Genomic DNA, 114,426 nt, shown 5'->3' with positions numbered 1-114,426 from the left:
GTGGGATGCTGCTGCGCCTCGCCTCCGGCCAGGGCGTGCAGTGGAGCTTCGTGATCGTGACCGCCGTGGTGCTGGCGGTGTTCCTCCTGGGCCGTCGCGCGCTCACCCGGCGCTCTGCACGCGGATTGATCCGTCACTAGCGGCCCGTAGTTCGCTGTCGCACGGGCCGCCCGTGACGGATCGATTGCGGCTGCGGTGGCGCGGAACCGCCTCCGCCGCAGCGACCTTATTGCGCCGTTTCGCGGCGTCCGCGTCTCCGGCGCCGATTTCGGGCTGCTCGAGCGAGCGGAGGCGCTCCTCGCGGTCCTCGGCCCGGGCGCCGCCATCTCGGGGAGCTGCTGGAACTCGACGACCTCGTCGCGGGGGGCGATGCGCTCGTGCGGATGCCCGCCGTCCTGGACCCGACCGATCCCCGGCCCTGGGTGCCGCTCGCCCGGCTGCACGAGCGCGTCGAGAGCTTCCATGGCCGCGGAGCGACGCGCCTGCGCGAGGCGGTCGCACTCGTCCGCGACGGGGCCGACTCGCGTCCGGTCGCCTGGGAGTACGAGGGCGACGGGCACCGCACCAGCAACCGGCGGTTCGCGCACGACATCGGCCGCTACGACGACCTCGCCGCGATCGGCGTCCGGATCGTCGGCGCCGAATTCATCCGGTGCGCCCGGGTGCGGGCTGGGAGGATGGGGGGATGACCTCGACGCTGCTCGACCGGATGCCGACGCCCGACGCGGACGGGCGCGTCGACGACGACGCGGTGTACCTGGCCTTCTCGGAGTGGGCCGAGTCGCGGAGGCTGCCGCTCTATCCGGCGCAGGACGAGTCGATGCTCGAGATCGCGTCCGGCTCGAACCTCATCCTGTCCACGCCCACCGGAACCGGGAAGTCGCTGGTCGCGATCGGAGCGCACGCGGCGGCCCTCGCCTCCGGACGCCGCAGCTTCTACACGGCGCCGATCAAGGCGCTGGTGTCCGAGAAGTTTTTCGCGCTGGTTGACGTCTTCGGCGCCGCCAACGTCGGGATGGTCACCGGTGACTCCTCCGTCAACGCCGATGCGCCGATCATCTGCTGCACGGCCGAGATCCTCGCCAACCTGGCCCTCCGGCATGGCGAGGAGACGCCGGTCGACCAGGTCGTGATGGACGAGTTCCACTTCTACGCGGATCCGGCGCGCGGCTGGGCCTGGCAGGTGCCGCTGCTGACACTCCCGCACGTGCAGTTCGTGCTGATGTCCGCGACGCTCGGGGACGTGACGGCTCTCGCTGCCGACCTCAGCCGCCGCACCGGACGCGAGACGGCCCGTGTCACCGGCGTCGCGCGCCCGGTCCCGCTGCACTACTTCTACGAGATCGCGCCGATCCACGACTCCATCGAGGAACTGCTCGCGACGAACCAGTCGCCGGTCTACGTCGTGCACTTCTCTCAGGCCGCCGCACTCGAGCGCGCGCAGGCGCTGACCAGCGCGAACATCGCCACCCGCGAGCACCGTGACCGTATCGCGGAGGTGATTGGCGGCTTCCGCTTCACCACCGCCTTCGGCAAGACCCTCTCGCGCCTGCTCCGGCTCGGCATCGGCGTGCACCACGCGGGCATGCTCCCCAAGTACCGTCGCCTTGTCGAGCAGCTCGCTCAGCAGGGGATGCTGCGCGTCATCTGCGGAACCGACACCCTCGGCGTCGGCATCAACGTCCCCATCCGCACGGTGTTGCTCACCGCGCTGACCAAGTACGACGGCACGCGGATGCGGCAGCTTTCGGCCCGCGAGTTCCACCAGATCGCCGGGCGCGCCGGACGCGCGGGTTACGACACCGCGGGCACGGTGGTGGTGCAGGCGCCCGAGCACGAGTCCGAGAACCGTAAGGCGCTCGACAAGATGGGCGACGATCCGAAGAAGCGGAGGAAGTGGGTCGCCAAGCGCGCTCCGCAGGGCTTTGTCAGCTGGGGTGAGCCGAGCTTCCGCAAGCTGGTCGATGCCGAGCCCGAGACCCTGACCTCGCACCTGACCATCACCTCGGCGATGCTGTTGAACGTGATCGCCCGCGGCGGCGACGCCTACGCGAACGTGCACTCGCTGATCTTCGACAATCACGAGCCGTGGAAGCGCCAGCTCCAGCTCGCCCGCCGCGCGCTCGGCATCTACCGCACGCTGCGGGAGGCGGGCGTGATCGAGCAGAGCGTTGATGCCGAGGGCGTGACGCGCATCCGCCTGACCGTTGACCTCCAGCCGAACTTCGCGCTGAACCAGCCCCTCTCGCCCTTCGCGCTTGCCGTGTTCGACGTGCTGGACCCGGAGTCGCCGAGCTTCGCGCTCGACGTCATCTCGGTGCTCGAGGCGACGCTCGATGACCCGCGGCACATCCTCAGCGCGCAGCAGTTCCAGGCCCGTGGCGAGGCGGTGGCAGCGATGAAGGCCGAGGGGATCGAGTACGAGGAGCGGATGGAGCTGCTCGAATCGGTGACGCATCCGAAGCCACTCGAGGAGTTGCTGGAGGCGACCTTCGCCACCTACACGGCCGCGCAGCCGTGGGTGAAGGACTTCGAGCTCTCGCCCAAGTCGGTCGTGCGCGATATGTACGAGCGGGCGATGTCGTTCGGCGAGTACACCGCCTTCTACAAGCTCTCGCGCTCGGAGGGACTGGTGCTGCGCTACCTGTCCGACGCGTTCCGCGCGGCCCGGCAGACCATCCCCGACGAGATCAAGAACGAGGAGTTGCACGACCTGATCGAGTGGCTGGGTGAGCTGGTGCGCCAGGTGGACTCGTCGCTCGTGGACGAGTGGGAGGAGCTGGTGAACCCGGCGCTGCACGCGGCGGACCAGTCGATCGTGCCGCCGGCTCCGCGCCGCCTGACGGCAAACCACCGCGCTTTCCGGGTGCTGGTGCGCAACGAAATGTTCCGCCGGGTGACGCTCGCGGCCCTTGATGACCACGAGGCGCTGGGCGAACTCGATGCGGCCTTCGACGCCGACGCGTGGGGAGCGGCGCTTGACGATTATTACGACGAGCACGACCGCATCGGCACCGGACCCGATGCGCGCGGCCCGGCGATGCTGCTCGTCACGGAGGAGCCGACGCAGTGGCGGGTTCGGCAGATCCTTGACGACCCGGCGGGGGACCACGACTGGGGGATTTCCGCCGTTGTCGACCTGGCGGAGTCGGATGAGCAGGGCGCCGCTGTCGTCCGCGTCACCGCGGTGGGACGGCTGGACGGCGCGAGCTGATTAGCGGCCGCGCTGCTCTCGGCGGCGCATCTCGGCGGCGATGTCCGCCTCCGTCATCTCCTTGCGGGTCGGACCCCAGATGGCCGCGGCCTGGCTGATCACGCCGATCCCGATACCGACGATCGGCCAGATCGGCCAGAAGTAGCCGTGGGCGCCGGTGGCGACCCAGACCGTGGTGGTGATCGCCGAGACGCTCGCCCAGCCGCCCACCGACCCCAGGAAGTCGCGGCGCCGCTTGACCTCGCGGACGGCCAGCGCGCGCTCAGCGTCCTCGACGCGGGCCGGCTCGACTCCGCCAGCGGCGGTGGTCGAAGCGACCTCGGCCGACCGATCACGCCGGGCCGCCGGGTCCGGTGTTCCCCACTCGTTTGTCATGCGGCCAGCCTACGCACGGGGTGTCGGTCCTCTGCACTGCGGGTTCCCGGCCTGTGAACCGGACATTTCCCGAACGTCAACTCCTCTGCCGACGTCGGAGTGCCGTCCGCACCACGGCCCTCCTCGCGGCCGGCACCCGGGTCGATCCGCCACACTCGTCGGATGATCTCCTTCGAGCTGGCCCGAGCGCTGCGCACCGCGGGCCTGCGCTGGACCCCTGTCACCGGCGACCGCTTCCGCATCGAGCGCGAGGGGTTCGACGGCGACGTCTTCACCGTGAGCGAGATGACCATCGAGGCGCACGAATATCCAACCGGGACCGTTCTTGGCTTCAACGGCACGACCGAGTGGGCGCTCGACTCCGTATCGCTCGAGGACTCGCTCTGGCTGCCGCGGGAGGACCAACTGCGCGAGCTGCTGCGCGGGACCTTCCGCTCGCTCCGCCGGGTCGCCGGTCCGCCGATGCGGTATGTGGTCGAGAGTGAGTTCGGCGGGGCGGCGCAGGAGTACGCGGACGGCGCCGCCGAGAACGCCTACGCCCAGGCGCTGCTCGCGCTGGTCACCGCGGTCGCGGTCGATCTCGACGACACGGGCGAGCCCGTCTGATCAGGAGGCGGCCTTCTCGGCGGCGGTGGTCTTCTTCGCAGGCCTTTTCTTCGCAGGTTTCTCCACGGAATCGGCCTTCGGCGCGGCGTCAGACCCGTCCGCCTTCGACCCGTCCGCTTTCGCCGCCGCTGCCTTCTTCTTCGCCGGGGTCGTGTGTGCAGGCGTCGCCTCCTCCGCGCCGGCCTTCGCGCCGCGACTGCGCTCGACCGATCGCTTGAGGGCCTCCATCAGATCAAGGACCTCGCCGCCGCCCTCTGCTGTGGGAGCCTCGCCAAAGGTCGCGGCGGTGTCGAGCGCGTCGCCCTGCTCGATCTTGGCGTCGATGAGGGTGCGCAGCTCCTCCTGGTATGCGTCGTGGAACTTCGCCGCGTCGAAGTCTTCGGAGTAAGAGTCGACGAGGTGCGCGGACATCTCGAGTTCGCGTGCGGCGATACGGGTGGTGCCTTCGAGGGAGGGGAACTCGACCTCGCGGACCTCGTCGGCCCAGAGCAGGGTTTGCAGCATGAGCAGCTTGCCGCGCACCCGGAGCGCAGCGAGGCGCGTCTTCTGGCGCAGGGCGAACTCGACAATCGCGGTCCTGTCGGTCTGCTCCAGCGTCCGCCGCAGCAGCACGTAGGCCTTGGCGGAGGAGGAATCGGGCTCGAGGAGGTACGCGCGGTCAAACATGATCGGGTCGACCTGCTCGCTCGGCACGAACTGAACGACATCGATCTCGCGGTCGCGTTCCTCCGGCAGCGCCTTCAGCTCCTCCTTCGAGAGCACGACCGTGCGCTCACCGTCGTCGTACGCCTTCTCGATGTGGTCGAAGCTGACGACCTCCCCGCACATCTCGCACGTGCGCTGGTACCGGATCCGGCCGCCGTCCTCATCGTGCACCTGGTGCAGCGGGATGTCGTGGTCCTCGGTCGCACTGTAGATCTTGACCGGCACGTTGACCAGGCCGAAGGTGATCGCGCCCTTCCAGATGGCTCGCATGCGCCCAGTGAACACCGTGTCTCCTGCGACCGATAGCCCTGGCGCCCGCGCCGGGGGAACCCCGAACCGTCGAGGGAGCCCGCAGGAGCAGGCGGTCTCGACGGTCCGGGGTCCCCCGCACCGCGTCGTGGTGCACACCACGACAGCCGGGCGGCCCGGGGTGCTGGGCGGTTAGCTCCGCTCGGCGCGGCGGCGGCGCAGCGTCGCGAGCAGCAGCCCGCCGAGGCCACCGGCGAGCAGCAGGCCGCCGAGGCCGAGCGGGAGGCCGATGTCAGCACCCGTCGCAGCGAGCGGCGGGCGAGTCCCCCCGCCGGGGCGCGGGGCGACCGACGGGGTGCCGCTCGGCAGAGGCGCGGCCGTCGGGGTGCTCGTCGGCTCGCGGGTCGGGGCGATGGTCGGCTCGACCGTGGGAGCGATAGTCGGCGTACCGGTCGGCGTCGGGGTGGGCTCCGGCGTGGTCGGGTCCTTCTCGGCGTCGATCGCGGAGGTGTCCTCGGCGAACGAGGCTGTCACGAACGCGATGGCCTTCGACGTGATGCCCAGCGCCTCCGTGTTGATGTTGTCGATGTCGTCGGCGGCGGAGTGGTAGTTCGGGTCGTGCGTGATGCCGGCGGTGCCGCCAAACAGCGCGGCCTCCTCCTCCGTCTTGACGTCGTCGGCACCGGTGAAGACGCCCGAGGACGGGATACCCACCGAGATGAAGCCGTCATAGTCGCTGCGACCGTCGAACGCGGTGTCGATCCAGGGCTGGTCGATCGAGTCGAAGTAGTCGGTGAAGGCCTTCTCGGTCGCGATCGAGCCGGCGGGCACCTCGACGGGAGCCTCGTAGGTCGACTCGTTCGCGTCGTAGACGGAGATCACGTAGTTCGGCGAGGCGACCATGTCGAAGTTCATGTAGGTCGAGATCTTCGCGGCGTCCTCCTCCGTCAGCGAATCGACGTAGGTGTAGGAGCCGACCAGGCCGACCTCCTCCGCGCCCCACCAGGCGAAGCGCACCGCGTTGGTGGTCTCGCCCGCCTCAGCGAGCTGCACAGCGGTCTCCAGAAGTGTCGCGGATCCAGAGCCGTTGTCGTTGATGCCCGGGCCGGCGGGCACACTGTCGAGGTGCGCGCCGAGCATGACCACGTTGTCGTGGTTGCCGCCGGGGGTTTCGGTAATGATGTTAAAGGTCTCGACCTCGGTGGTGGTCTGGTCGATCAGCACGGTCGCCTCGGTCGGGAGCGCGGCGAGCAGCGCTTGGCCTTCGGCCTGGGTGAGTCCCACACCGGGAATCGCGGACTCGTCCTGGCCGCCGTAGGTGCCGTTCAGCGCGTCGCTCGGGGCGTTGTCGTAGATCAGGATCGCCGAGGCGCCTGCCGCACCGGCCGCGATCGACTTCTCGAGGAAGCTGCACGTGCCGCGGCTGACGAGTGCGACCTTGCCGGTGGCGTCCAGGCCCGTCCAGGCGTCGGTGGTGCACCCGAGCGGATCCACGGGAGCGATCAGCGCGCCGGTCACGCCGCCCTCGGGCGTCGAGGGGGTGAATTCCATCGGCGTGCCGACGGCTCCGGTGCTGGTCGTCAGCGAGAAGGCGTCGATGGCCTGGGTGGCTGTGGTGAAGTTCTGGCGTTCGGTGGTGTAACCGGCGGCGGCGAGGACCGACTCGACGTACTCGCCGCTGAGCTCGTAGCCCGGGGTGCCGATCGCGCGGGTGCCGCCGCTGGCATCCGCGATGGCCTGGAGCGCACCGAGGTGCGTCATGATGCCGTCGACCGTGACGGTGTCGGCGAAAGTGACCGGCTCGACGGCGCTCGCCGTGGGGGCAAAGGCAAAGCCGGCGATGAGGGCGCCCGCTCCGATCAGCGAGCTCGATCTCATCAGAGCGCTCGATCTCATCAGGGCGCTCGATCTCATCAGGGCGCTGCGTCGTCGACCGCTCGGGGTGTTCGTGGTGGTTCGCGCCACTGGGGCTCCCTTTTCTCGAGAACGGGCCACCGCGTCGGCGACCCTGCCGCGTCACTCCCGAATCTGGGAGTCATCCGCGCCACTGCGAGGCTATTCACAGGAAGCCGTGCATCCCACCCCCCTCTGCAACATTTCACGCGCCGGAAACACCCCTTCCTGCTCAGGGAACTCTGAACCGTCGAGGGGGCCTCGGAGTGGGCTCCCTCGATGGTCCGGGGCTCCCTCGCGCGGGGAGCAGCGCGGCTTAGTCGAGGCGGGGGTCGCGGCCGGTTCGTTCGCCGGTCGCGAGTCCGGCGATTCCGGCCAGGTCCTCGCGGTCGAGCGCGAAGCCGAAGACGTCGAGGTTCTCGCGGATTCGCGCGGGATTCACCGATTTGGGGATCACGACGACGCCCAGCTGCACGTGCCAGCGCAGCACGACCTGCGCAGGGGAGACGCCGTGCTTGTGCGCGATTGCCGCCAGCACCGGCTCCTCCAGCAGACGCCCGCGGGCGAGCGGTGACCACGCCTCGGTGACGATGCCGTGCTCGGCGTCGAACGCGCGCACCTCCTCCTGGGGCAGCCGCGGGTGCAGCTCGATCTGGTTGATTGCTGGCACGACCCCGGTCGCGTCGAGCAGGCGCTGCACGTGCTCGGGCGCGAAGTTGGAGACGCCGATCGAGCGGGCTCGCCCCTCCCGCTGCAGTCGCTCGAGCGCACGATAGGTGTCGACGTAACGGTCGCGGGAGGGAATCGGCCAGTGCACGAGGTAAAGGTCGACGTAGTCAGTGCCGAGGAGCTCGAGGCTTCGGTCGAATGCGGCGAGGGTCTCGTCGAAGCCGTGATCGTCGTTCCAGACCTTCGTCGTCACGAAGATCTGCTCCCGCGGCAGGCCGCTTGCACGGATGCCGGCGCCGACGCCGCGCTCGTTGCCGTACAGGGTCGCCGTGTCGACGTGGCGGTAGCCGGCCTCCAGAGCGACGGCGACCGTGCGGGCCGCCTCCTCGTCGCCGATCTTGTAAACGCCGAGCCCGAGTTGGGGGATCGCGCGGCCGTCGTTTAGTGGGAGAAGGGGGGCGCTCATTTCTCCATGCTGGCACGGACGCTCAGACGTTCACGGACGCTCAGACGTTCCAGTCGAGCTCGCCCTCCTGGCCAACGCGCACCCCGTCCTCGATCAGCGCCGCGAGACCGGCCACGCCGAAGAGGAGGCGGCGCTCGGCACGTGCCACGTCACTCCGATCCTCGATGCCGCGGACGGCGAAGTGCGCGTCGTGCCCGGCCTGCATCCCCTCGACGCTCGAACGGCCGCGAAGAACGCGCGCGGGCCGACGGCCGACGCCGAGACCCGACCAGAGCGAGCCCGTCTCGAGCACGACTGCCGTCTCGGCGCTGACCACACCCCGGTGTTCGCGGCGGGCGGTGAGCTGCCAGCCGAAGCCGAGGTGGTGCAGCTGAAGTGAGTGCGGGCCGCGCCAGGCGTGGGAGGCGTCCTCGCGGCGGAAGTAGACGGGGCTGGGTCGGAACGAGCCCTGCCAGAGCGCGGCGGTGAGTTCGGCGCACCAGTCCGGCGTCTCGGGATTGGACCACGGGTCGAGTGTGTGGGAGTGGGCTGCGACGCGCCGGTGCTCGCGTACCAGCTCTTCCGCGTCCTCTCGCAGTCCCATCGCAGACCCCCCACTTCCTGGCACCCAATCTAGGGGGGGCGACGTCGCGCGGACAACACGGTGTCGCTTCAGGTGGGCAGCGTGACGGGTTCTGTGTCCGCAAGGGGACTCGCGTCGCGGCCGCGAAGGTCCGGGTGGTACCTCCGGCCGAGCGCGGGAACGAGGAAGCCGACGAGCGCGAAGACGGCCGCGACGACGATCGCGGCGGTCGGTCCGGCCCGGTCGATCTGCACGCCCGCGATGGCGGAGCCGAGCGCGGCGCCGATGAGCTGTCCGGTGCCGACCCAGCCGTACGCCTCCGCAGTCTCCGAGAACCGCACGCTCGAGGCCGTGATCGCGAAGAGCGCGGCGAGAGCCGGAGCGATGCCGATGCCGGCCAGGAAGAGGGTGACGCAGAGCCACCAGAACTCGGTCGAGACGGCGGCGAGGCCCACACCGACGGTGACCACGAGCATCCGTCGCGCCGTCGCCCACCGGCTGATGGGGATGTGGCCGAGAGCAAGGCCGCCGGCCAGCGAACCCGCCGCGAAGATGGCCAGCACGATGCCCGACTCGATCCCGCCCTCGCCGAACACCGCGACAACGCCCGCCTCCAGCGCCGAGCACGCGCCGACCAGGAGGAAGCCGACCACGGTCGCCAACAGCACGGGCGGCTTGGTCAGCACGACGCCGAGGCGGCGCTTCGAGCGCGGAATGCGCACGCGGCCGACCTCGGGCGAGGAGATGAACCAGACTCCGCCGCCGACGAGGAACGCTGCGGCGGTGAGGATGCCCGCGACCGTCGACACCTGGATCGACACGAACGTCGTCAGCACCGGCCCGAGTACCCAGATGATCTCCTGGGCGGACGCGTCGAGCGAGAAGAGCGGAGTCAGCTGCGAACTGGTCACCATCTTGGGGTAGATGGTGCGGACCGCCGGCTGAACCGGGGGCATGCTGAGGCCGGCGACGAACCCGATCACCACGAACTGCCACACCTCAAGCGGCAGCAGCGCCATCGCGATGATCGCGCTCGCGCAGATGATGAGGGTGAGCGTGAGCACCCGGCGCATCCCGAGCCGGCCCATCAGGCGGCTGGTCAGCGGGCCGGCGATGGCTTGCCCGATCGACATCGAGCCCAGCACCAGGCCGGCCGCAGCGTACGACCCGTGCACGCGCTCCACGTGCAGCAGGAACGCGAGTGAGAGCATCCCGAACGGAAAGCGCGCGGTGAGCTGCGCCGCAATGATGCGTCCCACTCCGGGAGTCTTCAGGAGATCGGTGTAGCTACCCACCGGACGACCCTAGCGCCCCGCGAGGCAACCCCCGACCGTCGAGGGAGCCCCCTCTTGGAGGCTGCCTCGACGCTCGGGGCGCCCTGAGCGCGCGGGGGAGTCAGCCCGCGAGCACCTTGCGGATGCGTTGCAGGGAGACGCTCTCGGCGGTGCCGAGCGACTGCGCGAAGAAGCTCACCCGCAGCTCCTCGATCATCCAGCGGGCGCGAGCGAGGCGCTCCGGAGCGTGCGCGGGCAGCGGCAGCACGCCTCCCGCCGAGCGGTAGAGCTCGTGAGCGGCCTGCACTTCGTTCAGCCAGACCCGGTCGCGGCCGACGTTCTCGGCGATCCTGCCGAAGCGCTCGGTGATCGCGGCGAGGTAGCGCGGCAGGTGCCGCAGCCGCTCCGCTCCCGTCGCCGAGACGAAACCCGGGTACACGAGGTGTGAAAGCTGCTCCCGCGCGTCGGTCAGCGCCGGGAGCAGCGCCATGCTCGTCGAGGCCTTGAGCGCTTTCTCTACTCCGCGGGCGGTGGTCAGGATCGTCGTGACCGTCTTCACGGTCTCGAACATCGCATCCATCACGCTCGCCGAGACGCGGTCGCGCACGGCGTCGAACTCGGCGCGAAGGAACAGCATCCCGTCGGGCTTCATCCGCCAGAGCACCGCGTCGACGCAGGCGAGTAGGCAGTCCGTGAACAGGGCGGTGGTGTTCTGGTAGGGGCTCTGCGCGAGCACGAGCTTCTCGTTCGAGGAGAGGTGCTGCTGCACGTAGGCGACGGGGCTGGGCGTGGCGAGCACGAGCAGGCGCCGCACGCCCCGCGGGTGCTCGCGCGCCTGGTCCTCGGCGGTCGCCAGCAGGCGGATCGACACCGAGTCGCCGTCATCGATCAGGGCGGGGTAGGCGCGGATCGTGTTGCCGCCCTGCCGGGTGTCGGTGACGCGGGGAAGCTCGGGCAGGTCCCAGGTCTTCAGGCCACGGCGCTCGAGCGCGTCGGGAACGCGAGCCTCGACCACGCGCGCGACCTCGTCGCGGACCCGGCCCCGCAGCCTCTCGGCCAGCGGTGCCAGCTCCTTGCCGGCCGCGATCGTGCGCCCGCGCTCGTCCGCGACGGCGAAGGTCACCCGCAGGTGCGAGGGGATCCGCTCGAGATCGAAGTCCTCGGGCTGCACAACGACGCCCGCCTCCCGGCGGATCGCTCCGGCGAGGGTCGCGGCGAACGACTCGGTCGGCGGGGTCGGCACATCTGGGGGGAGTGCGGCGGTGAGCGTGCGCGCCCAGTCGTTCGCGGGGACGACGTTGCGACGCAGATGCTTGGGCAGCGCCTTGATCATCGCGGTGACCAGTTCGGCGCGCAGTCCCGGCACCAGCCAGTCGAAGCCTAGAGGCGTGACGCGGGGCAGCAGCGCGAGCGGCACGTGCACCGTCACTCCGTCCTCCTCCGTACCCGGCTCGAACCGGTACGAGAGGCGCAAGCGCTGGTCGGCCTGGCGCCACTGGGTCGGGAAAGCGGTCTCGTCAACCTGCTCCGCGTCCTCGGGCAGCAGCGTCTCCTGCGTCATCGTGAGCAGGTCGGGCTCATCGTGCTGAGTGGTGCGCCACCAGGAGTCGAAAGAGCGGACGGAGGTGATGTCGCGCGGGAGACGGCGGTCGTAGAAGTCGAAGACGGCCTCGTCGTCCACGAGCAGGTCGCGGCGGCGGGTGCGCTCCTCGAGGCGCTCGAGCTCGGCGCGCAGGGCCCGGTTCTTTTTGTCGAAGGCGTGCCGCGACTCCCACTCGCCCTCAATGAGGGCGTGCCGGATGAACAGCTCGCGGGCGTAGGAGGCGTCGATGCGCGAGAACTGGACGCGACGGCGCGCGATGATCGGCACTCCGTAGAGCGTGACCTTCTCGTACGCGACGGCCGCGCCCTGCGACTTCTCCCAGTGCGGCTCGCTGAACTGCCGCTTGACCAGGTCGCCCGCGATCGCCTCGGCCCAGGCCGGGTCGATCGTCGCGTTCGAGCGCGCGAAGAGGCGGCTCGTCTCGACCAGCTCGGCGCTCATCACCGCGTCGGGCAGTTTCTTGGCCAGCGCGCTGCCCGGGAAGATCGAGAACTTCGCATTTCGGGCGCCGACGTACTGCACGTTCTGGCGCTCGCGGTTCTTCGCCGCGCGCTGAGCCTGCTGCGAGGTGGTGTCTTTAATGCCGAGGTGCGAGAGCAGGCCGGCCAGAAGACTCCGGTGGATTCCGTCGGGGTCGATCTTCGGCTCGCCGAGCTCGAGCTTCAGCGGCCGGGCCAGCTGGCGGAGCTGGCGGAAGACGTCTTGCCACTCCCGTACGCGCAGGTAATTGAGGTACTCGGCCTTGCAGAGGCGGCGGAACGCGCTGGAGGAGAGTTCTTGCTGCTTCTCCTCCAGATAATTCCAGAGGTTCAGGAGGGTGAGGAAGTCGCTGGTCGGGTCAACGAAACGGGCGTGCTGCTGGTCGGCCTGCGCGCGGCGCTCCAGGGGGCGCTCGCGGACATCCTGGATCGTCAGGCCCGCCACGATCGCCATGACCTCGCGGCTCACCCCGTGCCGACGCGATTCGATGACCATCCGCCCGAACCGCGGATCAATCGGCAGCCGCGCGAGATCCCGGCCGATGCGGGTGAGCTGCGGCGCCGCCTCCCTCCGCGAGATGCCAGTTGTGCTCGCGTTCTGCGGCGTGTCGCATACCGAAGAGGCATCTCGCGCGGGGGAGTCGGGGTGGGTGCCGGGGCTGCGCAGGGCGCCGAGCTCGGTGAGGAGGTCGAGGCCGTCCTTGATGCCGCGGGAGTCGGGCGGCGTGAGAAAGGGGAAGGACGCGATGTCGCCCAGGCCCAGCGAGATCATCTGCAGGATGACTGCGGCCAGGCCCGTGCGAAGGATCTCGGGGTCGGTGTACTCGGGTCGGCGGAGGTAGTCCTCCTCGGAGTAGAGGCGGATCGCGATGCCTGCGCTGGTGCGGCCAGAGCGTCCGGAGCGCTGATTCGCCGACGCCTGCGAGACGGCTTCGATCGGGAGCCGCTGCACCTTCGAGCGCGCGCTGTAGCGCGAGATGCGCGCGGTGCCGCCGTCGATCACGTAGCGGATCCCGGGGACGGTGAGGCTCGTCTCAGCAACGTTGGTTGCCAGCACCACACGGCGCCGGACGCCGGGAGTGCGGGAGCGCTCGAAGACCCGGTGCTGGTCGGCAGCGGACAGCCGGCCGTAGAGCGGGAGCACCTCGGTGCCTGGCAGGTTCCGCCCGCGGATCGCGTCCTCGGCGTCCCGGATCTCGTTCTCGCCCGAGAGGAAGACGAGGACATCACCCGGATCCTCCCGCGCCAGCTCGGCCAGGGCGTCGGCGATGCCGGTCATCAGGTCGCGGCTGCCGCTCGTCGCGTCCGGCACGTCGGTGTCGTCATCCTCCTCCGGCTCCTCGGCGACCAGCGGGCGGTAGCGGATCTCGACCGGGTAGGTGCGGCCGGAGACCTCGATGATCGGGGCCGGAGCCCCGGAGGCGTCCGAGAAGTGCGCCGCGAAGCTCTGCGGATCGATCGTCGCCGAGGTGATGATCACCTTGAGGTCGGGGCGCTGCGGCAGGAGGCGGTGCAGGTAGCCGAGGAGGAAGTCGATGTTCAGGCTGCGCTCGTGCGCTTCGTCAATGATGATCGTGTCGTACCGGCTGAGCATCCGATCGTGATTCATCTCGTTGAGCAGAATGCCGTCGGTCATCAGCTTGATCCGTGTCGACGCGGACGCCTTGTCCGTGAACCGGACCTGGTACCCGACGATCCCGCCGACCTCGTCGTCGAGCTCCTCCGCGATGCGCTCGGCGATCGTGCGGGCCGCGATACGCCGGGGCTGCGTGTGCGCGATGCTCTCGCGCCCCAGCTCCAGGCAGATCTTCGGCAACTGCGTCGTCTTGCCCGACCCGGTCGCTCCCGCGACGATGACGACCTGGTTGTCGCGGATCGCCGCCGCAATGTCCTCGCGCCGCGCCGACACGGGAAGTTCGGGCGGATACCGAACCCTGAGCACGTCTACCATGAGCCCCCCACCCTACCCCGCATGCAACAATGCCCCTATCTCGCGAAATGTCGCGAGATCCCCTGTCCCGGTCGAGATCGGGCGCCTCGGCGCCATATCTCGACCGCGGCGCCCGATCTCGTGGAGCACGTCGATGAATGCACAGTCCCTGCTGGTTGTGCTGAACATTGTGCTGCTGCTGTTCGCTGTCCAGGGTGTGCTCGCTAATCCGCGGCTCTCGAAGGTCGCGAAAGTGTCGTGGGTGGCGTTCATCGTGATCGCGCCGTTCCTCGGCAGTATTGCCTACCTCATACTTGGGCGGCGAGGGCGCGGAGGCGGAGGGGGCGCCGTTGTGCGCGGCACGGAGCGGCCGAGCGGCTGGTTCTTCGAGCGCTGATCGTTCAGCAACCCCCTGATCGTTCAGCAACCCCCTGACCCACGGTCCGCCCATGTCTAGCGTGGGGCGCATGGCCGAACGACTGCGCTCCAGTGTCAGCCCCTACCTCCGCTCGCACGCGGACAATCCGGTCGACTGGTTCCCGTGGGGCGAGGAGGCGTTCGCCGAGGCCGAGCGCCGGGACGTCCCCCTGCTGATCTCCATCGGCTACGCCACGTGCCACTGGTGCCACGTGATGGCGCGGGAGTCGTTCTCGGACCCGGTGCTCGCGGCGCGGCTGAACGAGGGCTTCGTCGCGGTGAAGGTCGATCGGGAGGAGCATCCCGATGTCGATACCGCCTACCTGACCGCCGCGAGCGCCTTCACCCGTCAGCTCGGCTGGCCGCTGACCGTCTTCGCCACTCCCGCCGGTGAAACCTTCTTCGCTGGCACCTACTTCCCGCCGCGCGCCGTCGGCGGCGTGCCCGCGTTCGCGGATGTGCTCGACGCAGTCTCCCAGGCGTGGCGGCTGCGCCGCGACGAGGTACAGGCGACGGCGGGTTCCCTCGCAGCGGCGCTGCGCGAGGCGACCGCCTCCTTGCCCGCGGCCTCGACCCTTCCGGACGACGCCGCGCTCGAGGACGCAGTCGCCGCTCTGGCGGCCGAGGAGGACCGCGTGCACGGCGGGTTCGGTGGCGCGCCGAAGTTCCCGGTCGCGCCGGTGCTCGGGTTCCTCGCCACATGGGACAGCGGAGCCGCACTCGCCGAGCGGACCCTCCTCGCTCTCGCCGCATCCCCGCTGCGCGATCGTGACGGCGGCTTCTTCCGCTACGCGACGCAGGCTGACTGGAGCGACCCGCACTACGAGCGGATGCTGTACGACAACGCGCAGTTGCTCGATGTCGCTGCGCTGCTGCTCGGTCGCGCGGGTACCCGCACCGATGAACTCGCGGTGGTCGCGGAGGGAATCGCCTCCTTCCTCCTGACCACGCTGCGGCAACCGGGTGGTGGCTTCGCGAGCGCGCAGGACTCGGAGAGCATCATCGACGGGCAGCGCTCGGAGGGCGGCTACTATCTCGCGGCCGACCGCTCGCGCCTTGCGCCGCCTCCGCTTGATGACAAGGTCGTCACCGGGTGGAATGGGCTCGCCATCCGGGCCCTCGCCCGCGCGGGCAGGGCGCTTGGGCGCGCGGAGTGGATCGACGCGGCCCGGCGGGCGGCGGACTTCCTGCTCGAGCGGCATCTCGTCGGGGGACGGGTCAGCGTTCGCGCCTCCCTCGGCGACGTGGTGTCGTTGGCGCGACCGGCGCTCGAGGATCTCGGGATGCTCGCTGACGGCCTCCTGCAGCTCGCGCTCGCAGAAGGCCGGCCGCGCTACGCCGTCGTGGCGCGGGCGCTCCTCGACGGTGCCCTTGAGGCCGCGTCGGGGCCGCTGCCGTTCGCCCTTCCCGGCGGAGGCGACCAGGCGTTGACCGCTCGCGGCCTGGCGCTGACGGCCGATCCGTCGGAGGGTGCGTACCCCTCCGGTCTCGCGGCGACGGCCGACGCCGCGCACGAGCTGTACCTCCTGACCGGTGAGCAGCGCTATCGCGCAGCGGCGGAGGCGGCTGTCACCGCGGTCGCACCGGGCTCGCTCGCGCAGCCGATGGGGTTCGGCGCCGTGCTCGCGCTCGCTTCACGCCTCACCCGTCCGGTCCGCCAGCTCGTGGTCGTCGCTCCCAGCACCGCCGGGCTCGCCGATCTGCTTCGCGGGGCGCGGGAGACGGAACTCGGCGTACTGGCGGGCGTCTCGGATGAGGGCGCTCGGGAGTGGGCAGAGGCGGGCTTCGAGCTGTTCGAGGGACGGGTCTCGCGGGACGCCCTGCCGACCGCCTACTCCTGCGAGTCCTTCGTCTGCGCTCTGCCTAGCACGCGGCTCCCGGAGGAGATCGTCACGCGGCCGTGACCACGAGCGGCGCGTCGGGGTCGGCCGCCCACTCGTTGAGCGAGCCGTCGTAGACGACCGCTTTTTCGACGCCCAGGACCGCGAGCGCGAGCGCGTCCGCGGTGGCCGCGATGCCGCCTCCGCAGTAGAGGACGATGCGCTCCGACTCGAGGCTCTCGCCGAACAGCGCGCGCAGTCGCTCAGGCGGCAGCAGAGTGTTGGTGGCGCGGTCGACCAAACGGCCGGCCGGAACGCTGCGCGAGCCGGGGAGGTGCCCGCGTCGCGGCCTCCACCCCTCCTCACCGGTGAACTCTTTCGGCGGGAGGGCGCAGACGAGGGCGCCTGGTGCCTCGCCGCGCAGCACGCTCTCGACGCCGGCCTTGTCGATCCAGACCGGACGTTCCTCGCGAACCTCGATGCCTCCGCTGGCCACCGGCTCGACGTGACCGGCCTCGATCGGCCGCTCCTCGCTACGCCAGGCCGTGAGGCCGCCGTCGAGGACGGCGGCGGCGTCGTGCCCGGCAGCGCGCAGCAGCCACCACAGTCGAGACGCCCACTGACCCACCGCGGAGTCGTAGACCACGACCACGGAGTCGTCCTCGATCCCGAGGGCCGCGGTGGCGGCAGCGAAGCGTTCGGGATCGAGACGGGAGAAGGGGAATCGCGCCTCGGGGTCGGAGAGCTGCTCGAGCAGGTCGCCGAAGACAGCGCCGGGGACATGGCCCTCCAGGAGGTACTGCTCGTCGCCGCTGAGGTAGCCGGGACGGCCGTCGAGGCCGGGCACGAGGAGGACGCTGGCATCGATGACGACGAGGTTCTCGCGGCCGAGATGATCGGCCAGCCACTGGGTCGAGACGATCGGCCGGGCGAGGTAGGGGGTCGAAGTGCTGCTCACCCGCCCCACGCTAGGCGCGACCGGCGACATCCGCCCGCATACGCGTCACGGTGCTTCACGCGGGCGGCGCGCCGCCCGCCGGCCGAGACGTCCCGCTCCCGGCGAGGTACCGCGCTCGCCGTGGCGTCTGGGGGGACACCGTGGAGTGTCGCCGAGCGGCTGGAGTGCGCCGTGCCGCGAGCAGAGGCTCCTCCACAGGGACCGGTTTTCCCCAGATGTGTCTGGGCGCTCCCACGGGACGAGCCGACCACTCAGGATCGACGCATGACCCAGCTTCCCCTCTTCTTCGTCCGCGACCTGCGCGCCCACGGCACCGGCTCCGCTCTCGCATTCCAACGCGATCTCGAAGCGCTGTGGCGCGGGGTGCGCACACCTGCGCTCGCGTGGCAGGCGGCGGACGCGGCGACCCGTCAGCACGCCCGCGTCCGTGCGGCGGTGGGACTGCGCCGAGGGGGCGTCCTCGTGGGGGAGTCCGCTGCTCTCCTGCACGGCATCCCCCTAATCGAGGGGCTCGATCCTCGCGTCCATGTCCTGGCGAGACCCGGTGTCGGGAGCCGAACGCGCGGGGCGGTGCGGGAGCGGAGTTTCGCGGTACCGCCGGACGTGGTCGAGATCGGAGGGATCCCCGTCTCATCCGTCCCCGACACGGTCGTCGACCTCGCCCGTCACTCGACGCTGCGGCGGGCTGTCGTCGCCATCGACCATGTTCTGCACTCCGAGTGGGTCGCAGGTCGCGACCCGGAGCGGATGCGCGAGACCCTGCTCAGGCTTGTCGCTCGAACAGGCGGCGGCCGGGGGGTACGGAGGGCCGCCGAGGCCATCTCGTTCGCGGATGCGCGGGCGGAGTCACCGCTCGAGTCGGTCAGCAGAGTCGAGATGGCCGTCGCGGGCTTTCCCGCGCCGCGCCTCCAGCACGTGTGGCACCTGCCTGACGGCGCCAGAGCTGTCACCGACTTCGACTGGCCGGCGTTTGGCCTCGTCGGCGACGCCGACGGCCGCGGCAAGTACGGTGTCTCGGCGGCCGAGCACGCCGACGGCCTCGCGGACGCGGTGTTCCGTGAGAAGCGGCGCGAGAACGCGCTGCGGCTCCTCGGGCCTCGCATCGTTCGCTGGGAGTGGCGGGACGCGATCGCGGCCGATCCGCTGGTCGCCCTGCTCACAGCGGCGGGTCTTCCGCAGCGTCAGGGGACGCGTCGCGCGGTTCGCGGTGCGCGGTGAGCGGCGCTCGGCGGTGAGGCACCGCAAAGTCGGCCGAGACGACGGGGCCGCCGCGGTGTCGTGGTGGAGGCGCGGTATCGCGGCGGCAGCGGGACGCTCGGTGCCGACGCGCTGCGCCTCAGCACTCGATGACGTTCACCGCGAGCCCACCCTCGCTCGTCTCCTTGTACTTCGAAGACATATCGATTCCGGTCTGGCGCATCGTCTCGATCACTGCGTCGAGCGAAACGCGGTGGGTACCGTCGCCGTGCAGCGCCAGCCGAGCCGCACTCACCGCGGTCGACGATGCAATCGCGTTGCGTTCGATACAGGGGATCTGCACGAGTCCGCCCACCGGGTCGCAGGTCAGGCCGAGGTGGTGTTCCATCGCGATCTCGGCCGCGTTCTCGACCTGCTGCGGAGTTCCGCCGAGCACTGCGCACAGGGCCCCGGCGGCCATCGCGCAGGCAGAGCCGACTTCACCCTGGCAGCCCGCCTCCGCCCCCGAGATCGAGGCGTTCGTCTTGCAGAGCGAGCCGATCGCCGCCGCCGTCAGGAGGAACCGGCGGACACCCAGCCGGTCGGCCCCCGGGACGAAGCGGAGGTAGTAGTGCGCCACCGCCGGAATGATGCCCGCCGCTCCGTTCGTGGGCGCGGTCACGACGCGCCCACCTGCGGCGTTCTCCTCGTTGACCGCGAGGGCGAACGCGTGCAGCCACTCCACCGAGGTCGCCCGAGCACGGTCGAGCGGGTCCTCCTCGAAGGCCTCGAGGCGCTCCCGCAGCACGGAGGCGCGGCGGCGGACGCCGAGCCCGCCCGGCAGCACGCCCTCGGTCGCCAGTCCGTGTTCGACGCAGGCTGCCATCGCGTCCCAGACCGCGTCCAGGCGCTCGATGATGTTGACCCCGGGATGCAGGGCCCACTCGTTCGCGAGAGCGAGTTCGGAAATCGCTGTGCCCGTCCGGTCGCAGATCGCAAGCAGGTCGAGCCCCGAGTCGAAGGGGAAGGGGTGTGCGGCGAGAGCCGCCAGTTCGGCGCGCTCTCCCGCCCGACGGATGAACCCGCCGCCGATCGAGTAGTAGGTCTCCTCCCACACGGGCAGCGGTGCGTCGCCGAGCCACACGCTGAACGTCAGGGCGTTCGGATGCTCGGGCAGCCGAGTCCGCGGCTCGAAGGCGATGTCGTCGCGCGTCATCGGGAGACGCTTCTCGCCGGCCAGCGCGATCCCGCCCTCATCGTCGAGTCGGTGCCACGCTCCGCGAACCTCTTCCGGATCGCACGTTTCGGGATCGAGTCCCGAGAGCCCGGCGACGACCGCGTCGGGAGTGCCGTGGCCGATTCCGGTCGACCCGAGCGAGCCGTAGAGGGTGCAGCTCACCCGGCTGACCCGGTCCAGCATCCCTGCGTCCCGGATCCGTTCCGCCAGCGCGAGAGCGGCGCGCATCGGGCCGACGGTGTGCGAACTGGACGGCCCGATCCCCACGCTGAACAGGTCGAAGACGGAGACGTAGGCGCTCATCCACCGAGACTACGCCGGGCCACGCGGGGGCGGTCGGAACGACCACGGGGCGGGCGCCCAGGTGGACTCCGTGCCGTCGAGAGACGCCCGGATCACCGACGACGCGCGCGGGCTGCTATTTTCGCCGGGGCACACCGCCGACGTGCGCCTCACTGCCCCGCCCGTGCTCTTCCACGGGGGGCGCCGACGCACGACCGGTCCGCGGAAGCCCGCCGCAGTGGACGCGTCTCGCGCCGGCGAACGCCGACACCTCACGAGAGGACGAACCATGCAGAGGATTACCGATCGCCTCGTCTCCTGGGCGAGCATTCTCGACGACAACGCGCGCGAGCAGGCCCTCACGGCCTCCCGCATGCCGTTTGTCTTCCCCCACCTGGCGTTGATGCCGGATGCGCACCTGGGCCTCGGCGCGACCGTCGGCTCCGTCATCCCGACCGACGGCGCGATCATCCCCGCGGCGGTCGGTGTTGACATCGGCTGCGGCATGATCGCGGTGCGGACCACCTTCACCCGGGACGATCTCGCCGGCCACGATCTGTCTGAGCTGCGGCAGCAGATCGAGCGAGCGGTCCCGCTGTCGGCGGGAGCGGCGAATAAGAAGATCGTCGCCACCGCGGCGCCGCGCATCGCCGACCTGGAGGCCCTCGCCGTCGAGGCCGGCTTCGACCCGGACAGCTACGCTCGGCACTGGCGCCTCCAGCTGGGAACACTCGGCAGCGGCAACCACTTCATCGAGGTGAGCGCGGACGAGACCGGCGCAGTCTGGCTGTTCCTGCACTCCGGATCGCGCGGCGTCGGCAACCGGATCGCGAGCGCGCACATCCGTATCGCCCGCGAGTACTGCGCGCGTCACTGGATCAGCCTGCCGGACCCTGATCTCGCCTACCTGGTCGAGGGGACTGCCGAGTTCGACCGCTACATCGCCGAGCTGCGCTGGGCCCAGCACTTCGCCCTGCTCAACCGCGAGGAGATGATGGACCGCGTGGTGCGGCAGCTCTCCGAGTGGCTCGGCCGCGAGGTAGACGAGGCGGAGCGGATCAACTGCCACCACAACTTCACCGAGAAGGAGCAGCACTGGGGCCGGGAGGTCTGGGTCAGCCGTAAGGGCGCAATCCAGGCGGACGCTGGGCGCCCCGGGCTCATCCCCGGGTCGATGGGGACCGCGTCGTACGTGGTGGTCGGGCGCGGGAACGCCCTGTCGCTGAACTCGTCGCCGCACGGGGCAGGACGCGAGTACTCCCGGTCGGCCGCACGGCGCACCTTCACGCACGACCAACTACGGGAGGCGATGGCCGGGATCGAGTACCGCGACACCGACGCCTTCATCGACGAGATCCCCGCGGCCTACAAGCCGATCGACCGGGTGATGGCCGACGCAGCCGACCTCGTGGAGGTCCGGCACACCCTGCGCCAGTTGGTGAATGTGAAGGGCGACTGACGTGGCGCCTCCTGCGCCCGTGGCCGGCCCGCGAGATCCGCCGATTCTCGCGAGCCGAGATAGCTCCTGCGAACCGAACGTCGGACGGGGGCGGGAGCTGGCCCCGTCGAGACCTCAGCGCAGCGTCTTGCGCGCCGAGATCTGGCCGGTGTCAAAGCCCAGCAGGTGCAGGCCGCCGTGGAATCGCGCGTGCTCGACCTTGAGGCAGCGGTCCATCACCACCGTGAGGCCCTTCGACTCGCCGTACTCCGCCGCCTCCTGGTTCCAAATGCCCAGCTGAACCCAGACGGTCGGTGCGCCGATCGCGAGCACATCGTCGATCACGGCGGGGATGTCGCTCGCCTTACGGAACACATCGACGATGTCGGGCACCACCGGCAGATCGGCGAGGCTGCGGTAGACCGGCCGCCCCAGGATCTCGGTGGCGTTCGGGTTCACGAAGTACAGCTCGTAGTCGCTCGACTGCTGGAGGTAGGTCGCGACGAAGTACGAGGAGCGCGCCGGGTTGGGCGAAGCGCCCACGATCGCGACCGTCTTCGCTCGGCGGAGGATGTCGAGGCGCTTGCGCGCGTCCGGTCCGACCCAGGTGCGCTGGGAGCGCAGCATCGTGGCCAGCGGCGAGTTCGCGGGGACGGAGCAGCTCAGCCCATTGGACAACTGGACCACGGTGTCGCCCCCACCTGTCTCGGCTCCGCTCGTCTCGATCGTGCTCATGCTCAGACCTCCACGGCCGGGGTGTGCAGGGAGGTTGTCGTGTCCTCCGGGAGTTCGGTCGGAGCATCCGGAGTTCCGTGCCGCTCGACGGCGCGCGAGAGCGCCTGGTCGAGGTCGTAGATGATGTCGTCCGCATCCTCGATGCCGACGGAGAGGCGGACGAGGCCGGGCAGGACCCCGGCGTGCAGCAATTGCTGCTCGGACAGCTGCGCGTGGGTCGTGGAGGCGGGATGGATGACCAGCGTCTTCGCGTCACCGATGTTGGCGAGGTGGCTGGCGAGGTCGACGGATTCGATAAACGTCTGGCCGACCGCACGGCCGCCCTTCACCACGAAGCTGAAGACCGACCCGGGCCCGAGGGGCAGGTATTTGCGGGCGCGGGCATGGTGCGGGTGCGCCGGCAGTCCGGCCCAGTACACCGCCTCGATCCGCGGGTCGGCGTCCAGCCACTCGGCGACGCGGCGCGCGTTGTCGACGTGCGCCTGGATCCGGTACGGCAACGTCTCGACTCCCTGCGCGAGCAGGAAGGCGGAGTGCGGCGCCAGGACCGGTCCGATGTCGCGCAGCTGCTCGGCGCGGAGGCGGGTGAGGAAGCCGTACTCGCCGAAGTTGCCGTCCCACGAGAGGTCGCCGTAGGAAGCCACCGGGTCATGCAGCAGTGGGAACTTCTCGCGTGAGTAGTGGAACCGGCCTGACTCGACCACGATGCCACCGAGGGTCGTCCCGTGCCCGCCCAAGAACTTGGTGGCCGAGTGGATGACGATGTCGGCTCCCCACTCGATCGGGCGGACGAGGTACGGGGTGGCGACCGTCGAGTCGATGATCAGCGGGATGCCCGCGGCATGAGCGACCGCGGCGAGCCCCTCGATGTCGGCGATCTCGCCGGAGGGGTTCGCGATCGTCTCGGCATACAGGACCTTGGTCGCCGACGTGATCGCTGCCGCGTAGTCGGCGGGATCGCTCGAGCGCACGAAAGTGGTCTCGACTCCAAAGCGCCGCAGCGTGACGTCGAGCTGGGTGATCGAGCCGCCGTACAGGTTCGCGGAGGAGACGACGTGATCGCCCGCTCCCACGAGTGCCGCGAAGGTGATGAACTGCGCAGAGAGGCCGGAGGCGGTGGCGACGGCGCCGAGACCGCCCTCGAGACTCGCCACCCGCTCCTCGAACGACGCGACAGTGGGGTTCGAGAGCCGCGAGTAAATGTTGCCGTACTTCTGCAGCGAGAACCGCGCGGCCGCATCGGAGGTGTCATCGAAGACGAACGCGCTCGTCTGGTAGATCGGCAGCGCCCGCGCGCCCGTCACAGCATCGGGGATGTTGCCCGCGTGGATTGCCCGCGTCTTGAAGCCGTACTCACGATCTGCCATGCGATCGACGCTAGCGGGCACCGCCGACAACGCCGAGCTGAAGCGACGCATCCCGTCACAGACGACCCTCCCTCCCCGCGCGGAGACCCTCACAGCGCGAACTGCACCGCCGCCAGCCCCATCGCGGCAATCGCCGCCCACGACACGAGGGCGACTACCAGCGCCCGCCAACCGGTCGTCAGCAGCGCCCGCACCCGCACCGCGCTGCCGAGTGCGACGAGCGCCACGGCAAGCAGCCAGGTCTGCGCGGTGTCTGCGACGGCGAGCAGCCCCGCGGGCATCGGCAGGAGTGTACGCAGGAGTACCGCCGCGAGGAACCCGACCACGAACAGCGGGACGATCGCCGGTCGCGACCCTCCCGACTCCCCGCCGCGCCGTGTGACCGCAGCCGCTACCGCGACCATCGGCGCGAGCATCACCACCCGCGTCAGCTTCACCACGACCGCCACAGCCAGCGCCGAGGCCCCGGCCACCTGGGCGGTCGCGACGACCTGGCCCACGTCGTGCACTGAGGCGCCCACCCAGTGCCCGAACTGCGCGTTCGACAGCGCGAGTGGCTCTTGCAGCGCCGGGAGCACCGCGATCGCCAGCGTGCCGCAGAGCGTCACCAGTGCGACCGGCGTCGCCTGCTCCTGCTCCTTCGCCCGCGTCGCCCCGGCCATCGCGCCGATCGCGGACGCTCCGCAGATCGAGAACCCGGCAGCCAGCAGCAGCGGCTCCCGCCCGGGCAGCCGGAGTGCCCGACCGAGCGCCCAGGTGAGCGCGAAAGTCGCCAGCACGATCCCGACCACCACGACGATTGCGCCCCAGCCGAGCGCCGCAATGTCGACCAGCGACAGCTTGAGTCCGAGCAGCACGATCCCCGCGCGCATGAGCGACCGCGACGAAAACTTCAGCCCCGGCGCCAGCACGCCGCCGAGGAGCGGCCTGGCCAACGGAACCTGCGCGACCAGGATCCCGAGCGCGACGGCCGCCGTCAGCATCGGCACCGCGGGGACGACTACGTGCGTGACCGCCGCGATGACAGCCGCGAGCATGCATGCCGCGACTCCCGGACTCAGCCGACGGATCAGACCCACGACGGCAGCCACATGTGGGCCTGCCAGAAGGCGAACGACGTCTGCTGGCCGATCCACAGCGGCAGGAAGTACGCGGTGACGGCTGCCGCCACGACCGTGAAGACGAGCACCAGCAGGATCCCCCGGGTGCGCTTCATCCGCTCCTCGCTCGGCCGCCCGATCACGATCCCGGCCGTCAGCGCGAGCGCCAGCATCATGTAGGGCTCGAAGACGACGCAGTAGAACTGGAACACCGTGCGGTCGAGGTAGAGCAGCCACGGCAGGTACCCCGCAACGATCCCCATGAGCACGAATCCCGCTCGCCACTCCCGATAGCGGGCGAGGCGATAGAGGAGGTAGACCAGCGCGAGCACGCCGGCGTACCAGATCAGCGGATTGGCGACCGACGTGATCGCCTCATCGCAGCGCGCCGCGGTGCACCCGTCGACCCCCGTGGCCTGATCGACGAAGTACATGCTGGTCGGCCGCAGCATCAGCAGCCAGGTCAGTGGGTTCGCCTCGTAGGGGTGCGAGGCACGCAGGTTGATCGAGTAGTCGTACATCATCACGTGGTAGTGCCAGAGGCTTTGCGCCCAGTCCGGGACCCATGCGAGCGCGCCGCTCCACGCGTTGCCTGGTGCCTCAGTTGCCCACTGTCGAGACCAGCCGCCGGAGGTGCGGAGCCAGCCGGTCCAGGTCGCGAGGTAGGCGGCGAGCGCGATCGGCACGACCAGGAGGAACGTCACCGGGCCCTGCTTGAGGATCGCGCCGCTTCCCCAGAACGCCACTCCCGCCCGACGCCGTTGCAGCGCATCGACCACGACCGCGTACACGCCGTACGCCGCGAGGAAGTAGATCCCCGTCCATTTCACTCCCGAGGCCAGCCCAAAGAATAGGCCCGCGACCAGCAGCCACGGCCGCCACCAGAGCACCGGACCCCAACTCGATAGCGGGCCCGCGGCGATCTTCTGCGCAAGCCGCAGTTCTGTCCAGCGCCGGTCGAGGAGGATCGCCGCGACTCCGCAGAGGGTTACGAACATCAGGATGCCGTCGAGGAGTGCGACCCGCGACATGACGATCGCGTGCCCGTCGAGGGCGAGCAGGAGCCCCGCGAGGGAGGAGAGGGCCGTCGAGCGGAAGAGGAGCCGACCGATCACGATCACGAGCGCCACCGCCAGAATCCCGACGACCGCGGTCGAGATCCGCCAGCCCACGCTGTCGTCGGCGCCGAACGCGCCCAGGCCCAGCCCGATGATCCACTTGCCGAGCGGCGGATGCACGACGAACGAGGGAGCGCCCGTGAAGGTATTCACATCGCCCGCCATGAAGCCCGAGTCCGATTTCTCCGGCCAGCCGCCCTCGAAGCCGAGGTTCCACAGTGTCCAGGCGTCCTTGACGTAGAAGGTCTCGTCAAACACGAGCGCGCGCGGAGAACCGAGGTTCCAGAGCCGCAGCACGGCGGCCAGGGCGATCACAAGCAGTGGCAACCCCCACTCGTACAGCCGGCGACGGGCGGGGGTGGCGACGAGGCGCGCGTGCAGGTCATCGAACCAGGAGCCGCGGGGGACGTCCGGAGCGGGCGTCCGCTCACGACGCTGGGCCGCGTCCGCGGGCTCGACCCAGACCGAGCGCGTCGACCCTGTCGCGTCGAGGAGCAGGTCGTCGAGGTCGCGCTGCGATCGATCCGTCACGTGGCCATGCTAACCGTGCGGATGCTCGCGCCCGGGGCGCTGCTCCCTCCGATCGCCGCGTCGAGAACCGCGTGTTCGTCACCGAGGTCAGAATCACCTGCGCGCTCTCCTCAACCGCATCTGCGCGCTCTCGACCTCGGTTGCGAACGTCGGGAGGTCCAAGGGGGACGAGTGCGCAGAGAATCGCGAGGGGAGCGGCTGGGAGACTGGCCGCATGATCATCCTCGCGGGCACGCCCATCGGAAACCTCGGCGACGCCTCCCGCAGGCTTGTGGAGGCGCTCTCCTCCGCCCGGCACATCGCCGCCGAGGATACCCGCGTGACGATCCAGCTGCTGCGGGCGCTCGGCATCCAGAACCGTCCGGCGCTCTACGCCCTGCACGACCACAACGAGCGCGAGCGCGCGGCCGAGCTCGTCGCGCTGGCCCGCGACGAGGACCTGCTTGTGCTGAGTGACGCGGGCATGCCGACGGTGTCCGATCCGGGGTACCACCTGGTCGAGGTGGCGGTGGCGGCAGGAGTGGCGGTGACCGCGCTGCCCGGGCCGTCCGCGGTGCTGATGGCGCTCGCCGTGTCCGGTCTGCCGACCGACCGGTTCAGCTTCGAGGGGTTCCTGCCGCGCAAGCACGGCGAGCGGGTCTCGACGTTCCGCGCCCTCATCGACGAGCGCCGCACGATGGTCTTCTTCGAGTCGCCCCACCGAATCGGTGACGCGCTCGCCGACCTGGTCGACGTGATGGGCCCCGAGCGGCGTGTCGTTGTCTGCCGCGAGCTCACCAAGATGTTCGAGGAGGTGCGCCGGGGCACAGCCGCCGAGCTCGCCGAGTGGGCGGCCGGCGGGCTCCGCGGTGAGATCTGCCTCGTGGTCGAGGGAGCGCCCGTACGGGAGGCCTCGTTGGAGGACGCGCTCTCGGACGTGCTCGCCCGGGTGGCCGCGGGCTCGCGGTTGAAGGAGGCGTCGGCCGAGGTCGCCGAGGTCACCGGTCTTTCGCGCCGTGTGCTCTACGAGGCCGCGCTTGCTTCGCGCCGCTAGGGTTCGTCCCTCCCCAGATGCGATCTGTGCGCGTTCTCCCCAGGCGTCGTCACACGGGAGGACGCGACCTGCGCGATGAATAGGATGGTCGCCATGTCCGACGGCGCCTCCTTCTATCTCACGACACCGATCTTCTACGTGAACGACGTCCCGCACATCGGGCACGCCTACACCGAGGTCGCCGCCGACGTGCTCACCCGCTGGCACCGGCAGGCGGGCGACGACACCTGGCTGCTGACCGGTACCGACGAGCACGGGCAGAAGATCCTCCGCACCGCCACGGCCAACGGCACGACCCCTAAGGCGTGGGCCGACCGCCTCGTCGCGACCGCCTGGCAACCGCTGCTCGAGACCATCGACATCGCCAATGACGACTTCATTCGCACGACCGATGCGCGGCACGAGGTCAACGTCCAGAAGTTCCTGCAGAAGCTGTACGACGCGGGCGCGATCTACACCGGTGAGTACGAGGGCTACTACTGCGTGGGTTGTGAGGAGTACAAGCAGCTCTCGGACCTCGAGGAGGGCACAGGCGACGACGCCGGGCAGTACGTCTGCCGGATCCACTCGAAGCCGGTCGAGCTGCTCAAAGAAAAGAACTATTTCTTCACGATGAGCGAGTACACCGAGCGCTTGCTCGCCCTGTACGAGGAGCGCCCCGACTTCATCCAACCCGAGTCTGCCCGCAACGAGGTCATCAGCTTCGTGCGCCAGGGGCTCGCCGATCTCTCGATCTCGCGGTCCAGCTTCGACTGGGGAGTGAAGGTGCCGTGGGATGACTCCCACGTCGTCTACGTCTGGTTCGACGCGCTGCTCAACTACATCACCGCCGTCGGCTACGGCCAGGACGAGGCCGAGTTCGAGCGCCGCTGGCCCGCGACGCACATTGTCGGCAAAGACATTCTCCGCTTCCACGCGGTGATCTGGCCCGCGATGTTGATGGCCGCCGGACTCGAGGTGCCCAAGCAGGTCTTCGGCCACGGCTGGCTCCTCGTCGGCGGCGAAAAGATGTCCAAGTCCAAGCTCACCGGCATCGCGCCCGAGCAGATCACCGATACCTTCGGCTCCGACGCATTCCGCTACTACTTCCTCCGCGCCATTACTTTCGGCCAGGACGGCTCGTTCTCGTGGGAGGACCTGTCGGCCCGCTACCAGGCCGAGCTCGCGAACGGCTTCGGCAACCTCGCCTCCCGCGTCATCGCGATGCTGCACCGCTACTACGAGGGGGTCGTCCCCGAGCCGGGAGCGCTGACCGAGGCGGAGGAGCGGGTGCAGCGCACTGTCGCCGAGGCCGCCGCGTCCGCCGACCGCTCGATCGAGGCGCTCGCGATCCACGACGCGATCACCGCCGTGTGGAGCATCGTCGAGGAACTCAACGGCTACATCACCGAGCAGGAGCCGTGGGCCCTCGCCAAGAACGGCGACCGCGAGCGGCTGGGCACCGTCCTGTACACGGCGGCGGAGGGGCTGCGCGCCCTGGCGGCGCTGCTCTCGCCGGTCGTGCCCCGGGCGACGGCCACGCTGTGGGAGGCACTAGGCGTCACGGAGTCGCTGGGCGCGCTGACCGCGCAGCCGTTGCGGGAGGCGGGCCGGTGGGGCATCCTGCCCGTCGGCACGACCGTGGGCACCCTCGCCCCCCTCTTCCCGCGTATCGAGGCGCCCGCCTCCTGACGTGCGGCCTCATCAGTTGCCTGTCGAATGGGCGGGTTATCTATCAGCAGGGAGCGTCCTACAGTGTATATAACACGATTGCGGCTCAAGAACTGGCGTAATTTTCGAGCGGTTGACATTTCACTGCGAGAAGTCGCTTACATAATCGGCCCAAATGCATCTGGTAAATCAAATCTCCTCGACTCCCTTCGTTTTCTCAAAGATGTGGCGAAGGCAGACGGAGGTGGTGTCCAGCGCGCTCTGTCGACTCGTGGCGGCGTCTCCCGAGTCAGGTGTTTGCATGCGCGGAAGGATCCTGAAGTGAGGATCGAGATCGAAGTGGCTTATGAGCTGGACCAGACCGCCCCAACCTGGGTTTACATCTTGGGACTGCGGAATGAAGGCAAAGGTGCCCACCGTAGTCTCATCTCGTCAGAAATTGTAAAAAAAGATGGACGGACGATCGTCAGCAGACCCGATGACGACGATAGCCGTGACCCAGCTCGCCTGACACAGACGAGTCTTGAGCAGATTCAGGCGAATGGACGTTTCCGGGAACTTGCTGAGTTCCTTGCAGATATCTCTTTCGTTCATCTCGTTCCTCAGCTACTGAAGTATTCAGACCAGATCGGGGGAAATCGGATCGAGGACGACCCTTTTGGTCAAGGGTTTCTCGAACGCGTTGCGCGAGAAACTGCTCGGACTCGAAACTCAAGGCTGAAGCGAATCGAAGGTGCCCTCAAGATAGCCGTACCTCAATTCTCTGACCTGCGATTTAATCAAGACTTGGTGACCGGGCGCCCTCATTTAGAAGCAAGATATGAGCACTACCGTCCCAATGCCGGCTGGCAGCGGGAAGATTCGTTCTCGGATGGCACGCTCCGTTTGATCGCGCTGCTATGGTCGCTGCAAGCCGGCGATTCGGTGCTGCTCATGGAGGAGCCCGAGCTGAGCCTTAATGATTCGATCGTTCGTGAAATACCCGTCCTACTCAGTCGAGTCCGTCCATCCAAGCGGCGACAAAGGCAAATCTTCGTGACAACGCATAGCGAAGCGCTGCTGGCGAACGAGGGAATTGACTCTCGTCATGTTGTATTACTCGAAGTTGAGGCCGAAGGGACCACCGCCAGGCTCGCGAACGAGGCGGAGCAGGTGCAATTGGATGCTGGCTTTTCGCCGGCAGAGGTTTTGCTGTCGAAGGCAAAAGCGCCGCTCGTAGGCATAGTGCCATTGTGGGCGGACTAGATTTATGATCTCCGCAATCGGTGGCGCGGAGGATAAGGCGGGCGAGGTTCTATTACGGCGCCTTGTTCTCGCTTACGCTCCTGGGCTGTCGCTGGACAATGTTATTGTCACCGGCGGATCGGGGAAATTGCAGCCGAAGATAGGGAACTTCGCGAAGGTTTCGCAACGTATGCCGGTCATCGTCTTCACGGATCTCGATAGGAAGCATTGCGCTCCTGGCCTTATTGCCGACTGGAGAAAGGGAGTCACGTTCGATACTCCTAATCTCGTTATTCGGGTCGCTGTCCAAGAGGCGGAGACGTGGATGATTGCCGACGCCGAGGGTGTCTCGTCCCTTCTTGGTCGTCCGAGTCTGGCCGTTCCAGCTCAAGTTGATGACATTAATGATCCAAAGGAGTGGTTGCTACGTGCTGGTACGCATTCCGCCCGTTCCTTTAGGCAGCGTTTTACTCGGGTGGAACGAAATCGGCTGCTACAGGGAGTCGAATACAACTCGATCTTGGAGTCATTTGTTCTTGAGGATTGGAACCCAGAGGCGGCGCGTGAACGGTCCGAAAGTTTGGACCGGGCGGTAAAGGCTATACGGACCTTAAATGCGCGGCTGGGAGGACCTCCGCCCCGCTCAGGCCCCTCCCGGTACCCTGGAGAGCATGACTGACAGCCAGCCCGTCCGTGCCCGCGAGGCCGCCTCCGCCCGCGACCTGACGTACCCGCCGCTGCCCGAGGCCCTCGTCGTACCCATCTACGACAACCACACCCACCTCGAGATCGTCCCCACCCGCACTGCCGCAACGCCCCACGGCAGCTCCGGGGAACCGGCGGGCGGGACCCCAGCCGGCCTCGAGCCCCTCGACTACCGCGAGCAGCTCGACCGCGCGTCCACCGTCGGAGTTCGCGGTGTCGTCCAGGTCGGCACCGATGTCGAGACCAGCCGCTGGTCGGCCGAGATGGCCGCGTCCGAACCGCGGATGCTCGCTGCCGTCGCCATCCACCCGAATGAGGCCCCCGAGCTGGACCAGCGTGGCGAGCTCGACGCCGCGCTCGCGGTCATCGCGGAGCTCGCCGAACAGCCCCGGGTGCGCGCGATCGGCGAGACCGGTCTCGACTTCTTCCGCACCGGCGAGAGCGGACGCGCCGCCCAGTTCCGCTCGTTTGAGGAGCACATCCGCCTCGCGAAGGAGCTCGACCTCGCGCTGCAAATCCACGACCGCGACGCCCACCGCGAAGTCATCGACACTCTCCGCCGCGTCGGCGCCCCGGAGCGCACCGTCTTCCACTGCTTTTCTGGTGACGCCGAAATGGCGCGGATGTGTACCGACGAAGGCTGGTACCTCTCCTTCTCCGGCACCGTCACGTTCACGAACGCTCAGCCGCTGCGGGACGCACTCGTCGCCACGCCGCGTCACCTGATCCTGGTCGAGACCGACGCGCCCTACCTCACTCCGACGCCGTTCCGCGGCCGGCCGAACGCGCCGTATCTCATCCCGCACACGCTCCGGTCGATGGCCGCCACCCTCGAGACCGACGTCGGGCACCTCGCCGCGACGATCGCCTCTAATACTGAGGCCGTCTACGGCGAGTGGGGCGGCGAGGTCGGCTCCGAGCTGACGGAGCCGGTCGGACCCCTGGCATGACCGGCCGTCACGCTGCCGAGCCTCGCGTCGGGAGCGTCCCGCGCCTGCTCGGCCCCGCCGAGATCCGCGACCTCGCCGCGCTTCTCGACGTCACTCCGACCAAGAAGCTCGGGCAGAACTTCGTGCACGATGCCAACACCGTCCGCCGCATCGTTCGGCTCGCGCGCGTGCAGCCGGGCGAGGCGGTCGTCGAGATCGGCCCCGGCCTCGGCTCGCTGACGCTCGGCCTGCTCGAGGCGGGCGCGCAGGTCGTGGCCGTCGAGATTGACGGGCGTCTCGCCGAGCAGCTTCCGCGCACGGTGGAACTGATGGCGCCGGGAGCCGACCTCGCCGTCCTGCACGCCGACGCGATGAAGGTTCTCGAAGTGCCGGGCGAGCCCGTGCGGCTTGTCGCCAACCTCCCGTACAACATCTCGGTGCCGGTGCTGCTGCACTTCCTCGAGCATTTCGCGAGCATTCGCTCCGGAGTGGTGATGGTGCAGTCCGAGGTCGGACTCCGGCTCGCGGCCACTCCGGGCTCGAAGGTCTACGGGGGGCCGAGCGTGAAGGCCGCGTGGTTCGGCTCCTGGTCCACCGGCGGGACGGTCTCGCGGCAGGTCTTCTGGCCGGTTCCCAACGTCGACAGCATGCTGGTGGCGTTCGAGCGTCGGGAGGAGCCGGGCGACGAGATGCTGCGCCGGGCGGTGTTCGCGGTGGTCGACGCCGCGTTCGCTCAGCGGAGGAAGATGCTCCGACAGTCTCTCGCCGCGCTCTTCGGCGACAGCACCGCTGCGATCGCCGCGCTCGAATCGACCGGAGTCCCGCAGACCGCCCGTGGCGAGGAGCTCGACGTCGCCGCGTTCGTGCGCCTCGGGCGCGCGCTCGATCCTGCCCGCGTACCGGTACGGGGTGGGGCGGTGCCCGACGGGGCTGGGACGGCGCCCGATGAGTTCGCCGCGGAGACCGGTGAACCTGCCGCAGAGCCCGACGGGCCTGTGGCGGAGACCAACGGGACCGTCGAAGACGATGCGGAGCACGACGCAGAGGCGTTCTCGGACGCGGACGAGGGTGCCTCCGCCACCCTGTAGCGTGGAATGCATGGCCCCTCCCGAGATGTCGACTCGGGTCCACGCGCGAGCGCCCGGCAAGATCAACGTGTTCCTCAAAGTCGGCGCCGTCCGTGAGGACGGCTACCATGAGCTCGCCACGGCCTTCCAGTCCCTCTCGCTCTACGAGGACGTCTTCGCCACCGCCGCCTCCGATTTCTCCGTCGCCTTCTCGGGGACCGTCGACACGAGTGGTCTCGCTCGTGATGGCTCGAACCTTGCGATCAAGGCAGCCCGCGCGCTGGCCCGAGCGACCGGCTACCGCGGCGGGGTACACCTCGAGATCGAGAAGAACGTTCCCATCGCGGGTGGCATGGGCGGCGGATCGGCCGATGCCGCGGCGACGCTCCTCGCGTGCGACGCGCTCTGGGGTACGACCTGCACTCGCGAGCAGCTGCTCAGCATCGCCGCGAGCCTTGGCGCCGACGTGCCCTTCTCCTTTACCGGAGGCACTGCAATCGGAGTCGGCCGGGGTGATGAGCTGAGCCCGGCGCTGGCGAAGGGCCGGTTCGAGTGGGTCCTCGTGCTCTCCGACGAGGGCCTCTCGACCCCCGAGGTGTACAGCGAGCTTGACCGCCACCGTGAGCGGCACCTGCACGACTTCCGCCCCATCGCGGCGACGCCGACGATCGACCCGAACGTGCTCCAGGCATTGCGTGCAGGAGATCCGGCGATGCTCGCCGACGCGATGTACAACGATCTGCAGGCACCGGCCCTGCACTTGCAGCCTGGGCTCGCGCGGATTCTTGAGGTCGGCGAGGGGCGGGGAGCCCTGGGTGGCCTCGTTTCCGGCTCCGGCCCGACCGTGGCGTTCCTCGCTCCGGACGCCGACGCCGCGCTCGACCTGCAGCGTGAGCTGAGTGCGGCACGGCTCCGTGCGATCCGGGTGTCGGGCCCGGTGCACGGCGCTCGACTGCTCTCGACATAGCGGCTCGCGTCGTCGTCGACCTGTCCGCTCCCGTGCGACGTGCACGCTCACAGGCGCCTGCGTTCGTGGGACGGCGAGCGCCACCCCGTGGGAAGACTCGACCTCGTGGCTTAGAGTTCCGCTCATGCCCCCGAGAAGAGTCGTCCTCCTCGCGATCCTGTCGGGAATCGTGGCCGCCGCCGTCTCCTTGGCGTTCGCCGAGGTCGTAGCGGTCTTCACCGGCGCCAGTGGCAGTCCGCTGTTCGCCGTCGGCAGCTTCGTGATCGATATCGTGCCACCCGGGGTGAAGGATGCGGTCATCGCCCTGTTCGGCACCGGCGACAAGGTCGTGCTCCTCGTCTCGATTGCCATCGCGATCGCCGTCCTCGCGGCAGGTGCGGGGTTGCTCGAGTACCGTCGGCCGCCCTTCGGAGTCCTGTTGCTCGCCGTCGTCGCCGGTCTGGGTGTGCTCGCCTCGGTCAGCCGAGAGGGTGCTTCCTGGGTCGATGCAGCGCCCAGCGTCGTCGGCATGGTGGCCGGAGCCGGTGTGCTGCGTTCCGCCTCCGTCCGTCTGCGCGGGTGGCAACAGAGCCAGGAGAGTGCCGCCACGGGTCGCCGCTCGTTCCTGCGCTTCGTCGGCGTCGCCGGAGTCGCCGCCCTCGCCATCGGGACCGGCGCCCGCATCATTACCTCTGCCTCCGCCGCCGTGACCGCCGTGCGTCGGGCCGTGGCACTTCCGGTGCCCGCCAGCACGGCGCCTGCCCTCCCGGCCGGCGCCGTGCTCGATGAGATCGAGGGCATCAGCTCCTTCGTCACCCCCAACGCCCGGTTCTATCGGATCGACACCGCGCTGTCGGTCCCTTCGGTGGAGCCGGCCGACTGGTCGCTCCGTATCACTGGCATGGTCGAGGAGGAGATCGAGATCACCTGGGACGAGCTGCTGGCCCTTCCGCTGGAGGAGCACCTCGTCACCCTGTCCTGCGTGTCGAACGCGGTCGGCGGCGACCTGATCGGCACGGCGCTGTGGCTCGGCTACCCCCTCCGCGAGCTGCTGGCGCGGGCGCGGCCGACGGCGGGAGCCGACATGGTTCTCTCGCGGAGCGTGGACGGCTTCACCGCCTCCAGTCCTCTCGATGTGCTGCAGGACCCGAACCGCGCCAGCCTCCTCGCCGTCGGGATGAACGGCGAACCGCTTCCCGTCGAGCACGGTTTCCCTGTGCGGATGGTGGTCCCGGGTCTCTACGGCTACGTGTCTGCGACGAAGTGGGTCGTCGAGTTGAAGGTCACGACCTTCGCAGCGGATCTCGCCTACTGGTCGACCCGCGGCTGGACCGAGCGCGGTCCTATCAAGATCGAGTCCCGGATCGACGTGCCCCGGCAGGGCCAGCCGATCGAGGCGGGCACGATCGCGATCGCCGGAGTCGCGTGGGCGCCGCACACGGGCATCGCCAAGGTCGAGGTGCAGATCGACGACGGGGCGTGGCAGGAGGCGCGACTCGCCGAGGCGGTCACGGCCGACACCTGGATCCAGTGGGTGCACGAGTGGGACGCTGCTCCGGGCACTCATGTCGTCACCGTCAGGGCGACAGGCGCCGACGGCACGGTGCAGACCACCGTCGAGCGTCCGCCGGCTCCGGACGGCGCGACGGGCCTGCACCAGCGCTCGGTCTCGGTCACGAAACCGGCCCCTACGCGCTAGCTGCCGCCGCGAAAGTCCACAAGTTGTCGCACTCGACGCCGAGTGCGACAACTTGTGGACTTTCGCGGGCGGGCGGCACGCACAGAGCGGCACAGCGCGCGCGGCACGCGTGCCGGCGGCACAGCGGCGGGTCACGCCAGCGCCAGCGCCTACGCTGGATCTCTATGGCACATCTGCTCGGCGCTGAGGCGCTGCGACTCGAGTACCCCACGCGCGTGATTTTCGACGACGTCTCCCTGGGGATCGAGGAGGGCGACCGCATTGGGATCGTCGGCCGCAACGGCGACGGCAAGTCGACCCTCCTGCGCCTGCTCGCGCAGCGCATCGAGCCCGACTCTGGCCGTGTCACCCACCGCCGTGGCGTCACGCTCGGGATGCTCGACCAGGCCGACACCGTCGATGAGGACCTCACCGTCGCCCAGGCCGTCGTCGGCGGGTTGCAGGAGCACGAGTGGGCCGGCGACGCGCGCACCCGCGACGTGATCGCCGGACTCCTCCGCGACGTCCCCTGGGACGGCGTGATCGGCTCTCTCTCGGGCGGTCAGCGCCGCCGCGTCGCCCTCGCCAAGCTGCTCGTCGGCGACTGGGACGTCGTCTTCCTCGATGAGCCCACCAACCACCTCGATGTCGAGGGGATCGCCTGGCTCGCCGAGCACCTCAAGCGCCGCTGGGCCGCGTCCTCCGGTGGGCTCGCCGTCGTCACTCACGACCGGTGGTTCCTCGACGAGATCTGCACCGCCACCTGGGAGGTGCACGATCGGATCGTCGAGCCCTTCGAGGGCGGCTACGCGGCCTACATCCTCCAGCGCGTCGAGCGCGACCGGATGGCCTCCACGATGGAGGCCAAGCGTCAGAACCTGATGAAGAAGGAGCTCGCGTGGCTGCGCCGCGGTGCCCCCGCTCGCACCGCCAAGCCCAAGTTCCGGATCGACGCCGCGAACCAGCTGATCGAGGACGAGCCTCCAGTGCGCGATTCGGTCTCGCTCTCGCAGCTTGCCGTCTCGCGCCTGGGCAAGGATGTCGTGGACCTGCTCGACGTGACCGTCCGCTACGGCGAGCGGACGGTCCTCAACGGGATCGAGTGGCGGATCGCGCCCGGCGAGCGCACCGGCATCCTCGGCGTCAACGGTGCCGGCAAGTCGACCCTCCTGGGCCTCGTGGCGGGTAGCGTGCAGCCGACCAGCGGGCGCGTGAAGCGCGGCACCACCGTGCGCGTCGCGATCCTTGACCAGCAGTTGCGCGAGCTGACTGAGGTGCAGCACCAGCCTGTGCGCGAGATCATCGCCGAACAGCGCACCAGCTACTCGATCGGCGGCAAGGAGATGACGCCGGGCCAGCTTCTGGAGCGGCTCGGGTTCTCCAGCGCCCAGCTGTCCACCCCGGTGAAGGACCTTTCGGGCGGCCAGCGCCGGCGGCTCCAGTTGCTGCTGATCCTGCTGAGCGAGCCGAACGTGCTGATCCTCGATGAGCCAACCAACGACCTCGACACCGACATGCTCGCCGCGATCGAGGACCTACTCGACTCCTGGCCCGGCACTTTGCTCGTCGTCTCGCACGACCGCTACCTCCTGGAGCGAGTCACCGACCAGCAGTACGCCGTGATGGACGGCGCCTTCCGGCACCTGCCCGGAGGCGTCGAGCAGTACCTCGACCTGCGTCGCGCTCTCGAGAAGGGGGCGCCGGCCGCGGCCACCTCCGTGCCTTCCTCGAGCGGGCTTGCCGGCGCAGAGCGCCGCTCCGCCGAGAAGGAGGTGTCGGCGATCGACCGGCGCCTGGCCAAACTCACGCAGCTCATTGCCGCTGTGCACGAGAAGATGGCGACGCACGACCAGGACGACTACGACGGCATCCTCGCCCTGAACGAGACGCTCCGTGCTCACGAGGACGAGACCGCTGAACTCGAACTCCGCTGGCTCGAGCTCTCGGAGCAGCTCGAACTCTGACACACCGTAAGCGGACGCGGGTGGTCCACCGCCATCGTGCCGCGTCCTTGCTGACGTTGCGTCGTACTGCCGCAGTCTCGCTCAGCCGAAATCGAGCGACAGCTTGCGGAGGAGCTGCGCCAGCCGCTCCTGCTGCGCGTGAGTGAGCGCGCTGAGCAACTCCTGCTCCGCATCCACGAGGCGGGTGATCGCGGCGTCCACGCGGGCAACGCCCGACGGAGTCATCTGCACCAGCACGCCGCGGCCGTCGTTGGGATCGTCGAGGCGATCAACCAACTGGCGCTCGACCAGGCGGTCGATCCGGTTGGTCATGGTGCCGCTGGTGACCATCGTGGCCTGGAGAAGCTGCTTCGGGCTCATCCGGTAGGGCGCGCCGGCGCGGCGGAGGGCCGAGAGCACGTCGAACTCCCACGTTTCGAGTTCGGAGCGCCCGAAGGCACTGCCGCGCGCGCGCTCGAGCTGCTTGGCCAGCCGGCGCATCCGCGAGAACACCTGCAGGGGAGTGAAGTCGAGATCGGGCCGCTCGCGCACCCATGCGTCGACGATTCCGTCGACCTCGTCATTCGCACTCACCCGTCCATTGTGGCGGCTGAGCGGCTCGCGAGGTGCCGGGAGCCGGACGAGATCGGCCGCCGCGGCGGGGGATCTCGACCGATCGGAGGCATGTCGCGACATTTCGCGGAGGCGCCGAGTGAGGGGGTGGGGCGCGGGGATGGCAGGATGGACGGCGCGTGAGAGCGCGGTCCGCCATGGTGTAACGGCAGCACGGCAGCCTTTGGAGCTGTCCGGTCCAGGTTCGAATCCTGGTGGCGGAGCGGCACCCCACGGTGCGCACACGGAGGAGAACGCGAAGAACATGGCAGACAGCACGCTTGCCGTCGTGATCCTGGCCGCGGGCCAGGGCACCCGCATGAAGTCCCGCACCCCGAAGGTGCTGCACCGCCTGGCCGGGCGACCGCTGCTCGGGCACGTGCTCGACACGGCTGCCTCGCTCGACGCCGCGCACGTCGTCACGGTGGTGCGCCACGAGCGGGAGCGGGTGGCGGAGGCGGTGCTCGAGCACACGCCGACGGCACTCGTCGTTGACCAGGACGAGGTCCCTGGCACCGGCCGCGCGGTCGAGCTCGGCCTCGCCGCCCTGCCCGCGTCGTTCGCGGGGACGGTCGTGGTGCTCAGCGCCGACGTGCCGTTGCTTGACGCTCCGACCCTCCGCCGCCTCGTTGACGAGCACCTCGCTGCGGCGAACGCGCTGACGATGCTCTCCTGCGTGCTCGAGGACCCGACCGGTTTCGGCCGGATCGTCCGCGGCGGCGACGGCGCCTTTGCCTCGATTGTCGAGCAGAAGGATGCGAGCGCCGACCAGCTCACCCTCACCGAGATCAACGCGGGCGTCTACGCCTTCGACGCCGCCGCGCTCCGCTCGGTGATCGGCGCGATCGGCACCGAGAACTCTCAGCGCGAGAAGTACCTGACCGATGCCGCCGCCGCGCTCAAGGCCGTCGGCCGCGCCATCGAGGCGGTTCCCGTGCAGGACCGCTGGCTCGTCGCCGGGATCAACGACCGCGCGCAGCTCGCCGACGCTGCGCTCGAGCTCAACGCGCGCATCGTGCGCCGCTGGCAGCTGGAGGGCGTCACGATCCAGGATCCGGCGACCACCTGGATCGACGTCGATGCCGTCCTCGCGCCGGATGTCGAGATCCTCCCCGGCACTCAGATCAAGGGACCGACCGTCATCGCCGCCGGCGCGGTCATCGGCCCCGACACCACTCTCGACTCCTGCGAGGTCGGCGAGGACGCCGTCGTCAAGCGCTCCGACGCGACGCTCGCCGTCATCGGCGCGCAGGCCCAGGTCGGTCCGTTCTCGTTCCTCCGCCCGGGCACCGTTCTTGGCGACCGCGGCAAGATCGGCACCTACGTCGAGACCAAGAACGCGACGATCGGCGCGGGATCGAAGGTCCCGCACCTCTCCTATGTCGGCGACGCGGTGATCGGCGAGGAGTCGAATATCGGCGCCGGCTCGATCTTCGCGAATTACGACGGAGTGACGAAGGCGTCCTCCGTCGTCGGCTCCCACGTGCGCGCCGGGTCGCACACCGTCTTCGTCGCCCCCGTTAGAATCGGGGACGGAGCGTACACGGGCGCTGGCACGGTCGTCCGTAAGGACATCCCTGCCGGGGCTCTCGGGATCACCGTCGCTCCGCAGCGCAACATGGCCGGGTGGGTGCAGACCCATCGTCCGGGCACCGCAGCGGCCGTCGCAGCCGAGGCCGCCCCGACGTCGGACCCCGCAGGGTCCGACCAGTCGCCCACCGGAGGAAGCGGAGCACAGTGACCGGCATCACCGCCAGCAACACCAAGAGCTTGGTCCTCGTCTCGGGGAGGGCGCACCCGGCACTGGCGGAGGCGGTCGCCGACGAGCTCGGGACCGAACTCGTCACCACCGAGGGACGCACGTTCGCCAACGGCGAGCTGTACGTCCGCTACGGCGAGTCGGTGCGTGGAGGCGACGTGTTCGTCCTCCAGTCGCATACCTCGCCGATCAACGAGTGGCTGATGGAGCAGCTGATCATGGTCGATGCGCTCAAGCGCGCCTCCGCCAAGCGGATCACCGTGGTCGCCCCCTTTTACCCCTATGCGCGGCAGGACAAGAAGGGCCGCGGGCGCGAGCCGATCTCGGCCCGCCTTGTCGCCGACCTGTTCAAGGCCGCGGGCGCCGATCGCATCATGTCGGTAGATCTGCATGCCGCGCAGATCCAGGGCTTTTTCGACGGCCCCGTCGACCACCTGTTTGCGATGCCCGTCCTGCTCGAGCACTTTCGCGAGAAGCTCGACCCCGCGACCCTCACCGTCGTCTCGCCCGATATGGGGCGCGTTCGCGTCGCCGATATCTGGAGTGACAAACTCGGGGTGCCGCTCGCGATCATCCACAAGCGCCGCGACCCAAAGGTCGCAAACCAGGTCTCGGTGCACGAGATCGTCGGAGAGGTGCAGGGCCGAGTGTGCCTGCTGGTCGATGACCTCATCGACACCGGTCGCACCATTGCGAAGGCCGCGGAGGCGCTGAAGAAGGCCGGCGCGATCGGCGTCGTCGTCGCGGCGACGCACGCGGTGTTCTCGGAGCCGGCGGTCGAGCTGCTGAGTTCGGAATTCATCGACTCGGTCGTCGTCACCGACACGCTGCCGCTGCCGGAGGACAAGAAGTGGGACCGCCTGACGGTTCTGCCGATCGCTCCGCTGCTGGCTCGCGCCATCCACGAGGTCTTCGACGACGGGTCTGTCACCTCGATGTTCGACGGCGACGCGTAAGCAGGTCGTCTGGACACCGTTGAACGCGCGCGCAGGTATGACCACCGTCAGTTTCCCATCTGTATATGGCTGACCGGCGGCCGATCTTCTCGGAAGCTGGCGAGCATGTCGACACCTACTCCCGAGCGCGATTGGGCGACGTACGCCCGCGAACTCGGCATCACTATGCACCGTGCCCGCATCGCCCTGGGCGCCAGCCAGGAGCAGATTGCCCACGCAGCGGGGCTGGCGAGCTACACGTACCAGAAGTTTGAGAAGGGCGAATCGAAGCCGGGCTCGCCCGCGAACCCGACGTTGCAGACTCTGTTCGCGCTCTGCGAGGCGCTCAAGGTGAACGTGATGGACCTCCTCCCGCCCGATCCACCGCGTACCTCACGGGCCCTGGAGTAGCCGCGGCACCGCGCAGACCAGCCCGGCCCCGGGCTGAGGTCGAGGTCAGGATCCGCCTCGTCATACCCACGCTCCGGACACGCGCAACTCACGCTCGACACCGGCACGAAGGTGTTCCTCGCTGACCTGCACTCGCCCGGCAACGGCCGATAAACGAGAACACGAACGGGTTGTTGCGACAGTACTTCCCCAAGGGCACCAACCTCTCGAGATGGTTCGCCGAAGACCTCGAAGCCATCGCCCCGCGCGTAAATACAGGCCCCAGAACGTCCTCCCGTGGAAGACACCAGCCGAGGTGTTCGCTCTCTCCCAGAATCTAGTGTTGAATCGACCGGTTGAACTCGCCTCCTACACCTCCGACGAGATCGCCAAATATCTCGGCATCACGCGCTCCTTGGGACGCACCGGTGTGCGACGACAACGCGTGGGCAGAATCATTCACCGGCACACTGAAAAACGAACGCGTCAACCGGACCGTCTCTGCAACCAGAGAACGCAAAAAACACTCACTTGACGCGCCCACATCCTTATCGGTAACTAGGCCTAGCCCCCGCCGTCGGGAGGCTCCAAAACAGGGTCTTTTCCATGGAACACGCCTGGATAGGATCCCGGGATGGCGAACGAATTGCGCGACGCCCTCAGAAGTGCGGCCCTCCGGCTGACTCCGCCCAAGATCGCGAACCTATGTCCACGACTTGCGAGTTCATCAAGGACCCGGTCGAAGAGGGCACCGGCGAGCTCGAGGCTCACGCCCTGCATGGACGGCGCTATGGCGGTTGTAGAAGTGAAGCCCGGAGCTGTAACGTTATATGCCATGAATGCGTGCAAGTTGAATCGCGCGCCGCTTTCCTGGGAAGCTGGCACGGCAATTATCGCCGTGGAGGGGCTCCTCACTAATGCTGCCTCCATCTCGCTCGCCCAACCGCGACCCCAATCACGCGCGATCGACTGCACGACATCGATGTGCTCCGATGGCCGAGCTGGCCGAATTCTGATGCATGCGTCGGCAACAGTAATCATGTCGGTAAATTTTGTTTTTCGATTGATGAGCGGGAAAAAGATGTCAGCCCAGGGGGACTGGATATCCCGAGTCTTCGGAGACAGCGGCTGACCATCGGCGATCTTCGTGGCGATACTCTGGAGCGAGGCTGATAAGTGTCGCGACACGACTGCATACTTGTGTCCCTGATCACGAAGTGCGAATAGTGCTGCCGTACTCGCCTCTGAGATCACCTCATCTGTGCAATCCGCGAGAAAAGCAAACTCTCCCACCTCGCCCTCGCCCGCGCCGTTCACCGTGCACGCTGCAACGATCGTATTGCCTCGTTTGGCCACGAAAACGTCATAAGCATGTAAGAAGCCTAGCGACAGCAGATCCGCGAATCTGGGGGTCGCCCGAACAAATTTCCTTAGGCTTCCGTCGCTGATGTCCTCGAGAGACAGCCTGCGGCCGCAAGGCCTACCTGGCCTGGGCGCTAGCCGATACAAAGGGACGAGCCAGCGCCAGGGCTCCTCACCTGCGGCGATCACTTCGTGCATACGGGCTCCTTCGTGTAGTGCCTGGCTGGATGCGGTACCCGTCTCGCACGCCCTTGCGTACCGTTCCAGGCCTTGACATGCTCGCGCCCGCGCCTCCTAAGCTGCACTCCGTAGGAGTGCAAAAGCCAACGACAGTTATGGTCAGACAGCCAACATTCGCAGAAATAGCCCAGCTTGAAACGCCCCTAGACAAGGTGGACACTCGGCGTTACGCTATCCACTCAATAGCGACTCTCCGGCGAGCGATTCCCCCTGCATCGCAGCTCACCTGAGAGCCCGTGTGGCATTCAGGCGCGGGCGGAAGCGGTGTCGGCACCGAAGAAGCGGTGCGGGTGCCCAGGTCTGTTTTCAAAGGCACGGAGTAGGGGGGATATGACGAATTTGAACTGGGCTGGTAGCAAGGTAGCTCTCATCGGTGGGGCTGGTTTCATCGGGCGCGCCCTCGCAGAGCGTCTTTCTAAAACGGGCGCGTCCATCACAATTATTGATAATCTTTCCGCCAAGCCTCTTCTGCCCGTGGTCGGGGATTGCTATGAGGAATCCGCTGAGGAGCTGACTCCGGAACGACTCTCAGACGTCGATGTTGTTATTCATTTGGCCGCCGATAAAAGTGTTCCTCGCTCATTTATCGACAGTCAGATAAAGCAACGAAACATTGACATGACCCGCCGCGTTTTGTGGGCCTCTGAGCGTGCGAATGTCTCGAAGTTGGTGATTACTAGCAGCTGCGAAGTATATGGTGAGGCGAGCCGTTTACCTAATCGAGAGGGAGACCCGTACCGTCCTCGGTCCCCGTATGCTGAAAGTAAAACAGAGATCGAACGATTGGTGAGTAGCCGGGCAAAAAACTCGCACGTCGATATAACGATAGCTCGGCTGTTCAATGTCTATGGTCCTGGCGAGAGGCCCGATGCTGTTATTCCGAGGGTTTGTGCTTCGATTGTCGCCGACGTGCCCTTCCCGATCGAGGGCGAGGGTACTCAGCGGCGGGACTTCTCATACATATCTACTACCGCACAACATCTACTGAATATTTCGATGCGCCCGAATCTGCGAGTGGTGAACATTGGAAGCGGAGTGTCGTCGTCAATCCGAGACCTGCTGGCGTGCCTCACCAGTAGTCGCGTGAACGTCGACGTTGAGCATGGTAGACCGAGAAAGAATGATATCAGCGAGTTCAGGGCCGATGTCTCGATGCTCAATGCGTACAGTTCTGGAGTGTCGAACGTACCGCTGAGTGTGGGGTTGACCGAGACGCTGAACTGGTGGAAGTCGATGGGTCCCCGCTTCGCCAACGAAGCACTTACTGCTGAAGAGAAGAAAGCGAGAGAATGAGCTACTCAGCACCGGTCAGGGCAAGCGTAGACATCACGTACGCGTGTGATCTTCGATGCATTCATTGCAGAACGAACACTGGAGAGATTCCCGTCCACATACGCCGCCGTATGCTCGGGACCGAGCAGCTTCAAGATACTCTTCGGCAGTTGGATGAACTTGGAACGTTTGAGATCACTCTTACAGGTGGTGAACCGACAATGCGGAAGAGCTTCTGGGACGTTATTGAGGTCGTTCCTGAGCTGAAGCACTCCATAGTCACCCTCATTACAAACGCCGCCAATCTCACACCCGAACAGCTCGATCAGATCGTTGAGCAAGGCATAAATTCGGTACGGGTAAGTGTGGATGGTACACGTGAGACGTTCTTAAAGGTTCGGCTTCTGGACGTGTTTGAACAGGTGATGACGAACGCCGCCTATCTAGCTAAGCGGGTCGATAGCTTTAAGATCCTGACAACGGCTATGACCACGAACTACGACAATCTGCTTGACCTCACGGAGTACCTCCGGCACGAAGGATTCCGTCGGCAAGACCTGATTTTAGTGCGCGCACACGGTCGAGGCGGACGAAATCGGCTTCTCCTCACCGAGGGGCAGACCATGGCTCTGCATCGTAAGGTGCGCGAGTTTCAGGAGGATGTCTCACCAGTAGAATTCGATCTGCGTCTCAACGCTCCATATCTTGTGAAAGAGAAGACGCCGTCCTACGATGATGTCGTAATGTATCCCTATCGAGTCAGGGACACTAGCATCGCCATCTCGGCAACCGGTGATGTCACGATGAGCAGGCTGTACAGTGCTGCGCCATTGGGAAACCTCAAGGACAGGCCTCTTCGCTATATTTGGGAGCAAGGACAGGAACAGCTAGAACGCGAACAGGCTGAGTACCCCGAAGACAAGCTTCGCGAGATTTTCTGGGAGTTTGCTCCGGAAGACGGCCATCGGACTGACTATGGCTTTACGTCGCTGTTAGATCGACAGATCTTCGAAGGATACGAGGTGCGATGATGACGAGCGCTACAGAAGTTTTCTCGGTCTTGATCACAAGGGCAGGTGAACTGCTGGCGGAGAAAGGCGAGGGGTGGGCAGCGGAGGACGTCCCGACAATACACACATCTCTCCGGGATCTTCATCTCGATTCGATGGAGCAGGTAGAGTTGATTTCAGATCTTGAGGAGCAATTCAAAGTCGAGATCGACGATCATCGTATGCGCGAAGCTCAGACTGTAGGCGACGTGTGTAATGCAATCGCAGGAAAGACAGAGAACTCAGACTCGGTAAGGGAGGACATCTGAGTGCTCATTCGAGCACAGAGGCATACGGAAATGGTCCCACGGGTGCGAGCGTGGGCGACTATTTGCCAAGCGAACAATCAAGATTGAAGTGTCGTGGTCCACTTCATTCGACCTCGCCATGATACGCCCGGTGGCGCGGTAGCTGCGGGTGGTGCGGAGCAGGTCGGGGCTGTGGTGGCTAACGTTTGTCTACCGGAGCGAGGAGTCCTCTTACTGACGCGAGCAACGGAGTGCGGAGCTTATCGCAACAATTCTGGGCGTAAGCGCCATGATCGACACTCGAATTGGAAAGGTAGCTAGGGGGACTCGATGAGGGCAATACCGCTCCGCCAAAGACTGAGCAGATCCGAACTGGTCCAACGCGATGAATCCGGGCTTTCGTCCTTTACAAGTTTGCAAGTTCCTTGATGAGGTCATTGGTTTGGGCGCATCATGCGTGGCTACCGTAACGCACAGCGGTGCGATCGACGCCGTCCTCGACACGAGTGCGGGTTCCCATGTTGTCGAGCTTGGGAGCAACTCTGGCAACGTGATCACCTGACACTACGGTCCGCTCGGCCACGGGCCGGAGCGTGGACGGTCCTAAGGCACAACAGTTTTGGAATGGGGGAGATCTGATGTTACCCGGCACCGGCAAGCGTCGACCTAGTCTTGTCGTCCTCTGCGTAGATGGTGGCAAAGCTGCCTGGGTTGACGAGGTGGGTCTGGGCGATTTCTCGCAACTATTTCGAGAAAAGCAAAGCTCAGATGTGTACGAGCTAGCCACCGTATTTCCGTCCTCGACTGCTCCCGCTCATGCCTCCTTTCTCACAGGGCTTGAGCCCGAGGATCACGGGATTGTGGGAAATCGGTTCTGGGAGGACGAGAGCGTCCGCGCAATTCGATCTGCTTCCCACAACCCATTGCTCAGTATTCATGCATATGAGAATCACAGCATGTATACGAGTTCCTTGCTCACTGATCTAGACGCCGCTGGCTATTCGTGGGCCGCGGTACACTTTCCCCACACCTTCAATATCTCATCACCGCTAGGGTCGCCCTCTGTCTACTGTATTTACGCTCCGAGCAGGACAATTGTGCTGGGAAAGGACGGGAGCGCGGAGGCGTCAGTCTTCTTCGGAGAGGACGTTGAGTTCTCTTTTGTTTCTGTCACAGGACCGACTGGCTGTGTAATCAGCGTCGACGGCGAGGCCTGGTATCTCGGCGCAGACATGCAGCGATTCCAGTTTAACCTTAGAGCAGGGCCTATTTCAGTGGGGGCACGATACCGCGGAGATCTCGAAGGGCCAGATATCGCCATCGAGCTAGGCACTTCGGTACTAACGCTGGCGACACCGAACTTTGATGCTTTCTCTTGCAAAGAAGATGGCCCTTGTTCCCTCGCAGCTGAATACCATCTTGGTGAGGGAGTCAATTTCTTCGAATCGCCACGTATCGAGTGGATAACATCTACAGCGCTTCGTGCAGTCGAGCAATCTGGGCCCGAAGTGCTGTTTGTACGATACAACCAAGTCGACCACGCACAAGAATTCTTGTACTGGTACTTGGTGAAAGGAGCTCCTGACCAGCGGTTGAAGGCCCGTAAGCTGCTATTGTCGATTTATCGGGAAATCGCAGAAAATATTGAGACTTTAGCAAAAAGCTTCGGACATGAGACGAAATTTCTCTTTTTCTCGGATCACGGAATTGATTGGGTATCGAAGCATGTTAATCCGAATGTGGCGTTAGAGATATTGGGTCTTGATCATGACGCGACTGTCCAGGGCGACAGCAATTGTTCGTACCTTTATTCTGAGCGCCGAATTGGTCTCGAGGATATCAGGCGTATAGAAGCTTTCGTAAAAGACCATTTACCGGGAGTTTCTGTTGGCAGCATCGGTTCTGGTTCCCAGGCCCGGTCTAGGTCGAAAAGACTAGGACAGATGACGCTGATCGCGGGTTCGAACCTTGAGTTTTGCTATGAGCAAGATGGTCTCATTCGTGAGGTGTGTTCTGCCTCGCATGGCGATTCTCCCGCGAGGAGTGAGATGTCCGGCTTTTTCCGCACCTATGGATTTGACACCGGGGGAGTAGCTTCTGTCCGTGCCATTACAGATCTGCGTAAGGTCATACAACATGAACTGAATCTAGGCGGTCTCCTGCCATGACGATCGATAAAAGCACGCGACCGCGAAGCTCTGCTCGATGTAGATCGCTTTCCGTTTCCGAGGTGACTGGTGTGGATGAGGTCTATCACGTTGACGGAGGGTTGCCCTTACGAGTGATAAGGCTGGGTGGTGGGACCAAGAGAACCAAAGGAAACATCCTCGACGCCTCAATGTTATTAGGTTTAGAACGGGATCTCGCTCGTGCGTTCCAGGCGAATGCTGTAGGTTTGGTGATCACCGGGACACGCGGATTCTTCAGCGTGGGGGCTGATGTTCACTCGTTCAGGGTGCAGAGTGCCTCCGACGTCGGGAATTTCATAGATCGTGGGCTCCAGGTGATGGAACAGTTACGAACTGCGCCTATACCCACAGTTGCTCTGGTGAACGGAGTCGCCCTCGGCGGTGGCCTTGAATTGGCGTTGCACTGCGACCTGCGCGTGGCGACATCTACTGTTCGGGCCATAGGATTTCCCGAGTCCGGACACGGGTTTCTTCCATCGTGGGGCGGTGTGGGACTGGTGTCACAATTGACTTCACAGATCGTCGCGAAGGAAATTTTGTTCGATCGAGTAACTCCGCAGACCTACCTGACGGGTTTGGATGCCGTCGCGATCGGACTTCTACATCTGGCCGTGCCGTCGCATATCTTGCACGAAAACGCTGAAGTTCTCTTCGGCTTGATGGAACTAGCGATTGCTTATCGGGCGCGGCGCTCGGTTGGCAGGAACGGGCAAAGGGACAGGTCGGGGGTCATAGATACCTTCGGGAATGACGGAAGTATGGCTGACCTCCTTGATGTCGGTCCAGATGGACTCATCGAGTTCGCACGTCTGCACGATTACGGCGAGACGGCGCGGCGCGTGCGCTCGATAACTCTGCAACGACTTCTCGGAGCAAGGAGAGACAAAGACCATGATAAGGAATCGTGTAGCGGTTGTAGGCGTGGGTGCGGTGTCGCCAGCGGGAGGAACGGCAACTGCAGCGGCGGAGTCGATGCAGACAGCCAGAGGATTTACAACCCTCAATGCCGCGCTTTCGAAAGAACTCGGTGAGCCCGTGGCGGCCGGGCACGTCGCTGCTTTCGAGTGGGGAACGGATATCTCGCCCCAAGTCGCCCGTCGAAGTGATCGTGCGGTCGCCCTTGCGGTAGCAGCCGCAAAGGAGGCTGTCGACGTGACTGGGTTGCGCAACAGCACGCGCCTGACGAGAGCGCTAATTTCTGTGGGAAGCGCAGCGGCCGGGCTCGCCTCCGCAGAGGAGATTGTTGCAGCGTCGTCTCTGACAAAACAACGCCCAGGCCCCTTCGCTGCACCAAAGATGATGATTAATGGACCGGCCGCAGCTCTTTCTCTCGCCTTCGGTATACATGGTCCGGCGGAGACTATTTCTACTGCTTGCGCAAGCGGTACCAGCGCCGTAGGGCGAGCTTATACCGCGATCCAGGACGGTCGCGCGGAATTGGCTCTGGCAGGGGGAACGGATGCGCCGGTCAGTCCCACGGCGGTCCTTGCATTCGGCCGGATGGGCGCTTTGGCACAGCACCGTGGCGAGCCATCGGAGCGCGGCCGGCCGTTCGATGCCGCTCGGACCGGATTTGTGCTCGCTGAGGGAGCGGCCTTCTTGGTGCTCGAGAACTGGGAGAAGGCTCGTCAACGCGGCGCCGATATTTTCGGGGAAATCCTTGGCTTCGCGTCGAACTCGGACGCCTACCACGTGGTCTCTCCAAGACCAGACGCTCTTCTCATCCGGCGTTGCATGGAGGAAGCGCTTGCATCCGGTGGCCTGGACGATGAGGAGATCTCCCACGTCAACGCGCACGGTACTGGAACGATGCTCAACGATCTCTATGAAGCGAACGCAATTGCGGCTCTGTTTGGATCGTCCACACCGGTCACAGCATATAAGGGTGCCACCGGACACATGATGGGGGCGTCGGGTGCGTTCGAGCTTGTTACTGATCTGCTCCTCACCAGAAGCGGTTATGCTCCGGCGATCGCTAATCTCAGCGCTCGCGGCCCCGATATAAGAATTCGTGCTCTTACGGAGTCAATCGGCATCCGTCAAGATCAACCATTTATGTCCAACTCGTTCGGATTCGGCGGCCACAACGCAAGCCTTATCGCAAGGGCTTTTTCGTGATGTGTTCCAGACTTCACAGCCTTCGCCCGGCGCGATCCCCCTGTCTCACGTTGTGCGCCGCAAGCTCAACCCGCGCCATCGATCATCATTTGAGCGCGGCAGCATGGAGCATCGTGGTGGGAGGGGTGCTTATTATTCCACTTCGTGCTGTGCACGAGGAGCTATCGTTCGTCTGCCGGGTACATACTCTCGCGTCAGGTGATAGTAACGTATTTCAGGCGGCTACCTTCATGACGAATGTGGGAAGCCCGATGTGCTCGTTGGCGCTCAGCGCTGTCTGTGTTCTCACCAGCATGATTGCGGCTAGATTTAGACTTTCGGCTGGAATCGCGATAGCGAGCGTCGCAGCAGCTCGTCTTGGTGTGTACCTCAAAGAGGCCGTCGGACGACCACGTCCGAATTGCGAACCGAGTTCAGCATTAAACGTCGTTCCTGGGTATAGCTTTCCCTCGGGACACGCAATCACGATCACTATAATATGTGGTTCTGTCGCTCTCATTGGGGTACCTCTGATGAGAGGAAGACGACGGCTAGTGCTCGCAATGTCCCTCGCGATGCTGTGGGCCGCTGTGTCCTGGTCTCGGGTCATTTTAGGAGTGCATTTTCCCACTGATGTACTGGCCGGCCAAGCAATCGGTCTCGCTTTCGTCTTTATCGTCACCGGTGCCGACCGTGCATCTGACTATCGGCGCTCTATAAAATTTTGCGAGAAAGGATGATTAAGTGAAGATCCTGATAACTGTGTCTGACAAGGTGTGGGGAGGGAAGCATGCTTACATGCATGCGCTTGCGGTAGAGCTCGAAGAGCTCCGACACGAGATCCTCGTTGTCGCCGAAAGACATTCGGAATTTTCCGCTGAAGCCCGTCGTAGCAATTTGCGGGTGGAGGAAGTCGACGATTTCATCGCAATCGAAAGCCGCAAAGCTCTGCTCGGGTGCGAAGAAAACTATTCCTTTCACGCCTTTGTTACGTCGGGCCGGCGCGATTTTTCGGCTGTCAAAGGCCTCTTCAACCCACAGGCCGTATCGGTCCTGATTCGGCACTCCGGTTTCCCACTGGACGACGATCTGGAGACGCGTCAGAGTGTCGAGTCGTTAGATCTTCTCTTCGCGACGTCCGACGAGCAAAGGTACAACCAGTTCGAGTTCCTCGATCGTGCTGAGTCATCGCCGGATGTTCGGGTGCTACCTAGTGGGATGAGGTCTTCTTACTTCAGGGAGTTGGAGGAGATCGACCGCGCCGCTGTAAGAAGGGACCTCAAACTTCACGATGGCGAGCGGGTCGTTCTCGTCGCAGCGCGCCTTTCGTGGGAGAAGCAGCTCGACAGCGCGTTGCGAACATTCGCTCAGGCGTCATCTATCCATCACGATGTGCACCTTGTGATCGTGGGCGGAGGGCCAGAGGAAGAGTCGCTACGCGCGACCGCCACCGACCTCGGCGTTATGGATCGTGTGCGGTTTTACGGTTATCGTCGCGACGTTTCCAGGTTCTTCAAAGCCGCTGATATATTCCTGTTTACCAGTCAGGCTGCCGAGACCGGTCCGCTTGCCCTTAAGGAGGCGATGGCTGCCGGGCTGCCCGTGATTGCGGACGCTGTTGGAGGCGTATCCGAATTTGTTCGCCACGAGGATAACGGAATCCTCGTCTACTCCGATGAGGAACGCACGGGCCAGCTCCTTCGCCTGTTGGGTGACGCGGAGCTCGCAGAGTCCCTTGGCCAAGAGGCTTCGCGGACCGCACGTGTTGAGTTCAGATTCGAGCCTCGAGCGCGGGTGTTCGCTCGTGCGATCGAATCTGCTGCCCTCCTCAAGCGGGACGATGCCGAGATGCTCTCGGAACTGTCCTGGGACGGAGTTCGGGTACGTGCGGAGGACTTTGGTGGCTACCTCTTCGTGCCTCGCACCTCAAATTTGATCGAAGTTGGACCTGAGGAGTTTGACCTGTTGGCGAATTCTGTGCGTGAAGATCGGCCCTCGTTACTTTCGAGCGGTTCGGCTCCTTCCTCGCTCGTCTCGGACCTTTACGCCATGGGAGCTCTTGTGCGCGCAGGAGCTGAAACCTTTGACCATCGAGAACGCATCTAATGGCTCGGGCTCTTGCGATTGTCGCCCATCCTGATGACGAGGTATTGGGCGTGGGGGGAACTCTCGCATCGCTCTCTGCGTCTGGCGTCGAAGTCTTCGTGGCGGTGGCCTGCGAAGGTGTTGGGCTCCGGCACGGCACTGCATCGCTCGATTCTGTACGAGCTCGAACATCGCACGCAGCGTCTCTTCTCGGCGTGAGTCGATGTCTGTTCGGTTCGCACGGGCTGGACGGTCGGCTCCTAGCCGATCAGCAACAGTCAGAGGTCGTTCGATATGTAGAACGGGTTATCGAAGAGGTTCGACCTCAGGTGGTGTTTACTCACGCATCGCAGGATATTCACGCGGATCACCGAAGCCTGTGTGCTGCAGTTCTGTACGCGTCACGAACTTTTGTCCGACCATTCCTGACTGAGTTCATGCTCATCGAAACTCTTTCGTCCACTGAGCAGGGCTTCGGTATAACTAACGCCTTTCGCCCTAATACTTTTGTCGATGTCTCCGAATACATGAGTGCGAAGCTGGCAGCTCTTTCTTTGTACGAGGAAGAGTTGGGGCCGTTCCCCCATCCACGATCACACGAGGCTGTCGAGGGGCTCGCCGTTGTTCGTGGTGCGCAAGCTGGGTTCAGCAGGGCCGAAGCTTTTGAAATGGTGTTCTCTAGACGTGGGAGTTTGTGCTTCAATGTCTCGTGATCGTGCGTCTTTTCAAGCGAGCGTCGAGCAGCTTCCGTCTCGCGAGGCGGCCTTTATTTTGCGCGGCGTTTCGAAACGGTATGGGCGTGCTTCCGGGCCGGTCGTACAAATAGCCGATCTTAGACTCGAGCGCGGGCAGACAGTTGCCCTGTTAGGAAGGAACGGCTCGGGAAAGAGTACGCTCACTAAGCTTCTCGCGGGCGTGATAGCGCCATCGAAAGGCCAGGTCGAATGTCTGGGTGAGCACGTAGTTCCTTCGCGTCCTTGGCCTAGTCAAGTGGTGGCATACATGCCGCAGAGTGGCGGTGCCTTCAATAACCTGACTGGCAAGGAGTCCCTAGTGCTTACGGCAAGGCTAAGGGGGCTGCGAGGTAGGGCAGCCAGGGAGGAGGTCGACCGGGTTGTGTCACTTCTCGATTGCGCTCCTCTTCTGTCACGCCCTACTCTGTCGATGTCGGGCGGGCAGGTGAGGCTGCTTCAGTTCGCAGTAAGTTTGGTGGGTGATCTTCCGATCCTTTTGCTTGACGAGCCTACGAACGACCTCGACGCGCAAAAGAGGGAGCTTGTGTGGGGAATCGTCGAGAAAATGAAGAGGAGCGCGAAGACGGTTCTCGTCGTGACTCATGTGCCACACGAGGCGGCGGCACTATTTGACCGAGTTATTATTATGCGGGATGGACTCATCGTAGGCGAAAGTGATGCGAGGTCTGTTGTGCGTTTTGCTGAGTCGGTGATCCACATAGAGGCCGGACCGGATAGCGATCGATTGTCGGAGATATTCCGCCGATACTCTCGTGGAGAGACGCCCGGAAGGGTCGTGGCCGGTAATCTGCATGCCGCCATAGCGGGACGATTGGTCCCCGATCTTCTTCGGGAGATTCAAGACCTCGGAGTTCCCCACCTCCGGATGCGGTCGTCGTCCGTGGAGGACATCTATGACACATACTCATAAGGCCCCCGCTGTCCTGGCCTACGTTCCGTCCGTGCGCTTCCTCGTGGCTGTCTACGCTCTTGTCGTCATGCAACTGACCAACTGGAGATGGTCCTGGCCCCAGATGCTACTAACCGGATTCTTAGCGCCGGTGATGACAAGCCTCGGTTTGGGACTTTACGCAGGATCTTCGAACATCGCTGGCGCGACCACATACGTTGTCAGCGGAAGTATAACTCTTGCTGTGATGTTCGAGACGCTGGGGCGTGTGGCGTCCAACTTTGCATTTATGAAGCACATGGGGACGATCGTTTACCTTTCGTCATTTCCGATTCGGTCGACGGCGTTGATCTTGTCCAGTATGGTCTCCTTTGGTCTGTTGGCACTTCCGGCAGTCTTGGTGACGAGCGTTGTGTCAGCTCCTCTTGTAGGCGTCGTGCTCGATGTGAGTTGGTATCTTCTGCCGCTTCTCGCTCTGGTCATGCTTCCGTTTGTGGCACTCGGCGCGATGATCGGAAGTCTTTCGCGTTCACTCGAGGAGGCTTCCTCTTTAACTTTGGCGATCACTGTGTTGATGACCGGGCTTGGACCTATTGTCATCCATCCGGATCTGTTGCCCTCTTGGCTTGTTGCTGTTGGAAGGTTCAATCCGGCGACCTACGCCTCGGAAATTGTCCGAGCAGTTCTTTTTGGGTCGTCGCAATCAATATGGTTTGCGGTTCTTGTAACATCAGCGGTCGGGTGTGTCGCTATTGGCGTCGCGTCCTTCACGATGAGGTGGCGACGCTAGTCGCCGACGCTAATGAGGAGGTAACGATTGGTTCAGCATTGGATAGTGACTGGAGGTGCTGGTTACATTGGCGCACATCTCGTTGCAGCCTTGCGGGGGTTGAATCATACTGTCACAGTGATCGATGATCTTTCGACGGGTGACCCAGCTCGTCTTCCCGCCGACGTGCGACTCATTGTAGCGGATATCGCGGAGTCTGATCGTCTCATATTCGAGCTTCGGGGCTCTCGTCCATCGGGTGTCTTTCACCTTGCGGCGAAGAAATCGGTGAAAGAATCAGTGACTTGTCCGGGAAAATATTGGAGCGTGAATGTAGCTGGAACGCTCTCTCTCCTTGATGTAGCTAGTCAGATGGGGATGACAAAATTGGTGTTCTCGTCAAGTGCGGCGGTGTATGGCAGCCCGTCGCGTAGTGGACCGGTACGCGAGAATGACGCTCTCTTACCTGTGAGTCCGTACGGCACCTCAAAGCTGGCAGCCGAGATGGCAATACGAGAGGTTTGCGATAGCGTCGGAATTAGATGGATATCGCTGCGGTATTTTAATGTCGCGGGGTGTACTTCGCCGTTGCTCGCAGACCGAGGCGGTGAGACTCTTTTTCCGCGTCTGGCCGAGTCGGTACTTTCCGGCGAGCCTGCCGAGATCTTCGGCATCGATTATCCGACCGCTGATAGGACGGCTGTGAGAGACTACGTGCATGTACAAGACGTGGTTGATGCTCATCTTCGGGCTATGGCTGCGCTCAGTGAAGGCGTGTCGGATGTCTACAATATAGGCCGGGGCGTCGGGATCTCTGTGTGGCAGATTGTGCGGGAAATGCTTCAAGCAGGTAATTCCAGCGCGGAACCAGTAATGCGTCCTCGACGCGCTGGCGATGTAGCGGCGATATGGGCGGATGTTGACAAGGCTCGTGAGCACTTGGGGTGGACTGCTACTCGTGGAATTGGCGACATGGTCCTGGACGAGGTGCGCGCGCGATCATGACGGATGATCGAGCACATGCGGCCACGGGTGCGACGCTTGTCTCTGTCTACTCTAGTGTGAGAAGAATTTCTCTAAGGCCGGGTTCATGTGATGATCGTGATCGGTGGTGATCTTGACCGGTAGGAGCCATGATCATCAATTACGGTCAGCAGTTGAGTCGCAGAAGTCATTTTTTCGGGAGATCGAATCATCGACATCGTCGCGGAGTGGAATAAGTCAGCTTCGAGTTTCGCGCTCTCATGTACCTGGCCTGGTCGCGGTGGCTGCTTCCTCCGCAGGCGTCAGGATAGACATTGAGCGCATTCGGAGTCATGGAACTTCGTTCGTGCGGCGATTTCTCGCCAAGAGGGAGTTTGATGACTGGCGAGAGGTCAGGCCATTCTCATGCGTTCGTCACGCGTCGCTGGACGCAAAAGAAGGTACTGTTTGAAGCCAGCGGCAGGCGTTCCATTTGGCCTCACCGTGAGTGGGAAGTCTTCGACTCGCCGGTCTGCTGGCCTCGTCCAGTTGAGAGTTCTCGTGTTTTCGTCGGCCGACTGGCAGGTTGCGATTCGTTCTCGGTGTTGTCGCTGAAGCTACGGCCTAGCACTCTGGTGAGTTGCGCAGTAATGGGCGAGGGTCGTGGTGTCAGCTGGGAGTTTCTTCCGGGTGAGAGTCTTCCGGCCCGCTAATCAGCCGGTCTTATTCGTGACCGATATGCGCGAATTCACCTCGATCAATCGGAGTGTGGATAAGCCTCAAGGTGAGACCGAAGTCTCACCGCTGAGACGACTATTTACCCTGTCGAGAAAACGTAGGTCAGCTCAATCAGTGTGCGGGACAGGGCGTTGTGCATCGGGACCTCGGGTGGTAAGAGGAGGTCACCGGTTAGTGGCCGAGTCTTCGAGTGCTTGCCGCAGCCGATCATCGACGCGGATGGTCATAGTACCCGTCTCGTCGATCGACGAGATGCTACTGACCAGACCTCCGCGAGAGAAATGCACGTTCGGTGAGATCACGCCCCCGGGTACCAACCCGTGGCCGATAGCCCGCATGGTCACTCCGATGAGATTCTCCACCGATTCGAGGGTCTCCGGCCCTGTGAGACGCAGGGTGATAAGCATGTGTCGATGCGGAACCGTAAAGAGGGTTCCGAAGGGGGCGGAGCCGAGTATCGCGGGAAGATTCGCAGCCTTTGAGGCGGTGAAGAGAGAATTGCCGACCACGACCTCGACTCCAGGAGATGCCTCATATCGTTGGTCAATGGCCTCGCGGTCGGTATTCAGCTGTCCGAAGGCGTACAGCTCATCCTCACCCAGTGCGAGCGTGCGCATGTTTGCGTCGGTGAGCACGATCACGGTGTGGGGAAGGTCGATGCACAGCGCCAGGAAGATATCATCCGAAAACGGCCGGGCGTAGTGGAGCGTAGGGTCGTCTGGCTGGCCCTCGGAGTTATTCAGAAGACGCGTGCGGATGCGGACACGGAGTTCCTCGGGCGAAAAGTTCGCGATGTCGGGCATCGCGGCGGAGGAGGGGAGCGGCGCAAGGTGCTCGGCGATGATGTGCTCCGCCTCAGCAGTCGACGCTCCGTTCGTTTTTGCAAGCAGGGTGAAGAGCGGGTAGATCTGCACGCCAGCACCGACAAGCATCACCTCTTCAGGTTTCTTGCCATGCTTCACCGTGGTCTCGACGCCCCGCTCGGCAAGTATCCGTCGCGCCGTCGCTGTAACCCACTCGATGCGGTCCGTCGGTTGCGGCTTCTTCTTACTGCGCTTAAACAGAGCCATCCCGTTCCCCATCCTGGATTGCGATTATTGCTCAGAGCGTAGCAGGAGGACCTTCGCTCAAGCGGTCGTCGAGGCGCTGAACGCTACGCCCACCCTCAGGTGACATCGCCCGCGAGGACATCCTGCTCCGCCCGAAGCACACCAGTGCCGAGCGCTGTCGGCCGCTTGGGGAAGCACTGGCAAGCGCAGTATGGGCATGGTGCGCATCGATGACCGGCCCGAGGAAGCATCCGATTGGTGAATCCTCGCGCGGGGGAGGATGACCTGCTCATGGAAGCCCACGGCAGATCCGTCGCGATCACGTTCGTGGAACGCCTGGCCGACTTGTTGATCCGAGGGCGGGACGTGATGAGCGCGAAGAATCTCCGCCGTTGTGGACCTTGCACTGCGCGAGCCTCGAGGAGCGCCGCGGCGCGCGTCAGTGCGTGGACGGGTCCTGCTCGACCTCGGTGCGGTCGCCCGACCACAGCGTGTGGAAGGTGCCCTCCTTGTCGACGCGCTGGTAGGTGTGCGCGCCGAAGAAGTCGCGCTGGCCCTGTACGAGGGCGGCCGGGAGGCGCTTCGAGGCGAGCGAGTCGTAGTACGAGAGCGCGGCGCCGAAACCGGGGATCGGCACGCCCGAGAGGGCAGCGGTCGAGACGATGCGGCGCCAGGCGGCTTCTCCGTTCGCCACGGCCTCGGCGAAGTACGGGTCCTCAAGCAGGGTCGTGATCGCGGCGTTCTCGTCGTACGCGTCGACGATTCGGTTGAGGAACTGCGCGCGGATGATGCAGCCCGCGCGCCAGATCTTGGCGACCGCACCCTTATCGATCTCCCAGCCGTACTTTTCGGCCCCCGCAATGATTGCGTCAAATCCCTGCGAGTAGGCGACGACCTTCGACGCGTAGAGGGCGGCGCGCACATCGTCCTCGAAGCCGTCGTACCGCTCGACCGGAGTCGGTCGTGACGTGACGCGTTCCTGCACGGCCGCGCGCTGCTCCGGGTGCGACGAGACAGCGCGGGCGAACACGGCTTCGGCGATGCCGCCAACGGGGACGCCGAGGTCGAGCGCGTTCTGCACGGTCCAGACGCCGGTGCCCTTGGAACCGGCCTGGTCCAGGACGATGTCGAGGAAAGGCTTCCCGGTGTCGGCGTCGACCTGGCGGAGCACCTCGGCGGTGATTTCGATGAGGTACGACTCGAGGTCGCCCTTGTTCCAGGCGTCGAACACCTCGGCGATGGCGGCGGGCTCGTGACCGCCGACGGTGCGGAGCAGGTCATACGCCTCGGCGATGAGCTGCATGTCGGCGTACTCGATGCCGTTGTGAATCATCTTGACGAAGTGGCCAGCGCCGTCGGTGCCGATGTGGGTGACGCACGGCTCGCCCTCGGCGATCGCGGCGATGGACGAGAGGATCGGGCCGAGGGTCTGGTACGACTCCACCGAGCCGCCGGGCATGATCGAGGGGCCCTTCAGCGCGCCCTCCTCGCCGCCCGAGATGCCGGTGCCGACGAAGTGGATGCCGCTCTCGCGCACGGCCTTCTCGCGGCGGATCGTGTCGGTGAAGAGCGCGTTGCCGCCATCGACAATGATGTCGCCCGGCTCGAAGACCCGGGTCAACTGCTCGATAACGGCGTCGGTGCCGCGACCCGCCTGCACCATGATGATCGCAGTGCGAGGAGTGGTGAGGGAGGCGGCGAAGTCCTCGATGGTCTCGGAGGCGACAAAGCCCGCCTCGGGGTGCTCGCTGATCAGCGTCTGGGTGCGACCAAAGGAGCGGTTGAACACCGCGACAGTGTTGCCCTCGCGGCTGGCGAGGTTGCGGGCGAGGTTGGAGCCCATCACCGCCAGACCGACGACTCCAATGTTGGCTGTGGCGGTGGGCTTGTCAGACACGGTTCTCCTCGACGTTCGGGTTCAGGGTCATTCCCAGGCTAGCCCCGGCTGTTCTGCGGCGCCCGGAGCGACCGGGTCGAGGATCTGCACATCGGTCGTGCAGCGGGCGCACGGCTGTGCGGGCCGGGCCCGGACGCGCAGGCGGGCGAGTGCGGCGGTCAGAACTCGGCGAGCACGAGCTCGAGGCCGCAGTCGAGCACAGAGGTTCGGCTCCCCTCCGGCAGACCGCAGTCGCTGACAATCCCGTCGAGCGCATCCAGCGGAAGCGCCTTGAAGCGCTCGAAGAGACCGAACTTCGTGCTGTCGGCTACGAGGACGCAGGTGGAGGCCGCCTCTCGCGCCGAATGCTTCAGCAGCACCTTGTCGGTCTCCGGCGTGGTCACGCCGTGGGCGAGATCCCAGGCACCGGTGCTGACGAAGAACAGGTCGAGACTGAGCCCGGCCACAGTGGCCGCGGCGAGCGGACCACTGGCGGATCCGCTGGAGGCATCGACGACTCCGCCCGTGTGGATCGTCGTGATCTCGGGGTGCGGCAGCAACGCCAGCACGGTGAAGAAGTCGTTCGTCACGACGGTCAGACCGCGCCGGCCGAGGAGGAACGGCACGATCGCCTCGCACGTGGTGCCCGCGTCGAGGAAGACGACCATGTCATCCTCGACGAACTCTGCGGCCCGTCGTCCGATGGCTTGCTTGCGCGGCAGCTCAAGACCGACCCGCGAGCCTCGCTCGCGCGGCGGCTCCGATCCGAGTGCGCCGTTGAGCCTTACGCCGCCCTGCACCGGGATGACGCGGCCCGACTCCTCGAGCGTCGAGATATCGCGCCGGATCGTCATATGCGACACGTTCAACCGTTCGCCGAGGTGGCGAATGCTGAGAACTCCGGCGCCGCGCAGCAGACGCAGGATCTCCTGGTGGCGCTGCTCCGGGATGAGTGGGGGCGGGACAGTCATCGTTTCCACTGTAGGGGTGATCTCGCGCCTGTTTGCATACAGGTATGGCTTTCTGTGATGATTCGGGCTACGGTGTGCCTCGATGTTAAGCAAACACGAAGTCCTCGCGACCATCGTCCAGACCGGCGCCGTGCTGATCGTCCGCCCCACCAGTGCCGAGGAGGCCCTCGCCGTTTCCCGTGCCGCGGTGGCCGGCGGCTTCCGGGCCGTCGAGATCACGCTCTCGTTCCCCGGCGCGCTCGGGGTGATCAGCATCCTCTCGGCCCAGTACGCCAAGAAGGGCGTCGCCATCGGAGCGGGCACCGTCCTCGACGCCCAGGCGGCCTTCGCGGCAGTTCAGGCCGGTGCGAGCATCCTCGTCAGCCCGAACCTCGACCCCGCGATGATCCGCACGGCGAACCGCTACCAGGCCGTGACGATCAGCGGGGCGTGCACCCCGACCGAGGTCGTGCAGACGCTGGAGGCGGGGGCCGACATCGTGAAGCTCTTTCCGACCGGACCGGCTGGACCGAACTACGTGAAGGCATTACTCGCACCGCTGCCACAGGCGCCGATCCTGCCTGCGGGTGGCACCACGTCGCAGAACGTCCGCGCCTGGTTCGCCGCGGGAGTGACCGCTGTCGGAGTCGGCAGCTTCGTCACCCGGGCCGCCCGTCTCGACAGCGACCTCGGTCATGTGACACGAGCGTCCGAGGAAATCCTCGCGGCGATCGCCGCCGCGCGGTCCTGAGCCGACTGCCTCTGGCTCCGATTCGCCGCCGTGCCCGGGCACTGGGAGTCGGAAAAACCGCTCGGGGCCTCCAACTGGACTGCCTTGATGGCGACAAGCGTGAGGGTCTGCCTCCCATCAGCTTCCGTGTCGGCTACGACAGCGATCAGCACTCGACGGAGGACGTGCGACGCTACATCTCGGCCCTGGCGGACGACAGCACGTCTCCGCTTCAGATTGGCTTCCAGCAGCGTTTGCCCATAGATCGGCAAGAGATATACATTCAGCCGCCTCGATGCGAAGCTGAGAAGATGCCTTGGAGAATCGAACTGCAAGAGCTGCTGACGAAAGTACCTGCATACGTGCGGCTTACGCTCTGCAATCTCAATCGCGTGCATCAGGTCATCCAAGAAGGTGGCGACGAATTCTATTGTCTCGATCAGGACGCAACTCTCTGATCGCCGTAGAACCGCACAAGCCGGACGGTTCAGCTTTCGGCGGTGCGGAGCCTCTCACGCGTACGGTCCTCATGGAAAACCCTGAGGCAAAAGTGCCTCTCATTGAGGCTTATGCAGAATAGCTTTACGTGCTCAATGGAGGTGCCCTGACCTGGGGTTCTATGACACTCAGGAGAATTTGGCATAAGCCTCAATATCAGCCCTGACAATTGGCCGATCATAAATTTGCGGGCAGCCCGTTCCCGTGCAAGGGGCTACCCACGTTTCACAAGTAGCAGACGCCTCCCGCACCCTTAGGTGTTCAGCACGTCCCGCGAGCGGTGGGAGTTCACCCGGAGCGCCGGGCCGTCGAAGAAGCGATCGGCGCGGACGTTGCCGGGCTTGAGCGGCCCAGCAACGTCGCGACGGCCGTGACCGCGTGCCGCGAACGCGATAAGCCAATCGATGTTCTGAACCATCCACGCGTCCGCCAAATTCAGCGACTCCTCGCGTCGGAGCCAGATCCGTTGCCCGAATTCGTTGCGGGCGTCGGCGTCGACCTCGAATGTGAACGGGTCTCCGAGTTCCGCTCGGACCCGCATCACGTACCCGAGCACGGGGTGGTCCTCCCGACGACTCCGCCTGCTCAGGACCGCCTGCTCAGGACCGCCTGCTCAGGACCGCCTGCTCAGGCCCCGTGCCCCGCGGGGACCTGCTCGCTCGGGAGCGGCGGGGGCGGGGGAGTGCCGTCGCCGAATGGACGCCCGCCCAGCTCCTCGCGGCCAGAGGGGACGAGCCAGCCGGACAGGTCAGGCCCCTTCGGCACCACTCCGGTTGGATTGATGTCGCGCTGCACCTCGTAGTAGTGCGACTTGATGTGCACGAAGTCGATGGTGTCGCCGAATCCCGGAGTGGCGAACAGGTCCCGCGCGTAACCCCAGAGCGCGGGCATCGCCGAGAGCAGGTTCCGGTTGGCCTTGAAGTGGCTGTAGTAGACGACGTCGAAGCGGGCGAGCGTGGTGAACAGGCGGATGTCGGCCTCGGTGATGGTGTCGCCGACCAGGTAGCGGCGGGTGCTCAGCCGCTCCTCCAGCCAGTCAAGGCGCGCCCAGAGGCGGTCGTAGGCCCGCTCGTAGGAGCGCTGCGAACCCGCGAAACCGCACATGTAGACGCCGTTATTGACGTCGTGGAAGACCACCTCCGCGACCTCGTCGATCTCGTCCCGGTGCTCCTGGGGGTAGAGGTCGGGGGCGCCCTCGCGGTGGAAGGCGGTCCACTCGGTGGAGAAATCGAGCGTCATCACGGGGTAGTCGTTGGTGACGACCTGCCCGCTCGGGATGTCCACGAGGGCCGGCACGGTGATCCCGCGCGGGTAGTCGGGGAAGCGGGCGAAGAACGCGTCCTGCAGGCGCGGAATGCCGAGAACGGGATCGACGCCGCCCGGATCGAGGTCAAAGGTCCAGCTGCGCTTATCGTGAGTCGGTCCGCAGATCCCCATCGACAGGGCGTCCTCGAGTCCGAGCAGCCGTCGCACGATGACGGCGCGATTCGCCCACGGGCAGGCGCGGGAAACCACGAGACGATAGCGCCCCGCCTCGACCGGGTAGCCGTCGCGGCCATCGGCGGTGATCCGCGTGGGAATGTAAGTGGTGTCGCGGTGGAAGCCGTTCTTTTCGACGTAGGAGCCGAAGTCATCACTCGTCATAGGGGAACGGTAGTCAGTGGGCCTGGACGTGCGTCGTCTGAGCGGAACGTCCCCGCGGCCTGCTGGCGGGCAGGGCGGACGCCGGGTAGGATCGGCAGCTGAACTTCGGCGAGGGATGCACGTGCATCCGTGATCGACGCGGTGGAAGTAGGCGAGGCCCCTCCTGGGCGCCACGGACTTTTCCTCACGCTGACCTGCGTTCGAGTCGAAACCCGTCCGTGGCCGTCGGCCACGACCCGATCCGGTGGCGCTGTGCGTCGCCCAAGGAGAACATCATGGCTGAACTGACCAACAAGGTTGTCGTCGAGGTCCGCACCTCGTTCGGCAAGGGCGCCGCCCGCAAGATCCGCGCGCAGAACAAGATCCCCGCTGTCCTCTACGGCCACGGCACCGAGCCCCAGCACCTCACTCTCCCGGGCCACCAGGTTCTGCTGCTTACCCGTAAGGCGAACGCGATTCTCGAACTCGACATCGAGGGCGCAGAGCAGACCACCCTGGTGAAGGACATCCAGCGCGACCCGGTCCGCCAGATCATTGAGCACATCGACCTCGTCGTCATCAACAAGGGCGAGAAGGTGGAGGTCGACATTCCGGTGCACATCGAGGGCGACGCCGCTCCCGGCACGCTCGTCTCGATCGAGTCGAACACGCTCTCGCTCGAGGTCGACGCCACGCGCATCCCGCAGAACATCGTCGTCTCGGTCGAGGGCCTCGAGGCCGGCACCCAGATCTCGGCAGCCGACGTCATGCTGCCGGAGGGTGCCACCCTCGTCACCGACGCCGAGGTACTCATCGTCAACGTCACCGCCGAGGTCGAGCAGGACCTGGGCGACGAGGACGAGACTCCCGCCTCGGGCGACGTCGTCGCAGAGAAGGCGGAGTAGTCCGCACGACCGGTGAGGACGGGCCCGCTCGCGATCGCGGCGGGCCCGTTCCGTGTCTGGCGGAGCGTTTCTCTGCCGGAACCTGAGGAAGAGGAACGACATGGGCGAGACCTGGCTGGTCGTTGGACTGGGCAACCCGGGTGCGCAGTACGCGCGCAACCGGCACAACGTCGGCCAGATGGTGCTCGACGAACTCGCGACGCGGATCGGCGGCTCGTTCCGCCGACACAACCGTGCGAACGCCGTGGTCGCCGAGGGGTTCCTCCGGCCCGGCGGCCCGAAGCTGGTGCTCGGCAAGGCCAACAGCTTCATGAACGTCTCGGGCGGACCGACGGCGCAGCTCCTCGACTTCTTCTCGCTCGACCCGTCGCACCTGATCGTCGTGCACGACGAGCTGGACATCCCCTTCGACACCCTGCGGTTGAAGCAGGGCGGCGGCCACGGGGGCCACAACGGTATCCGTGACATCCTCGCGGCGACAGGCGGAGCGAAGTTCCTGCGGGTTCGGGTCGGCATCGGCCGCCCGCCCGGTCGCCAGCAGGCCGCCGACTTCGTCCTCCGTGACTTCGCCGGTCCGGAGCGTGAGGCGCTACCGCTGCTCGTCTCGGACGCGGCCGACGCCGTCGAACTGATCGCCGACTCCGGCCTCGCGTCCGCCCAACTCAAGTTCCACACCCGCCCCTAACCAGGGTTCCCTCACCGCCCCCGCTTCGCGCGCTCCACAAGGCGCGACTCAGAATCGAGTGCCAGCGATTCTGAGCAGCCGAACGCAGGACGCTCCGCGAGACGCGACCACCTCCCTAGGCCAACCGCGCAGCGCCGGGCAGGGACCGGCGCTCAATGAGCACCGTAAACTCGCCTCCGTGCCTCTCAACGAGATCATCTCGGCGCTGTCGCGCGCCTCCACGTTTGACGATGCTCTGGCGTACGCGGTGCGGGACGCCGACTTCTCGGTCGCCGACGGCCTCCGGGTCCCTCTGCTCGCGGGCTTGCTCGGGCGCCGGGCGGAGGCGGGACATCCGCAGGCCGTGCTCGTCGTGACGGCGACCGGCCGCGACTCCGAGAACGTCCGCGCCTCTCTGGGCTGTGTCCTCCCCGAAGCGGATGTCGTCGAGTTCCCCGCCTGGGAGACGCTCCCGCACGAGCGCCTGAGCCCGAGCGCCGAGATCGTCGGCCGTCGCCTCGATGCGCTGCGGAGGATGAAGCACTGGACGGGGGAGCGTCCGCTGGTGGTCGTGGCCTCGGTGCGCGCCGCCCTGCAGCCGGTCGCCGACAACCTGGCCGACATCGAGCCGATCCGCCTGGTGAAGGGCGCGCGGGGCTATGACCTGGGCCGGATCTCGGCCGAGCTGGTCGATCTCGCTTACGCCCGAGTCGACATGGTCACCCGCCGCGGTGAGTTCGCGGTGCGCGGCGGCATCCTCGACGTGTTCCCGGCCGTGGCCGAGCACCCGAGCCGCGTGGACTTCTTCGGCGACGAGGTCGACTCCATCCGCGGCTTCTCGGTGGCCGATCAACGTTCGCTCCCGGGCGAGGCCGATTCCGTGGTCCTGCCGCCGAGCCGCGAGTTGCTGCTGGCGCCCGCGGTGCGGCAGCGGGCGCGCGAGATGCTGCACGAGTTCCCCAGTCTGTCAGCGATGCTCGCGAAGATCGCCGAGGGCATCCCGGTCGAGGGCATGGAGTCGCTGGCGCCGGCGCTGCTGGAGCGGCTCGTCCCCGTCTCGCACTACCTGCCCGAGGGTGCTGCCGTGGCCGTGCTCGCCCCCGAGCGCGTCGCGACCCGCGCGATCAGCCTCGCCGAGACGAACCGCGAGTTCCTCCAGGCGGCGTGGAGTGCGGCGACCGCCGGGGCGGAGGCGCCGATCGACCTTGCCTCGGGCGAGTTCATGTCGCTGGGCGCGCTGCGCGACTCCGTGAAGTTCAGCGCTCCCGGCGCCGACGCTCCCGACCACCCGTGGTGGACGATGAGTACCTTCCGCCAGGGCCCCGCCGCGGGCGAGGCCGAGGTGCTGCCGGAGGAGCTTGGCATCGACGAGATCCTCGCCGTGCGGGTTGAGGGCGAGCCCGTCCCCGGCTTCGGCGCGAGCGTCGAGAGCGCTCTTGCGCACGTCCGCGCGCGCCTCGCCGAGGGCTGGACTGTCGTCCTGACCGCCCCGGGCGTGGGCACGGTCGAGCGCACCGATCAGGTGCTCGCCGAGCACGAGGTCGCCGCGCGGATCGTCCCCGACCTGCCCGCGGGCTTGGAGACCGGCCTGGCTTACGTCGTGCAGGCGTCCGTCGACCACGGCTTCGAGGTCGAGGAGGCGAAGCTCGCTCTGCTCACCGACACCGAGTTCTACGGCCGTGCCGTCGGCTACGACTCCCGCGCCGTGAAGAAGCTTGCGTCGCGCCGCAAGAACGTCGTCGATCCGCTGCAGCTCACCCCCGGCGACTACGTCGTGCACGCCACCCACGGCATCGGCCGCTTCGTCGAGCTCTCGCAGCGCGAGGTCTCCAGCGGAGGCCGCAACGCCGTGAAGACCCGCCGCGAGTATCTGGTGCTCGAGTACGCGCCGAGCAAGCGCGGCTTCCCAGGAGACAAGCTTCTCGTCCCCACCGATCAGCTCGACCTGCTCTCGCGCTATGTCGGCGGCGAGGCCCCGGCGCTGAGCAAGATGGGCGGGAGTGACTGGGCGCAGGCCAAGAGCAAGGCGCGTCGCGCCGTCCGTGACATCGCCGTCGAATTGGTGAAGCTCTACTCCGCACGGATGGCCTCGCGCGGGCACGCGTTCCCGCCGGATACCCCGTGGCAGCGGGAGCTGGAGGAGGCGTTCCCCTTCGCCGAGACACCCGACCAACTCACCGTGATCGACGAGGTCAAGGCCGACATGGAGCGGCCAATCCCGATGGACCGCCTGCTTTCGGGCGATGTCGGCTTCGGCAAGACCGAGGTCGCCGTGCGCGCGGCGTTCAAAGCGATCCAGGACGGCAAGCAGGTCGCGATGCTCGTACCGACCACGCTGCTCGTGCGTCAGCACCTCGAGACATTCCAGGAGCGTTTCGCCGGTTTCCCCGTGCACCTGAGAGCCCTGAGTCGTTTTCAGAGCGCGAAGGAGTCGAAGGAGACGATCGAGGGCCTCGCCGACGGCACAGTCGACATGGTTATCGCGACCCACCGGCTCCTCAGCGACACCATCGTCTTCAAAGACCTGGGTCTGCTCGTGATCGATGAGGAGCAGCGCTTTGGTGTCGAGCACAAGGACAAGCTGAAGGCGCTGAAAAAGAACGTCGACATCCTCTCGATGAGCGCCACGCCGATCCCGCGGACGCTCGAAATGGCGGTGACGGGCATCCGCGAAATGTCGACTCTCGCTACTCCGCCCGAGGAGCGCCACCCGATTCTCACCTTCGTCGGCCCGTATTCTGAGAAGCAGATCTCAGCTGCAATCCGGCGCGAGCTACTGCGCGAGGGGCAGGTGTTCTTCGTGCACAACCGGGTCTCGACGATCAACCGTGCCGCCTCCCAGCTCGCCGAACTGGTGCCGGAGGCGCGCATCGCCGTCGCCCACGGCAAGCTCAGCGAGGCCCAGCTGGAGCGGATCATCGTCGACTTCTGGGAACGCAAGTTCGACGTGCTCGTCTCGACCACCATCGTTGAGACCGGTCTCGACATCCCGAACGCGAACACCCTCATCGTTGATCGCGCCGACAAGTACGGGCTGTCGCAGTTGCACCAGCTGCGTGGGCGTGTCGGTCGTGGGCGGGAGCGCGCCTATGCCTACCTGCTCTACGACGAGACGACGCCGCTCAGTGAGACCGCGCACGACCGGCTGCACACCCTCTCCGCCAACTCCGACCTCGGCGGCGGCATGCAGATCGCGCTCAAAGACCTCGAGATTCGCGGCGCCGGCAACCTGCTCGGCGGCGAGCAGTCTGGTCACATCCAGGGTGTGGGCTTCGACCTCTACCTGCGGATGATCGGCGAGGCCGTCGACACCTTCCGCGGCGAGGTCGCCGAGGGGCAGACGGAGCTGCGGCTCGAGCTGCCCGTCGATGCCCGGATCCCGGAGGAGTACGTGGACAGCGAGCGCCTACGGCTGGAGGCATACCAGAAGCTCTCGGCTGCGTCGTCGCCGACCGCGAAGGAGGGGAGCATCGACCTGGTCGTCGAAGAGCTCACCGACCGGTACGGCGAGCTGCCCGAGGCGGTCGAGAACCTCATCCTGGTGTCGCGGTTGCGCATGCGCGCGCAGAAGGCGGGCCTCAGCGACCTGGTCGCGATGGGCTCGAACGTCCGCGTCGCTCCCGCGCACCTGCCCGACTCGATCCAGGTGCGTTTGCGCCGGATGTACCCGAGTGCGAAGTACCTCCAGCAGGCCGATGCGGTCGTCGTGCCGATGCCGGTGCTCGACGGCGTGCCGCTCAACGACCGCGCCCTCATTCAGTGGGTCGCGTCGCTCCTGGACGCGATCTTCCCCGAGCCGGTCCCCGTCTAACCCGTCCTCCGCTCTCCGAGAGCCCCCGCCACCGCTCCGCGAGATGCCTCTTGGGTACGCTCCGACCGGCGTCGCGTACCCAACTGGCATCTCGCGATAGGGACAGGGGCGGGCTGGGAGGATGGGAGTATGTCGATTCTCGCCGCTCGCCGTCGCCGTACTCTCGAGCCGGTCGCGGGTCCGCTCGTCGTCGTGCAGGACGTCGCCGTGCGCTCGGCCGAGACGGAGCTTCTCGCCCCGTGCTCGCTGGCCGTCGATGTAGGCGAGCGCGTCGCGGTGACGGGCCGCAACGGGACCGGCAAGACGACGCTCCTGCGCGTGCTCGCCGGCCTGATTCCAGCGACGACCGGCACCGTCCGGGTGGTCGGCCGGGCGCCGGACGAGCGATCGGGGGAGCACCGTCGTGCCGTGGCTGCACTGATCGGCAGGCCCCCGTTCGAGCGCGATCTCACCCTCGAGGAGCACCTCGCGATGGTGGCCGTGTCGTGGGGTGCCGCGGTCGCCGTGGCCCGGCGCGATGCGGCGGCCGGCCTCGACGAGCTGGGACTCGCTCCGCTCGCCCGCCGCTTCCCGCACGAGCTCTCCTCGGGCCAGACCCAGCTCTTCTCGCTCGCCCTCGTACTCGCCCGGCCGGCGCGCGTGCTGCTGCTCGATGAGCCGGAGCAGCGGCTCGACGTCGAGCGGGTGCCACTTGTCGCGGGGGTGCTCCGCCGTGCGGCACAGACGAGAGCCCTCCTTGTCGCGACCCATAGTCAGGTTCTGATCGACGGCCTGGACGCGCGGATCGTCGAGCTGGAGCGCCCGTGAACCGCATTGACGAGGTCAGGACTTTCTTCCGCTCGAGGGCCGCTGCGCCGCGCAGACCGCGGGCGTACGCGGGGTACCTGACCGCGATGACCGTGCTCGTCGTCGTCCTGCCGGTCGCGCGTGCCGTCGCTCTGCTGGCAGTGCAGGCGGGCGCCGCGCACGCGTTCGCTCCGGAGGTTGCCGTCGCCGTCATCGCCGGTGTCGCTCTGCCCGCCGCCGTCCTCCTTGGCCGTGTTCGCGGCCCCGCAGTGGGCGAGCCGCACATCACGGCCGTGCTGCTCGCGACGGATCTGCGGCGCTGGCACGTTCTCCGCCGGCCCGTGCTGCTGGCGACGGTGGTGCTCCTGGTTGCCGCCGCGGCCGCCTCCACCCTCCTCGCGCTCGCCGCCGCGACCGCGGTCCACCTCGCCGTGATCGGGGGAGCCGCCTTCACGGTCCTGCTCGCTCTCGCGTGGCTCGCCGGGCAGTGCCTCCCGGCGCGACTGACGGCGATACTCGCCGCGGTACTCGCGGCCCTCGCACTGCTCGCACTGCCACTGCCCGGTCTGCTTCCGCTCACGCCGGGCGGACTCGTCGCCGCAGCGGTGAGTGGCCCGGATCCGCTGCACGCGGCGATCGTCCTCTGCGCTCTCGCCGCGGCTCTACTCCCGACCGCCCCGCGGATGCTCGACGTCGCCCGCGGTCCCGCACTGCTCGCTCAGGCACGCCAGTGGTCCTCGACCACGAGGCTGGGATGGACCGGGGACCTCGCTGAGTCGCTCGACGGCTACCGGGCACTCCCGCGCCGGGGGAGGGGGCTGCGAGCGGTCCGCGTCGCTCCCTTCGCGCTCACTGTCCCGGTGCGCGACGCGATCGGGGCGCTGCGGACGCCGGGCCGCTCCGCGCTCGCGGTCCTCGCTCTCACCGCGGCCGGGGCGGCCGTGGTCGTCGCGGCGGTCGTGCCGTCCTCGATCCTTGCGGTGCCCGCCGCGCTCGCCGGTGTGCTCGCCTACCTCGGCGCCGGAGTGTGGAGCGATGGCTTCCGCCACGCCGCCGCGACCGCCGGGCAGCCGGCGTTCCTCGCGCCGCCGCCGTTCGAGCTGCTTCTCTTGCATGGGCTGCTGCCGATCGTCCTGGCGGTTGGGTGTGCGGTGCTCGGCGCGCTGCTCACCTGGCTGCTCCTGTCGGGAGGGGCGGTGCTGCTCACCGCGGTGCCGCTCGCCTGTGTGACAGGGGTCGTCGCCGTCGCAGCGCGTGCGGTGGACGCGACGCGCGGGCCGCTCCCGCCGACCCTGCTCGGCCCCATCCCGCTCCCGATCGGCGACGGAGCCGGGGCAGTGGTGCTGCTCTGGAACCTGGCCGGCGTGCTCATCAGTGCTGCTACATCGGCGGTCGTCTTCTCCGCGCCCGCCCTGATCGCCGCGGTGCCGCTCGTGTGTGCCTGCTGCCTTTTCGTCGCGCGTCGCCGTCTCGCCCACGCCTGATGCACCGCGCCGGATGCGAGGATGGCCGGGTGACCGCGCACCCTCGGCTCGACGAGCTCATCCGCACCGTCCATGTCCTCCGCGCCCCGGGCGGCTGCCCGTGGGACGCCGAGCAGACCCACGAGTCGCTCGTGCGCTACCTCATCGAGGAGTCGCACGAGCTGGTCGACGCGATCGAGGCGGGCGACCGCGCCGATCTAATCGAGGAGCTGGGCGACGTGCTTTACCAGGTGCTCTTCCACGCCGACTTGGCGGCGGCGGGAGACGAGCCCTTCACCATCGAGGACGTCGCGGCCCACATGAACGCCAAGATGATCGGGCGCCACCCGTATGTCTTCGGCGATGCGACGGCCGAGACAGCAGACGACGTGATGGCCGTCTGGGACGACCTTAAGCGCACCGAGAAACCGCACCGCACGAGCGTCCTCGACGGTATCCCACAGGGCATGCCCGCCCTGGCGCTCGCCGACAAGGTGATCGGCAAGGCGACCACGCTCGGCATCGTCGACGCGGGCCAGGGTCCTCTGCCCATCGAGTCGGAGGAGGACCTCGGCCCGCTCCTGCTCGCCATCGTTGCCTCCGCCCGGGCCCAGGGACTCGACGCCGAGCGCGCCCTGCGCGCCGCCACCCGCGATCTGCAGGACGAGATCCGTGCGGTGGAGCAGGAGCAGCGCGAGGGGTGACGGCGCAACGTCAGCTGAGAGTGCACCTCGTCCACGATGGCAGATGAGACTCAGTCTCAGCTGACGTTGCGTCGCAGTCGCAGCCGCAGCCGCAGCCGCAGCCGCAGCCGTCGCCGACCCGCCCCGGCCGATCTGGGAGAATCGCCGTCATGGCCTCCCCGATCACCCCGCCCCGCGGCATGCGCGATTTCCTCCCGGCAGACAAGGCGAAGCGCGAGCACGCGCTGGGCGTCATCCGCCGCGTGTACACCGCGCACGGGTTCGACGAGATCGAGACCCCGGTCGTCGAAGACTTCGAGCGCCTGCACTCCGGCCTCGGCGGTGACAACGAGAAGCTTGCCTTCAGCGTGCTGCGCCGCGGGCTGACCCGCGACGACCTCGCCGCCGTCGCCGACGCCTCCGCTCTCGCCGACCTGGGCCTGCGCTTCGACCTCACCGTGCCGCTCGCCCGCTTCTACGCCTCGCACCGTGCCGAGCTGCCGTCGGTGTTCCGCTCGGTGCAGATCGCCCCGGTGTGGCGGGCGGAGCGCCCACAGAAGGGTCGCTACCGGCAGTTCGTGCAGTGCGACATCGACATCATCGGCGAGCCTGGTCAGTTGGCCGAGGTCGAGCTGATCACCGCGACCGCCGCTGCTCTCGACACCCTGGGTCTGCGCGAATGCACCATCCGGATCAACGACCGCAGCATCCTCACCGGAATTCTCGAACACTGCGGCTTCGCGCCCGAGCGCTTCGGCCCGGCGCTGATCTCGATCGACAAGCTCGACAAGATCGGAGCGTCCGGAGTGGTAGCCGAGCTCGAAGCCGACGGTCCAGACGCCGCGGCGGTGCTGGGCGGCTACCTCGCACAGATCGAGGAAGCAGTCGCCGCCGGGGGAGTGGCACTGGAGCATGCCGCGATCCTCAGCATGCTGCCCGAGGGGATCGACCCGGAGGCGGTGCTCGCGCTCGACACGCTCGCGCGGTCGCTCCGCTCGCTGCCCGCTGGCGTCTCGCTTCGCTTCGACCCCACCCTCGTGCGCGGGATGGGGTATTACACCGGCACGATCTTTGAGATCGCGCACCCGTCCTCCGGCTCCTCAGTCGGCGGTGGCGGACGCTACGACGGGATGATCGGCCGCTTCCTCGGCCAGGATGTGCCGGCCTGCGGCTTCTCGATCGGCTTCGAGCGCATCGTTGAGCTCATCGGGGCGACCGAGTCCGCCCGCGCCGATGCGGTCGTCCTGGTGCACGAGCGCGACGCCGCGCCCGAGCACCTGCTCGCACTCAAACAGGAGTTGATCGCTCGGGGGTCGCGCGTGCGGCTCGAGCGTCGGGCGAAGAACCTCACTCCGCTGCTCGACCGGGCCGCCGCCGCGGGCTTCACTCGCTTCGCGCTCGTCCCGCGGGAGGCGACCGAGGTCGAGAATTTAGCCTTCAAAGACCTCGGCTGAGGTGTTGAGGATCCGCCGGTCGCCCGCGAGCGGACGGTCGGATCCTCGGCGGTTCCGTGAGCGCCTTAATACCCGTGAAATCTGCGGACACACCTGAGAAATCTCCGAAGGATAGCGTCGAGGCACCCGACCGGCGCGTCGTAGCGTGCCCGCGCGGGTACCTCGCCGCGACCCGCGCACCGCAGCAGCCCGACGATCCCACCCGAGGAGTCCCCTTTGACCCTGTCGCCCCTCCGCACCGCCGTGAAATTCGATCGCCGCAGTCTTTTCCGCATGGCGGGCGTGGCTGGCCTCGCAATCGGCGGAACCTCCGTCCTCGCCTCGTGCGCGTCCGATTCCTCCGGTGCCGCGGCCGGCGAGGGCGGCAGCCTCGGCACCCTAAAAGTCCAGCTGTCCTGGATCAAGAATGAGGAGTTCGCGGGCGAATACTTCGCCGACTCGAAGGGCTACTTCACCGCCGCCGGCCTCTCGGGCGTCACTCTCACCCCCGGCCCGTCGACCGGTGTCGCCGAACTGCTCTCGGGCGGTGCGGATGTTGCGCTGAGCGACGCCGTCTCGATCGGCACCGCGATCGCCCAGCAGGAAGCGCCGCTGAAGATCATTGGCGCGACCTATCAGAAGAACCCCTTCACGGTCCTCTCGATCACGACCGCGGGCAACATCGCCACGCCGGCCGACCTCGCGGGTAAGAAGATCGGCGTTCAAGCGTCGAACACGTCCCTCTTCCAGGCTCTGCTCAAGGCGAACGGCCTCTCCGAATCCGACCTCACCGTCGTCCCGGTCGAGTACGACCCCTCGGTTCTCGTCAACGGCACCGTCGACGGCTTCATCGCGTACCTGACCAACGAGGCGATCACGGTCGCGGCCGAGGGCTATGAGGTCGTCAACCTGCCCTTCGCCGATAACGGCCTCCCGTTCGTCGCGGAGACCTTCTCGGTCACCGAGCAGGCGATTGCCGAGAAGCGCGAGGCCCTGAAGGCGTTCCTCGTCGCCGAGATCAAGGGCTGGACCGACGCGGTCAACGACCCGGAGGCGGGCGCGATGCTCGCCGTCGAGAACTACGGCAAAGACCTCGGCCTCAACGAGGAGTCCTCGAAGAAGGGCGCCACCATCCAGGCCCAGGAGCTGGTCGTCTCCAACGAGACGGTCACACACGGCCTCTTCACCATTTCCACGACGCTCCAGGGCGAGACCATCGCGTCCCTTGCGGGTGCCGGGATCGACGTGACGGCCGAGGATCTCTTCGACCTGACCCTCCTCGCCGAGGTCTACGAGGCGAACCCCGATCTGCTGAAGTACGCGGCCTGATCCTGATCCACGGAGGGCACAACTCGTGACCGACACGACCGACGCCGGCACCCTGCGCGACCAGGGTGCCGGCGGCACCGGCATCCAGATCCACGGTCTGTCGAAGACGTTCCGGATGGGCTCGCGCAGCGTCGCGGCGCTGCACGACACCGATCTGCACACCGATCAGGGCAGCTTTCTCGCGCTCCTGGGCCCCTCGGGCTGCGGCAAATCGACGATCCTGCGCATCCTCGCCGGGCTGGAGGAGCCGACCGCCGGATCCATTCGGGTCGACGGCCGCACCCCGCAGGAGCTGCGCCGCGACAACAAACTCGGCATCGCCTTCCAGGACCATGCCCTCCTGCCGTGGCGCAGCGTGACGGCGAACATCCGATTGCCGTTCGAGATCGCGGGGAAGCCGGTCGACCAGGCGTACGTCGACGAACTCATCGACCTCGTGGGTCTGCGCGGCTTCGAGAAAGCCAAACCTGCTCAGCTCTCGGGAGGCATGCGCCAGCGCGTGTCGATCGCCCGCTGTCTCATCCTTAAGCCCGACGTGCTGCTGCTCGACGAGCCGTTCGGCGCGCTCGATGACATGACGCGGCAGAAGCTCAACCTCGAGTTGCTGCGGATCTGGACCGAGAAGTCGGCGACGACTCTGCTCGTCACACACGGCATCTCGGAGGCGATCTTCCTCTCGGACCGCGTCGCCGTGATGAGCCCGCGGCCCGGCCGGGTCAAGGAGATTCTCGACATCGACCTGCCCCGCCCGCGCACTCCCGAGATGCAGCGCACCCCCGAGTTCCACGCCTACGTCGACCAGGCATCGGAGCTGCTCTTCGGCGACGGCGGCGCGGCCACGGACGACCAGGTCTAGAGCCCCGTGGTCACCACGCTCCCCGCCGCACCGCGCCGCGTCCTGTCTCTCCCGCCCTGGTTGAGCGGCCTGATCGGCCTCGCCGTCATCGTCGCCGCCTGGTGGATCATCGCGCTCGTGACCGCCCCGACCGGAGCCGCGACGTACGCCCCGGTCCCAACCCCCGTTCAGGTTGTGCAGACGGCGATGGAGGACGGCGCCGGCTTCTACTGGCGCAACTTCTCCGTGACGATCGGCGAGGCTGCGGTCGGCTACTTCTGGGGCAACCTGGTCGCGCTGGTGCTCTCGGCGCTGGTGCTGGTCCTGCCCTGGCTGGAGGGGGTCGTCTCGCAGCTCGCGGTCATCACCTACTGCGTGCCGATCGTCGCCATCGGCGCGATCGTGCTGCTGATCCTCGGCGGTGCGGACGCCCCGGGCCGTCCGAGCGGCACCGCGATCTTCCTCGCCGGGCTGTCGGTCTTCTTCACGACCGTCGTCGGCAGCCTGCTCGGGCTCAAGGCGGCCGACAAGGCGGCGCTCGACGTGGTCACGGTGTACGGAGGCTCGCGCTTCACCCAGCTACGCAAGGTCCGCTTGATCGCGGCGCTGCCCAACATCTTGTCGGCGCTGCAAATCGCGGTGCCCGCGGCCTTCCTCGGTGCCATCCTCGGCGAGTACTTCGGCAAGATCGAGACGGGCGTGGGGCCGATCCTGGTCGCGGCGCAGGTCTCGCTGAACTCGCCCCGCGTCTGGGCCCTGTTCCTCCTCTGCGCGGGCGTCGCGCTCCTTGGCTACGGCATCGTCGGGGGGATCGGGCGCCTCGTTGCGCCCTGGTCCTCCGGAAAGCGGGCATGACCATGACGACCACCGTCCCCGACCGGACTGAGCAGTCGACGGCCACCTCGATCCTCGCGGTTGACGAGCTGCGGAAGCAGCTGCGCACGGCCGCCTTCGGCGCCACGCTGAAGAGCCTTCGGAGGAGCCTGTTCGTCGCCCTCTCGACGATCGTGATCGTGTTGGCAATCTGGATCGGCGTCGTGCTCTTCAGTGGAGTCTCGTCGTACGTCGTCAAGGGGCCGTGGGACGTCTGGAACCACCTCGTCACGGACGCGAAGGCAGCGGAGCACCGCGCCGAACTCGGGGGCCTTTTCGCGGTGACCATCGGCGACGCGCTGATCGGCTTCGCGGCGGGGCTCATCGTGGCGATTCTCGGCGCGATCCTCTTCCGGCTCTCCAAGGGCCTCGAGCACGCGCTGATGCCGTTCGCGATGCTGCTCCGCTCGGTACCGCTGATCGCTATGGCGCCGCTGATCATCCTGGTCTTCGGCACCGGTTCGATCGCCTCCGTCGCCGTCATCGGTGGGATCGTCGTGCTGTTCCCCGCGCTGGTGACCATCGCCTTCGGCCTCAACAACGCCTCGCCGCAAATGCTCGACGTCGTTGCGGTCTATGGAGGCGGTACTCTCACCGCGATCCGCAAGGTCGCGATCCCCGGCTCACTGCCCTCGCTCTTCGCCGCGATTCGCATTTCGGTTCCCGGAGCGATCACCGGCGCGCTCCTCGCCGAGTGGCTCTCCACCGGCTCCGGCATCGGCGGGGCGATCAACGCCTGGTCGGCGCAGGCCCGCTTCGCCGACGTCTGGTCGGCCGTCGTGCTCGTGACGGCCGTCTCGCTCGTCCTCTACATGGCGGTTCAGGTGATCGAGACCTTCGTCCTCTCCCGCATGTCCCTCTCCCTCACCTGACCCTCCCGTGAGATGCCTCTTGGGTATGCCTCCGCCGGCCTGTCGCGCAAGTGGCATCTCGCGGGACGGGAGAGCAGGAGCGACGGGGCAGGTCAGACGGTGAGGATCGCGTCGACGCGGTGGCCGGCCAGCACTTCGCGGCCGCCGAGCCCGTCGAGCTCCATGACGACGGCGATGCCCTCGAGGCGCCAGCCGGCGCGGTCGATGAGACGGCGGCTCGCGTCGAGCGTGCCACCGGTCGCGAGCACGTCATCGACCAGCAGCAGGCGGGAGCCGCGCGGGGCCGCATCCACGTGGACCTCGAGCGTCGTCTCGCCGTACTCGAGAGTCGCCCGTTCCCGCAGGACCGCCCGCGGCAGCTTGCCGGGCTTACGGATCGTGACCACGCCGAGTCCTGCGGAATAGGCAGCGGCGGCGGCGAGGAGAAAGCCGCGCGCCTCCACCCCTGCGATCGCGTCGATCCGGCCGCGGTACGGCTCGATCAGTGCGTCGGCGACCGCGCGGAGTGCCTCACCGTCGCCGAAGACCGGCGTCAGGTCGCGGAACAGGATGCCCGGGCTGGGGAAGTCCGGAACGACGGCGGTGAGGCGGTTGACGTGGTCGGCGGCGGTCGTGGTCATGGGGAACCTCCGGTGGGGCGGGAGCGCCGAGGCCGTCCGGCCGATCGGGCCCTGGGAGTCTAGGACCGCGCGGGGGCTCCTGCGGTTCGGAGGCGGTCAGTAGACTCCTTCCCGACCGCTCCCATCCTCCGGGAGCCCACCCGTCAAGAGGAGATAGTTGTGGCCCTTATCGAGGCAGTCGTCGCCCGAGAAATTCTGGACTCGCGTGGCAACCCCACCGTCGAGGTCGAGGTCCTGCTCGAGGACGGCGCGTCCTCGCGAGCGGCCGTTCCGTCCGGTGCCTCCACCGGCGCGTTCGAGGCGTACGAGCTGCGCGACGGCGACGCTGAGCGCTACCTCGGCAAGGGCGTACAGAAGGCTGTCGACGCCGTCATCGACGAGATCGGCCCGGCCATCGAGGGCTTCGACGCCACCGACCAGCGCCTCATCGACGCCGAGCTGATCGAACTCGACGGCACCGAGAACAAGTCGCGCCTGGGCGCCAACGCGATCCTCGGAGTCAGCCTCGCCGTCGCGAAGGCCGCGGCCCAGTCGGCCGACCTCGACCTCTTCCGCTACGTCGGCGGCCCGAACGCGCACACCCTGCCCGTGCCCCTGATGAACATCATCAACGGAGGCGCGCACGCCGACACCGGCGTCGACATCCAGGAGTTCATGGCCGTCCCGCTGGGCGCCGAGTCGTTCTCGGAAGGCCTGCGCTGGGGCGTGGAGATTTACCATGCACTCAAGTCGCAGCTGAAGAAGGCGGGCTTCGCGACCGGCCTCGGCGACGAGGGCGGCTTCGCCCCCGACCTGCCTACCAACCGCGAGGCGCTCGACTTCATCCTCAAGGCTGTCGAGGCAGCCGGCTTCACCCCCGGGAAGGACATCGGCCTCGCGCTCGACGTCGCCTCCTCCGAGTTCTTCGAGGACGGCGCGTACGCGTTCGAGGGCAAGAAGCTCTCGGCCGAGGAGTTGTCGGCGTACTACAGCGACCTCGTCGCCAACTACCCGCTGGTCTCGATCGAGGACCCGCTGGCCGAGGACGACTGGGCCGGCTGGACGCACCTCACCGAGACCCTCGGTGACAAGGTGCAGCTCGTCGGCGATGACCTCTACGTCACCAACCCGGTCCGCCTTGCTCGCGGCATCGCCGAGAAGGCCGGCAACTCGATCCTGGTCAAGGTGAACCAGATCGGCACGCTCACCGAGACGCTGGACGCCGTGGCCCTGGCCCAGCGCAGCGGCATGACCGCGATCCTCTCGCACCGCTCCGGCGAGACCGAGGACACGACCATCGCCGACCTCGCGGTCGCGACGGACGCCGGCCAGATCAAGACCGGTGCCCCCGCCCGCTCGGACCGCGTGGCGAAGTACAACCAGCTGCTGCGCATCGAGGAGATCCTGGGAGGTGCGGCGACCTACGCGGGTCGCTCGGCCTTCCCGCGCTTCTCGGCGTAGTCTCTCCCCGCCGGAACGGCCCCGGAGCCTCAGCACGTCGGTGTGGGCGCCGGGGCCGCTGCTCGTCCTGTCCCACTTCATCGCGCTCGAGGAGGTATTCGCTCATGGCCCAACCGCCCCGCCGCCCCTCCGCTCCCGGCAGCGCACCGCGTCGACCCGCCGCGGCTCCGGCCGCCGCACCGCAGAAGACGACGACAGCGACGCGGTCGGTGAAGGGCTCCGGATCGACGTCTGACGCCGCTTCCGCACCTCGCGCCCCCCGCCCGAAACAGCCGCCAGCCGCACCCTCCTCCGCCTGGATCGCCGGTCTGCGCGGCTCCGGATTCACCCTTGTGGTGATGGCCATCATGATCTTGGCGGTCTTCGTTCTCGCTCCCGGTATCAAGAATTTCGTGGAGCAGCGTGCCGCGATCGCCGACCTGCAGCGCACGGTCGACGCCGCCAAGACGCAGTCGCAGAATCTCGATGAGGAGAGGACGCGCTGGTCCGACCCCGCGTTCATCCGCGCTCAGGCGCGCGAGCGCCTCTACTTCGTGATGCCTGGCGAGGTCAGCTACCTCGTGCTCGACGACATCGCCGTCGCCCAGCAGGCCGAGCAGCCCGCCAGCGATACCGTGCAGGAGACACCGACCGACTGGGCCGGCTCGCTGCTCTCCTCGATCGCGGTCTCCGGCCTCGGTGAGCCGACGGCGCAGGAGCTGACTCCCGCTCCCTGAGGCTGCGCCGCACGCCTGCGTACACTGAAACGTCCTCCCGGCCGTTTGTCCTCTGGAGCCCCCGTGACCACGCCCCCCTTCGATCCGCCGTCCGAGCGCGATATCGCGGTCGTCTCCGCGCAGCTCGGCCGCCCCGCCCGCGACGTGATCGGGATCAGCGCCCGTTGCGTCTGCGGTAACCCGACGGTCGTGTCGACCAGCCCGCGCCTGTCTGACGGCACGCCATTTCCGACCTTCTACTACCTGACGCACCCCGCAGCCACAGCCGCGATCTCGCAGCTTGAGGCGACGCAGGTGATGGTCGAGTACACCGCGCTTCTCGCCCAGGAGGACACGCTGCGTGCGGCGTACGCAGCCGCGCACCGGGCGTTCCTCGCCGACCGCGAGAGTGTCGCCTCCGTACCCGAGATCGCCGGCATCTCCTCTGGCGGGATGCCCACCCGGGTGAAGTGCCTGCACGCGCTGGCCGCGCACGCTCTCGCCGCCGGCCCCGGCGTCAATCCGATCGGCGACCTGGCCCTGGGGCGGGCCGGCTGGTCCCCGGAGCGCTGCGCCTGCACGGCGCTCGCCGTGTAGCCCCTCCTATTTCGCTAAGCTCGTCCCCAGTCGGGGTCAGTGCTGCCACCGCATCGAGAGCGGGCACTTCGCGTTAATGGGGGTGTTCGCATTGTCCATTCCCCTTGGAGATTCACCCGTGCCCAAAATTCTGATCGTCGGAGGCGGCTACGCCGGTTTCTACACCGCGTGGAAGCTCGAGAAGCAGCTCCGCCCGAACGAGGCAGAGGTCACGATCGTCGACCCCCTGCCCTACATGGCGTATTTGCCCTTCCTCCCCGAGGTCGCGGCCGGCTCGATCGAGCCTCGCCACGCGATCGTCTCGCTCCGACGCCACCTGAAGAAGACCGCGATCCTCGCCGCCAAGGTAACGAAGATCGACCACGCCGCTCGCACGGCGACAATCACCCCGACGGTCGGGGAGCCGTACGAGTTCGTCTACGACCAGATCGTCGTCACTGCCGGCTCCGTCTCGCGTACGTTCCCGATCCCGGGCGTCGCCGACAACGCCATCGGCCTCAAGACGATCGAGGAGGCGATCGCCATCCGCGACCGCATCCTGACCAACTTCGACAAGGCCGCCACTCTCCCGGCCGGCCCCGAGCGCTCCCGTCTGCTGACCGTCACGGTCGTCGGGGGCGGTTTCGCCGGCATCGAGGTCTTCGCCGAGCTGCGCTCCTTCGCGAGCGCCCTGCTCAAGCGCTACCCCGAGATCGACTTCGAGGAGACGCAGTTCCACCTCATCGAGGCGATGGGGCGGATCATGCCCGAGGTCGCCCTCGAGACCAGCCACTGGGTGCTGAAGAATCTCGATGAGCGCGGCGCCACCGTCCACCTCGACACGCAGCTGAAGTCGGCCGAGAACGGCGTCATCCAGCTCTCCACCGGTGAGAGCTTCGAGTCGGACCTCATCATCTGGACCGCGGGCGTGATGGCCAACCCGTCGATCAAGAACTCAGACCTCCCTATCGAGGAGCGCGGCCGTCTGCGTGTACGGGCCGACCTGCGCGTCGGCCACGACGACGTGATCATCGAGGGTGCCTGGGGTGCAGGCGATGCGACGGCGGTCCCCGACCTCACCGGCGGCGGTGTCGGCGGCTTCTGCGTCCCCAATGCGCAGCACGCCGTCCGCCAGGGCAAGCTGATGGCCAAGAACATCACCGCGGTCCTGCGCGGCGAGAAGCCGGTCGACTACTTCCACAAGAATGCTGGAGCGGTTGCGGGCTTGGGCATCGGCATCGGTGTCTTCCAGTCCGGCAAGCTCTCGATCAAGGGTTTCCCCGCCTGGGTCATGCACCGCGGCTACCACGGCGTTGCGATGCCGTCCTGGGAGCGCAAGTTCCGCGTCGTCGGGGGATGGTGGAACAACCTCTGGCTCGGCCGCGACATCGCCTCGATCGAGGCCCGTGAGTACCCGCGCGGCTCCTTCGAAACCTATGCGTCGCGTCCGCGCCCGGCGGCTCCCGCCGAGGCCCCGGCCGCGCAGGCTCCGACGCAGAGTTCCGGCCAGGCCGGCGCTCCCGTGCCGGTCGGTGGCGAGCCCGCCACGTCCTGACAGTGCCGCTGGGAGGCGCGAGAGTTCGCGCCTTCCAGGGTCGCCCCCATAGCCCAATCGGCAGAGGCAGACGACTTAAAATCGTTTCAGTCTGGGTTCGAGTCCCAGTGGGGGCACCTCTGCGGCGCGGCGTCCGACCTCCGACATCGCCGGGCGCCATTCCGGCGCGTCCGCCGGGCCGACGTGTCTGTCACCGGGGTTGAGATGCGCTGTCGGCGGCGTCGGCGGCCTATCCGGGGTTCTGAACCTCGGTGACGAACAGCTGTCGACCGAGGACCGTGCGGGAATAGAGTGTCGACCCTCCGCTCCCGCGCCACCTCGCATAGAGTCGTCGCCAGGCGGTTGCACGTCCGGACGCGGGTCCGGACGACGATCCGCCCGGTTCACGGCGGGCATCCCGAACGGCTTCCCGCTTCTCGTGCCCGCGGGCACCGTCAAGCACCGCCCGGCAACGGGCGGCGGGGAGGCCCCCATGGGGAAGCTGCTCTACGGAGCCTCGGGCGTCGAGATCGAGTTCGACGACCGCACGCTCACGCACGTTCAGATCGTCATCGCGAACAAGTTGCGCCGCCGCGAGAGCTTCTTCTTCTCGTGGCGCGACGACCCTGCGGTTGGTGATGGGCGCTCCAGTATCTGGCTCGACCCCTCCGTCCCGCTGTACTTCAAGTACTTTGGCAGCCGCGTCCCCTCGATCAACCGCACCTGGATCGATCTGTTGACCGCTTCTGCGAACTCCTCCGGCGGTCTTCAGCTGGTCCAGGAGCCGGACGCCGCACCGACCCCGCGGCCGAAGGGCGAGCAGGGTCCCTGATCCTCAGACCCTCACGAAAAGACCCGCAGAGCCGCCGACCCTCACGAAGAGAAGAGCCCGCATGCAGCGCGATGTCTCGGTCCGTCTCACCCTCGACGTCGCGGCTCCGGCGGCTCTCGTGCTCTCGGTCGCTGTGGCGGAGGCGTACGGGGCCGTCGAGACTCTGGCTCTGAGCGTCGACGGGCGTCCGCTCGCGCCGCGCGAGGTGCTCGACCAGCACGGCACTCGGCTGCATGTGCTTGATGCGCCCGTCGGGCACCTCGTCGTCGACTACTCCGCACGTATCTGGGGCCGCCTCGCTCCCCTCGCGGGAGAGGAGGTGGACCGCCTGCGCTACCTGCGGCCGAGCCGGTACGCCGAGTCGGACGTGCTCTGGGCCACTGCGCGTGCGGAGTTTGCTGGGCTCTCTGGCCAGAGCCTGCTGACGGCGGTCAGCTCGTGGGTCGGCACCCGACTGGCGTACGTGGCCGGGTCGAGCCTGCCGACCGACGGCGCGGAGCGGACCCTGCTCGCGCGCCGGGGCGTGTGCCGCGACTTCGCGCACCTCGTCGTTGCTCTGCTCCGCGCCCTTGACGTCCCCGCGCGCCTCGCCGCCGTCTACGCGCCCGGGTTGCAGCCCATGGACTTTCATGCGGTTGCCGAGGCCTGGGTCGAGGGGGAGTGGCGCGTGGTCGACGCGACGACGCTCGCTCCGCGCTCCAGCCTGGTCCGCATCGCGACCGGGCGGGATGCGGCTGACACCGCGTTCCTCGGGGTCTACGGCGGGATCGCGACGCTCCGTGAGCTCACAGTGAGCGCGGTGGCCGACTCGCTGCCCGACGACGACCTCGACGAGTCGGTCTCGATCGGCTGAGCCGGGCTGCTACTCCGAATCGACGAAGCGCCGCCAGGCCCAGATCGACGTGCAGACCGCGGTAAACGCGACGACCGCAAACAGCACTGGCCCGGCCCCGCCGTCGGTCGACCACGCGGCGATGGTCGGAGTGAGCAGCACGAACAGCACCGTTGTGGCAAGCAGGGTCAGACCCAGCCAGAGCAGCGGGGACCACGTCACGATGCTCCGCCCGGCCGGCCGCCCCACCGGGAACAGCAGCACCACGCTTGAACCCACTGAGATCAACGTCGTCGCGTTGAGTACCTCGGCGGAGAGGACGGCCCCGAACGATCCGTCAAGGGGCACGAGTGCACAGGCGCCCCAGGCCAGGCCCGCGAGGGCGAGTAGTGAGATGACCCGCACGGTAGCGAGTTTCGCGCGGGCGGAGGCGGAGGCTCCCGCAGGCAGGACGAGTCCGATCACCACGCCAAAGAGGAAGGCCGGGTCGAGGCCGGCGAACCGCGAGAGGAGCGCGGCGGCGGCGACCAGGATCAGAGAGCGCGGGGCGGCGACGACGCCGATCACTGGAATGCCGAGACGACGACCGATGACCGCGGGCACTCCCGCGGCGACCGCGTTGACGAGAGCAACCGCGATGATCACGGCGATCAGCAACCGAAGATAAGCGGGCTGATTATCGACGCGCCCCGAGAGCAGGGCTAAACCGGCGGCGCAGCCGATCATCCCGACCACCATCAGGCGCGGCGAGATCGGGCCGGTGTCTGGCTTGTCGTCATACTCGACCGCGGCGCGGTTACGGCCGGTCAGGCGCCAGGTGCGGACAGCGTGCGGAGCGCGGCCGGCGGCGGCGAGGCGTGCGGGCACCACCACGAGGGCGAGGGAGAGCAGCGCGAGAGCGAGCGATCGCATCCAGTCTGCTATCGACATGATCGGGGACCCCGTCGAGAGCGCTGTGGTCATCCCGGTCGCCGAGTTCCAGCCGCCGGGGGCCGAACCGGCATCGGGTGCCGGGGCGGGGGAAGACGGGGGCTGCTCGATCGGACCGGGCGCGGGTGTCGGCGTCGGCTCGCTTCTCGGCTCGGCCTGCGGAGCGGGCGCCGCCTGGCCGGGTCGAGCAGGCGTCGGAGTTGCGGTCGGTGGCGGCGACGCTGTGCCGGGCGCGGGCGCGGGATTCGTGCGCGGTACCGAGGGAGTGGTGCCGGGGGTGGCGGGTGGCGTTGTCGGTGGGTCGGAGGGAGCAGCGGTCGCAGCCGCGAAGGTCACGTCGATCCACGGGCTCGGTGGGCTGTAGTTGCCTGCGCTGTCGCCCGCGATGACCGAGACGCGGTGCGCGCCGGACGCGATCGTCCCACCCGTGCAGCTCCACGCACCGGACGCGACGGCCGCGTCGCACGTGTTCACGCGGTCGACGTACACGTAGGCGCGGGTGCCGTCGGTGCCGGTTCCGGAGTAGGTGGCCCCGGTCAGCGGCAGCGTGGCTCCGCTCGTCGGTGAGCCCAAAGCTGGCGCGGACGGAGCGACCGTGTCGACGACGAGCGTGACCGGCGCGCTCGCCGGAGAGGCCGTGCTCCCCGCGAACGACGCGGTCTGGGTCGCGGTGATCCGGTAGCTGCCGGGAGCCGGAGTGGGAGTGAGCTGGCAGAACCAGGCGCCGCTCGAATCCGCGGTGGCGAGGCAGGATGCGCCGCCGTTCGAGACCGCCGCGACGCTTGCGCGGGGGTAGGCGGTGCCGCGCACGGAGCCGGCCGAGGTGGCGGAGCCGTCGACGGACTGGATGACCGGAGCGCTCAGGACCGCAATGTCGATCGCGGCCGAGCTGGTGCCGCCCGCGGCGAGGAGTTCCACGGCGACGAGCGTCGCAGGACCGTCCTTCAGTGTCACGACGCAGCTCCAGCGGCCGTCCGTGCCGGTGGTCGTGATGCAGAGCGGATCGTTGCCGCCGCGCAGCCCAACCTGCACCTGGTTGCCAGCGGTCGCGGTGCCGGTGACTGTGGTCGTGTCGGTGGAGAGGACGGTGCCTGCCGCGGGTGCGGTGATCGCCACGGTCGCAGCCTGGGCGGCGGGCGCGGCGAGGCCCGAGGCCGAGGCGACGACGGCGAGGAGGACCAGCAGGAGTGCGGCGGTGCTCCTCCGGGATCGGCGCAGCTGGGGCACCGGTGCGACCGATGGACCCCCCGGTACTGCCACGTCGACGCCCGATTTCACGATGCGTCAATTGGACGGGCGCACGGGGGCGGTGTCAAGCGCGCCGCACCGGCGTTACCGGAAGTCCACCCATCGGAGGAGGAGGTTCACCCGGATGGGGGAGCGCGAAGAGTGCGGGAGAGCGCTTCCGCGAGAATATACCCGGCCACGACACGACGGAGGACAGACCATGCGCGAAGACGAGGCGCGGGGGCGCAATCGGCGACAGATGCGGGCCGAGGCCGCGCGCTTCGACGATCCACGCGAGCTGGGGAGGATCCTCCCACCCGGGATGCGGATCGGCCTGGCTCAGAGCGCCTTCCAGACAGAGGGGTCGCTCGAGGCGGGCGGGCGGGGCCGATCGGTCTGGGACGACTTCGCTCTGCGACGCGGGACGATCGCCGAGGAAGCGACGCCCGAGATCGCAACCGACTTCCTCCTGCGCTGGCGCGAGGACCTCGCGCTGCTGGTCGACCTCGGTGTCGATGAGCTGCGGCTTTCGATTTCCTGGTCGCGGGTGCAGCCGGACGGACGGGGGCCGGTCGACCGCGGCGGCCTGGGCTTCTACGACCGGCTGCTCGACGCGCTCGCCGAGGCGGGCCTGCGCGTCGCGCTGACGCTGCACCACCGCGACACGCCCTCGGCGCTCAGCGGTGGCTGGATGAACCGCGACACGGCGTTCCGCTTCGGAGACCTGGCCTTCGAACTCGGCCCTCGGCTTGGCGACCGGGTTGCCGACTGGATCACGCTCGACTCGCCCTCCACCGTGATGCTCGAGGGCTACGCCCTCACGCGTCACGCGCCCGCCGCGGGTCGCCTTTTCAGCGCCCTGCCCGCGCTGCACCATCAGCTACTGGGCCACGGCGTCGCCCTCGAGGCCCTGCGGGCAGCCGAAGTGGGCGGGAGGATCGGGATCGTCGACGCCCTCGCACCTGTCGAGGCCGCCTCGGATGACGAGCACGATCGGGCCTGGGCTGCTCTGGCCGATGTGCTCCGTAACCGTCTCGTCGCCGATGCTGTGCTGACGGGGGCGTACCCCGAGGGCCCTGAGGAGTTGCCGCCCTTCCTCGGGCCCCTCGCGCAGGCCGACCCGGTCGACCTCGCGCGCATCGCGGCTCCGCTCGATTTCTACGCGGTCGCGCCGCTACCGCCACAGCGCATCGCCTCGGGCCGCGATCCGGCGGCGCCGATCGGGGTCGGGGCGCCACCGGTGCTGCCGTTCCACACCGTCGCCTGGCCGGAGCTGGACCGCACGGGAGACGGTTCGCCGGTGGCGCCCTGGGCCGTCGTCTCGGTGCTGCGGTCGCTCGTCGAGCGCTACGGCGAGGCCCTTCCTCCGCTGGTCGTTACGGCCCTTGGCGCAAGCTACCCCGACGAGCCGGACCGAGAGGGAGCGATCGTCGACACCGAGCGCATCCGCTGGCTCGGCGCACACCTCGCGGCCCTGGCGGAGGCGGTGCACGACGGTCTCCTGGTCGAAGCCGTGCAGCTCTGGACGCTGGTGGACGCTTTCGAGTGGCAGCACGGGTACACCCGGCCACACGGCCTGGTGGCCCTCGATGCGCGAAGTCAGGACCGGGTGCCCAAGGCCTCCTACGACTGGTTGCGGCGGGTGCTCGATTCCCGCTCCTGACGATCCGACGTGCGAGACTGCGCCCGTGCGCAGCCTCCTCGCCCTGGCCTCCGTCCTCCACGCCGATCCCACCCCGGTGCTCGTCGCTCTCGCCGACGTGCTCGCGGCTGAGGACGCCGTCTACGAGCGCCGAGGGAATGGTCTGGAGCGGCGCTTCCCGGTGCTGGGCGTCGAGCAGTGGCGAGTGCTCGAGGACGAGGAGGGCAGCCGGGTCGAGTGTGAGCTTGTCGCGTCGTCCGCGTCCTCGGCGTTGGCCGGAGTGCTGGCTCGGCGGCGGATCCGGGAAGCGCCTGAGCGCTTCCGTGCCGTTGTCACCGCGGTCGCCGACGCTGTGGAGTGATCGCGACCGCCCACCTCCGACCCCCCGAACGGGGAATTCCGGAGGGTGGGCCGCTGTTGTCTACCGATGACGGACAGGGCGACGAGCCCGTCCACAGGAGACTTCGGAGGGGCCAGAGGCAGATGGCAGGAACAGGGACGACTAAGGGACGAGGCGCGCGTGGTGGCGACGGAGAGATCGTTTACCGTCGGCACGCGAACGGGCGCGGCATGGTTGCTCCCGGCTCGCGCGTGTCCGCGTCCGCCTATATCGAGACGGGCGCCTACGTCGAGCCAGGTGCGACGGTCGGCGAGCGGGCGTGGATCGGCGCCGGTAGCTGGGTCGACCGCGACGCGATGATTGGGCACAGCGCCTTTATCGGCGCGAACGTGCACGTCGGTCCCGAAGCGGTCGTCGGACCAGGGGCCCGCATCGGGAGCTACTCGCGCATCGGCGGCTCGGCCGTCATCGCCACAGGAGCGCGCGTGGACCGCGACACCGTGGTCCCTGCCGGCAGTCGGCTGGGCGCCGACGACAGCGGGAGTCGCGCCGCCTGAGTACCCGCGACCCTGTTCTGTCGACTCCCACAAGCGGCGGAATAGGGTCGTTCCATGTTCGAACTCCACCATCTCAGCGCTCAGGAGCAGTGGGACTGGCTGCAGCGCGGCGACATCACTCCGCTCGAACTCGTCGACCACTATCTCGCTCGGATTGAGCGCTGGAACGGCGAACTCGGTGCCTTCACCACGGTGACTCCGGAGGCTGCCCGCGAACGTGCAGCGTCCCTCTCCTCCGACGACCTGGCGCGCACCGCGCCGCTCTGGGGCCTGCCCAGCGGCGACAAGGATCTCTGGCGCCGCGCCGGAGTGCGCACCACCTTCGGCTCCCGACTGTGTGAGCATCACGTGCCCACCGCCTCCGACGAGATCGTCGAGGTGCTCGACGCTGCGGGAGCCGTCAGCCTCGGCACGACAGCCGCGTCGGAGTTCGGCATGCCCTCGTACACCGAGACCCGCATCGGACCGCCGGCGGTGACCCCGTGGGACACCCGGCTCGGCGCGGGGGGATCGAGCGGAGGCGCGGCGGTCGCCGTCGCGGCCGGCCTGCTCCCCTTCGCTCCCGCGTCCGACGGCGGGGGCTCGATCCGAATCCCTGCGGCGGCCTGCGGGCTGGTCGGCGTGAAGCCATCGCGTGGGCGGGTGGCTGCGCTCTCGGGGATCGGCGGCGTCGGCGGTCTCACGGTCGCCGGTCCCCTCGCCCGCTCCGTCGCGGACGCTGGGCTGCTGCTGGAGGGGATGCTCGAGCGGCAGAACGGCCGCCTCCCGCAGCGCTGGTCGCTGGGCGCCCCCGGTGACGGTGACGGATCCTTCCTCGGCGCGGCGGTGCGAGGGGAGGGCCGCTTCCAGATCGGTGTCGTGACGGCCTCGCCCTGGGACGAGGAGTACGAGATCGTCCTGGCGCCCGAGGCTCGCGCCGCACTGGAGGAGGGCATCGCGGCACTGAACGCGCTCGGCCACGGGCTCGAGGAGGCGGCACTGCCGCCGAGCGCCGCGTATCCTGCGGCCTTCCGGATGCTGTGGCAGAGCGGTGCGGCGACCCTTCCCGTCGAGGGAGCGGACCTCGACCTGCTGGAGCCGCTGACGCGCTGGCTGATCGAGGAGGGGCGCCGCCACTCCGCCCGCGAGATCGTCGAGGCAGCGGGCTGGCTCTCGGCCTACGAGCGCTCGGTGATCGCCGCCTTCGCCGGCTTCGACGCGATCCTCACCCCGTCGCTGGCGATGACGCCGCGACCGGTCGGTTGGTATGACCTCGAGGATCCCGAGCGCAACTTCGAACAGCAGGTGCTGTACACGCCCTACACCTCGTTCGTGAACGTCACCGGGCTCCCCGCGATCACCCTGCCGCTGAGCACGACCGAGGCGGGACTCCCGATGGGGGTCCAGCTCATCGGCCGCCCCGGTGGGGAGGCGACGCTGCTCGCGATCGGCGCCCAGCTCGAGCGGCGGACGCGCTGGCAGCGGCGGCATCCGCCCCAGTGGTGAGGGTGCCCGGCGGATGATCAGGGTCGCAGCCTAGGCACTGAGGTAAGCCTTGCCTATACTTGAAGGCGATGTGCATGTTCGAGGACCGCGACGGCTCCGCGCCGGTCGACGTGAAGCAGTACCTGATTGCGGGCGACGAGACCGTTGTGCCGTGGATCCAGAGCATCCTCGACGCGCTGCCCGCAAACGCCCGCGGCCAGGTGTTCATCGAGGTTGATGACGCGCGAGGTCTGCCGCCGCTCTCGGCTCCGGGCCGGGTCTGCGTCACCTGGCTCGGTCGCGCCGGAATCGGTGAGCCCCGCTCCCGAGGAGTCGTCCTCGACCGGGCCGTCCGCGCGTGGACGGGCGAGATGTGCGTGGTCGATCGCGACTACCCGTGGGCCGACGCGCGGCACGACTTCTGCGCCTGGATCGGCGGGGCCGGACCTGTCATTGACGAGCTCGCGACCGACATCGAGGCACGGCTGCGCGTCTCGGCCGAGCACGCGGCCCGCTGAACCCGGCCCGCTGAACCCGGCCCGCTGAACCCGACGTCCGAGAATCCGACCTCCGAGCGAGACGAACCGATGCCTTCGACGACCTCCGCCCGCGCGCGCCCGGCCTACCGGCCTTACCTCGCGACCGTCGCCCGCGCGACCAGAATCGCCCCCCACTTCGTCCGGGTCACCCTCACCGGCGCCGATCTCCACTGCGTTCGCTGCGTGGGGCCCGACCAGAGGATCAAGCTCGTGGTGCCGACCGCGACCTCGGGGGCCGAGGAGTTCATGGCCTCCGTCGCGGACGAGGACGGACCCGACGGGCTCGCTCCTGACTGGTACACCCGCTGGCGCGACCTGCCCGATGAGCTGCGCAACCCGCTCCGCACCTACACCATCCGCGCGACCCGTCCCGAACTCGCCGAAGTCGATGTTGACTTCGCGGCGCACGGCGACACTGGGCCCGCCTCCGCTTGGGCGGAGTCGGCCAGGGTCGGCCAACAGATCGTGATCATCGCCCCCGATACCCGCTCCGAGCTACCGGGTGGCGGCGTCGAATTCCACCCCGGAGCAGCGACGTCGCTCCTGCTCGCCGGTGACGAGACGGCTGTCCCCGCCATCGCCGCGATCCTCGAGAGCCTCGGCGAGCAGGCGAGTGGAGCGGCGTTCCTCGAAGTGCCGACGGCGCTTGACCGGCTCCCGCTGCGTCATCCGGCAGGTGTGAGCGTGACCTGGATCGTCCGTGAACCGGCCGCGGCACCGGGCGCTGCACTTGGTGGCGCGGTGCGCTTCTGGGCGACCCGCTTCCTCACGGCGCACCACCGCGGGGTCGAGGTCTCCGACGTCGACATCGACAGCGGGATCCTCTGGGAGGTCCCGGAGGAAAGCAGCGACCCCGGTCTCTACGCCTGGATCGCCGGGGAGGCCGGCGCGGTGAAGCTTATCCGCCGCTGCCTCGTCACCGAACTGGGGCTCGACCGCAGACGAGTGGCGTTCATGGGGTATTGGCGCAGCGGCCGCCCTGAGTCGAACTAGAGGGCGAGTCACCGGCGGGGAGGCGGCGGCCCGGTACGTGGCGCACGGGGGACGGGGGACGGGGCGGATGGAGCCTGGATCGCGGGCGAGCTCAGAAGAGGGTAGGGGAGACGCCGACGAGGCGGCTGGAGAGGTTCCAGAGGTCGTGGGCGAGGGCGCGGTCGCGTGCTTGCGGGTTGAGGGAGCCGTGCGGCGTGAGCTGGTCGAAGTAGGTGCCGCTCGCGGCGCCCACGTCTGGCTCGGAGGCAAGCGTGATCAACGGCACGGCCCCGGCCTCGGCGGAGATGCCGAAGGACCCGATCGACAGGCTTGCCATCGTCTTCATCAACACGCTGTCCGACCCGAAGTTAGTCGAGACGACACCCGGATGGAACGAGTAAGCGTCGACCGCGGTCGTCAGCAGCCGCTCAGCCAGCTCCCGAATGAACAGAATCGTCACGAGCTTGGACGTCCCGTACGCGCGCCAGCCGCCGAGCCACGGACCGCGACGGCTGTCGAGATCGTCGAGGCGGAGCCGGCCAAAGCGGTTCGCGACGCTCGCGGTCGACACCACGCGCACACCGGCCCGTTCCTGCGAGGTCTCGATCATCCGGGGGAGCAGGAGGCGGGTGAGAAGGAACGGCGCCAGGTGGTTGCTCTGGATCGTCCGCTCGTAGCCGTCGACCGTGTCGGCCCGGGTCGACACTAGGCCGCCCGCGTTATTGGCGAGCACGTCGATCCGCTCGTAGCGCTCGAGCAGGCCGTCGGCGAGAGCCCGGACCTCATCGAGCCGATCGAAGTCGGCGAGAAACGCCTCTCCGCCGACGTCGGCCGCGACCGCACGCGTGCGCTCGGGGTTACGCCCGACCACCGCGACGCTGGCGCCCGCTGCGGCCAGCGCGCCGGCCGCGACCCGGCCGATGCCGGAGCTGGCTCCGGTGACGACGACCACGCGTCCTGTCATGTCAGTGACCACGGAGATACCCGCCCTTCTCGAGGCCTGCCTCGATCTCGAATCGATTGCGCAGCGGATCGCGACCCGCCGCGGTATAGACAAACGGGAACCACATCCCGTAGTGCTGCCACTGCCCCTTGTGCACGGCCTCGTGCTCGAGGACGCGCACGGACACGTTCGTGCCCGTCAGGTAACTCGTCCCCACGCAGGAGCCGCCGCGACCGAACGCCCAGGCGGGGAGTCCGGTGAAGACGACGAGCCCGTGGCTGCGCCGGATGGTGCCGGTGCTCCAGAGGGCGCCCCAGGCGAGTCCGACCGCGCAGGCGAAGAGATAGCCGGGTCGGGTGATCGCCGGATCGAGGGCGACCCTCGAGACGGCACGGCGGAGGGCGCTCACGCGCTGCCGCGCCCGTAGGTCTCGAGCAGGCGCAGCCAGACCTCGCTGATGGTCGGATAGGAGGGGACGGCATGCCAGAGGCGCGAGAGCGGCACCTCGCCGACGACTGCGACGGTCGCCGAGTGGATCAGCTCGCCGACCTCCTTGCCGACGAAGGTCACTCCAAGAACGACCTTCCGTTCCTCGTCCACGACCATCCTTGCGGTTCCGGTGTAGCCGACCGCGGCGAGGGAGGCCCCGGCGACGGAGCCAATCTCGTAATCAACGACGCGGATGCGATAGCCGGCCTTCTCAGCAGCCGCGGCGGTGAGGCCCACGGAAGCGACCTCGGGATCGGTGAAGACGACCTGCGGGACGGCCTCGTGGTCGGCGGTCGCGACGTGGGCGCCCCACGGTGCGTCGTTCACCTTGGCGCCGGTGGCGCGCGCGACGATCACGTCTCCCGCTGCGCGGGCCTGGTACTTGCCCTGGTGGGTGAGTAACGCGCGGTGGTTGACGTCGCCGACTCCGTAGAGCCACGGGCGCTCGCCACCGAGGGGCGCACCGTCGGCGCCGAGCACGAGCAAAGTGTCATCGACCGAGAGAGCGGAGCCGGGCTCGAGACCGACCGTGTCGAGGCCGACGTCTCGGGTGTGCGGCGCACGACCGGTGGCGGCGAGGATCTCGTCGGCCTCGATCACGTCTCCGCCGTCGAGAGTGACGGCGACGGTGCCGGATCGGCGCTCGACAACGACAGGGGAATCACCGAGGCGGACATCGACGCCGAGCTGGCTGAGCGCCGAGCCGACCAGCTCCCCGGCGAACGGCTCGAACGGCGACAGCAGTCCGCTCCGGGCGATCAGGGTGACGGAGGAGCCGAGGCCCGCGTAGGCCGTGGCCATCTCGCAGGCGACGACTCCGCCGCCGATGATCACGAGCCGCGGCGGCACCTCCTCCGCCGAGGTCGCCTCGCGGCTCGTCCACGGCGAGACTGCGCGCAGACCGGGGATGTCCGGGACGACGGCGGTGGTGCCGGTGGCGACCGCCACGGCCGAGCGAGCACGGAGGACGCGGACATCGCCCTCGCTGCCGGTCACGGTCACCTCGCGCTCTCCGCTCAGGCGTCCGTGGCCTCGGACGAGTTCGATTCCTGCGCTCTCGAGCCACTGCGCCTGGCCGTGATCGTCGAAGTGGCTGGTGACGGAGTCGCGGTGCTCGAGTAGCGCGGCGACGTCGATGCCTCCGGTGACCGCTTGCGCGGCGCCGGGCAGGTCGCGCGCCGCGCGCAGCGCCATCGGCGCCCGGAGCAGGGCCTTCGACGGCATGCAGGCCCAGTAGGAGCATTCGCCGCCGACGAGTTCGCTCTCGATGATCGCGGCGCTCAGTCCGCCCTGGACAGCGCGGTCGGCGATGTTCTCACCGACGGGTCCGGCTCCGATGACGATCAGGTCGAACTCGTCGGCGGTCGGGCTGCTGGTCATGATCTCTCCTGGGGGAATTGGGGGCTGGGGAATTGGGGGCTGGGGGAATCGGGGGCGCTGCGCCCCGTGGCTGCGGGGAGCGGGCAGACGCCGCTCGGCATCGTGCGCATCAGTGCGCCGGTACGATCTCGGCGCGCCAACTGTCGTACCGGCCGCCCTCGCCCTCGACGGCGCTGATCACCTGCCGCAGGAACGCGCTGGTCGACTCCTCATCGACCGCCGCGTGGTGGCTGGCGACGAGTATCCAGCGCAGGCCGAGGCGGGAGATCGCGATCTGGTAGCCGGAGGCGACGAGGATGCGCCCCGCGCGCCGGGCGACGCTGCGCCGGGAGAAGACGGCGAAGTGGTCGACCTCGCGCAGTTCCCAGATTTGGTCGCCATAGCGCAGCCGGATCTCGAGCTGCTGCGCGGCTCGGTCGAGCTGTGCCTCGAGGGCGGTCGAATCCTGCACGCTTGCTGTGGCGCCCTCGTTGCTCATCGGCCGGTGAACTCTGCGGTCGTCCGGCTGAGGAACGCCTCGGTGCCGATGCGGGCGTCGTCTGAACCGACCAGGCGGACGAGTTCGGCGGGGAGAGCAGCGGCGGCCTCGGCGTCGGAGGCGACGACCGCGAGCCGGGCGTTCGCGAGAGCCGCCTGGACCGCGAGCGGAGCCTGGGCGGCGATGCGGGCAGCGAGCGCGTGGGCGGCCTCGGCGACGGTGCCGTCCGGGACCACCTCCTGGACGAGGCCGATGCGGTGCGCCTCGGCGGCGTCGAAGAGGTCTCCCGTGAGGATCCAGCGCATCGCGTTGCCCCAGCCGGCCGCCCGCGGGAAGCGGAGGGTGGCGCCGCCGAACGGCAGAATTCCGCGGGACACCTCGATCTGCCCGAAGGTGGTGGACTCCTCGGCAATGACCACGTCGCTCGCGAGCGCCAGCTCGATGCCGAGGGTGAGGCAGGTGCCCTGGAGACCAATGACGACGGGTTTCGCGACCGGGCGGGTCAGCAGCCCCCAGGGATCGAGGCCGCCCTCGGGGACGAAGTCGAGGCCGCCGGTGCCGATGCGCGGGCCGATGTCGGCGAGGTCGAGACCGGCGGTGAAGTGCTTGCCCTCGGCGAGGACGACTCCCGCACGCACATCAGGATCGCGGTCGAGTTCGCCGTAAGCGGCGGCGAGTTCGGAGAGGAGGCGGATGTCGGCGGCGTTGCGCTTGTCGGGACGACTCAGCACGATCGCCAGGACGGGACCCTGCCGCTCGATCCGCACCCGCGGTCGCTCGTCGCTCATCGTCCCTCCGTCCGCTCGCCTTCGACTATCTTGCCGGGTGCCACTGACACCCGCCGGGGCTTGCGCAGCGAGCGGAGCATTGTCCTGGGCGCGCTCGGCAGCACCCGGCGATCGAGAGTTGGTGCTGAAGGGTGATTCTTCCGCGAGGTGCCAGGCTCGAGTCCCAGCCCTTCGCTCAGACTCCGCGAGACAGGGCGCCGAGGATCCGCAGGATGGTCGGCAGGTCGTCCTCCGCCGCGACGGGGGAGGACGGGGCGAACGAGGTAACTCCGGCGCCCGCGAGCGGGAAACGGGCCCGCAGCGCGTCGAGGGTCGCGACGAGTCGGGAGGCGGGGACGCCGAACGGCACCGGATCGAACAGGCCAGCAAGATCGGCCGGATCGAGCACGTCGAGGTCGATGTGCACATAGACGGAGGTGGCGCCGGTCGCCTCGACCGCAGCGACGAGAGCCTCCGGATCGACAGCGTCGGCGTCGAGAGCGATCGCGCCCCGCTCGAGCAGCGGCGTGAGTTCGCCGGCGTCGGCGGCGCGGACGCCCGCGAGCACTACCTGCTCGGCGGCGACCCGCTCGTCAGCGGAGGGAACGAGAAGACCGACACCGCGTCCGAGCACCGCCGCGAGGACCATCCCGCAAAAGGCGCCGCTCACCGACGACTCGGGAGTGTGCGCATCGGGGTGAGCGTCGAGCCAGACAAGCGCCACGGGCCCCGGCCTGGTACGCACCGCGTGGCCGATTGCCGCGAACTCGACGCCGCAGTCACCACCGATCGTGATCACAGGTTCGGACCGCCCGGCGAGCGCCTCGCGCATCCGCTCGGCGGTCGCGGCGACGGAGGCATAGCGGCGGACTCCGGTGTCTTGAGCATCACCGGCCTCGGCGGGTACCTCGACAGTGGTGGTGGCGGACGACGGCAGATCGCCCCGGATTGCTTCGGCTCCGTCGACGAGGCGCATCGCACGGGTCGACGCCGAGCCCTGCCACTGGGGGACGACAAGGAAGGAGGCCATGTGTTTCACTATGGCACGCCCCGCCACGCCTCCTCGCTCAGGCGCCGGGCGCACTGCCGGGTAGGGCGGCTGGTGGCGCCAGAGGGCCGTCGAGGTCGACGAGAGCCTCGTCGAGAGCCGATCGTGCCCGATCCGCGGCTGCCCGGGCCTGCTCGAGAGCGACTGCTGGGTCGGCTGCGGCTCGGCGTGCCGCGCTGTCGAGTTGCGCGTGTGTCTCCTCCGCCAGAATCCGCGGCGCTGGTGTGATGCGCTCGCGGTGCACGGCCGTCAGGAGTGTCACCGCCCCGGTACTCAGGTGGGCCGCGGTGCGCGCCGCTTCGAGGAGGAGCAGCTGGCGCTCGGCCTGCGCGCGCGGCTCGCGATAACCGGCCACCACCGGGTCCAGCGCGGCATCCGCGTCGAGGAGGAGGACCAGCAGAGCGGCCGGGTCGTGGCGGGCACCGGCCGTGCGGGCTTCGTCCGCATCCAGCAGGAGGGAGCGTGCGGTGGAGCATGCGGTGGCGACGTCGGCAGCGGAGGCGAGTTGCGCAGAGGTGCGCAGGCGCGAAAGGGTTACCGCCCGCTCCAGATCCTCGCGGATCGAGCGCTCGACTCCGCTGAGCTGCGTCTGGGCGCGGGTGAGGAGCGCGACGAGCGCCTCGACCGCGTCCAGCAGCGAGCCCGCATCCTCCCGTCCGCCGGCTGCTAGCTCTGTCGCCTCGCGGAGGGGGCGGACCTGTCGCTCCGGCGTGGTCGCGGCGAGCGCGGAGACGTCGGCTCGCACGCGGTCTAGGCGCTCCGAGAGGGACGGGGGTGGCGCGCTCATCCCGCGATCGTACGGCCGGAGTGTGACCGCGTGTGACATGCGGAGTCGCCCGTCGTTACTTCCGTGCGCAGGATGGAGCCATGACCCGCTCGCTCGCCATCGTCGAGGTCGCCCGCGCGCGGCCCGGCCGCGAGGAGTACCACGCTTACGTGCAGATCCTGAACGGGCGGATCCTGACCCTCGCCCGCGAGCACGGCTGGGCGGCTCAGCGCTACGCAGCAGAGGATCTCGGGAGCGCGGAGCTGCTTGCGCGGACCGCCGACGCCGACGCGCTGGTCCTGGCGGGCGGCGAGGACATCGCCCCCGAGAACTACGGCGCTCGGCGCGGCTACCCCGCGGAGGGGTCGCATGCCGAGCGGGCCGATGCCGCGCAGATCGCGCTCGTGCACCGCGCGCTGGTTCGGCGCACCCCGCTCCTGGGCATCTGCCGCGGATTGCAGATCGTCAACGTCGCGCTCGGCGGAACGCTGGTGCAAGATCTCGGCCCCGAGGCGGCGCACGTGAACGCCGCGGGTCCCGCGCACCAGCGCATGCACCGGCACGAGGTCGAGCTCGTGGCCGAGTCCACGCTCGGCGGCCTCTTCGGGGCAGGTCGGCTGGCCGTGCAGAGCGCCCATCACCAGGCCGTTGATGTGCTCGCGCCGGGTCTTCGCGTCGTTGCCCGCGCCGATGACGGAGTGGTCGAGGCGGTCGAGCACGGCCGCGCACCCCTTCTCGGGGTGCAGTGGCACCCGGAGGATCCCGAGGCGCCGCACGGTCAGCTCGCCACTCTCCTCGGGGGGCTTCTCGAAGCGACGGGGGTTGACGCGCTTGCGGCCTAAGCCCTCAGTCGTCCGTATCCTCGTGGACGAGAGGCGCAATGGTGAACGCCGGTCCCTCTCGTCCCGCCCGGGCGGCTCAGCGGGCCAGCCGCGCCATCCACGCCTCGATGTCATCGGCCGTGCGGGGGATGCCCGCCGAGAGGTTTTCGGCGCCGTCGGCGGTGACGAGGATGTCGTCCTCGATCCGGACGCCGATGCCGCGGAGGTCTTCCGGGACGGTGAGGTCATCGGGCTGGAAGTAGAGTCCGGGCTCGATTGTGAAGACCATGCCCTCCTCGACCACTCCGTCCAGATACATCTCGCGTCGCGCCTTCGCGCAGTCGTGGACGTCGAGTCCGAGGTGGTGGCTGGTGCCGTGGACCATGTATCGGCGGTGCTGCTGGTTGTCGGACTCGAGCGCCTCCTCGGCACTGACCGGTAGCAGGCCCCACTCGGCGGTGCGGCGGGCGATTACCGCCATTGCCGCGGCATGCACTTCGCGGAATCGGATTCCGGGCCGGACGATCGCGAAGGCCGCGTCGGCCGCCTCCCGGACCGTCTCGTGCACTCGCCGCTGCGCCTCGGAGTACTGGCCGGTGACCGGGAAGGTGCGGGTGATGTCCGCGGTGTAGTAGCTCTCTTGCTCGACGCCGGCGTCGAGCAGCACGAGCTCGCCGGGACGCACGGGCCCGTCGTTGCGGGTCCAGTGCAGGATGCAGGCGTGCGGGCCCGCCGCTGCGATGGTGTCGTAGCCGACCGCGTTGCCGTCGGCGCGGGCTCGTCCGGAGAAGACTCCTTCGATCAGACGCTCGCCGCGCTCGTGCGCAATGATGCGCGGCAGGTCGGCCAGGACATCCTCAAAGCCCCGGCCGGTCGCCCCGACCGCGGCGCGCAGTTCGGCAATTTCGTAGGTGTCCTTCACGAGGCGCAGCTCGGCGATGTCCCGCTCAAACGCGGCGTCGCGCTCGGCCCGCTCGTCGGCGTCGCCCGCGGTCAGTCGTTCGGCGACCAGCGGATCGGCCTCGCGTAGCAGGGCGACGGGAACGCCGTCGCTCGAGGCGAGGACGGCGTCGAGTTCGTCGATGCCGCGCGTCTCGAGTCCGAGGTCGCTCGCGACCTGCGCGAGTGACGGGCGCGGGCCGATCCAGAATTCACCGATCTCGGAGTTGGCGTAGAACTCGTCGGAGTCGCGGCCGGCCCGCTCGCGGAAGTACAGCGTCGTGCGGTGCCCCGACTCGGCCGGCTCGAGCACCAGGACCGCGCCGGGCTCGGAGTCGGAGCCCCACCCGGTGAGCCAGGTGAACGCTGAGTGCGCGCGGAACGGGTAGTCGGTGTCGTTTGCGCGCTGCTTGAGCCGGCCCGCGGGCACGATGAGCCGGACGCCGCTGTGCAGGTTTGACAGGCGTTCACGGCGCGCGGTGGCGAACGACGCCTGTTCACGCGGGGCAGGTAACGGCTCCTCGTGCTTGGCCCAGCCGGAGGCGATGAAGGCGCGGAAGCGGTCGGAGGCGGGGGTCGTGGAGCGGTTCGAGGTGGCGCGGGGGCGCGGGGCGGCAGCGGGGTCGGGCGTCTGAGCGGCGGTCCGCTCCTCCGTGTTCGTCATGCCGCCCATTGTCCTCTTTCAGCAGGTAGGCAGAGGCTGCGGGCGTCTGCTGGAAAAAGTCCGGTGACGGGCGCAGCCTGTGGAGGAGTCTTAGGAGGAATCCTTCACCAGGCCGCGGACCGAGAGCTGAACGACGAGGGGTCGGTGGTCGCTCCCCGCTTCGTCGCGGTCCTCGACCACGAAGTAGCCGGAGACCGCCCAGCGGCCTGAGAAGAGAACGTGATCGATCGGAGCGCCGAGGGCGGGTGGAACCGAGGTCGGCCAGGTGCCGAGGGCGGCGCCTCCCGCCAGCGCGCTGGCGTCCTCGCATCCGCCCAGCGATGCAGTGCCGGGAAGACCGGCCCAGTGGTCGGCGGTGGAGTTGAGGTCGCCGACCACGATGACGTCCTCCTCCGCGGTGCACAGCCGAGCCAGACCGGCGAGGTCGCTCCGCCACTGGGCGAGACGCCCGGGCACGGGCGCCATCGTGTGAACGGCGGCCAGGACCGGCCGCTCGGGCGTGTCCGGTCGGGCGACGAGCGAGGGAGTCACGCCCGTGATAACGCTGCCCGGGTCGACGCTGTAGCCGCCGAGGCCGGGTGAGAGGAGTAGAGCGGAGCCGTCGGTTCCGCCTTCTCCGGCGTAGTGGAGCGTCATCGGCGCTCCCGCGGCGGAGAGAGCGTCTGCGACCTCCTCGGCGCGCGAGCGCGAGACCTCGAGCAGGGCCACGGCGTCGACGGCGTTCTCCTGTACGAGGGCCGCAATCGTCTCGGGCGGCACGCCGTCGTGCAGGATGTTCCAGCTCACGACGCGGACGTCGGCGAGCCGGTGCGCGCGCGGGGGAGCGGACGCGTAGCCGCGCACGCCCTGCACGCCTGCGAGGACCACCGCGAAGGCGACCCCGAGGGCGGCGAGCGCGAGTGACAGACGGCGGATCGGGGCAACCAGCACCGCGAGCACGACCAGGACGGCGGCGGCGGCAACGGCGGCGAGGCCGGTCACCAGCCGGAACGGCACGATCTGCGCGATCGGTGCCTCCCGGGCGACGCCGAAGAACCCCGGCACGACGAGCACCAGCAGCACGATCGCCACCGCGATCGCCACCGCCACCTTCACTAGTCTCGTCGTCATCCCGGATCAGGCTAGGGCATGGGGCCGGCCCGTCTACGATGGAGTGCATGCATATCGATGGAGGGGCGTACGACCTCCACACCCACTCCGTCGTCTCCGACGGCACCGAGGCTCCCGCCGAACTCGTGCGGGCCGCCGCCGCAGCGGGACTGGCAGGAGTGGCCCTCACCGATCACGACTCGACCGGTGGCTGGATTGAGGCGATCGACGCCGCCGAGAGCGTCGGGATCGACCTGCTGCCCGGCATGGAGCTCTCCTCGCGCGTCGGTTGGGCGAGTGTTCATGTGCTCGCCTACCTGATCGATCCGGCCGATCCGGGCCTCGTCGCTGAGACCGCGCGCATCCGCTCGGCTCGCACGCACCGGGCGGAGGCGATCGTGACCGCGATCGCAGCCGACTACGACCTCACCTGGGACGACGTGCTCGCCCAGACCATTCCCGGCACGACCATCGGCCGCCCCCACATCGCTGACGCTCTGGTCGCCCGCGGGCTCGCGGCCGACCGCTCGGCGGCCTTCGCGGGGATTCTCGACTGGCGCGGCGGCTACTACCGTCCGCACTACGCCCCCGACCCGGTCGACGCCGTGCGGCTTGTCCGCGCAGCCGGCGGAGTACCGGTGATCGCGCACCCCGCGGCGAGCACGAGGGGGATCGCGGTCGAATCGATCCTGCCGCAGCTCGTCGACGCTGGGCTGTTCGGCCTCGAGGTCGAGCATCGCGAGAACACGGCCGACGGCAAGCGGCGCCTGCGCGAGCTGGCGGTCCGCTACTCCCTCGTCACTACTGGATCGAGCGACTACCACGGCACGGGCAAGCCCAACCGCCTGGGCGAGAATACGACTCCCCGCGTGACGATCGACGCGATCCGCGCCTCCTGCTCTCGCCCGTAGGAACTCGCGCCCACGAAATCGGCCGCAACGGACGAAATGCGCTGCCGGGGACGGGTATCTCGACCGTCTCTGCCGATCTCGCGACATTTCGCGAGAGGACGATTAGACCTGGGCGTCGGGGCGAGGGGCGCGACGACGCGAGCGCGTGCGACGGCGCGGTTCGCTGTTGCCGTCGTGGTGCTCCTTGCCCTCGCTCGAGGGCGCGGGGGCGGTCTGCACGGCAGAGGGCTCGGCGGAGTCACCACGGGTGCGACGGCGACGGTCAGCACGCTCGGGGCGCGCGACGGCTTTCGCCTCGGCGGGGATCGGGGTCGGCTTGAGTCGGCCTCTCGTGCCCGCGGGGATGTCGAGGTCGGTGTAGAGGTGCGGCGACGAGGAGTAGGTCTCGACCGGATCGGGCTGGCCGAATTCGAGCGCCCGGTTGATCAGGGCCCACTTGTGCAGGTCCTCCCAGTCGACGAAGGTCACCGCGATGCCGGTCTTGCCCGCACGGCCGGTGCGGCCGACACGGTGCAGGTAGGTCTGGTCGTCGTCCGGGATCGTGTGGTTAATCACGTGCGTGACGTCGTTGACGTCGATGCCGCGCGCGGCGACGTCGGTCGCGATGAGGATGTCCTTCTTACCGGCCTTGAACGCGGCCATTGCGCGCTCACGCTGCTCCTGGTTGAGGTCGCCGTGCACGGCCGCCGCGTTGAAGCCGCGGTCGTTCAGCTCCTCGACGATGCGGGCAGCGGCGCGCTTGGTGCGCGTGAAGATCACGGTCTTACCGCGGCCCTCAGCCTGGAGGATTCGCGCGATCACCTCGTCCTTATCGAGCGAGTGCGCCCGATAGACGATGTGCTTGATGTTGGCCTGCGTGATGCCCTCGTCGGGGTCCGTCGCGCGGATGTGGATCGGCTTGTTCATGAAGCGCCGCGCGAGAGCGACGATCGCGCCCGGCATTGTCGCCGAGAAGAGCATCGTGTGGCGGGTGGCGGGAGTCTGCGCGAACAGCTTCTCGATATCAGAGAGGAAGCCGAGGTCGAGCATCTTGTCGGCTTCGTCGAGGACCATCACCTTCACATCTGCGAGGGAGAGCAGGCGCTGGCCGGCGAGGTCGAGCAGGCGACCGGGCGTGCCGACGACGATCTGCGCACCCGCCTTAAGCTGGTCGATCTGACCCTCGTAGGCCTTGCCGCCGTAGATCGAAACGATCTTGGTCGGCCGGTTCGAGGCGGCGAGCTCCATGTCCTCGGTCACCTGCACCGCGAGTTCACGGGTCGGCACGACGATGAGCGCCTTGACGCCGGGTGCGGGATCGGTGCCGAGGGCCTGGATGAGGGGGAGACCGAAGCCGAAGGTCTTGCCGGTGCCCGTCTTGGCCTGGCCGATGATGTCCTGCTTCTGCAGGGCCAGGGGAATCGTCTGCTCCTGAATGGGGAACGGCTCGAGAATGCCCTTGGCGGCGAGCGCGGCGACGATGTCGTCGTCGATTTTCAGATCGGAGAAAGTCACGGAGTGAAGCGCCTGTCGTGTCGAACGGTCTACGCCCCTGTACGACTCCGGGCGCAGCGTCACCGATCCAGCGCCGGTGACATCTCGGCGAGTCTACTGCTCCCGACCCCGAGGGCCCCGAAGGAGGCCGCCGCGGCCCCCGGAGCGGCGTGCCTCCGCGCCCTATGCTGAGGGAATGGCTGCCTGGTTCCGACGTCGACGTCCCCTCCTCGACGTTCCTCGCCTGACGCCGCGCGCTGAATCCTCCATCAAGCGCGACCGCGTCGATCTGGCCGACCTCACGCCGGAAGTCCTCCCCTATCTCGGCCAGGTCGCCTATCTTCAGCTCGCCGTCTTCGAGGTGCTAGCCCGCGCCGTCGCCGAGAGCGACGATCTCGCCGACAAGGAGGCGATTTCCGCCGCCGCGGGCACCGCTCTCGCGAAGCACCATGCCGTGGTCGCTGAGCTGCGTCGACGCGACGTTGAGCCGGGCGAGGCGATGGCGCCGTTTCGGCCCGCAATCGACACCTTCGAGCGCCTGACCCGCGGGGCCAACCTGCACGAGACGCTGCTCTCGGCCCACATCACGGCGGGGCTGCTCGACGACTTCTTCATCCGCCTCTCCGGCGGCTTGCCGAGCGATGTCGGGCCCCGGATCGCCCAGACCCTCGGCGCCGACACCGGGGCAGATGGAGTGGTCGCCATCCTCCGCCGCGAGATTGCCGCCGACGAGCGCTTGGGCTCCCGCCTGGCGGTGTGGGGCCGTCGGTTGGTCGGCGATACCCTCCTCGTGGCCCGCTCTGCACTGTCCGGCTCGGGTAACCACGACTCGGACGAGTCACGCATCGAGCCGGTCTTCACCGAGCTCATCGCTTCGCACACGCGGCGGATGGACGCCCTCGGCCTCACTGCCTGAGGCCGCCTCCCCGAGCGAATTGGCCTCCCGGACCTACCCGAGCCCAGCGCGAGTGCCGTTGTACGTGGTCAGCTGCCGTGCATGGTCAGGGGGCGACGCGGCCCGACAGCATGGCGTGCAGCGAAGCCTCGTCGCGGCGGGCCCGGGAGCGGCCGAGGGACAGGGTGATCAGCACGGAGCCGACCGCGGTGATGGCCAGGGTAATCACCCAGATCAGTCCGCCGTCCCACGGCAGGCCCGCCCAGGTCAGCGCCACCCAGATAACGGCGGCGATCAGCCCGCCCAGCGCCGGCACTAGCATGGAGCCGTGCAGGTGCCGGTGCGGCAGCGTGTAGCGCGCACCGAGCCCGATCAGCGCGCCGAACAGGGTGACGAAGAGGAGTTCCACGACCGGACCGCGGGGGAGTGTCTAGGCGACGAAGCCGACGCGGCGCGACTCCTCGGAGCCGACCTCAACGAAGGCGATGGTGGGGGTGGGGATGATGTAGATCTTGCCCTTCTCGTCGCGGAGGCGGAGGACCGCGGTACCGGTCTCGAGGGCCGTGGTCACCGTCTTCTCAACCTCGGTCACGGACATCGACGACTCGAAGTTGAGTTCGCGCGGGGTGTTGACCATTCCAATACGGATTTCCACCAGCAGTGCCTTTCGGGAGGGGACGAGGCTGTCAGGATACGGGACCGCGCTCCGGCGCCGACACCGGTTTCGCGTTGAGCGGAGAGCGCGGCGCGAAGGGGTCGGTCGGCGACGCGGGAGTGTCGGACGTGGTGGCTAGCGTGGACGCGTGATCTTTTCCGCGACCGACGCCACTGCCTCCGCTCTGCCGATACAGGCGAGCGGAGCGACGGCGCCCGCGGCCCCGCTCGACGAGTCCCAGCGCGCGGTCCTCGCGCTGCCCGATGGGCGCAGCGCGGCGGTCCTCGGCGCCCCGGGGACGGGCAAGACCACCACGGCCGTCGAGCTGGTCGCCGAGCGCGTGCTCGAGCGGGGTTACGCCCCCGAGTCGATCGTCGTGCTGGCCGCGAGTCGCACCGCGGCGACGGCCCTCCGCGATGTTCTGGCGCTGCGCCTGGGCGTGCCAACGCGGGGACCGCTCGCGCGAACCGCGACGTCGCTCGCGTTCGAGGCGGTGACCGCCTCCGCACAGGAGCGCGGGCTGGAGCGACCGACGCTGCTCACGGGAGGCGAGCAGGACGCCCTCCTTTCCGAACTTCTCGAGGGCCACCTCGAGGAGGGCACGGGTCCCCGCTGGCCCGATGAGTTCAGCCCAGAAGTGTTGCGGCTGCGCACCTTTCGCACCGAGTTGCGCGAGTTCGGGATGCGCGCCACCGAGCACGGACTCGACACGGACGCGATCCGCGCGCTGGGTGTGGACGCCGAGCGCGGAGAGTGGTGTGCCGCCGCCGATGTGCTCGACGAGTTGCGCGATGTCGTCGACTGGATGGCGCCAGAGGCGGGCACCCGACTCGACGCGGCCGAGTTCGCTGCGTTCGCGGCCGAGGCGATCCGCACCGGGCGCGGCGGCGAGCGGATCGACGCCCTGCGGCTCGTCGTCGTGGACGACATGCAGGAGGCCAGCGAGTCGACCGTTGTGCTCCTGCGCGCGCTAGCCGAGCGCGGCGTCACCGTCGTGGCGCTGGGCGATCCCGACGTCGCGACGAGTGCCTACCGCGGCGCTGCCTCCGACACTCTCGGCCGCTTTGCCTCGCGCCTCGGCCTCGCCGAGGTCAGCACGCTTGTTCTCACCCGGGTGCACCGGCAGTCCGCCGCCCTGCGCGCTCTGGTATCGGCCGCGACGGAGCGGATCGGCACCGCCGCCGCCGGTCGCCAGCGCACCGCGGTCGCCGAGCCGCAGCCCGAGGGCGGGCCGGCCCCTGTGCTCGTGCTGCACGCGCCCACGGCCGCCCGCGAGGCGGCGACGGTAGCGCGGCTGCTCCGGGAGCGACGACTGCGCGACGGTGTCCCGTGGCGGCGGATGGCGGTGGTCGTCCGCTCCGGGGCCGCGGTCCAGCCGCTGGTGAAGGCGCTCGCCGTGGCGGAGGTACCGACCCGCTCGGTACTCGCCGGCCGTGCCCTCCGCGACGATCACGCGGCGCGCGCTCTGCTTGTGCTTGTCGGCGTGGCGATCGGTGAGCGCGAGCTCGACGCCGACCTCGCCTCCGAGCTGCTGCTGGGGCCTTTCGGCGGCGTCGACCGGCTCGGCCTGCGTCGGCTCCGGCTCGCCCTGCGTGCGGAGGAACTCGCGGCCGGTGGCATCCGCGCGAGCGATCCCCTTCTCGTCGAGGCACTGGCGGCTCCCGGCCGCTTCGCCACGATCGACTCGGCGCCCGCACGCCAGGCCGAGCGGCTCGCCGTCACCATCGACCGGGTGCGCGGGCTGCACGCCGAGCACGGCTCGATCGAGGAGCTGCTCTGGTCGGCCTGGGAGTCGAGCCGCGTGGCCGCCTCGTGGCGGGACCTCGCGCTCGGGACGGGGCTGACCGCGGCCGAGGCTCATCGCAATCTCGACGGCGTGGTCGCGCTGTTTAGTGCGGCCCGTCGTTTCGTCGAGCGGGCGCCCGGGCACTCCGCCGTCGGTTTCGTGACCGAGATCCTCGAGGCGGAGGTGCCGGAGGACACACTCGCGCCCCGCTCGGTCGAGGACGCGGTGCTCATCGGCACCCCCTCTTCGGTGGTCGGGCTCGAATTTGATGTGGTCGTCGTCGCTCGTCTGCAGGACGGTGTGTGGCCCAACCTCCGCCAGCGCGGATCGCTGCTCGACCCCGACGGGCTGGTGCGGCACGCGCGGGGCGAGGGCGGTCTCGCGCTCGATGTGCGCAAAGCCACGCTCTACGACGAACTCCGGATGTTCGCCCTCGCCGTGTCCCGCGCCCGTCGACAGGTGGTGCTCAGCGCCGTGGCAGGCGAGGACGAGACGCCCTCCCTCTTCTTCCGGCTGAGTCCGCCCGACGCGCCCCGGCTCGACGCCGCGTCGGCGGTGCCGATGACGCTGCGCGGGGCGGTCGCGGCACTGCGACGCACGGCCACCACTCCAGGTTCCCCGGAGGCGCCCGCCGCGATCCGCGGGCTGCGTGCCCTTGCCCTGGCCGAGGTGCCCGGCGCCGACCCGGCCGAGTGGTCGGGAATCCTCGAGCCCTCGAGCACCGAGCCGCTGTTCGACCTCGACGACCCGGAGCGGCCGGTCGCGGTATCGCCGAGCCGGCTCGAGGCGTTCGAGCGCTCGCCGCTCGACTGGTTCGTGGACGCAGTCTCGGGCTCGACGACCAGCACGGCGATGGGCGTCGGTACCCTCGTGCACTGGGTGCTCGAGAACGCCGCGAGTACCGACCCCGACGAGCTCTGGGCGGCGCTGGAGTCGCGCTGGCCCGAACTCGTCTTCGAGTCGCCGTGGGTCGGCGAGCGGCAGAAGCGCGTGACGCGGCGGCTCATCGACGGTCTCGCCGGCTACCTCGCCGACTTCGAGCGCGGCGGCGGCGAGGTACTCGGCCGCGAGCAGCAGTTCGAGCTCGACGTGCCTCCGGCGCGCGTGCGCGGCTCGATCGACCGGGTCGAGCGCTCGGCCGACGGCTCCGTGACCATCGTGGATCTCAAGACGGGACGCAGCACTCCTCGGCAGGTCGATGTTGCCGAGCACGCGCAGCTCGGCAGCTATCAGCTTGCGGTGGCTGAGGGCGCGATCGAGGCCGCGAACCCGGCGGCGGGTGGCGGAGCGAAGCTGCTCTTCGTCGCCCAAGGGGTGCGCGGGAAGCCGTACCGCGAGGTCGTTCAGCCCCGCTTCAGCGAGGAGGAACTGGAGCGCCTGCGCGAACGCGTCCGCGCGGCGGCACTCGGCATGGCGGCGGCCCGGTTCTCCGGTCTACTCGACTCGGTGCCGTTCTCGCCCGGCGACGCGCTGCGCTACCGCATCCACGCGGTTCCCGAAGTGCCCGGCGACGGCCTGCTCGCAATCGAGGACGACGCAATCGAGGACGCCGCAATCGAGGATGGTGCGATCGACGACGACGAGCCGGACGAGGAGGCGCTGCCATGATCGACGCTCTGACCATCGCGGGGCGCCTCGGCCTGCGCCCGCCGACCATCGAGCAGCGCGCCGTGATCGAGGCGCCGCTGCGGCCCGCGCTGGTGGTGGCCGGAGCCGGCAGCGGCAAGACCGAGACGATGGCAAACCGCGTGCTGTGGCTGCTCGCGAACGGCCTCGCGGCTCCCTCCGAGGTGCTCGGCCTCACCTTCACCCGGAAGGCGGCGGCCGAGCTCGGCGAGCGCATCGGGCGACGGATCGACCAGCTCGGCGCTGCGGGGCTCCTCCCGCTGCCGCCCGGGCAGAGCGCCCCCGACCCCTTCGAGGCGGCCACGGTCTCGACCTACAACGCCTTCGCGAACACAATCTTCCGTGACAATGCTGCGCTGATCGGGCGCGAGGGTGATGCGACTGTCCTCTCGGAGGCGTCCGCGTGGCACCTCGCCCGGGGCGTCGTCGCCGACACAGCCGACCCGCGCATCCTCGACGTCGAGGCTGGGATCGACCGGCTCACCGACCTCGTCGTCTCCCTCGCGCACGATCTGGCCGACAATCTCGCCAACCCGGCCGAGGTCGCCGCGTTCGCCGACGACTTCCTCCGCCTGGGGGAGCTGCCGCGCGGAGGCAGCGGCTCCGGTCTCTACCGGGAGCTTGAGAAGGCGTTGCACGCGGTGGGCGCACTGCCCGTGCTGACGGCGCTCGCCGAGCGGTTCCAGGAGGCGAAGGCAGAACGCGGGTTTGTCGAGTTCTCGGATCAGGTCGCTCTCGCGCTGCGGATCGTCGACCGCGTGCCCCGGATCGCCGACGAGCATCGCGCCCGCTACCGGGTGGTGCTGCTCGATGAGTACCAGGACACCTCGGTGCTGCAGACGAGGCTGCTGGCACGGCTCTTCGCGGGGCAGGGCGTGATGGCTGTGGGCGACCCGCACCAGTCGATCTACGGATGGCGCGGGGCGAGCGCCGAGGGTCTTGGCCGGTTTGCGGTCGACTTCGATGGGGAGGCGCGCTTCTCGCTCAGTACCAGCTGGCGCAATGGCCACGGTGTGCTCGCGGCCGCCAATGCGATCGTCGAGCCCCTCTCGGCCGGAAGCGCCGTGCCTGTCGACACCCTCGCTGCCGGCCCGGGAGCGAGCGGCCACCCCGTCGAGATCACGTTCCCCGAGACGATCGAGGAGGAGGCCGACGATGTTGCGCGCTGGTGTGCGGGGCGTCTGCGCGAAAGCCCCGAGCCGCCGTCGGCCGCCATCCTCTTTCGCGTTCGCGCGCACATGGACCGTTTCGCCGCAGCGCTGGCGAAGCACGGCGTCCGTTACCACATCCTCGGAATCGGCGGCCTGCTCCGCCAGCCCGAAATCGCCGATCTGGTGGCGGCGCTCACGGTGGTGGAAGATCCCGCCGCGGGCAGTGAACTCGTGCGCCTGCTGGCGGGCGCACGCTGGCGCCTCGGGGTTCGCGACCTCAAGGCCCTCCGCGACCTCGCCTCCTGGCTCGCCGCGCGCGACCACGCGCACCGGCTCCTCCCGGAGGAGGTGCGCGAGCGGATGCGCGCGTCCGTCACCGAGGGCGAGGGCGGCTCGATCGTCGAGGCCCTCGACTTCATCGCCGCGCGCCGCCTCGGCGATGACGGCCGCCTCGACCACTCCGCCCTCGGCGCCTTCAGCGAGGAGGGGCTGCGCCGGCTACACCAGGCGGGAACCCTGTTCGCCCGCCTGCGAGCGCGGTCCGGTCTCGACCTGCTCGACTTCGTCACCCTGGTCGAGCAGGAACTCGGCCTCGACATCGAGGTCGAGGCGAACGAGTCGCGCGGCGACGGCAGAGCGAACCTCGAGGCATTCCGCGAGGCGGTCGCCGGCTACCTACAGACCGACGACCGCGGCGCAGGAACCGGTTCGTCGCTTCGGGGCTTCCTCCGCTGGCTGGTGCTCGCCGACAAGCGTGACGGCCTCGCCCCACGCCCGGAGGAGCCCGAGCCCGGCACCGTGCAGCTCGTGACGATCCACGGCTCGAAGGGCCTGGAGTGGGACCTCGTCGCCGTGCCGAGAATGGTCGACGGCGAGCTCCCCGGCACGCCCGTCGAGGGCTTCCGCGGCTGGGTGCGCTTGGGCGCGATGCCCTACGCCTTCCGCGGGGACGCCGCCGAGCTGCCCGACCTCGCCTGGCGGGGCTGCTCCACCCAGAAGGAGGCCGTGGAGGCGATCGGCGCCTTCGGCGAGACGCTCCGCGAGCGCAACGAGGCGGAGGAGCGCCGCCTCGCCTACGTCGCCGTCACGCGCGCCCGCCACCACCTGCTGCTCAGCGGCTCATGGTGGGCGGGTCAGGCCAAGCCGCGCAGACCCGGGGTGTTCCTCCGCGACCTCGAGGCGGCCGGGACGATCCCGACGCTCCCCACCGAGCCTGCCGACCTCGAGAACCCGCTCGACCGCGCGCCGCGCACGTTCCGCTGGCCGCACGATCCGCTCGGCTCCCGGGGCGAGCGGGTGCGGGCGGCGGCGGCGCGGGTGCACACTGCGGAGCCGGCCCTGCTTGGAGCGCGCGGCGACGACATCCGCCTCCTGCTGGCCGAACGGGCGGTGCGTCTCGCAGGTGGCGAGCGGCCACCGCTGCCGACGCGCATCCCTGCGTCGCGCTTCAAGGACATCGTGAGCACGCCCGATGAGGTGTCTGCGCAGCTTCGCCGGCCGATGCCCGAACGGCCGTACCGGCAGACCCGCCTGGGCACGACGTTCCACTCCTGGGTCGAGAACCGCTTCGGCATCCAGGGCGGCGCTGAGGCCGTCGATACCTTCCCCAACGAGCTCGACGAGAGCGGATCGACCAGCGTCGAGGACGAGCAGCTCGCGCTCCTGGTCGAGACCTTCGAGCGCTCGGAGTGGGCCGACCGGCGTCCAGAAGCCGTCGAGATCGAGATCCATCTCCAGCTCGCCGGTCACGTCGTCGTCTGCAAGCTCGACGCCGTCTACCGCACCGACGCGGGCGTCCAGATCGTCGACTGGAAGACCGGCCGCGCGCCGAAGGACGCCGCTGACCTCGAACTCAAGCAGTTCCAGCTGGCGCTGTACCGGCTCGCCTACTCGCGCTGGCGGGGCGTGCCGCTCGACAGCGTCGACGCCGTGTTCTATTTCGTCGCCGACGACCTCGTGCTGCGGCCCGAGCGGTTCTATTCCGAACGCGAGCTGGCGGAGTCACTCTCCTCGGCGACGGGGGCGAGCCCGCGGCCGTGAGCGGAGGAGCCGGTGCGGGCTCCGGGGGTGCGGTTCAGCAGCTCCTCGACCTCCGAGACCTCGAGCACGGGCCCGGTATCTGTCGAGAGCGGGGCCGAGAGGTCGCCGAGCACGCTGTCGACCAGCGTGTCGAGCATGGCGACCGCGTCGTCCACGATCGCGGAGTCGTCGGTCTCGGTGCCGTGCAGGAGCCACCGGGCGAGTTCGAGTTCGGCGTAGAGCTGAGCCCGCTGACGGATCGCGCGGTCCACAGCGCCCGCGCGCATCCGGGAGTAGGCGGAAAGCGCCGTTTCGGAGCCGGGGGCACTCAGCAACCAGTGCAGATCGCGGGCGGGATCGCCAACGCGCAGCGCCGCCCAGCCGAGCACCGCGGCGACGACGTCCCCTGAGCGGAGAAACGAGTCGGCGGTCATCGAGCCGTTCACCACGGTCGGATCGAACTGCCAGAGCGCCTCATCCGAGGACGCCGACTCCCAGCGCGCGACGAGGGCGGCAGGGACGTGTCCGGTGTCGGCCGCGCGCTCGATGACCGCGACCGTCTCGTTCACGCTGTCGCGAGCCGTCGAGATCGGCAGCCCAGCCTCCTGCACGAACGAGGCAGGCAGCGAGTGAATCGCTCCGATCGCCCGACCGACGGAATCGGCGAGCCCGCTCTGCGCGGCGACGTCGTCGATGAGAACGCGGTCGCCCTCGATGTACTCGTAGACCACCGCGCGGGTCCCGTCGAAGGGCGTCTGGCCGATGCTCTTCTGGACATCAAACGGCAGGCGGCTGCGAATCCCGGGGGTCAGCGCCCGGAGCGCCATGAGGTCGCCCAGCTGCTCCTGCTCGGCCAGCGGAGACGTGGGCACCCGCACCACCAGCCGCGCTGCGCCCCGGGTCGTCAGCAGCGCGGAGTCGAAGTCGCCGTGCGTGGACGACGTGAGAGGGCGCGCGGTGCGGACGTCGAGGCCCTCGACGGCCGAGGTGGCCAGCGCGGCTAGAGTGAGGTGGGATCTGGCCATGGTGTCCAGGGTAGGCGGCTCGTGCCCGGCCGGCTTGCCGCCACGCGCTGTCCCGCCGATGCCGTCGAAGGCCCGTGCTAGCGGTGCTCGCGGCTCCATCATGAAATGAGCTCCGGATGTCAGTGCCCTTCGCCGATCGCCTCCCGCTCTCTCGACAAGCGGTCGACCGCGACAACGTCGGTCGCATCCGCCCGGCGCTCTTCGACGAGCTGCTTGCCAACCCCGCCACCCGCGTGCTTGCGCTGCACCATGACCGCACGCTTGTCGACTCCGAGCGCCTCGCCCTGCGCACCACGGCGCAGGTCACCTCCGGCGTGCTCCGCATCTACCTCGGCCGCACGACGGTGGACGCGCCGGGCGAGCCTGCGGGCACCCCGGTGGTCGCGACGGTGCTGACGGATGCGGCCGCCGCCGAACTCGAGCCCGACGAGGAGCGCTGGAGTGGCCTGCGTCCGATCATCGAGCGCCTGAGCGACCGTGACGCCGGCCTCTTCACCGAGGCGCTCGCGATCGTCAACTGGCACGCCTCGCACGGCTACTCGCCCCGCAACGGCGACCCGACCGTGGTCGAGCATGGTGGCTGGCTGCGCCGCTCGCCCACCGACGGCAGTCAGGTCTTCCCGCGGACCGATCCCGCGATCATCGTCTGCGTCCTCGACGCCGCTGAACGCCTCTTGCTCGGCTCTAACGCTCTGTGGGGCACCGGCCGCTTCTCGTTGTTGGCCGGTTTCGTCGAGCCCGGCGAGTCACTCGAGGCAGCGGTAATCCGCGAGATCGGCGAGGAGTCGGGGCTTCGCGTCGTCACCCCTCAGTACCTCGGCTCGCAGCCCTGGCCGTTCCCTGCCTCGCTCATGGTCGGATTCAGCGCTCGGCTCGCCGATGACCAGTCGCCGGACGATCTGCTCCCGGACGGCGAGGAGATTGTCGAGCTGCGCTGGTTCACCCGGGAGCAGCTGCACGACTCGCTCGACTCGGTGCTCCTGCCCGGGCGATCGTCAATCGCTCGCGCGATGATTGAGGACTGGTACGGAGGCGAGCTGGAGAACGGCCCGATCGCGTGAGCCTGCTCGACGGTCTTGACGAGGGGCAGCGTGAGGCGGCCCAGGCGCTGCTCGGCCCGGTCTGCGTGCTCGCCGGAGCGGGGACGGGCAAGACGCGCACGATCACCCACCGCATCGCGCACGGAGTCGCCACCGGCGTCTACACTCCTGGGCGCGTGATGGCGCTCACCTTCACCAGCCGCGCGGCGGGCGAACTGCGCTCGCGCCTGCGGGTGCTCGGAGCCGGCGGAGTCCAAGCGCGCACCTTCCACGCCGCGGCGCTCTCTCAGCTGGGGTACTTCTGGCCGCAGCTGGTCGGCGGGACGATGCCGCAGCTCCTCGATGGCAAGGCGCGGCTGCTCGGGCATGCGGCCGAGCGCCTCCGCCTCAAGCTCGACACGGCAACGTTGCGTGACCTCTCGGCCGAAATCGAGTGGCGGAAGGTGTCCGCTCTCTCGCTCGAGCAGTACGCGGTCGCCGCGCGCACCCGCGCGCTCCCGGGCCGGCTCACACTCGAGCAGACCGTCGCTCTCGTGGACGAGTACGAGGGCCTCAAGGACCAGCGTCGCCAGATCGACTTCGAGGACGTGCTGCTCGTGACCGCCGGGATGCTCGAATCCGAGCCGGCAATGGCGATGCAGGTGCGCGAGCAGTACCGCTTCTTCGTGGTCGACGAGTACCAGGACGTCTCGCCGTTGCAGCAGCGGCTCCTGGAGCTGTGGCTGGGCGACCGGAGCGACCTCTGCGTCGTCGGTGACGCCAGCCAGACCATCTATTCCTTCGCGGGGGCCCGCGCCGACTACCTCCTCGACTTCCCGGCCCGCTGGCCGGCCGCGACCGTCGTCCGCCTCGAAGAGAACTACCGCTCGGCCGTGCCGATCGTGCAGACGGCGAACCGTCTGATGCGCGGGCGCCCGGGGGCACTCTCCCTCCATGCCGTGGCCGCGGCGGAGGCCCCGGAGCCGGCGATCGACGCCTACCCGGACGACATCGCGGAAGCGCGCGGCATCGCGGCGAGGGTCACCGCGGACATGGAGGCGGGGGTTCGCCCCTCCGACATCGCGGTGCTCTTTCGCACCAACAGCCAGTCCGCCGTCATCGAGCACGCGCTGCACGAGCGCGGAGTCAGCGCGCACATGCGCGGCGGTAAGCGCTTCTTCGACCTGCCCGAAGTGAAGCAGGCCGTGATGCAGCTGCGCGCCGCCTCCGTCTCCATCGCCGGCGAGCCGCTGTTCAAGTCGGTGAGCGACGTGCTCCGCTCCCTCGGTTGGAGCGCCGAGCCCCCGTCTGCGCTGGGCGCGGTGCGCGACCGCTGGGAGTCGCTGGACACACTGGCCCGCCTGGTGGACGAGGCGCCAGCAGGTTGGAGCTTTCGCCAGTTCACCGACGACCTCATCGCCCGCCAGCAGGTGCACCACGAGCCCGACCGGGCGGCGGTCACCCTCGCGACCCTGCACTCGGCGAAGGGCCTGGAGTGGGAGTCGGTGCACCTGATGGGGCTCGCCGAGGGCTTGCTTCCGATCTCGTACGCCGCCGGGCTCGAGGCGATCGACGAGGAGCGCCGGCTGCTGTATGTCGGGATCACCCGCGCTCGACGGCGGCTCCGGCTCTCGTGGGCGCGCTCCACGGTTGGCCGTGTCAGTCGCCGGGAGCCGTCGCGCTTCCTGGAAGAGCTCGGCACGCGCAGCCGGGGTGCGCCTCCCGCCTCCGCTCGCTGAAACTGCCTGACGCGTCGGTATAGCTGCGCTCGATGACACGCAAGCCGCGCCATCCGGCCAGGAGCCGCCGCAGAACGACGTCGGCCGCCGCGACCGCGATCGCGGCGCTCGCCAGGGGAGTGCGGGTGGGCGCCGTCCTGCCGAACACCTGGACGATGAGTCGCGGCCGGTCCGGGTCAAGGTCGACCCGTGCACGCTCGGCGCAGTGCAGGCACGGCCCCTCGCCCGGCTCGACCAGCGGGCCGAGGTGCACACCCTCGTCGCCGAACACGACAGCCAGGTGCGGAACATCCGCCCCGAGCCAGTGCGCCGCGCGGGCGGGGGCGATGGCGAAGTCCGCGACCAGGACCGCGAGATCCGGCAGGGAGTCCTCGGCCAGCAGTTCGCAGCCCTCGCTCCGGAGCAGCGTCCTCAGCGCATCGGAGGCGCCGC

Annotated in this window: 99 protein-coding genes, 2 tRNA genes and 4 pseudogenes (2 of these 105 cut by a window edge); 69 read left to right on the top strand and 36 right to left on the bottom strand. The window is 68.1% G+C overall.

The window, feature by feature from the left end; all coding sequences use genetic code 11:
• From HRF29_RS06370 to HRF29_RS06360, 3 genes are all read left to right on the top strand, one after another.
• Nucleotides 1–140 carry the final stretch of a DUF3054 domain-containing protein gene (locus tag HRF29_RS06370; protein WP_343043672.1) on the top strand. It extends 229 nt beyond the left edge of the window, so the window shows 140 of its 369 coding nt (coding positions 230–369); its start codon lies beyond the left edge, outside the window; the stop codon is at nt 138–140.
• A 243-nt stretch (nt 141–383) separates the two neighbouring features.
• The gene (locus HRF29_RS06365; protein ID WP_173246477.1) at nt 384–689 is read left to right on the top strand and encodes a hypothetical protein; all 306 of its coding nucleotides are present in this window, start codon (nt 384–386) and stop codon (nt 687–689) included.
• Entirely contained in the window at nt 686–3,214 is a 2,529-nt protein-coding gene (locus HRF29_RS06360; protein ID WP_173246474.1) for a DEAD/DEAH box helicase, read from the top strand. The genes HRF29_RS06365 and HRF29_RS06360 overlap by 4 nt, the downstream gene beginning before the upstream one ends.
• On the opposite strand, the gene HRF29_RS06355 is transcribed toward HRF29_RS06360, so the two are convergent.
• The gene (locus HRF29_RS06355; protein WP_173246471.1) at nt 3,215–3,589 is read right to left on the bottom strand and encodes a 2TM domain-containing protein; all 375 of its coding nucleotides are present in this window, start codon (nt 3,587–3,589) and stop codon (nt 3,215–3,217) included.
• Nucleotides 3,590–3,751: 162 nt separating this feature from the next.
• On the opposite strand from HRF29_RS06355, the gene HRF29_RS06350 reads away from it, so the two are divergent.
• Entirely contained in the window at nt 3,752–4,195 is a 444-nt protein-coding gene (locus tag HRF29_RS06350) for a pilus assembly protein CpaE (RefSeq protein ID WP_173246468.1), read from the top strand.
• Here HRF29_RS06350 and ku read toward each other — a convergent pair whose 3' ends face one another.
• The 6 genes from ku to hrpA form a co-directional block, all read right to left on the bottom strand.
• Nucleotides 4,196–5,170 (bottom strand): non-homologous end joining protein Ku, encoded by a 975-nt coding sequence (gene ku, locus HRF29_RS06345; RefSeq protein ID WP_173246465.1) that lies wholly within the window; start codon nt 5,168–5,170, stop codon nt 4,196–4,198.
• Between the two features lie 171 nt (nt 5,171–5,341).
• Nucleotides 5,342–7,027, bottom strand: coding sequence for a M28 family peptidase (locus HRF29_RS06340; RefSeq protein ID WP_173246462.1), 1,686 nt, complete (start codon nt 7,025–7,027; stop codon nt 5,342–5,344).
• Between the two features lie 331 nt (nt 7,028–7,358).
• Complete coding sequence (locus HRF29_RS06335) at nt 7,359–8,177, bottom strand: aldo/keto reductase (RefSeq protein WP_173246459.1); 819 nt, start codon at nt 8,175–8,177, stop codon at nt 7,359–7,361.
• Nucleotides 8,178–8,217: 40 nt separating this feature from the next.
• A complete protein-coding gene (locus HRF29_RS06330; RefSeq protein WP_173246457.1) occupies nt 8,218–8,760 on the bottom strand; it encodes a hypothetical protein in 543 nt (180 codons plus the stop codon).
• A 68-nt stretch (nt 8,761–8,828) separates the two neighbouring features.
• Nucleotides 8,829–10,034, bottom strand: a complete 1,206-nt coding sequence (locus HRF29_RS06325) for an MFS transporter (protein WP_173246454.1) — start codon at nt 10,032–10,034, stop codon at nt 8,829–8,831.
• A 100-nt stretch (nt 10,035–10,134) separates the two neighbouring features.
• Entirely contained in the window at nt 10,135–14,046 is a 3,912-nt protein-coding gene (gene hrpA, locus HRF29_RS06320; protein ID WP_173246451.1) for an ATP-dependent RNA helicase HrpA, read from the bottom strand.
• 133 nt (nt 14,047–14,179) lie between these two features.
• On the opposite strand from hrpA, the gene HRF29_RS06315 reads away from it, so the two are divergent.
• Both HRF29_RS06315 and HRF29_RS06310 read left to right on the top strand, forming a co-directional pair.
• Entirely contained in the window at nt 14,180–14,422 is a 243-nt protein-coding gene (locus tag HRF29_RS06315) for a PLDc N-terminal domain-containing protein (RefSeq protein ID WP_173246448.1), read from the top strand.
• A gap of 70 nt (nt 14,423–14,492) precedes the next feature.
• A complete protein-coding gene (locus tag HRF29_RS06310; RefSeq protein WP_173246444.1) occupies nt 14,493–16,346 on the top strand; it encodes a thioredoxin domain-containing protein in 1,854 nt (617 codons plus the stop codon).
• Here the strand turns inward: HRF29_RS06310 and HRF29_RS06305 are convergent.
• A complete protein-coding gene (locus tag HRF29_RS06305) occupies nt 16,333–17,220 on the bottom strand; it encodes a rhodanese-like domain-containing protein (RefSeq protein ID WP_173246441.1) in 888 nt (295 codons plus the stop codon). The two genes, HRF29_RS06310 and HRF29_RS06305, sit on opposite strands and share 14 nt — an antisense overlap.
• A 264-nt stretch (nt 17,221–17,484) precedes the next feature.
• Here HRF29_RS06305 and HRF29_RS06300 point away from each other — a divergent pair, with 264 nt between their 5' ends.
• Nucleotides 17,485–18,438: a hypothetical protein gene (locus HRF29_RS06300; RefSeq protein WP_173246438.1), complete on the top strand. Its 954-nt coding sequence runs from the start codon at nt 17,485–17,487 to the stop codon at nt 18,436–18,438.
• A 118-nt stretch (nt 18,439–18,556) separates the two neighbouring features.
• Here HRF29_RS06300 and HRF29_RS06295 read toward each other — a convergent pair whose 3' ends face one another.
• Nucleotides 18,557–19,936 (bottom strand): L-serine ammonia-lyase, encoded by a 1,380-nt coding sequence (locus HRF29_RS06295; protein ID WP_173246436.1) that lies wholly within the window; start codon nt 19,934–19,936, stop codon nt 18,557–18,559.
• Nucleotides 19,937–20,204: 268 nt separating this feature from the next.
• Here HRF29_RS06295 and HRF29_RS06290 point away from each other — a divergent pair, with 268 nt between their 5' ends.
• Nucleotides 20,205–21,374: an RtcB family protein gene (locus HRF29_RS06290; protein ID WP_173246433.1), complete on the top strand. Its 1,170-nt coding sequence runs from the start codon at nt 20,205–20,207 to the stop codon at nt 21,372–21,374.
• 114 nt (nt 21,375–21,488) lie between these two features.
• Here HRF29_RS06290 and HRF29_RS06285 read toward each other — a convergent pair whose 3' ends face one another.
• The 4 genes from HRF29_RS06285 to HRF29_RS06270 all read right to left on the bottom strand — a co-directional run bounded on the left by HRF29_RS06285 (nt 21,489) and on the right by HRF29_RS06270 (nt 26,204).
• Nucleotides 21,489–22,088: a CoA-binding protein gene (locus tag HRF29_RS06285; RefSeq protein ID WP_246226793.1), complete on the bottom strand. Its 600-nt coding sequence runs from the start codon at nt 22,086–22,088 to the stop codon at nt 21,489–21,491.
• Nucleotides 22,089–22,090: 2 nt separating this feature from the next.
• The gene (locus HRF29_RS06280) at nt 22,091–23,455 is read right to left on the bottom strand and encodes an O-acetylhomoserine aminocarboxypropyltransferase/cysteine synthase family protein (RefSeq protein ID WP_173246430.1); all 1,365 of its coding nucleotides are present in this window, start codon (nt 23,453–23,455) and stop codon (nt 22,091–22,093) included.
• A gap of 89 nt (nt 23,456–23,544) precedes the next feature.
• The gene (locus HRF29_RS06275; RefSeq protein WP_173246427.1) at nt 23,545–24,492 is read right to left on the bottom strand and encodes a YeiH family protein; all 948 of its coding nucleotides are present in this window, start codon (nt 24,490–24,492) and stop codon (nt 23,545–23,547) included.
• A 32-nt stretch (nt 24,493–24,524) separates the two neighbouring features.
• Nucleotides 24,525–26,204, bottom strand: coding sequence for a dolichyl-phosphate-mannose--protein mannosyltransferase (locus HRF29_RS06270; RefSeq protein WP_343043671.1), 1,680 nt, complete (start codon nt 26,202–26,204; stop codon nt 24,525–24,527).
• Nucleotides 26,205–26,418: 214 nt separating this feature from the next.
• Here HRF29_RS06270 and rsmI point away from each other — a divergent pair, with 214 nt between their 5' ends.
• The 9 genes and pseudogenes from rsmI to HRF29_RS06225 all read left to right on the top strand — a co-directional run bounded on the left by rsmI (nt 26,419) and on the right by HRF29_RS06225 (nt 37,400).
• Complete coding sequence (rsmI, locus tag HRF29_RS06265; RefSeq protein WP_173246424.1) at nt 26,419–27,237, top strand: 16S rRNA (cytidine(1402)-2'-O)-methyltransferase; 819 nt, start codon at nt 26,419–26,421, stop codon at nt 27,235–27,237.
• Between the two features lie 93 nt (nt 27,238–27,330).
• On the top strand, nt 27,331–28,908 hold the full coding sequence (metG, locus tag HRF29_RS06260) for a methionine--tRNA ligase (RefSeq protein ID WP_173246421.1): 1,578 nt from the start codon (nt 27,331–27,333) through the stop codon (nt 28,906–28,908).
• A gap of 27 nt (nt 28,909–28,935) precedes the next feature.
• Complete coding sequence (locus HRF29_RS06255; protein ID WP_187698294.1) at nt 28,936–30,132, top strand: AAA family ATPase; 1,197 nt, start codon at nt 28,936–28,938, stop codon at nt 30,130–30,132.
• Nucleotides 30,133–30,136: 4 nt separating this feature from the next.
• Nucleotides 30,137–30,790 carry a DUF4276 family protein gene (locus tag HRF29_RS06250; RefSeq protein ID WP_173246416.1) on the top strand — a complete coding sequence of 218 codons (654 nt, stop codon included), beginning with the start codon at nt 30,137–30,139 and terminating at the stop codon, nt 30,788–30,790.
• Nucleotides 30,783–31,766 (top strand): TatD family hydrolase, encoded by a 984-nt coding sequence (locus HRF29_RS06245; RefSeq protein ID WP_173246413.1) that lies wholly within the window; start codon nt 30,783–30,785, stop codon nt 31,764–31,766. The genes HRF29_RS06250 and HRF29_RS06245 overlap by 8 nt, the downstream gene beginning before the upstream one ends.
• A pseudogene (gene rsmA / locus HRF29_RS06240) lies at nt 31,763–32,626 on the top strand (16S rRNA (adenine(1518)-N(6)/adenine(1519)-N(6))-dimethyltransferase RsmA); the annotation flags it as partial. The gene HRF29_RS06245 and the pseudogene rsmA, both read left to right, overlap by 4 nt.
• Before the next feature lie 217 nt (nt 32,627–32,843).
• The gene (locus HRF29_RS06235; protein ID WP_173246407.1) at nt 32,844–33,779 is read left to right on the top strand and encodes a 4-(cytidine 5'-diphospho)-2-C-methyl-D-erythritol kinase; all 936 of its coding nucleotides are present in this window, start codon (nt 32,844–32,846) and stop codon (nt 33,777–33,779) included.
• Between the two features lie 124 nt (nt 33,780–33,903).
• On the top strand, nt 33,904–35,457 hold the full coding sequence (locus HRF29_RS06230; RefSeq protein WP_173246403.1) for a molybdopterin-dependent oxidoreductase: 1,554 nt from the start codon (nt 33,904–33,906) through the stop codon (nt 35,455–35,457).
• A 164-nt stretch (nt 35,458–35,621) separates the two neighbouring features.
• On the top strand, nt 35,622–37,400 hold the full coding sequence (locus HRF29_RS06225) for an ABC-F family ATP-binding cassette domain-containing protein (protein WP_173246399.1): 1,779 nt from the start codon (nt 35,622–35,624) through the stop codon (nt 37,398–37,400).
• An 81-nt stretch (nt 37,401–37,481) separates the two neighbouring features.
• Here the strand turns inward: HRF29_RS06225 and HRF29_RS06220 are convergent, their stop codons facing one another.
• On the bottom strand, nt 37,482–37,973 hold the full coding sequence (locus HRF29_RS06220) for a MarR family winged helix-turn-helix transcriptional regulator (RefSeq protein WP_343043670.1): 492 nt from the start codon (nt 37,971–37,973) through the stop codon (nt 37,482–37,484).
• Nucleotides 37,974–38,143: 170 nt separating this feature from the next.
• Here HRF29_RS06220 and HRF29_RS06215 point away from each other — a divergent pair.
• The 5 genes and pseudogenes from HRF29_RS06215 to HRF29_RS06195 form a co-directional block, all read left to right on the top strand.
• A tRNA-Gln gene (locus HRF29_RS06215) sits at nt 38,144–38,215 on the top strand.
• A 41-nt stretch (nt 38,216–38,256) separates the two neighbouring features.
• Complete coding sequence (glmU, locus tag HRF29_RS06210) at nt 38,257–39,732, top strand: bifunctional UDP-N-acetylglucosamine diphosphorylase/glucosamine-1-phosphate N-acetyltransferase GlmU (protein WP_173246392.1); 1,476 nt, start codon at nt 38,257–38,259, stop codon at nt 39,730–39,732.
• Nucleotides 39,729–40,706: a ribose-phosphate diphosphokinase gene (locus tag HRF29_RS06205; RefSeq protein WP_173246388.1), complete on the top strand. Its 978-nt coding sequence runs from the start codon at nt 39,729–39,731 to the stop codon at nt 40,704–40,706. Before glmU ends, HRF29_RS06205 begins: the two co-directional genes overlap by 4 nt.
• A 105-nt stretch (nt 40,707–40,811) precedes the next feature.
• The gene (locus HRF29_RS06200; RefSeq protein ID WP_173246385.1) at nt 40,812–41,096 is read left to right on the top strand and encodes a helix-turn-helix domain-containing protein; all 285 of its coding nucleotides are present in this window, start codon (nt 40,812–40,814) and stop codon (nt 41,094–41,096) included.
• A gap of 72 nt (nt 41,097–41,168) precedes the next feature.
• A pseudogene (locus HRF29_RS06195) lies at nt 41,169–41,397 on the top strand (transposase); the annotation flags it as partial.
• Nucleotides 41,398–41,639: 242 nt separating this feature from the next.
• On the opposite strand, the gene HRF29_RS06190 reads toward HRF29_RS06195, so the two are convergent.
• On the bottom strand, nt 41,640–42,635 hold the full coding sequence (locus HRF29_RS06190; RefSeq protein ID WP_173246382.1) for a hypothetical protein: 996 nt from the start codon (nt 42,633–42,635) through the stop codon (nt 41,640–41,642).
• A gap of 372 nt (nt 42,636–43,007) precedes the next feature.
• Here HRF29_RS06190 and HRF29_RS06185 point away from each other — a divergent pair, with 372 nt between their 5' ends.
• The 14 genes and pseudogenes from HRF29_RS06185 to galE all read left to right on the top strand — a co-directional run bounded on the left by HRF29_RS06185 (nt 43,008) and on the right by galE (nt 55,035).
• Nucleotides 43,008–43,970: an NAD-dependent epimerase/dehydratase family protein gene (locus HRF29_RS06185; protein ID WP_173246379.1), complete on the top strand. Its 963-nt coding sequence runs from the start codon at nt 43,008–43,010 to the stop codon at nt 43,968–43,970.
• On the top strand, nt 43,967–44,980 hold the full coding sequence (locus HRF29_RS06180; protein ID WP_173246376.1) for a radical SAM protein: 1,014 nt from the start codon (nt 43,967–43,969) through the stop codon (nt 44,978–44,980). The genes HRF29_RS06185 and HRF29_RS06180 overlap by 4 nt, the downstream gene beginning before the upstream one ends.
• A complete protein-coding gene (locus HRF29_RS06175) occupies nt 44,977–45,267 on the top strand; it encodes an acyl carrier protein (protein WP_173246373.1) in 291 nt (96 codons plus the stop codon). Before HRF29_RS06180 ends, HRF29_RS06175 begins: the two co-directional genes overlap by 4 nt.
• A gap of 617 nt (nt 45,268–45,884) precedes the next feature.
• Nucleotides 45,885–46,262: pseudogene (locus tag HRF29_RS15490) on the top strand (alkaline phosphatase family protein); the annotation flags it as partial.
• 81 nt (nt 46,263–46,343) lie between these two features.
• On the top strand, nt 46,344–47,414 hold the full coding sequence (locus HRF29_RS06170) for a hypothetical protein (RefSeq protein ID WP_246226791.1): 1,071 nt from the start codon (nt 46,344–46,346) through the stop codon (nt 47,412–47,414).
• 71 nt (nt 47,415–47,485) lie between these two features.
• A complete protein-coding gene (locus tag HRF29_RS06165; RefSeq protein WP_173246367.1) occupies nt 47,486–48,466 on the top strand; it encodes an enoyl-CoA hydratase-related protein in 981 nt (326 codons plus the stop codon).
• The gene (locus tag HRF29_RS15290; protein WP_173246364.1) at nt 48,357–49,553 is read left to right on the top strand and encodes a beta-ketoacyl synthase N-terminal-like domain-containing protein; all 1,197 of its coding nucleotides are present in this window, start codon (nt 48,357–48,359) and stop codon (nt 49,551–49,553) included. The genes HRF29_RS06165 and HRF29_RS15290 overlap by 110 nt, the downstream gene beginning before the upstream one ends.
• The gene (locus HRF29_RS15485) at nt 49,553–50,272 is read left to right on the top strand and encodes a phosphatase PAP2 family protein (protein WP_425503115.1); all 720 of its coding nucleotides are present in this window, start codon (nt 49,553–49,555) and stop codon (nt 50,270–50,272) included. Before HRF29_RS15290 ends, HRF29_RS15485 begins: the two co-directional genes overlap by 1 nt.
• Nucleotides 50,273–50,276: 4 nt before the next feature.
• On the top strand, nt 50,277–51,638 hold the full coding sequence (locus HRF29_RS06150) for a glycosyltransferase (protein WP_173246357.1): 1,362 nt from the start codon (nt 50,277–50,279) through the stop codon (nt 51,636–51,638).
• Nucleotides 51,638–52,003, top strand: a pseudogene (locus HRF29_RS15480) (PIG-L deacetylase family protein); the annotation flags it as partial. The gene HRF29_RS06150 and the pseudogene HRF29_RS15480, both read left to right, overlap by 1 nt.
• Before the next feature lie 51 nt (nt 52,004–52,054).
• Nucleotides 52,055–52,330, top strand: a complete 276-nt coding sequence (locus HRF29_RS14835; RefSeq protein WP_246226789.1) for a PIG-L deacetylase family protein — start codon at nt 52,055–52,057, stop codon at nt 52,328–52,330.
• Nucleotides 52,320–53,282 carry an ABC transporter ATP-binding protein gene (locus HRF29_RS15130; RefSeq protein ID WP_173246351.1) on the top strand — a complete coding sequence of 321 codons (963 nt, stop codon included), beginning with the start codon at nt 52,320–52,322 and terminating at the stop codon, nt 53,280–53,282. Before HRF29_RS14835 ends, HRF29_RS15130 begins: the two co-directional genes overlap by 11 nt.
• 31 nt (nt 53,283–53,313) lie before the next feature.
• Nucleotides 53,314–54,051: an ABC transporter permease gene (locus tag HRF29_RS06135; RefSeq protein ID WP_173246347.1), complete on the top strand. Its 738-nt coding sequence runs from the start codon at nt 53,314–53,316 to the stop codon at nt 54,049–54,051.
• A gap of 45 nt (nt 54,052–54,096) precedes the next feature.
• A complete protein-coding gene (galE, locus tag HRF29_RS06130; RefSeq protein WP_173246344.1) occupies nt 54,097–55,035 on the top strand; it encodes a UDP-glucose 4-epimerase GalE in 939 nt (312 codons plus the stop codon).
• Nucleotides 55,036–55,895: 860 nt separating this feature from the next.
• On the opposite strand, the gene HRF29_RS06125 is transcribed toward galE, so the two are convergent.
• The 3 genes from HRF29_RS06125 to HRF29_RS06115 all read right to left on the bottom strand — a co-directional run bounded on the left by HRF29_RS06125 (nt 55,896) and on the right by HRF29_RS06115 (nt 59,627).
• Nucleotides 55,896–56,801 carry a hypothetical protein gene (locus tag HRF29_RS06125; protein WP_173246341.1) on the bottom strand — a complete coding sequence of 302 codons (906 nt, stop codon included), beginning with the start codon at nt 56,799–56,801 and terminating at the stop codon, nt 55,896–55,898.
• 418 nt (nt 56,802–57,219) lie between these two features.
• The gene (gene gndA, locus HRF29_RS06120; RefSeq protein WP_187698321.1) at nt 57,220–58,623 is read right to left on the bottom strand and encodes an NADP-dependent phosphogluconate dehydrogenase; all 1,404 of its coding nucleotides are present in this window, start codon (nt 58,621–58,623) and stop codon (nt 57,220–57,222) included.
• Nucleotides 58,624–58,835: 212 nt separating this feature from the next.
• A complete protein-coding gene (locus HRF29_RS06115) occupies nt 58,836–59,627 on the bottom strand; it encodes a DeoR/GlpR family DNA-binding transcription regulator (protein ID WP_173246335.1) in 792 nt (263 codons plus the stop codon).
• Between the two features lie 82 nt (nt 59,628–59,709).
• Between HRF29_RS06115 and HRF29_RS06110 the strand changes: the two genes are divergently transcribed.
• Together HRF29_RS06110 and HRF29_RS06105 are read left to right on the top strand one after the other, a co-directional pair.
• Nucleotides 59,710–60,357, top strand: a complete 648-nt coding sequence (locus HRF29_RS06110) for a bifunctional 4-hydroxy-2-oxoglutarate aldolase/2-dehydro-3-deoxy-phosphogluconate aldolase (protein WP_173246330.1) — start codon at nt 59,710–59,712, stop codon at nt 60,355–60,357.
• Between the two features lie 164 nt (nt 60,358–60,521).
• On the top strand, nt 60,522–60,794 hold the full coding sequence (locus HRF29_RS06105) for a hypothetical protein (RefSeq protein WP_173246327.1): 273 nt from the start codon (nt 60,522–60,524) through the stop codon (nt 60,792–60,794).
• A gap of 293 nt (nt 60,795–61,087) precedes the next feature.
• Here the strand turns inward: HRF29_RS06105 and HRF29_RS14825 are convergent, their stop codons facing one another.
• Together HRF29_RS14825 and HRF29_RS06095 are read right to left on the bottom strand one after the other, a co-directional pair.
• Nucleotides 61,088–61,390, bottom strand: coding sequence for a hypothetical protein (locus HRF29_RS14825; RefSeq protein ID WP_246226786.1), 303 nt, complete (start codon nt 61,388–61,390; stop codon nt 61,088–61,090).
• A 71-nt stretch (nt 61,391–61,461) separates the two neighbouring features.
• Nucleotides 61,462–62,478 (bottom strand): glutathione S-transferase family protein, encoded by a 1,017-nt coding sequence (locus tag HRF29_RS06095; RefSeq protein ID WP_173246324.1) that lies wholly within the window; start codon nt 62,476–62,478, stop codon nt 61,462–61,464.
• Between the two features lie 275 nt (nt 62,479–62,753).
• Between HRF29_RS06095 and HRF29_RS06090 the strand changes: the two genes are divergently transcribed.
• The 11 genes from HRF29_RS06090 to HRF29_RS06040 all read left to right on the top strand — a co-directional run bounded on the left by HRF29_RS06090 (nt 62,754) and on the right by HRF29_RS06040 (nt 76,111).
• Nucleotides 62,754–63,362 (top strand): 50S ribosomal protein L25/general stress protein Ctc, encoded by a 609-nt coding sequence (locus HRF29_RS06090; RefSeq protein ID WP_173246321.1) that lies wholly within the window; start codon nt 62,754–62,756, stop codon nt 63,360–63,362.
• 100 nt (nt 63,363–63,462) lie between these two features.
• On the top strand, nt 63,463–64,047 hold the full coding sequence (pth, locus tag HRF29_RS06085; RefSeq protein ID WP_173246317.1) for an aminoacyl-tRNA hydrolase: 585 nt from the start codon (nt 63,463–63,465) through the stop codon (nt 64,045–64,047).
• A 178-nt stretch (nt 64,048–64,225) separates the two neighbouring features.
• Nucleotides 64,226–67,837, top strand: coding sequence for a transcription-repair coupling factor (gene mfd, locus HRF29_RS06080; RefSeq protein WP_173246314.1), 3,612 nt, complete (start codon nt 64,226–64,228; stop codon nt 67,835–67,837).
• Nucleotides 67,838–67,966: 129 nt separating this feature from the next.
• Nucleotides 67,967–68,644 carry an ABC transporter ATP-binding protein gene (locus HRF29_RS06075; protein WP_173246310.1) on the top strand — a complete coding sequence of 226 codons (678 nt, stop codon included), beginning with the start codon at nt 67,967–67,969 and terminating at the stop codon, nt 68,642–68,644.
• Entirely contained in the window at nt 68,641–70,107 is a 1,467-nt protein-coding gene (locus HRF29_RS06070; RefSeq protein WP_173246307.1) for a hypothetical protein, read from the top strand. Before HRF29_RS06075 ends, HRF29_RS06070 begins: the two co-directional genes overlap by 4 nt.
• A 29-nt stretch (nt 70,108–70,136) precedes the next feature.
• On the top strand, nt 70,137–70,790 hold the full coding sequence (locus HRF29_RS06065) for a nucleoside triphosphate pyrophosphohydrolase (RefSeq protein ID WP_343043669.1): 654 nt from the start codon (nt 70,137–70,139) through the stop codon (nt 70,788–70,790).
• A 149-nt stretch (nt 70,791–70,939) separates the two neighbouring features.
• Nucleotides 70,940–72,223, top strand: a complete 1,284-nt coding sequence (gene hisS, locus HRF29_RS06060; protein WP_173246301.1) for a histidine--tRNA ligase — start codon at nt 70,940–70,942, stop codon at nt 72,221–72,223.
• Between the two features lie 216 nt (nt 72,224–72,439).
• Entirely contained in the window at nt 72,440–73,531 is a 1,092-nt protein-coding gene (locus HRF29_RS06055) for an ABC transporter substrate-binding protein (protein WP_246226785.1), read from the top strand.
• Nucleotides 73,532–73,556: 25 nt separating this feature from the next.
• Entirely contained in the window at nt 73,557–74,387 is an 831-nt protein-coding gene (locus tag HRF29_RS06050) for an ABC transporter ATP-binding protein (RefSeq protein ID WP_425503108.1), read from the top strand.
• 6 nt (nt 74,388–74,393) lie between these two features.
• On the top strand, nt 74,394–75,221 hold the full coding sequence (locus HRF29_RS06045) for an ABC transporter permease (protein ID WP_343043668.1): 828 nt from the start codon (nt 74,394–74,396) through the stop codon (nt 75,219–75,221).
• The gene (locus HRF29_RS06040; protein WP_173246297.1) at nt 75,218–76,111 is read left to right on the top strand and encodes an ABC transporter permease; all 894 of its coding nucleotides are present in this window, start codon (nt 75,218–75,220) and stop codon (nt 76,109–76,111) included. The genes HRF29_RS06045 and HRF29_RS06040 overlap by 4 nt, the downstream gene beginning before the upstream one ends.
• A gap of 92 nt (nt 76,112–76,203) precedes the next feature.
• On the opposite strand, the gene HRF29_RS06035 is transcribed toward HRF29_RS06040, so the two are convergent.
• Entirely contained in the window at nt 76,204–76,731 is a 528-nt protein-coding gene (locus tag HRF29_RS06035) for an adenine phosphoribosyltransferase (RefSeq protein ID WP_173246294.1), read from the bottom strand.
• Between the two features lie 159 nt (nt 76,732–76,890).
• On the opposite strand from HRF29_RS06035, the gene eno reads away from it, so the two are divergent.
• The 7 genes from eno to HRF29_RS06000 all read left to right on the top strand — a co-directional run bounded on the left by eno (nt 76,891) and on the right by HRF29_RS06000 (nt 82,661).
• Nucleotides 76,891–78,171 (top strand): phosphopyruvate hydratase, encoded by a 1,281-nt coding sequence (gene eno, locus HRF29_RS06030; RefSeq protein WP_173246292.1) that lies wholly within the window; start codon nt 76,891–76,893, stop codon nt 78,169–78,171.
• Nucleotides 78,172–78,275: 104 nt separating this feature from the next.
• On the top strand, nt 78,276–78,887 hold the full coding sequence (locus HRF29_RS06025) for an FtsB family cell division protein (RefSeq protein WP_173246290.1): 612 nt from the start codon (nt 78,276–78,278) through the stop codon (nt 78,885–78,887).
• Nucleotides 78,888–78,950: 63 nt separating this feature from the next.
• Nucleotides 78,951–79,463 carry a DUF501 domain-containing protein gene (locus HRF29_RS06020; protein WP_173246288.1) on the top strand — a complete coding sequence of 171 codons (513 nt, stop codon included), beginning with the start codon at nt 78,951–78,953 and terminating at the stop codon, nt 79,461–79,463.
• A gap of 118 nt (nt 79,464–79,581) precedes the next feature.
• The gene (locus HRF29_RS06015; RefSeq protein WP_173246286.1) at nt 79,582–80,997 is read left to right on the top strand and encodes an FAD-dependent oxidoreductase; all 1,416 of its coding nucleotides are present in this window, start codon (nt 79,582–79,584) and stop codon (nt 80,995–80,997) included.
• A gap of 42 nt (nt 80,998–81,039) precedes the next feature.
• Nucleotides 81,040–81,113: transfer RNA gene (locus HRF29_RS06010), tRNA-Leu, on the top strand.
• A 356-nt stretch (nt 81,114–81,469) separates the two neighbouring features.
• Entirely contained in the window at nt 81,470–81,808 is a 339-nt protein-coding gene (locus HRF29_RS06005; protein ID WP_173246283.1) for a DUF7882 family protein, read from the top strand.
• Between the two features lie 61 nt (nt 81,809–81,869).
• Nucleotides 81,870–82,661 carry a transglutaminase-like domain-containing protein gene (locus HRF29_RS06000; RefSeq protein ID WP_173246281.1) on the top strand — a complete coding sequence of 264 codons (792 nt, stop codon included), beginning with the start codon at nt 81,870–81,872 and terminating at the stop codon, nt 82,659–82,661.
• 9 nt (nt 82,662–82,670) lie between these two features.
• Here HRF29_RS06000 and HRF29_RS05995 read toward each other — a convergent pair whose 3' ends face one another.
• Entirely contained in the window at nt 82,671–84,797 is a 2,127-nt protein-coding gene (locus HRF29_RS05995) for a hypothetical protein (RefSeq protein ID WP_173246277.1), read from the bottom strand.
• A gap of 220 nt (nt 84,798–85,017) precedes the next feature.
• Between HRF29_RS05995 and HRF29_RS05990 the strand changes: the two genes are divergently transcribed.
• From HRF29_RS05990 to HRF29_RS05965, 6 genes are all read left to right on the top strand, one after another.
• The gene (locus tag HRF29_RS05990) at nt 85,018–86,460 is read left to right on the top strand and encodes a glycoside hydrolase family 1 protein (protein WP_173246274.1); all 1,443 of its coding nucleotides are present in this window, start codon (nt 85,018–85,020) and stop codon (nt 86,458–86,460) included.
• 25 nt (nt 86,461–86,485) lie between these two features.
• Nucleotides 86,486–86,800, top strand: coding sequence for a hypothetical protein (locus tag HRF29_RS05985; protein ID WP_173246271.1), 315 nt, complete (start codon nt 86,486–86,488; stop codon nt 86,798–86,800).
• Between the two features lie 209 nt (nt 86,801–87,009).
• Nucleotides 87,010–87,336: an LbetaH domain-containing protein gene (locus HRF29_RS05980; protein WP_173246268.1), complete on the top strand. Its 327-nt coding sequence runs from the start codon at nt 87,010–87,012 to the stop codon at nt 87,334–87,336.
• Nucleotides 87,337–87,390: 54 nt separating this feature from the next.
• The gene (locus HRF29_RS05975; RefSeq protein WP_173246256.1) at nt 87,391–88,821 is read left to right on the top strand and encodes an amidase; all 1,431 of its coding nucleotides are present in this window, start codon (nt 87,391–87,393) and stop codon (nt 88,819–88,821) included.
• A 74-nt stretch (nt 88,822–88,895) separates the two neighbouring features.
• Nucleotides 88,896–89,318 (top strand): SIP domain-containing protein, encoded by a 423-nt coding sequence (locus tag HRF29_RS05970; protein ID WP_173246253.1) that lies wholly within the window; start codon nt 88,896–88,898, stop codon nt 89,316–89,318.
• A gap of 69 nt (nt 89,319–89,387) precedes the next feature.
• Complete coding sequence (locus HRF29_RS05965; protein ID WP_173246250.1) at nt 89,388–90,332, top strand: siderophore-interacting protein; 945 nt, start codon at nt 89,388–89,390, stop codon at nt 90,330–90,332.
• 91 nt (nt 90,333–90,423) lie between these two features.
• On the opposite strand, the gene HRF29_RS05960 is transcribed toward HRF29_RS05965, so the two are convergent.
• The 7 genes from HRF29_RS05960 to HRF29_RS05930 all read right to left on the bottom strand — a co-directional run bounded on the left by HRF29_RS05960 (nt 90,424) and on the right by HRF29_RS05930 (nt 96,203).
• The gene (locus HRF29_RS05960; RefSeq protein ID WP_173246246.1) at nt 90,424–91,275 is read right to left on the bottom strand and encodes an SDR family NAD(P)-dependent oxidoreductase; all 852 of its coding nucleotides are present in this window, start codon (nt 91,273–91,275) and stop codon (nt 90,424–90,426) included.
• 1 nt (nt 91,276) lies between these two features.
• A complete protein-coding gene (locus HRF29_RS05955; RefSeq protein ID WP_173246243.1) occupies nt 91,277–91,663 on the bottom strand; it encodes a Fe-S oxidoreductase in 387 nt (128 codons plus the stop codon).
• Nucleotides 91,660–93,123, bottom strand: coding sequence for a dihydrolipoyl dehydrogenase family protein (locus HRF29_RS05950; protein WP_173246240.1), 1,464 nt, complete (start codon nt 93,121–93,123; stop codon nt 91,660–91,662). Before HRF29_RS05950 ends, HRF29_RS05955 begins: the two co-directional genes overlap by 4 nt.
• Nucleotides 93,124–93,232: 109 nt before the next feature.
• The gene (locus tag HRF29_RS05945; protein WP_173246237.1) at nt 93,233–93,601 is read right to left on the bottom strand and encodes a ribonuclease E inhibitor RraB; all 369 of its coding nucleotides are present in this window, start codon (nt 93,599–93,601) and stop codon (nt 93,233–93,235) included.
• Nucleotides 93,598–94,389 carry a crotonase/enoyl-CoA hydratase family protein gene (locus HRF29_RS05940; RefSeq protein ID WP_173246234.1) on the bottom strand — a complete coding sequence of 264 codons (792 nt, stop codon included), beginning with the start codon at nt 94,387–94,389 and terminating at the stop codon, nt 93,598–93,600. Before HRF29_RS05940 ends, HRF29_RS05945 begins: the two co-directional genes overlap by 4 nt.
• 175 nt (nt 94,390–94,564) lie before the next feature.
• Nucleotides 94,565–95,398 (bottom strand): arginase family protein, encoded by an 834-nt coding sequence (locus tag HRF29_RS05935; protein ID WP_173246231.1) that lies wholly within the window; start codon nt 95,396–95,398, stop codon nt 94,565–94,567.
• A gap of 37 nt (nt 95,399–95,435) precedes the next feature.
• Nucleotides 95,436–96,203: a hypothetical protein gene (locus HRF29_RS05930; protein ID WP_173246228.1), complete on the bottom strand. Its 768-nt coding sequence runs from the start codon at nt 96,201–96,203 to the stop codon at nt 95,436–95,438.
• Between the two features lie 80 nt (nt 96,204–96,283).
• On the opposite strand from HRF29_RS05930, the gene HRF29_RS05925 reads away from it, so the two are divergent.
• Nucleotides 96,284–97,024 (top strand): gamma-glutamyl-gamma-aminobutyrate hydrolase family protein, encoded by a 741-nt coding sequence (locus HRF29_RS05925; RefSeq protein WP_173246225.1) that lies wholly within the window; start codon nt 96,284–96,286, stop codon nt 97,022–97,024.
• 76 nt (nt 97,025–97,100) lie between these two features.
• Here HRF29_RS05925 and HRF29_RS05920 read toward each other — a convergent pair whose 3' ends face one another.
• Nucleotides 97,101–98,606, bottom strand: a complete 1,506-nt coding sequence (locus tag HRF29_RS05920) for an aminopeptidase P family protein (protein ID WP_246226784.1) — start codon at nt 98,604–98,606, stop codon at nt 97,101–97,103.
• A 90-nt stretch (nt 98,607–98,696) separates the two neighbouring features.
• Nucleotides 98,697–99,716 (bottom strand): endonuclease/exonuclease/phosphatase family protein, encoded by a 1,020-nt coding sequence (locus tag HRF29_RS05915; protein ID WP_173246219.1) that lies wholly within the window; start codon nt 99,714–99,716, stop codon nt 98,697–98,699.
• A gap of 47 nt (nt 99,717–99,763) precedes the next feature.
• Here HRF29_RS05915 and HRF29_RS05910 point away from each other — a divergent pair, with 47 nt between their 5' ends.
• Nucleotides 99,764–100,606, top strand: a complete 843-nt coding sequence (locus HRF29_RS05910; protein WP_173246216.1) for a PHP domain-containing protein — start codon at nt 99,764–99,766, stop codon at nt 100,604–100,606.
• Nucleotides 100,607–100,708: 102 nt separating this feature from the next.
• Here HRF29_RS05910 and HRF29_RS05905 read toward each other — a convergent pair whose 3' ends face one another.
• Nucleotides 100,709–102,100, bottom strand: a complete 1,392-nt coding sequence (locus HRF29_RS05905) for a DEAD/DEAH box helicase (protein WP_173246213.1) — start codon at nt 102,098–102,100, stop codon at nt 100,709–100,711.
• Between the two features lie 175 nt (nt 102,101–102,275).
• Between HRF29_RS05905 and HRF29_RS05900 the strand changes: the two genes are divergently transcribed.
• Complete coding sequence (locus HRF29_RS05900) at nt 102,276–102,995, top strand: ferritin-like fold-containing protein (protein ID WP_173246210.1); 720 nt, start codon at nt 102,276–102,278, stop codon at nt 102,993–102,995.
• A gap of 85 nt (nt 102,996–103,080) precedes the next feature.
• On the opposite strand, the gene HRF29_RS05895 is transcribed toward HRF29_RS05900, so the two are convergent.
• Both HRF29_RS05895 and HRF29_RS05890 read right to left on the bottom strand, forming a co-directional pair.
• On the bottom strand, nt 103,081–103,383 hold the full coding sequence (locus HRF29_RS05895; RefSeq protein ID WP_173246208.1) for a hypothetical protein: 303 nt from the start codon (nt 103,381–103,383) through the stop codon (nt 103,081–103,083).
• Nucleotides 103,384–103,404: 21 nt separating this feature from the next.
• Complete coding sequence (locus tag HRF29_RS05890; protein ID WP_173246204.1) at nt 103,405–103,629, bottom strand: DUF3107 family protein; 225 nt, start codon at nt 103,627–103,629, stop codon at nt 103,405–103,407.
• 148 nt (nt 103,630–103,777) lie between these two features.
• Here HRF29_RS05890 and HRF29_RS05885 point away from each other — a divergent pair, with 148 nt between their 5' ends.
• On the top strand, nt 103,778–107,023 hold the full coding sequence (locus tag HRF29_RS05885; RefSeq protein WP_343043667.1) for a PD-(D/E)XK nuclease family protein: 3,246 nt from the start codon (nt 103,778–103,780) through the stop codon (nt 107,021–107,023).
• Nucleotides 107,020–110,232 (top strand): ATP-dependent DNA helicase, encoded by a 3,213-nt coding sequence (locus HRF29_RS05880; protein WP_173246201.1) that lies wholly within the window; start codon nt 107,020–107,022, stop codon nt 110,230–110,232. The genes HRF29_RS05885 and HRF29_RS05880 overlap by 4 nt, the downstream gene beginning before the upstream one ends.
• Here the strand turns inward: HRF29_RS05880 and HRF29_RS05875 are convergent.
• Nucleotides 110,169–111,236 carry a phosphotransferase gene (locus HRF29_RS05875; RefSeq protein WP_173246198.1) on the bottom strand — a complete coding sequence of 356 codons (1,068 nt, stop codon included), beginning with the start codon at nt 111,234–111,236 and terminating at the stop codon, nt 110,169–110,171. The genes HRF29_RS05880 and HRF29_RS05875 overlap by 64 nt on opposite strands.
• A 116-nt stretch (nt 111,237–111,352) precedes the next feature.
• Here HRF29_RS05875 and nudC point away from each other — a divergent pair, with 116 nt between their 5' ends.
• Both nudC and HRF29_RS05865 read left to right on the top strand, forming a co-directional pair.
• Complete coding sequence (gene nudC, locus HRF29_RS05870) at nt 111,353–112,297, top strand: NAD(+) diphosphatase (protein WP_173246194.1); 945 nt, start codon at nt 111,353–111,355, stop codon at nt 112,295–112,297.
• Nucleotides 112,258–113,994 carry an ATP-dependent helicase gene (locus HRF29_RS05865; RefSeq protein ID WP_173247630.1) on the top strand — a complete coding sequence of 579 codons (1,737 nt, stop codon included), beginning with the start codon at nt 112,258–112,260 and terminating at the stop codon, nt 113,992–113,994. Before nudC ends, HRF29_RS05865 begins: the two co-directional genes overlap by 40 nt.
• On the opposite strand, the gene HRF29_RS05860 is transcribed toward HRF29_RS05865, so the two are convergent.
• A protein-coding gene (locus HRF29_RS05860; RefSeq protein WP_173246191.1) for a hypothetical protein crosses the window boundary here: on the bottom strand, nt 113,915–114,426 show its 3' portion. It continues 292 nt past the right edge of the window; only the last 512 of its 804 coding nucleotides appear in the window; its start codon lies off the right edge, out of view; its stop codon occupies nt 113,915–113,917. The genes HRF29_RS05865 and HRF29_RS05860 overlap by 80 nt on opposite strands.

Origin of the sequence: Rathayibacter agropyri (genome assembly GCF_013249015.1) — a bacterium.
Lineage (GTDB): Bacteria > Actinomycetota > Actinomycetes > Actinomycetales > Microbacteriaceae > Rathayibacter > Rathayibacter agropyri.
The sequence above is the reverse complement of the archived record's forward strand: the minus strand, read 5'-3'. Positions and strand labels throughout refer to the sequence as shown.

Bases quoted from the DNA above. Each gene is read 5' to 3' on its own strand.
- HRF29_RS06365 (WP_173246477.1), top strand. From the start codon at position 384: ATGCCCGCCGTCCTGGACCCGACCGATCCCCGGCCCTGGGTGCCGCTC.
- HRF29_RS06360 (WP_173246474.1), top strand. From the start codon at position 686: ATGACCTCGACGCTGCTCGACCGGATGCCGACGCCCGACGCGGACGGG.
- HRF29_RS06355 (WP_173246471.1), bottom strand. From the start codon at position 3,589: ATGACAAACGAGTGGGGAACACCGGACCCGGCGGCCCGGCGTGATCGG.
- HRF29_RS06350 (WP_173246468.1), top strand. From the start codon at position 3,752: ATGATCTCCTTCGAGCTGGCCCGAGCGCTGCGCACCGCGGGCCTGCGC.
- ku (WP_173246465.1), bottom strand. From the start codon at position 5,170: ATGCGAGCCATCTGGAAGGGCGCGATCACCTTCGGCCTGGTCAACGTG.
- HRF29_RS06340 (WP_173246462.1), bottom strand. From the start codon at position 7,027: ATGAGATCGAGCTCGCTGATCGGAGCGGGCGCCCTCATCGCCGGCTTT.
- HRF29_RS06335 (WP_173246459.1), bottom strand. From the start codon at position 8,177: ATGAGCGCCCCCCTTCTCCCACTAAACGACGGCCGCGCGATCCCCCAA.
- HRF29_RS06330 (WP_173246457.1), bottom strand. From the start codon at position 8,760: ATGGGACTGCGAGAGGACGCGGAAGAGCTGGTACGCGAGCACCGGCGC.
- hrpA (WP_173246451.1), bottom strand. From the start codon at position 14,046: ATGGTAGACGTGCTCAGGGTTCGGTATCCGCCCGAACTTCCCGTGTCG.
- HRF29_RS06315 (WP_173246448.1), top strand. From the start codon at position 14,180: ATGAATGCACAGTCCCTGCTGGTTGTGCTGAACATTGTGCTGCTGCTG.
- HRF29_RS06310 (WP_173246444.1), top strand. From the start codon at position 14,493: ATGGCCGAACGACTGCGCTCCAGTGTCAGCCCCTACCTCCGCTCGCAC.
- HRF29_RS06300 (WP_173246438.1), top strand. From the start codon at position 17,485: ATGACCCAGCTTCCCCTCTTCTTCGTCCGCGACCTGCGCGCCCACGGC.
- HRF29_RS06295 (WP_173246436.1), bottom strand. From the start codon at position 19,936: ATGAGCGCCTACGTCTCCGTCTTCGACCTGTTCAGCGTGGGGATCGGG.
- HRF29_RS06290 (WP_173246433.1), top strand. From the start codon at position 20,205: ATGCAGAGGATTACCGATCGCCTCGTCTCCTGGGCGAGCATTCTCGAC.
- HRF29_RS06285 (WP_246226793.1), bottom strand. From the start codon at position 22,088: ATGAGCACGATCGAGACGAGCGGAGCCGAGACAGGTGGGGGCGACACC.
- HRF29_RS06280 (WP_173246430.1), bottom strand. From the start codon at position 23,455: ATGGCAGATCGTGAGTACGGCTTCAAGACGCGGGCAATCCACGCGGGC.
- HRF29_RS06275 (WP_173246427.1), bottom strand. From the start codon at position 24,492: ATGCTCGCGGCTGTCATCGCGGCGGTCACGCACGTAGTCGTCCCCGCG.
- rsmI (WP_173246424.1), top strand. From the start codon at position 26,419: ATGATCATCCTCGCGGGCACGCCCATCGGAAACCTCGGCGACGCCTCC.
- metG (WP_173246421.1), top strand. From the start codon at position 27,331: ATGTCCGACGGCGCCTCCTTCTATCTCACGACACCGATCTTCTACGTG.
- HRF29_RS06255 (WP_187698294.1), top strand. From the start codon at position 28,936: ATGGGCGGGTTATCTATCAGCAGGGAGCGTCCTACAGTGTATATAACA.
- HRF29_RS06250 (WP_173246416.1), top strand. From the start codon at position 30,137: ATGATCTCCGCAATCGGTGGCGCGGAGGATAAGGCGGGCGAGGTTCTA.
- HRF29_RS06245 (WP_173246413.1), top strand. From the start codon at position 30,783: ATGACTGACAGCCAGCCCGTCCGTGCCCGCGAGGCCGCCTCCGCCCGC.
- HRF29_RS06235 (WP_173246407.1), top strand. From the start codon at position 32,844: ATGGCCCCTCCCGAGATGTCGACTCGGGTCCACGCGCGAGCGCCCGGC.
- HRF29_RS06230 (WP_173246403.1), top strand. From the start codon at position 33,904: ATGCCCCCGAGAAGAGTCGTCCTCCTCGCGATCCTGTCGGGAATCGTG.
- HRF29_RS06225 (WP_173246399.1), top strand. From the start codon at position 35,622: ATGGCACATCTGCTCGGCGCTGAGGCGCTGCGACTCGAGTACCCCACG.
- glmU (WP_173246392.1), top strand. From the start codon at position 38,257: ATGGCAGACAGCACGCTTGCCGTCGTGATCCTGGCCGCGGGCCAGGGC.
- HRF29_RS06200 (WP_173246385.1), top strand. From the start codon at position 40,812: ATGTCGACACCTACTCCCGAGCGCGATTGGGCGACGTACGCCCGCGAA.
- HRF29_RS06190 (WP_173246382.1), bottom strand. From the start codon at position 42,635: ATGCACGAAGTGATCGCCGCAGGTGAGGAGCCCTGGCGCTGGCTCGTC.
- HRF29_RS06185 (WP_173246379.1), top strand. From the start codon at position 43,008: ATGACGAATTTGAACTGGGCTGGTAGCAAGGTAGCTCTCATCGGTGGG.
- HRF29_RS06180 (WP_173246376.1), top strand. From the start codon at position 43,967: ATGAGCTACTCAGCACCGGTCAGGGCAAGCGTAGACATCACGTACGCG.
- HRF29_RS06175 (WP_173246373.1), top strand. From the start codon at position 44,977: ATGATGACGAGCGCTACAGAAGTTTTCTCGGTCTTGATCACAAGGGCA.
- HRF29_RS15485 (WP_425503115.1), top strand. From the start codon at position 49,553: ATGTGTTCCAGACTTCACAGCCTTCGCCCGGCGCGATCCCCCTGTCTC.
- HRF29_RS14835 (WP_246226789.1), top strand. From the start codon at position 52,055: ATGCTCATCGAAACTCTTTCGTCCACTGAGCAGGGCTTCGGTATAACT.
- HRF29_RS15130 (WP_173246351.1), top strand. From the start codon at position 52,320: ATGTCTCGTGATCGTGCGTCTTTTCAAGCGAGCGTCGAGCAGCTTCCG.
- HRF29_RS06125 (WP_173246341.1), bottom strand. From the start codon at position 56,801: ATGGCTCTGTTTAAGCGCAGTAAGAAGAAGCCGCAACCGACGGACCGC.
- gndA (WP_187698321.1), bottom strand. From the start codon at position 58,623: ATGGGCTCCAACCTCGCCCGCAACCTCGCCAGCCGCGAGGGCAACACT.
- HRF29_RS06115 (WP_173246335.1), bottom strand. From the start codon at position 59,627: ATGACTGTCCCGCCCCCACTCATCCCGGAGCAGCGCCACCAGGAGATC.
- HRF29_RS06110 (WP_173246330.1), top strand. From the start codon at position 59,710: ATGTTAAGCAAACACGAAGTCCTCGCGACCATCGTCCAGACCGGCGCC.
- HRF29_RS06095 (WP_173246324.1), bottom strand. From the start codon at position 62,478: ATGACGAGTGATGACTTCGGCTCCTACGTCGAAAAGAACGGCTTCCAC.
- HRF29_RS06090 (WP_173246321.1), top strand. From the start codon at position 62,754: ATGGCTGAACTGACCAACAAGGTTGTCGTCGAGGTCCGCACCTCGTTC.
- pth (WP_173246317.1), top strand. From the start codon at position 63,463: ATGGGCGAGACCTGGCTGGTCGTTGGACTGGGCAACCCGGGTGCGCAG.
- HRF29_RS06075 (WP_173246310.1), top strand. From the start codon at position 67,967: ATGTCGATTCTCGCCGCTCGCCGTCGCCGTACTCTCGAGCCGGTCGCG.
- hisS (WP_173246301.1), top strand. From the start codon at position 70,940: ATGGCCTCCCCGATCACCCCGCCCCGCGGCATGCGCGATTTCCTCCCG.
- HRF29_RS06040 (WP_173246297.1), top strand. From the start codon at position 75,218: ATGACCATGACGACCACCGTCCCCGACCGGACTGAGCAGTCGACGGCC.
- HRF29_RS06035 (WP_173246294.1), bottom strand. From the start codon at position 76,731: ATGACCACGACCGCCGCCGACCACGTCAACCGCCTCACCGCCGTCGTT.
- HRF29_RS06025 (WP_173246290.1), top strand. From the start codon at position 78,276: ATGGCCCAACCGCCCCGCCGCCCCTCCGCTCCCGGCAGCGCACCGCGT.
- HRF29_RS06005 (WP_173246283.1), top strand. From the start codon at position 81,470: ATGGGGAAGCTGCTCTACGGAGCCTCGGGCGTCGAGATCGAGTTCGAC.
- HRF29_RS06000 (WP_173246281.1), top strand. From the start codon at position 81,870: ATGCAGCGCGATGTCTCGGTCCGTCTCACCCTCGACGTCGCGGCTCCG.
- HRF29_RS05990 (WP_173246274.1), top strand. From the start codon at position 85,018: ATGCGCGAAGACGAGGCGCGGGGGCGCAATCGGCGACAGATGCGGGCC.
- HRF29_RS05980 (WP_173246268.1), top strand. From the start codon at position 87,010: ATGGTTGCTCCCGGCTCGCGCGTGTCCGCGTCCGCCTATATCGAGACG.
- HRF29_RS05975 (WP_173246256.1), top strand. From the start codon at position 87,391: ATGTTCGAACTCCACCATCTCAGCGCTCAGGAGCAGTGGGACTGGCTG.
- HRF29_RS05970 (WP_173246253.1), top strand. From the start codon at position 88,896: ATGTTCGAGGACCGCGACGGCTCCGCGCCGGTCGACGTGAAGCAGTAC.
- HRF29_RS05965 (WP_173246250.1), top strand. From the start codon at position 89,388: ATGCCTTCGACGACCTCCGCCCGCGCGCGCCCGGCCTACCGGCCTTAC.
- HRF29_RS05960 (WP_173246246.1), bottom strand. From the start codon at position 91,275: ATGACAGGACGCGTGGTCGTCGTCACCGGAGCCAGCTCCGGCATCGGC.
- HRF29_RS05950 (WP_173246240.1), bottom strand. From the start codon at position 93,123: ATGACCAGCAGCCCGACCGCCGACGAGTTCGACCTGATCGTCATCGGA.
- HRF29_RS05945 (WP_173246237.1), bottom strand. From the start codon at position 93,601: ATGAGCAACGAGGGCGCCACAGCAAGCGTGCAGGATTCGACCGCCCTC.
- HRF29_RS05940 (WP_173246234.1), bottom strand. From the start codon at position 94,389: ATGAGCGACGAGCGACCGCGGGTGCGGATCGAGCGGCAGGGTCCCGTC.
- HRF29_RS05935 (WP_173246231.1), bottom strand. From the start codon at position 95,398: ATGGCCTCCTTCCTTGTCGTCCCCCAGTGGCAGGGCTCGGCGTCGACC.
- HRF29_RS05930 (WP_173246228.1), bottom strand. From the start codon at position 96,203: ATGAGCGCGCCACCCCCGTCCCTCTCGGAGCGCCTAGACCGCGTGCGA.
- HRF29_RS05925 (WP_173246225.1), top strand. From the start codon at position 96,284: ATGACCCGCTCGCTCGCCATCGTCGAGGTCGCCCGCGCGCGGCCCGGC.
- HRF29_RS05920 (WP_246226784.1), bottom strand. From the start codon at position 98,606: ATGACGAACACGGAGGAGCGGACCGCCGCTCAGACGCCCGACCCCGCT.
- HRF29_RS05915 (WP_173246219.1), bottom strand. From the start codon at position 99,716: ATGACGACGAGACTAGTGAAGGTGGCGGTGGCGATCGCGGTGGCGATC.
- HRF29_RS05910 (WP_173246216.1), top strand. From the start codon at position 99,764: ATGCATATCGATGGAGGGGCGTACGACCTCCACACCCACTCCGTCGTC.
- HRF29_RS05900 (WP_173246210.1), top strand. From the start codon at position 102,276: ATGGCTGCCTGGTTCCGACGTCGACGTCCCCTCCTCGACGTTCCTCGC.
- HRF29_RS05880 (WP_173246201.1), top strand. From the start codon at position 107,020: ATGATCGACGCTCTGACCATCGCGGGGCGCCTCGGCCTGCGCCCGCCG.
- HRF29_RS05875 (WP_173246198.1), bottom strand. From the start codon at position 111,236: ATGGCCAGATCCCACCTCACTCTAGCCGCGCTGGCCACCTCGGCCGTC.
- nudC (WP_173246194.1), top strand. From the start codon at position 111,353: ATGTCAGTGCCCTTCGCCGATCGCCTCCCGCTCTCTCGACAAGCGGTC.